The sequence below is a fragment of the Mesorhizobium sp. M0045 genome, assembly GCF_040323385.1.
Classification (GTDB): Bacteria; Pseudomonadota; Alphaproteobacteria; order Rhizobiales; family Rhizobiaceae; genus Mesorhizobium.
In genome coordinates this window covers 1-111298 of sequence record NZ_JAMYUY010000007.1, presented here as the reverse complement: position 1 = coordinate 111298, position 111298 = coordinate 1, and the positions used below count along the sequence as shown (strand labels likewise).

Annotated in this window: 112 protein-coding genes, 2 tRNA genes and 2 riboswitches (1 of these 116 cut by a window edge); of the genes, 49 read left to right on the top strand and 65 right to left on the bottom strand. The window is 63.5% G+C overall.

Annotated elements, in window-relative coordinates; genetic code table 11:
• Positions 1 to 214, top strand: the final stretch of a protein-coding gene (locus NKJ72_RS13960) for an alpha/beta hydrolase (RefSeq protein WP_352477598.1). It extends 770 nt beyond the left edge of the window; 214 of the gene's 984 nt are visible here — the last part of the coding sequence; the start codon falls outside the window, past its left edge; its stop codon occupies positions 212 to 214.
• A 6-nt stretch (positions 215 to 220) separates the two neighbouring features.
• Here the strand turns inward: NKJ72_RS13960 and NKJ72_RS13955 are convergent, their stop codons facing one another.
• Entirely contained in the window at positions 221 to 1120 is a 900-nt protein-coding gene (locus NKJ72_RS13955; RefSeq protein WP_023676521.1) for a LysR substrate-binding domain-containing protein, read from the bottom strand.
• A gap of 228 nt (positions 1121 to 1348) precedes the next feature.
• Between NKJ72_RS13955 and NKJ72_RS13950 the strand changes: the two genes are divergently transcribed.
• The 5 genes from NKJ72_RS13950 to NKJ72_RS13930 all read left to right on the top strand — a co-directional run bounded on the left by NKJ72_RS13950 (position 1349) and on the right by NKJ72_RS13930 (position 4157).
• Positions 1349 to 1534 carry a hypothetical protein gene (locus tag NKJ72_RS13950; RefSeq protein WP_023719925.1) on the top strand — a complete coding sequence of 62 codons (186 nt, stop codon included), beginning with the start codon at positions 1349 to 1351 and terminating at the stop codon, positions 1532 to 1534.
• A gap of 335 nt (positions 1535 to 1869) precedes the next feature.
• Positions 1870 to 2004 carry a hypothetical protein gene (locus tag NKJ72_RS13945; RefSeq protein WP_013894968.1) on the top strand — a complete coding sequence of 45 codons (135 nt, stop codon included), beginning with the start codon at positions 1870 to 1872 and terminating at the stop codon, positions 2002 to 2004.
• A 356-nt stretch (positions 2005 to 2360) separates the two neighbouring features.
• The gene (locus NKJ72_RS13940; RefSeq protein ID WP_302895626.1) at positions 2361 to 3299 is read left to right on the top strand and encodes a GlxA family transcriptional regulator; all 939 of its coding nucleotides are present in this window, start codon (positions 2361 to 2363) and stop codon (positions 3297 to 3299) included.
• A 79-nt stretch (positions 3300 to 3378) separates the two neighbouring features.
• Entirely contained in the window at positions 3379 to 3669 is a 291-nt protein-coding gene (locus NKJ72_RS13935; protein ID WP_352477597.1) for a type II toxin-antitoxin system TacA family antitoxin, read from the top strand.
• Positions 3666 to 4157, top strand: a complete 492-nt coding sequence (locus tag NKJ72_RS13930; protein ID WP_352477596.1) for a GNAT family N-acetyltransferase — start codon at positions 3666 to 3668, stop codon at positions 4155 to 4157. Before NKJ72_RS13935 ends, NKJ72_RS13930 begins: the two co-directional genes overlap by 4 nt.
• 26 nt (positions 4158 to 4183) lie before the next feature.
• Here NKJ72_RS13930 and NKJ72_RS13925 read toward each other — a convergent pair whose 3' ends face one another.
• The 7 genes from NKJ72_RS13925 to NKJ72_RS13895 form a co-directional block, all read right to left on the bottom strand.
• Entirely contained in the window at positions 4184 to 4966 is a 783-nt protein-coding gene (locus tag NKJ72_RS13925) for an ABC transporter ATP-binding protein (RefSeq protein WP_352477595.1), read from the bottom strand.
• Complete coding sequence (locus NKJ72_RS13920; protein WP_352477594.1) at positions 4963 to 5739, bottom strand: ABC transporter permease; 777 nt, start codon at positions 5737 to 5739, stop codon at positions 4963 to 4965. Before NKJ72_RS13920 ends, NKJ72_RS13925 begins: the two co-directional genes overlap by 4 nt.
• 71 nt (positions 5740 to 5810) lie before the next feature.
• The gene (locus NKJ72_RS13915; RefSeq protein WP_352477593.1) at positions 5811 to 6761 is read right to left on the bottom strand and encodes an ABC transporter substrate-binding protein; all 951 of its coding nucleotides are present in this window, start codon (positions 6759 to 6761) and stop codon (positions 5811 to 5813) included.
• A gap of 112 nt (positions 6762 to 6873) precedes the next feature.
• A complete protein-coding gene (locus NKJ72_RS13910) occupies positions 6874 to 7722 on the bottom strand; it encodes a DUF1194 domain-containing protein (RefSeq protein WP_352477738.1) in 849 nt (282 codons plus the stop codon).
• Between the two features lie 93 nt (positions 7723 to 7815).
• Entirely contained in the window at positions 7816 to 10377 is a 2562-nt protein-coding gene (locus NKJ72_RS13905; protein WP_352477592.1) for a GcvT family protein, read from the bottom strand.
• 268 nt (positions 10378 to 10645) lie between these two features.
• Positions 10646 to 10909: a hypothetical protein gene (locus NKJ72_RS13900; protein ID WP_254818157.1), complete on the bottom strand. Its 264-nt coding sequence runs from the start codon at positions 10907 to 10909 to the stop codon at positions 10646 to 10648.
• Positions 10910 to 11058: 149 nt separating this feature from the next.
• On the bottom strand, positions 11059 to 13548 hold the full coding sequence (locus NKJ72_RS13895) for a mechanosensitive ion channel family protein (RefSeq protein WP_352477591.1): 2490 nt from the start codon (positions 13546 to 13548) through the stop codon (positions 11059 to 11061).
• Positions 13549 to 13790: 242 nt separating this feature from the next.
• Here NKJ72_RS13895 and NKJ72_RS13890 point away from each other — a divergent pair, with 242 nt between their 5' ends.
• From NKJ72_RS13890 to NKJ72_RS13875, 4 genes are all read left to right on the top strand, one after another.
• Positions 13791 to 15050: a sarcosine oxidase subunit beta gene (locus tag NKJ72_RS13890; RefSeq protein WP_352477589.1), complete on the top strand. Its 1260-nt coding sequence runs from the start codon at positions 13791 to 13793 to the stop codon at positions 15048 to 15050.
• 91 nt (positions 15051 to 15141) lie between these two features.
• Complete coding sequence (locus NKJ72_RS13885; RefSeq protein ID WP_023676536.1) at positions 15142 to 15438, top strand: sarcosine oxidase subunit delta; 297 nt, start codon at positions 15142 to 15144, stop codon at positions 15436 to 15438.
• Complete coding sequence (locus tag NKJ72_RS13880; protein WP_352477588.1) at positions 15435 to 18428, top strand: sarcosine oxidase subunit alpha; 2994 nt, start codon at positions 15435 to 15437, stop codon at positions 18426 to 18428. The genes NKJ72_RS13885 and NKJ72_RS13880 overlap by 4 nt, the downstream gene beginning before the upstream one ends.
• Positions 18421 to 19008, top strand: coding sequence for a sarcosine oxidase subunit gamma (locus NKJ72_RS13875; protein WP_352477586.1), 588 nt, complete (start codon positions 18421 to 18423; stop codon positions 19006 to 19008). Before NKJ72_RS13880 ends, NKJ72_RS13875 begins: the two co-directional genes overlap by 8 nt.
• A 21-nt stretch (positions 19009 to 19029) precedes the next feature.
• Here the strand turns inward: NKJ72_RS13875 and NKJ72_RS13870 are convergent, their stop codons facing one another.
• Positions 19030 to 19728, bottom strand: coding sequence for a nitroreductase (locus tag NKJ72_RS13870; RefSeq protein ID WP_352477585.1), 699 nt, complete (start codon positions 19726 to 19728; stop codon positions 19030 to 19032).
• 276 nt (positions 19729 to 20004) lie between these two features.
• Between NKJ72_RS13870 and NKJ72_RS13865 the strand changes: the two genes are divergently transcribed.
• The 5 genes from NKJ72_RS13865 to NKJ72_RS13845 all read left to right on the top strand — a co-directional run bounded on the left by NKJ72_RS13865 (position 20005) and on the right by NKJ72_RS13845 (position 27670).
• Positions 20005 to 20592: a helix-turn-helix domain-containing protein gene (locus NKJ72_RS13865; protein WP_352477584.1), complete on the top strand. Its 588-nt coding sequence runs from the start codon at positions 20005 to 20007 to the stop codon at positions 20590 to 20592.
• 76 nt (positions 20593 to 20668) lie between these two features.
• Entirely contained in the window at positions 20669 to 23122 is a 2454-nt protein-coding gene (locus tag NKJ72_RS13860; protein ID WP_352477583.1) for a GcvT family protein, read from the top strand.
• Complete coding sequence (locus tag NKJ72_RS13855; RefSeq protein ID WP_352477582.1) at positions 23119 to 24018, top strand: homocysteine S-methyltransferase family protein; 900 nt, start codon at positions 23119 to 23121, stop codon at positions 24016 to 24018. Before NKJ72_RS13860 ends, NKJ72_RS13855 begins: the two co-directional genes overlap by 4 nt.
• A complete protein-coding gene (locus tag NKJ72_RS13850; RefSeq protein WP_352477581.1) occupies positions 24018 to 25199 on the top strand; it encodes a pyridoxal phosphate-dependent aminotransferase in 1182 nt (393 codons plus the stop codon). Before NKJ72_RS13855 ends, NKJ72_RS13850 begins: the two co-directional genes overlap by 1 nt.
• Positions 25196 to 27670: a GcvT family protein gene (locus tag NKJ72_RS13845; protein WP_352477580.1), complete on the top strand. Its 2475-nt coding sequence runs from the start codon at positions 25196 to 25198 to the stop codon at positions 27668 to 27670. The genes NKJ72_RS13850 and NKJ72_RS13845 overlap by 4 nt, the downstream gene beginning before the upstream one ends.
• Positions 27671 to 27676: 6 nt before the next feature.
• Here the strand turns inward: NKJ72_RS13845 and NKJ72_RS13840 are convergent, their stop codons facing one another.
• From NKJ72_RS13840 to NKJ72_RS13815, 6 genes are all read right to left on the bottom strand, one after another.
• On the bottom strand, positions 27677 to 28258 hold the full coding sequence (locus tag NKJ72_RS13840) for an NAD(P)H-dependent oxidoreductase (RefSeq protein ID WP_352477579.1): 582 nt from the start codon (positions 28256 to 28258) through the stop codon (positions 27677 to 27679).
• Entirely contained in the window at positions 28255 to 29655 is a 1401-nt protein-coding gene (locus NKJ72_RS13835; protein ID WP_502894201.1) for an FAD-binding oxidoreductase, read from the bottom strand. Before NKJ72_RS13835 ends, NKJ72_RS13840 begins: the two co-directional genes overlap by 4 nt.
• The gene (locus NKJ72_RS13830; RefSeq protein ID WP_352477578.1) at positions 29652 to 30953 is read right to left on the bottom strand and encodes a cytosine deaminase; all 1302 of its coding nucleotides are present in this window, start codon (positions 30951 to 30953) and stop codon (positions 29652 to 29654) included. The genes NKJ72_RS13835 and NKJ72_RS13830 overlap by 4 nt, the downstream gene beginning before the upstream one ends.
• 178 nt (positions 30954 to 31131) lie before the next feature.
• A complete protein-coding gene (locus NKJ72_RS13825; protein WP_254818144.1) occupies positions 31132 to 31983 on the bottom strand; it encodes an ABC transporter permease in 852 nt (283 codons plus the stop codon).
• Positions 31970 to 32812, bottom strand: coding sequence for an ABC transporter ATP-binding protein (locus NKJ72_RS13820; RefSeq protein WP_352477577.1), 843 nt, complete (start codon positions 32810 to 32812; stop codon positions 31970 to 31972). Before NKJ72_RS13820 ends, NKJ72_RS13825 begins: the two co-directional genes overlap by 14 nt.
• Positions 32813 to 32815: 3 nt before the next feature.
• The gene (locus NKJ72_RS13815; RefSeq protein ID WP_352477575.1) at positions 32816 to 33820 is read right to left on the bottom strand and encodes an ABC transporter substrate-binding protein; all 1005 of its coding nucleotides are present in this window, start codon (positions 33818 to 33820) and stop codon (positions 32816 to 32818) included.
• Positions 33821 to 34201: 381 nt separating this feature from the next.
• Here NKJ72_RS13815 and NKJ72_RS13810 point away from each other — a divergent pair, with 381 nt between their 5' ends.
• Together NKJ72_RS13810 and NKJ72_RS13805 are read left to right on the top strand one after the other, a co-directional pair.
• The gene (locus NKJ72_RS13810) at positions 34202 to 34585 is read left to right on the top strand and encodes a RidA family protein (protein WP_352477574.1); all 384 of its coding nucleotides are present in this window, start codon (positions 34202 to 34204) and stop codon (positions 34583 to 34585) included.
• 224 nt (positions 34586 to 34809) lie between these two features.
• A complete protein-coding gene (locus NKJ72_RS13805; RefSeq protein ID WP_352477573.1) occupies positions 34810 to 35613 on the top strand; it encodes a creatininase family protein in 804 nt (267 codons plus the stop codon).
• A gap of 62 nt (positions 35614 to 35675) precedes the next feature.
• On the opposite strand, the gene NKJ72_RS13800 is transcribed toward NKJ72_RS13805, so the two are convergent.
• The 3 genes from NKJ72_RS13800 to cobD form a co-directional block, all read right to left on the bottom strand.
• Complete coding sequence (locus tag NKJ72_RS13800; RefSeq protein ID WP_352477572.1) at positions 35676 to 36830, bottom strand: serine hydrolase domain-containing protein; 1155 nt, start codon at positions 36828 to 36830, stop codon at positions 35676 to 35678.
• Positions 36831 to 36948: 118 nt separating this feature from the next.
• A complete protein-coding gene (locus NKJ72_RS13795) occupies positions 36949 to 37452 on the bottom strand; it encodes a tyrosine phosphatase family protein (protein ID WP_254818138.1) in 504 nt (167 codons plus the stop codon).
• A complete protein-coding gene (gene cobD / locus NKJ72_RS13790; RefSeq protein ID WP_352477571.1) occupies positions 37449 to 38507 on the bottom strand; it encodes a threonine-phosphate decarboxylase CobD in 1059 nt (352 codons plus the stop codon). Before cobD ends, NKJ72_RS13795 begins: the two co-directional genes overlap by 4 nt.
• Here cobD and cbiB point away from each other — a divergent pair.
• Positions 38506 to 39477: an adenosylcobinamide-phosphate synthase CbiB gene (gene cbiB / locus NKJ72_RS13785; RefSeq protein WP_352477570.1), complete on the top strand. Its 972-nt coding sequence runs from the start codon at positions 38506 to 38508 to the stop codon at positions 39475 to 39477. The genes cobD and cbiB overlap by 2 nt on opposite strands.
• 297 nt (positions 39478 to 39774) lie before the next feature.
• On the opposite strand, the gene cobO is transcribed toward cbiB, so the two are convergent.
• The 5 genes from cobO to NKJ72_RS13760 form a co-directional block, all read right to left on the bottom strand.
• Positions 39775 to 40407, bottom strand: a complete 633-nt coding sequence (cobO, locus tag NKJ72_RS13780; protein WP_352477569.1) for a cob(I)yrinic acid a,c-diamide adenosyltransferase — start codon at positions 40405 to 40407, stop codon at positions 39775 to 39777.
• Between the two features lies 1 nt (position 40408).
• A complete protein-coding gene (gene cobU, locus NKJ72_RS13775) occupies positions 40409 to 40930 on the bottom strand; it encodes a bifunctional adenosylcobinamide kinase/adenosylcobinamide-phosphate guanylyltransferase (protein ID WP_352477568.1) in 522 nt (173 codons plus the stop codon).
• Positions 40923 to 41705, bottom strand: a complete 783-nt coding sequence (locus NKJ72_RS13770; protein WP_352477567.1) for a CbtA family protein — start codon at positions 41703 to 41705, stop codon at positions 40923 to 40925. The genes cobU and NKJ72_RS13770 overlap by 8 nt, the downstream gene beginning before the upstream one ends.
• Positions 41706 to 41720: 15 nt before the next feature.
• On the bottom strand, positions 41721 to 41900 hold the full coding sequence (locus NKJ72_RS13765; RefSeq protein ID WP_023676561.1) for a CbtB domain-containing protein: 180 nt from the start codon (positions 41898 to 41900) through the stop codon (positions 41721 to 41723).
• Positions 41901 to 41936: 36 nt separating this feature from the next.
• A riboswitch (cobalamin riboswitch) is annotated at positions 41937 to 42134 on the bottom strand.
• Between the two features lie 188 nt (positions 42135 to 42322).
• Positions 42323 to 43522 carry an MFS transporter gene (locus NKJ72_RS13760; RefSeq protein ID WP_352477566.1) on the bottom strand — a complete coding sequence of 400 codons (1200 nt, stop codon included), beginning with the start codon at positions 43520 to 43522 and terminating at the stop codon, positions 42323 to 42325.
• A 247-nt stretch (positions 43523 to 43769) separates the two neighbouring features.
• Between NKJ72_RS13760 and NKJ72_RS13755 the strand changes: the two genes are divergently transcribed.
• On the top strand, positions 43770 to 44768 hold the full coding sequence (locus tag NKJ72_RS13755) for a heparan-alpha-glucosaminide N-acetyltransferase (RefSeq protein WP_352477565.1): 999 nt from the start codon (positions 43770 to 43772) through the stop codon (positions 44766 to 44768).
• Positions 44769 to 44784: 16 nt separating this feature from the next.
• A complete protein-coding gene (locus tag NKJ72_RS13750; RefSeq protein ID WP_352477564.1) occupies positions 44785 to 45291 on the top strand; it encodes a methyltransferase family protein in 507 nt (168 codons plus the stop codon).
• A 19-nt stretch (positions 45292 to 45310) separates the two neighbouring features.
• On the opposite strand, the gene NKJ72_RS13745 is transcribed toward NKJ72_RS13750, so the two are convergent.
• The 4 genes from NKJ72_RS13745 to NKJ72_RS13730 all read right to left on the bottom strand — a co-directional run bounded on the left by NKJ72_RS13745 (position 45311) and on the right by NKJ72_RS13730 (position 48382).
• Positions 45311 to 45697 (bottom strand): MerR family transcriptional regulator, encoded by a 387-nt coding sequence (locus NKJ72_RS13745; RefSeq protein WP_254818129.1) that lies wholly within the window; start codon positions 45695 to 45697, stop codon positions 45311 to 45313.
• A 140-nt stretch (positions 45698 to 45837) separates the two neighbouring features.
• Positions 45838 to 47235, bottom strand: a complete 1398-nt coding sequence (gene mgtE / locus NKJ72_RS13740) for a magnesium transporter (RefSeq protein ID WP_302895619.1) — start codon at positions 47233 to 47235, stop codon at positions 45838 to 45840.
• Between the two features lie 350 nt (positions 47236 to 47585).
• On the bottom strand, positions 47586 to 48068 hold the full coding sequence (locus NKJ72_RS13735) for an SRPBCC family protein (protein ID WP_254818127.1): 483 nt from the start codon (positions 48066 to 48068) through the stop codon (positions 47586 to 47588).
• Positions 48065 to 48382, bottom strand: a complete 318-nt coding sequence (locus NKJ72_RS13730) for an ArsR/SmtB family transcription factor (RefSeq protein ID WP_352477563.1) — start codon at positions 48380 to 48382, stop codon at positions 48065 to 48067. The genes NKJ72_RS13735 and NKJ72_RS13730 overlap by 4 nt, the downstream gene beginning before the upstream one ends.
• Positions 48383 to 48723: 341 nt before the next feature.
• Between NKJ72_RS13730 and NKJ72_RS13725 the strand changes: the two genes are divergently transcribed.
• A complete protein-coding gene (locus NKJ72_RS13725; protein WP_254818386.1) occupies positions 48724 to 49635 on the top strand; it encodes a phosphatase PAP2 family protein in 912 nt (303 codons plus the stop codon).
• 352 nt (positions 49636 to 49987) lie between these two features.
• Here the strand turns inward: NKJ72_RS13725 and NKJ72_RS13720 are convergent, their stop codons facing one another.
• Together NKJ72_RS13720 and NKJ72_RS13715 are read right to left on the bottom strand one after the other, a co-directional pair.
• Complete coding sequence (locus tag NKJ72_RS13720; RefSeq protein ID WP_352477562.1) at positions 49988 to 51055, bottom strand: cyclic nucleotide-gated potassium channel; 1068 nt, start codon at positions 51053 to 51055, stop codon at positions 49988 to 49990.
• A 236-nt stretch (positions 51056 to 51291) separates the two neighbouring features.
• A tRNA-Leu gene (locus tag NKJ72_RS13715) sits at positions 51292 to 51376 on the bottom strand.
• A 175-nt stretch (positions 51377 to 51551) separates the two neighbouring features.
• Between NKJ72_RS13715 and lipB the strand changes: the two genes are divergently transcribed.
• On the top strand, positions 51552 to 52295 hold the full coding sequence (lipB, locus tag NKJ72_RS13710) for a lipoyl(octanoyl) transferase LipB (RefSeq protein WP_352477561.1): 744 nt from the start codon (positions 51552 to 51554) through the stop codon (positions 52293 to 52295).
• Between the two features lie 389 nt (positions 52296 to 52684).
• Here lipB and NKJ72_RS13705 read toward each other — a convergent pair whose 3' ends face one another.
• The 22 genes from NKJ72_RS13705 to NKJ72_RS13600 all read right to left on the bottom strand — a co-directional run bounded on the left by NKJ72_RS13705 (position 52685) and on the right by NKJ72_RS13600 (position 75662).
• Positions 52685 to 53368 (bottom strand): ABC transporter ATP-binding protein, encoded by a 684-nt coding sequence (locus NKJ72_RS13705; RefSeq protein ID WP_254818120.1) that lies wholly within the window; start codon positions 53366 to 53368, stop codon positions 52685 to 52687.
• Positions 53365 to 54651 carry a lipoprotein-releasing ABC transporter permease subunit gene (locus NKJ72_RS13700; protein WP_352477560.1) on the bottom strand — a complete coding sequence of 429 codons (1287 nt, stop codon included), beginning with the start codon at positions 54649 to 54651 and terminating at the stop codon, positions 53365 to 53367. Before NKJ72_RS13700 ends, NKJ72_RS13705 begins: the two co-directional genes overlap by 4 nt.
• On the bottom strand, positions 54648 to 55976 hold the full coding sequence (gene proS, locus NKJ72_RS13695) for a proline--tRNA ligase (RefSeq protein ID WP_352477559.1): 1329 nt from the start codon (positions 55974 to 55976) through the stop codon (positions 54648 to 54650). The genes NKJ72_RS13700 and proS overlap by 4 nt, the downstream gene beginning before the upstream one ends.
• Positions 55977 to 56536: 560 nt before the next feature.
• A complete protein-coding gene (locus tag NKJ72_RS13690; protein ID WP_254818117.1) occupies positions 56537 to 56821 on the bottom strand; it encodes a DUF1467 family protein in 285 nt (94 codons plus the stop codon).
• Positions 56818 to 57222, bottom strand: a complete 405-nt coding sequence (gene mce / locus NKJ72_RS13685) for a methylmalonyl-CoA epimerase (protein WP_352477558.1) — start codon at positions 57220 to 57222, stop codon at positions 56818 to 56820. Before mce ends, NKJ72_RS13690 begins: the two co-directional genes overlap by 4 nt.
• A 120-nt stretch (positions 57223 to 57342) precedes the next feature.
• Positions 57343 to 59013: a ribonuclease J gene (locus tag NKJ72_RS13680; RefSeq protein ID WP_352477557.1), complete on the bottom strand. Its 1671-nt coding sequence runs from the start codon at positions 59011 to 59013 to the stop codon at positions 57343 to 57345.
• Between the two features lie 134 nt (positions 59014 to 59147).
• Positions 59148 to 59969: a biotin--[acetyl-CoA-carboxylase] ligase gene (locus NKJ72_RS13675; protein WP_352477556.1), complete on the bottom strand. Its 822-nt coding sequence runs from the start codon at positions 59967 to 59969 to the stop codon at positions 59148 to 59150.
• 4 nt (positions 59970 to 59973) lie between these two features.
• A complete protein-coding gene (gene nuoN / locus NKJ72_RS13670; protein ID WP_352477554.1) occupies positions 59974 to 61410 on the bottom strand; it encodes an NADH-quinone oxidoreductase subunit NuoN in 1437 nt (478 codons plus the stop codon).
• A gap of 17 nt (positions 61411 to 61427) precedes the next feature.
• Entirely contained in the window at positions 61428 to 62933 is a 1506-nt protein-coding gene (locus NKJ72_RS13665) for an NADH-quinone oxidoreductase subunit M (RefSeq protein ID WP_352450009.1), read from the bottom strand.
• Positions 62933 to 64906: an NADH-quinone oxidoreductase subunit L gene (gene nuoL / locus NKJ72_RS13660; RefSeq protein ID WP_352477553.1), complete on the bottom strand. Its 1974-nt coding sequence runs from the start codon at positions 64904 to 64906 to the stop codon at positions 62933 to 62935. The genes NKJ72_RS13665 and nuoL overlap by 1 nt, the downstream gene beginning before the upstream one ends.
• A gap of 11 nt (positions 64907 to 64917) precedes the next feature.
• Positions 64918 to 65226, bottom strand: coding sequence for an NADH-quinone oxidoreductase subunit NuoK (gene nuoK / locus NKJ72_RS13655; protein ID WP_023676620.1), 309 nt, complete (start codon positions 65224 to 65226; stop codon positions 64918 to 64920).
• A 1-nt stretch (position 65227) separates the two neighbouring features.
• Positions 65228 to 65848: an NADH-quinone oxidoreductase subunit J gene (locus NKJ72_RS13650; RefSeq protein WP_023676621.1), complete on the bottom strand. Its 621-nt coding sequence runs from the start codon at positions 65846 to 65848 to the stop codon at positions 65228 to 65230.
• A 230-nt stretch (positions 65849 to 66078) separates the two neighbouring features.
• Positions 66079 to 66570, bottom strand: a complete 492-nt coding sequence (gene nuoI / locus NKJ72_RS13645; protein WP_254818109.1) for an NADH-quinone oxidoreductase subunit NuoI — start codon at positions 66568 to 66570, stop codon at positions 66079 to 66081.
• Entirely contained in the window at positions 66570 to 67613 is a 1044-nt protein-coding gene (nuoH, locus tag NKJ72_RS13640; protein WP_292663045.1) for an NADH-quinone oxidoreductase subunit NuoH, read from the bottom strand. The genes nuoI and nuoH overlap by 1 nt, the downstream gene beginning before the upstream one ends.
• Before the next feature lie 2 nt (positions 67614 to 67615).
• Positions 67616 to 69697 carry an NADH-quinone oxidoreductase subunit NuoG gene (nuoG, locus tag NKJ72_RS13635; RefSeq protein ID WP_352477552.1) on the bottom strand — a complete coding sequence of 694 codons (2082 nt, stop codon included), beginning with the start codon at positions 69695 to 69697 and terminating at the stop codon, positions 67616 to 67618.
• 74 nt (positions 69698 to 69771) lie between these two features.
• Positions 69772 to 70467, bottom strand: a complete 696-nt coding sequence (locus NKJ72_RS13630; protein WP_352477551.1) for a helix-hairpin-helix domain-containing protein — start codon at positions 70465 to 70467, stop codon at positions 69772 to 69774.
• A gap of 80 nt (positions 70468 to 70547) precedes the next feature.
• Positions 70548 to 71852 carry an NADH-quinone oxidoreductase subunit NuoF gene (gene nuoF, locus NKJ72_RS13625; protein WP_254818105.1) on the bottom strand — a complete coding sequence of 435 codons (1305 nt, stop codon included), beginning with the start codon at positions 71850 to 71852 and terminating at the stop codon, positions 70548 to 70550.
• An 11-nt stretch (positions 71853 to 71863) separates the two neighbouring features.
• A complete protein-coding gene (nuoE, locus tag NKJ72_RS13620) occupies positions 71864 to 72925 on the bottom strand; it encodes an NADH-quinone oxidoreductase subunit NuoE (protein WP_352477550.1) in 1062 nt (353 codons plus the stop codon).
• Positions 72926 to 74116: an NADH-quinone oxidoreductase subunit D gene (locus tag NKJ72_RS13615; RefSeq protein WP_254818103.1), complete on the bottom strand. Its 1191-nt coding sequence runs from the start codon at positions 74114 to 74116 to the stop codon at positions 72926 to 72928.
• On the bottom strand, positions 74117 to 74719 hold the full coding sequence (locus NKJ72_RS13610; protein WP_254818102.1) for an NADH-quinone oxidoreductase subunit C: 603 nt from the start codon (positions 74717 to 74719) through the stop codon (positions 74117 to 74119). It abuts the gene before it with no gap.
• A gap of 5 nt (positions 74720 to 74724) precedes the next feature.
• Positions 74725 to 75306 carry a NuoB/complex I 20 kDa subunit family protein gene (locus tag NKJ72_RS13605; RefSeq protein ID WP_023720749.1) on the bottom strand — a complete coding sequence of 194 codons (582 nt, stop codon included), beginning with the start codon at positions 75304 to 75306 and terminating at the stop codon, positions 74725 to 74727.
• Positions 75297 to 75662: an NADH-quinone oxidoreductase subunit A gene (locus tag NKJ72_RS13600; RefSeq protein ID WP_023720750.1), complete on the bottom strand. Its 366-nt coding sequence runs from the start codon at positions 75660 to 75662 to the stop codon at positions 75297 to 75299. Before NKJ72_RS13600 ends, NKJ72_RS13605 begins: the two co-directional genes overlap by 10 nt.
• 336 nt (positions 75663 to 75998) lie before the next feature.
• Between NKJ72_RS13600 and NKJ72_RS13595 the strand changes: the two genes are divergently transcribed.
• The 8 genes from NKJ72_RS13595 (at position 75999) to NKJ72_RS13560 (ending at position 86266) form a co-directional block, all read left to right on the top strand.
• Complete coding sequence (locus NKJ72_RS13595) at positions 75999 to 77198, top strand: winged helix-turn-helix domain-containing protein (protein ID WP_352477736.1); 1200 nt, start codon at positions 75999 to 76001, stop codon at positions 77196 to 77198.
• Positions 77199 to 77227: 29 nt separating this feature from the next.
• Positions 77228 to 77431, top strand: a riboswitch (cobalamin riboswitch).
• Positions 77432 to 77469: 38 nt separating this feature from the next.
• On the top strand, positions 77470 to 77904 hold the full coding sequence (locus NKJ72_RS13590) for a DUF1636 family protein (protein WP_352477548.1): 435 nt from the start codon (positions 77470 to 77472) through the stop codon (positions 77902 to 77904).
• Positions 77901 to 78941, top strand: coding sequence for a cobalamin biosynthesis protein CobW (gene cobW, locus NKJ72_RS13585; RefSeq protein WP_352477547.1), 1041 nt, complete (start codon positions 77901 to 77903; stop codon positions 78939 to 78941). Before NKJ72_RS13590 ends, cobW begins: the two co-directional genes overlap by 4 nt.
• An 18-nt stretch (positions 78942 to 78959) precedes the next feature.
• On the top strand, positions 78960 to 82628 hold the full coding sequence (gene cobN / locus NKJ72_RS13580; RefSeq protein ID WP_352477545.1) for a cobaltochelatase subunit CobN: 3669 nt from the start codon (positions 78960 to 78962) through the stop codon (positions 82626 to 82628).
• Positions 82625 to 84115, top strand: coding sequence for a precorrin-3B synthase (gene cobG / locus NKJ72_RS13575; protein ID WP_352477544.1), 1491 nt, complete (start codon positions 82625 to 82627; stop codon positions 84113 to 84115). Before cobN ends, cobG begins: the two co-directional genes overlap by 4 nt.
• A gap of 2 nt (positions 84116 to 84117) precedes the next feature.
• The gene (locus NKJ72_RS13570; protein WP_352477543.1) at positions 84118 to 84750 is read left to right on the top strand and encodes a precorrin-8X methylmutase; all 633 of its coding nucleotides are present in this window, start codon (positions 84118 to 84120) and stop codon (positions 84748 to 84750) included.
• Positions 84747 to 85505, top strand: coding sequence for a precorrin-2 C(20)-methyltransferase (locus NKJ72_RS13565; protein ID WP_352477542.1), 759 nt, complete (start codon positions 84747 to 84749; stop codon positions 85503 to 85505). The genes NKJ72_RS13570 and NKJ72_RS13565 overlap by 4 nt, the downstream gene beginning before the upstream one ends.
• Positions 85502 to 86266, top strand: a complete 765-nt coding sequence (locus NKJ72_RS13560) for a precorrin-3B C(17)-methyltransferase (protein ID WP_352477541.1) — start codon at positions 85502 to 85504, stop codon at positions 86264 to 86266. The genes NKJ72_RS13565 and NKJ72_RS13560 overlap by 4 nt, the downstream gene beginning before the upstream one ends.
• On the opposite strand, the gene NKJ72_RS13555 is transcribed toward NKJ72_RS13560, so the two are convergent.
• Positions 86230 to 87012, bottom strand: coding sequence for a cobalt-precorrin-6A reductase (locus tag NKJ72_RS13555; protein ID WP_352477734.1), 783 nt, complete (start codon positions 87010 to 87012; stop codon positions 86230 to 86232). The genes NKJ72_RS13560 and NKJ72_RS13555 overlap by 37 nt on opposite strands.
• Position 87013: 1 nt before the next feature.
• Here NKJ72_RS13555 and cbiE point away from each other — a divergent pair, with 1 nt between their 5' ends.
• The 8 genes from cbiE (at position 87014) to NKJ72_RS13515 (ending at position 93651) form a co-directional block, all read left to right on the top strand.
• Positions 87014 to 88255: a precorrin-6y C5,15-methyltransferase (decarboxylating) subunit CbiE gene (gene cbiE / locus NKJ72_RS13550; RefSeq protein WP_352477540.1), complete on the top strand. Its 1242-nt coding sequence runs from the start codon at positions 87014 to 87016 to the stop codon at positions 88253 to 88255.
• On the top strand, positions 88252 to 88632 hold the full coding sequence (locus NKJ72_RS13545; RefSeq protein ID WP_254818091.1) for a cobalamin biosynthesis protein: 381 nt from the start codon (positions 88252 to 88254) through the stop codon (positions 88630 to 88632). Before cbiE ends, NKJ72_RS13545 begins: the two co-directional genes overlap by 4 nt.
• Positions 88629 to 89393, top strand: coding sequence for a precorrin-4 C(11)-methyltransferase (gene cobM, locus NKJ72_RS13540; protein WP_352477539.1), 765 nt, complete (start codon positions 88629 to 88631; stop codon positions 89391 to 89393). Before NKJ72_RS13545 ends, cobM begins: the two co-directional genes overlap by 4 nt.
• Positions 89390 to 90196 (top strand): uroporphyrinogen-III C-methyltransferase, encoded by an 807-nt coding sequence (gene cobA, locus NKJ72_RS13535; protein ID WP_352477538.1) that lies wholly within the window; start codon positions 89390 to 89392, stop codon positions 90194 to 90196. Before cobM ends, cobA begins: the two co-directional genes overlap by 4 nt.
• Positions 90193 to 91506, top strand: coding sequence for a cobyrinic acid a,c-diamide synthase CobB (locus tag NKJ72_RS13530; protein ID WP_352477537.1), 1314 nt, complete (start codon positions 90193 to 90195; stop codon positions 91504 to 91506). Before cobA ends, NKJ72_RS13530 begins: the two co-directional genes overlap by 4 nt.
• Complete coding sequence (locus NKJ72_RS13525) at positions 91503 to 92264, top strand: adenosylcobinamide-GDP ribazoletransferase (RefSeq protein WP_352477536.1); 762 nt, start codon at positions 91503 to 91505, stop codon at positions 92262 to 92264. The genes NKJ72_RS13530 and NKJ72_RS13525 overlap by 4 nt, the downstream gene beginning before the upstream one ends.
• Positions 92265 to 92288: 24 nt before the next feature.
• Complete coding sequence (gene cobT, locus NKJ72_RS13520; protein ID WP_352477534.1) at positions 92289 to 93299, top strand: nicotinate-nucleotide--dimethylbenzimidazole phosphoribosyltransferase; 1011 nt, start codon at positions 92289 to 92291, stop codon at positions 93297 to 93299.
• Between the two features lie 82 nt (positions 93300 to 93381).
• The gene (locus NKJ72_RS13515) at positions 93382 to 93651 is read left to right on the top strand and encodes a hypothetical protein (protein WP_352477533.1); all 270 of its coding nucleotides are present in this window, start codon (positions 93382 to 93384) and stop codon (positions 93649 to 93651) included.
• Positions 93652 to 93795: 144 nt separating this feature from the next.
• Here NKJ72_RS13515 and NKJ72_RS13510 read toward each other — a convergent pair.
• Positions 93796 to 93871: transfer RNA gene (locus NKJ72_RS13510), tRNA-Lys, on the bottom strand.
• Between the two features lie 106 nt (positions 93872 to 93977).
• A complete protein-coding gene (locus tag NKJ72_RS13505; protein WP_352477532.1) occupies positions 93978 to 94883 on the bottom strand; it encodes a PhzF family phenazine biosynthesis protein in 906 nt (301 codons plus the stop codon).
• Positions 94884 to 94994: 111 nt separating this feature from the next.
• Here NKJ72_RS13505 and NKJ72_RS13500 point away from each other — a divergent pair, with 111 nt between their 5' ends.
• The 4 genes from NKJ72_RS13500 to NKJ72_RS13485 all read left to right on the top strand — a co-directional run bounded on the left by NKJ72_RS13500 (position 94995) and on the right by NKJ72_RS13485 (position 98577).
• Positions 94995 to 96287: an efflux RND transporter periplasmic adaptor subunit gene (locus NKJ72_RS13500; RefSeq protein ID WP_352477531.1), complete on the top strand. Its 1293-nt coding sequence runs from the start codon at positions 94995 to 94997 to the stop codon at positions 96285 to 96287.
• 2 nt (positions 96288 to 96289) lie between these two features.
• The gene (locus NKJ72_RS13495; RefSeq protein ID WP_352477530.1) at positions 96290 to 97000 is read left to right on the top strand and encodes an ABC transporter ATP-binding protein; all 711 of its coding nucleotides are present in this window, start codon (positions 96290 to 96292) and stop codon (positions 96998 to 97000) included.
• A gap of 2 nt (positions 97001 to 97002) precedes the next feature.
• The gene (locus NKJ72_RS13490) at positions 97003 to 98220 is read left to right on the top strand and encodes an ABC transporter permease (RefSeq protein WP_352477529.1); all 1218 of its coding nucleotides are present in this window, start codon (positions 97003 to 97005) and stop codon (positions 98218 to 98220) included.
• A 114-nt stretch (positions 98221 to 98334) separates the two neighbouring features.
• Entirely contained in the window at positions 98335 to 98577 is a 243-nt protein-coding gene (locus NKJ72_RS13485) for a hypothetical protein (RefSeq protein WP_352477528.1), read from the top strand.
• Here the strand turns inward: NKJ72_RS13485 and NKJ72_RS13480 are convergent.
• Complete coding sequence (locus NKJ72_RS13480; protein ID WP_352477527.1) at positions 98574 to 99296, bottom strand: hypothetical protein; 723 nt, start codon at positions 99294 to 99296, stop codon at positions 98574 to 98576. The genes NKJ72_RS13485 and NKJ72_RS13480 overlap by 4 nt on opposite strands.
• Before the next feature lie 7 nt (positions 99297 to 99303).
• Positions 99304 to 100416, bottom strand: a complete 1113-nt coding sequence (locus tag NKJ72_RS13475; protein ID WP_352477526.1) for an endonuclease/exonuclease/phosphatase family protein — start codon at positions 100414 to 100416, stop codon at positions 99304 to 99306.
• Between NKJ72_RS13475 and NKJ72_RS13470 the strand changes: the two genes are divergently transcribed.
• The 3 genes from NKJ72_RS13470 to NKJ72_RS13460 all read left to right on the top strand — a co-directional run bounded on the left by NKJ72_RS13470 (position 100415) and on the right by NKJ72_RS13460 (position 101648).
• Positions 100415 to 100552, top strand: coding sequence for a hypothetical protein (locus NKJ72_RS13470; protein ID WP_254820699.1), 138 nt, complete (start codon positions 100415 to 100417; stop codon positions 100550 to 100552). The two genes, NKJ72_RS13475 and NKJ72_RS13470, sit on opposite strands and share 2 nt — an antisense overlap.
• Positions 100553 to 100603: 51 nt before the next feature.
• Positions 100604 to 101188: a BA14K family protein gene (locus NKJ72_RS13465; protein WP_352477524.1), complete on the top strand. Its 585-nt coding sequence runs from the start codon at positions 100604 to 100606 to the stop codon at positions 101186 to 101188.
• A gap of 175 nt (positions 101189 to 101363) precedes the next feature.
• Complete coding sequence (locus NKJ72_RS13460; RefSeq protein ID WP_352477732.1) at positions 101364 to 101648, top strand: PilZ domain-containing protein; 285 nt, start codon at positions 101364 to 101366, stop codon at positions 101646 to 101648.
• A 12-nt stretch (positions 101649 to 101660) separates the two neighbouring features.
• On the opposite strand, the gene NKJ72_RS13455 is transcribed toward NKJ72_RS13460, so the two are convergent.
• The 5 genes from NKJ72_RS13455 to NKJ72_RS13435 form a co-directional block, all read right to left on the bottom strand.
• Complete coding sequence (locus NKJ72_RS13455) at positions 101661 to 102284, bottom strand: hypothetical protein (protein WP_352477523.1); 624 nt, start codon at positions 102282 to 102284, stop codon at positions 101661 to 101663.
• A complete protein-coding gene (locus NKJ72_RS13450; RefSeq protein WP_352477522.1) occupies positions 102277 to 102798 on the bottom strand; it encodes a hypothetical protein in 522 nt (173 codons plus the stop codon). Before NKJ72_RS13450 ends, NKJ72_RS13455 begins: the two co-directional genes overlap by 8 nt.
• A gap of 499 nt (positions 102799 to 103297) precedes the next feature.
• Positions 103298 to 104275, bottom strand: a complete 978-nt coding sequence (locus NKJ72_RS13445; RefSeq protein ID WP_352477521.1) for a DUF3592 domain-containing protein — start codon at positions 104273 to 104275, stop codon at positions 103298 to 103300.
• 258 nt (positions 104276 to 104533) lie between these two features.
• Entirely contained in the window at positions 104534 to 105553 is a 1020-nt protein-coding gene (ilvC, locus tag NKJ72_RS13440) for a ketol-acid reductoisomerase (protein WP_023676662.1), read from the bottom strand.
• A gap of 23 nt (positions 105554 to 105576) precedes the next feature.
• A complete protein-coding gene (locus tag NKJ72_RS13435) occupies positions 105577 to 106230 on the bottom strand; it encodes a TetR/AcrR family transcriptional regulator (RefSeq protein ID WP_352477520.1) in 654 nt (217 codons plus the stop codon).
• 157 nt (positions 106231 to 106387) lie between these two features.
• On the opposite strand from NKJ72_RS13435, the gene NKJ72_RS13430 reads away from it, so the two are divergent.
• The gene (locus tag NKJ72_RS13430) at positions 106388 to 106816 is read left to right on the top strand and encodes an anthrone oxygenase family protein (RefSeq protein ID WP_352477519.1); all 429 of its coding nucleotides are present in this window, start codon (positions 106388 to 106390) and stop codon (positions 106814 to 106816) included.
• Between the two features lie 36 nt (positions 106817 to 106852).
• On the opposite strand, the gene NKJ72_RS13425 is transcribed toward NKJ72_RS13430, so the two are convergent.
• Positions 106853 to 107305 carry a MarR family winged helix-turn-helix transcriptional regulator gene (locus tag NKJ72_RS13425; protein WP_254820706.1) on the bottom strand — a complete coding sequence of 151 codons (453 nt, stop codon included), beginning with the start codon at positions 107303 to 107305 and terminating at the stop codon, positions 106853 to 106855.
• A gap of 101 nt (positions 107306 to 107406) precedes the next feature.
• On the opposite strand from NKJ72_RS13425, the gene NKJ72_RS13420 reads away from it, so the two are divergent.
• Positions 107407 to 107712, top strand: a complete 306-nt coding sequence (locus tag NKJ72_RS13420) for a Rieske (2Fe-2S) protein (protein WP_254820707.1) — start codon at positions 107407 to 107409, stop codon at positions 107710 to 107712.
• A 1-nt stretch (position 107713) separates the two neighbouring features.
• Complete coding sequence (locus tag NKJ72_RS13415) at positions 107714 to 108439, top strand: glutathione S-transferase family protein (RefSeq protein ID WP_352477518.1); 726 nt, start codon at positions 107714 to 107716, stop codon at positions 108437 to 108439.
• Here the strand turns inward: NKJ72_RS13415 and NKJ72_RS13410 are convergent.
• Positions 108387 to 109625 carry an FAD-dependent oxidoreductase gene (locus NKJ72_RS13410; protein ID WP_352477517.1) on the bottom strand — a complete coding sequence of 413 codons (1239 nt, stop codon included), beginning with the start codon at positions 109623 to 109625 and terminating at the stop codon, positions 108387 to 108389. The genes NKJ72_RS13415 and NKJ72_RS13410 overlap by 53 nt on opposite strands.
• A 74-nt stretch (positions 109626 to 109699) precedes the next feature.
• Positions 109700 to 110110, bottom strand: coding sequence for a winged helix-turn-helix transcriptional regulator (locus NKJ72_RS13405; RefSeq protein ID WP_352466906.1), 411 nt, complete (start codon positions 110108 to 110110; stop codon positions 109700 to 109702).
• A 135-nt stretch (positions 110111 to 110245) separates the two neighbouring features.
• Here NKJ72_RS13405 and NKJ72_RS13400 point away from each other — a divergent pair, with 135 nt between their 5' ends.
• Entirely contained in the window at positions 110246 to 111136 is an 891-nt protein-coding gene (locus NKJ72_RS13400; RefSeq protein ID WP_352477516.1) for an SDR family oxidoreductase, read from the top strand.
• Between the two features lie 43 nt (positions 111137 to 111179).
• Here NKJ72_RS13400 and NKJ72_RS30970 read toward each other — a convergent pair.
• A partial coding sequence (locus NKJ72_RS30970; RefSeq protein ID WP_502895575.1) for a KUP/HAK/KT family potassium transporter occupies positions 111180 to 111298 on the bottom strand: 119 nt, incomplete at its 5' end.

The window sequence follows — 111298 nt, the reverse complement described above, 5'->3', positions numbered from 1 at the left end:
GGCCGGTGTCGAAATTGAGGTCGTCCACGAGCAAGGCATGTTCCATGTCTGGCCGTTGATCGACATGCCGGAGGCGCGGCGCGCGCGGGACAGCATCGTTGCGTTCTTGACCAACGAAACTGACAGTTATCATGCCAAGGCAGGAGAGTTGTCGCTGCAAAGGCCAGACCGCGACGGAACCCCTCGCGATCTGGTTGCGCCGCTCAGGTCGTAGTTTGGCTCAGAACTTCCCAGTTTCCCTGAACATCTCAAACGTCGCGCGGATATGGTCGGCGACTGCCTTCACCGGCGCGCTGGCGTCCGGCGTCACCACCATGGCAAGGTTGTAGGTGCCGATGTCTGGCATGCCGTCCTTCGGGCACAGCTCGACCATATCACTGCCGAGGAACGATTTCGGCAGCGGCGCGACTGCAAGATCCGCCATGATCGCGGCGCGCTGGCCGGCCGTGTGCGCGCTCATATAGGCGATACGGTAGTTGCGGCCCTCGCGGCCAAGCGCCTCCAATGCACCCGCCCGCCAGGCGCAGCCTTCTTCCCACAAGGAGACCGGCAGCGGCTCGCGCAGATGCGCACAGCCCCCCTTGGCACCAGCCCAGACGATAGGCTCGGTGAGCAGTACTTCGGCGCCGATCGCGCTGGTCTTGTATGAGTTGGTGAGCAGCGTGATGTCGAGTGCCCGATCGTCCATGCGACGGCGCAGGTTGACGCTCTGGTCGATGGTGACGTCGACCGCGATGGAAGGATGCGACTGTGCGAATCGCTTCAGCACATGCGGCAGCACACGTTCGCCATAATCGTCCGGCGAGCCGAGCCGCACCACCCCGACAATGTCTGGAATGATGAACTTCGACACCACCTCGCGATTGATCGACAGCAGCCGGCGCGCGTAGCCGAGCAGCATCTCGCCATCGGTGGTCAGCGTCACCGAACGGGCGTCGCGCGCGAACACCGAACGGCCGAGAATGTCCTCCAGCTTCTTGATCTGCATGGAGACGGCCGACGGCGTGCGGAAGACCGCATTGGCCGCAGTGGTGAAGCTGCCGGTCTCGGCGATTGCGACGAAAGTGCGCAGAACGTCGAGATCGAGCAGCGGCAGCGGATGATTGAGTGGGGCGTTCATGGCAAGCGACCTTCAATTTTTCTGATGCAAACCATCATTCCATTTCGTTTGATTGAACATCAGTTTGGGAGGATAGTCAACTCCATCGAAGGCAGGACGCATCGAAGTGGTCCCGAAACAGCCATGACACGGACCTGCAATCGACACGAAATGAAGCTGAAACAAACCCAGTGTACCGCCTGACGCTGCAAGCGCCGGGACATCCCGGCCAACGCGAAGGAGAATGAGATGTCTATCCTGTCATCCATCGGTCGGATCGCGACCGAGTTCAGCGAGGCCCGTGCCCGCTACCAGACGGAACGCGCCATCCGCGCGCTGCCGATTGAACTGCAGAAGGATATCGGCTGGCCCGAAGCTGCCGATGCCAAGACCGGCACTCGCCATGGTGTGGGATCTTGGGCTGGAGCAAAGTAAACCGTGTGTATCAACAGCTGAAGGCCTGCCGCGCAGATCAGCCCGGCAGGCCTTTTTGTTTGTATTCAAATGATTTTCCCGAGCCATGTCGCCGTCGCATGCCGCATATGAGCAAGTCGCATAGCAGCCCGCACTGGCAATCAACACATTGTAAATAATCGAAAATCCTGGGCAGGTTGCCCAAATTTGTCGCATTCCGTGTCGCTTTTCATATCAAGTGCTTCGCTTTTGCGATTTAGTTTCCCCTCACGTAAGCCTATATCATCATCAACAAACGAGCTGCCCCACTCCATCAAGCGAAGGCGACCCGTCTGAGCAACCGAATGGAGATGATCATGAAGCTTTTTGCCCGCCTCTTTGCCCGCCGCGAAATGAACCTGACGACCGCGCTCGAACGCCAGCGCCTGGCCAACACCATGCCCGGCCAGACCGGGGCCATGGCTGCGGCGCGCCTCGGCTTCGTCGCCTGAGACAGCTGAGACAGCAATCCTGACGGAAGCAGCCCAGCGCTGCTTCGAAGTCGATCCAGCGCCGCCTCGGTTTTGCCGAGGCGGCGTTTTCGTGTGCGCAGACTGCGTAGGCTCGTTGGTCGATCCGGCGGCCTGTCACGTCCTTCGCCGCATAGCGATTGCCCATTTGCGACCCGTGTCGCAAATAAATTCGCTCCGTTGCCATCTAGCCAATTGACAGGAAACGTCTTTCCTGATGTCGCTATGCTAATCGCGACATCCTGTTCGCGCCATTGCAGCGTGAGGATCTACCCGTGAACGTCGTAAAGCACCCGATCCGGCGATCGTTTGTATTCTTCCTGGTCCCCGATTTCACCATGATCGCCTTCGCGACGGCGCTCGATCCGTTGCGTTCGGCCAACCGCATGCTCGGCTATGAAGCCTATCGCTGGCGGCTCGCCAGCATCGACGGCAAGCCAGTGCGCGCCTCGAACGGTGTCGAATGCGCCGTCAACACCTCGCTGGAGGAAGAGCGCAAGAAAATGTCCGGACCGGACCGGCCGAACATGGCCATCGTCTGCAGCGGCATCAACGTCGAGCGCTACCAGAACAAATCGGCCTTTGCCTGGTTGCGCGAGGAGTACAATCGCGGCGTTGCCGTCGGCGGCCTGTGCACCGGCGCGCATATCCTGGCCGCCGCAGGCCTGTTGTCCAACAAGCGCTGCGCCATCCATTGGGAGAACCTGCCGGGCTTTTCTGAGGCGTTCCCCAAGGCCAACGTCTTCGCCGACCTCTTCGAGATCGATCAGAACATCTACACCTGCGCCGGCGGCACCGCCGCCCTAGATATGATGCTGAAGCTGATCGGCGACGATTTCGACGAAAGCCTCGTCAACCGCGTCTGCGAGCAGGTGCTGACCGATCGCGTGCGCAGCCCGACCGACCGCCAGCGCCTGCCGCTGCGCGCCCGCCTTGGCGTGCAGAATTCCAAGGTGCTGACCATTATCGAGTTGATGGAGGCCAATCTCTCCGAGCCGCTCTCTCTGATCGAGATCGCTGACCATGTCGACCTGTCTCGCCGGCAGATTGAGCGCCTGTTCCGCACCGAGATGGGGCGCTCCCCTGCCCGTTACTATCTGGAGATCCGCCTCGACCGCGCCCGGCACCTGCTGATCCAGTCGTCGTTGCCGGTGGTCGAAGTGGCGGTCGCCTGCGGCTTTGTTTCCGCCTCGCATTTCTCCAAATGCTATCGCGAGTTGTACGCCCGCTCGCCGCAACAGGAACGCGTCGACCGCAAACAGCTTCTGGCGGCTTGATCCAGCACGTTTCGCGGGCGGCCGAAATTGTCATGACATTGTCTGGCGACATGTGGTATCCGGCAATCGAGAGGTATCAATGACGACTAGAACCACCAGATCGGAAAAACTGGACTTGCGCCTTACCCCCCAGGCAAAGCGTACACTCGCAACCGCCGCCGCGACTGAACGCCGTTCGCTCAGCGATTTCGTGCTTGAAAGCGCGCTTGCGCGAGCCGAAGAAACATTAGCCGACCGGCGCAGCTTCCATCTCGACGCCGAAAAATGGGTCGCGTTCATGGCAGCGCTCGACGCGCCAACGCGTGATCTCCCCCGCCTCAAGCGCCTATTGAACGAACCAAGCATCTTTTCCGGTCGCGATCCAGCGTGAGCGAATTCCAGATCGAGAAACTGGCCCGCAAGCATTTGGTGGACATGTTCGACTGCGGTGAAGAACCGCTCAATCGCTTTCTCGTACGCTATGCATTCCAAAACCAGCAAGCCAATGCTTCGCAGACCTACATTGGTCTCTCTGGCGAGGCTGTGATCGGCTTTTATACCCTGGTCGTTGGTGAGGTTAAATATGAGGGTGCGCCCGAACGATTGACAAAAGGTCTCGCACGCCATCCGGTGCCTGTAATGCTGCTGGCGCGTCTTGCGGTCAGTCTGGACTGGCAAGGCAAAGGCGTCGGCGGCGGACTGTTGCGCGATGCCGTTCTGCGCTGTTTGCGGGCGGCCGATATTGCAGGCATCCGCGCGGTCGTCGTCCACGCCAAGAACGACGGCGCCCGCACGTTTTACGAGCGCTACGGATTCGTGCAATCGCCGACGGACCCGCTGCATCTATACGTACTTATCAAGGACTTACGAAGTCTCTGAGCCGTTCAGGCGCCTTGCTGACCCGACTATACCTGCGCCGTGCGCATCGCCTCGACGCGGATGTCTTCCGTCAGCCGCGCCTTCAGCGCCGAAAATTCCGGGCTGGTCTTCAGCGTGTAGTGGCGCGGATGCGGCAGGTCGACGGCAACGTCCGACTTGATGCGGCCGGGCCGCGCCGTCATCACCACCACGCGCGACGCCATGAAGATCGCCTCCTCGATGTCATGGGTGACGAACAGCACCGTTTTTTGCCGGCGCTCCCATATGCCGAGAAGCAGTTCCTGCATCAGCCCGCGGGTCTGGTTGTCGAGTGCGCCGAACGGCTCGTCGAGCAGCAGGATCTCCGGATCGTTGGCCAGTGCCCTGGCAATCGCGGTGCGCTGCTGCATGCCGCCGGAAAGCTGCTTCGGCCAATGGTTTTCAAAACCTCTCAGCCCGACGAGATCGACGTAAGAAGCGACGATTTCGTTGCGCTCGTGCTCGGCCATTCCACGTTCGCGCAGGCCGAAGCCGATGTTCTCGGCGACCGTCAGCCACGGAAACAGCGTATAGGACTGGAAAACCATGCCGCGGTCTGGACCGGGCCGGTCCACCACCCTGCCGTCGAGCATAACACGTCCCCCACTCGGCGCTTCGAGGCCGGCGACGATCCTGAGCAGCGTCGACTTTCCACAGCCGGATGGCCCCAGGATGGTGATGAAGTCGTTGGCGGCGACCGCCAGATCGATCGGCATCAGCGCCTTGACCGGCTGCCCACCGCCGACACCGGCGAAGGTACGCGAGACGCCTTCGATGACCAGCTTGCTCACGCCAGGCTCCATGGAAACAGCCAACGGTTGAGCGCCTTGAAGGCGAAATCGGACAACAGCCCGATCAGGCCGATGACGATGATGCCGAAGATGATCTGCCCTGTCGCCAGCCGCGACTGGCTGTTGATGATCATGTAGCCGATGCCCGACGACGAGCCGATCAGCTCGGCGACGATGACATAGGTCCAGGCCCAGCCGAGCACCAGCCGCAGGGTCTCGGCAATCTCCGGCGCATTGGCCGGCATGATCACGCGCCGCACGATGCCGTTGTCGGACGAGCCAAGCGTGTAGGCCGCCTCGACCAGGTCGCGCCGTGTGCCGCCGACCTTGACCGCGATGATCAGGATGATCTGGAACACCGAGCCGACGAAGATCACCAGCAGTTTTTCGAGCTCGCCAACGCCCGCCCACAGAATGAGCAGCGGGATGAAGGCCGATGCCGGCAGATAGCGGGCGAAGGAGACGAACGGCTCCAGGAACGCCTCCACGGGCTTCCAGGCACCCATCACGATGCCAAGCGGCACGGCAACGACGGCCGCCATCAGGAACCCGCCGAAGACGCGCCAGATGGTGATAAGGATGTCGAGCCAGAAGCGGTCCTCGACCAGCAGCCGCCAACCGTCTCTCACCATCGACAGCGGATCGGCAAGGAAAATGCGATTGACGTGGCCGCCAAGCGTGATCCACGCCCAGAACGCCACGAACAGCACGAAGAACGAAATGCCGAGCACGGTTCGAATGCCCGGCGAGACCGGATGCAAGGGGCGCGGCATCTTCGACCGTCCTCTGATCGGAATGAAAAAGCGGCGGCGCACGCGCCGCCGCCGGGCGACAATCCTGCCGGTTAGTCGGCGACGGCGCTGGTGTCGGCCAATGTCGATACGTCGGGCGCTTCCTTGATCAAGCCCATCTGCAGCAGAAGCTCGCCGGCGGTCTTGGAAAAGTCCTGGAATTCCTTGGTGAAGAACTGCTTGTTTTCAGCCTTGTCGGCCCATTTCAGGTATTTTGCCGACTCTTCGAACTCCTTGGCCGACTGCTTCACGTCGGCGCCCATTGTCTCATAGGATTTCGCCGGGTCGCTCTTTATCAGGTCAAGTGCCTCGAAATAGCTGTCGGCAAGCGCCTTGGCCGCATGCGGATTGGCCTTGAGGAACTCCGGCGTGCAGCCGACCGTGTCGAGCACCATCGGATAATCGAGAGTGGTCACAAGGATATGGCCCTGGTCGGACTTTTCGCGCACCGCCGAGATGAACGGCTCATAGGTGACCGCCGCATCGTTCTGTCCGGCGAGAAACGCCTGCGCCGCCGCGTCCGGCTCCAGGTTGACGACCGTCACGTCCTTGGTCGACATGCCGTTCTTGTTGAGCACCCAGGCCAGCATGAAATAGGGCGACGTGCCCGGTGCCGAGGACGCGACCGACTTACCCTTGAGATCGGCGACGGTCTTGATGTCGTTGCGGGCGACGATGCCGTCGGCGCCGTAGGACTTGTCGAGCTGGAATATCTGCTTGGTCGTCACGCCGTTAGCGTTCCAGACCAGCCAGGTCTCGACCGTAGTGGCGGCGCATTGCAGGTCGCCGCTGGCGATGGCGAGGGGCCGACTGGCTTGCGGCACCTTCTTCAAGGTGACGTCGAGGCCGTGCTTTTCGAAGATGCCGGCCTGCTTGGCGAGCGTCAGCGGCGCAAAGCCCGTCCATCCGCTGATGCCGATGCTGACCGATGTAGCGGCGGTGGCCGGCGCGGACAATCCGACGGCAAGCGTCAAGCTTGCTGCAAGAATTCCGATCCTGTTCATGTCGGTTCCCCTTTTTTGTTCGGATGGAGAATTGTGTCACAGACGCGCACAGCCTTGTCAATGAAGCAGATGCTGCACTGCGGTATGTCACCACCGGCAGCAAACTTCGCCATTAGCGGGTGTTGTACATCCAGCTGCGATCGCGCCACATTTTTTCGCCGACCAGGCAGTCGGTGACGGGGATGTCCTGTGCCAGCACCAATGGCGGATGCGCCGCCTCTTCCGCCGCTCGCTGCGGCGAGGCCGGACCGGCAAGCTCCAGCACCAGCTTGCGGCGGATGGCCTCCGGAAACTGCGTCCAGTCATTGACCGGAATCATGAAAGAGCCCGGCCCGCCGATGACGCAGTCGCTGTAGTAGCGGTCGAGATTGTTGACATCGTAGGCGCTGGTGAACCCGCCCCTGGTCATCAGCGGCAGGCCGTTGACGGTGATGCCCTGCTTGATCACGGCGTCGCGGGTGATATCGACAGGTGCGCCCTGGTTGTTGGGGCCGTCACCCGAAATGTCGATCACCCGCTTGACGCCCTGGAAGCCGCTTTCGGCAAAGAGATCGCTGGCGAATTCCAGCGCGCCGGAGATCGAGGTGCGCCTGGCACTGGCCGGCGGATGAGCGGAAAGCTGCGCTGCCAGCCGTTCGGCGTCGGCACGATTGGCGATCACCGTCCACGGCACGACGACCTGCTGCCAGGTCGCGCCAGCCCATTCGACATAGGTGACGGCAATCTTGCCATGAGCGCCTTCGCCGATTGCCTGCAGGACATCGTCATGCGTCAGCGCCGCCGCATAGCCATGACGTTGGATTTCGAGCTCGTCCGGCGACATGGACAAGGATACGTCGACTGCCAGCACCAGTTCGACATCGACCGGCTCGGCGGCGCGGGAGATTGCCGCCGGCCATACCACCGACGCCAGCGCGGCGGCACCCGAGACGAAATGTCTTGCACTGGCAAAACCATACATGCCGCACGTTAAGCGAAAATCGCCGATCGACAAAGAGAAAGCCCGGTGGAGAGCCGGGCTCATTCGGTCACATTTTTGCGACCGCCCCAATGCTTAGCTGCGCGGATTGAGGTTCTCCGGGTCATAGAGCGGCCTGTAGCCGACGGCGGCCACTTCGACTGGGTATTTCTCGCCGAAATATTCGACGTTCAGCTTGCGGCCCTCCTGGCAATACGCCCAGGGAAGGTAGGCGAGCGCGATGTTCTTGCCGAGGGTCGGACCATAGGCGACCGAGGTCGTGAAGGAGCGGCGGCCGAGCTCGTCGACGAGCGTCTCACCGGTTTGCGGGTCCATCACCGGCATCGTGCCGACCGGATAGCGGGGAACGCCGTTGGAATCGGTATTGTCCGTCATGATAAGCGTGCAAAGCATGGCCGGCTGGTGCACCCGGGCGCGATATTCCAGATGCTTTGCCTTGCCGCAGAAATCGGCCTCCTTAACCTTCGGTCGGGCAAGGTCGGCTTCCAGCAGATTATATTCGGTCAACAGATCCGCGTTTTGCAGGCGCAGGCTCTTCTCCATACGGCGGCTGTTGGCATAGGTCTCGACGCCAAAGGCCATCACGCCGGTCGACCGCAGCGCGTCCCAGACAGCGAGGCCGTCCTCGTAGCGCATGTGCAGTTCCCAGCCTTGCTCGCCGACATAGGAGATGCGGAAGGCGGTCACGTCCTTGCCGGCGATCCTGACGGGCTTGATCGCGGCAAAGGGAAAATTCTCCGGCGTCAGCCCGTCGGGGTTTTCCACGCACTTGCTCAATGTCGCCCGCGCGTTCGGACCCCAGATGCCGATGGTCACGTACTTCTCGGTCACGTCGGTGACGGTAACGTCGAAGCCTTTGTCTTCTGCCGTCCGGCGCATGTACTGGAAGTCGCGCGGCCCGGCATCGGCGCCGTCGATGACGCGGCAGCGGTCGGCCATGCGGATGACGGTCAGGTCGGCGCGCACCATGCCTTCCTCGTCGAGGAAATGGGTGTAGATGCCCCTGCCGGTATTGTTGTCGCCGCCGATCTTTGCCGCGCACAGCCATTCCATCAGCGCGACATGGTCCGGGCCTTCGACGTCGTACATGGCGAAATGCGACAGGTTGACGATGCCGCAATCCTCGCTCATGGCGAGATGCTCGGCGTTCGAGACGCGCCAGAAGTGGCGGTTATCCCATTCGTTTTGGCGCACCGGCACCCGGTTGCCGTATTTCTCGAGCAGATGCTCGTTGGCGGCGTAGCCATGGGCGCGCTCCCAGCCGCCTAGCTCCATGAAATAGCCGCCGAGTTCCTTCTCGCGCTCCCAGAACGGCGAGCGGCGGACATTGCGAGCCTTGGAGAAGGGCTCGCGCGGATGGACCGCCGGATTGTAGACCTTCATCGCCGTTTCAGTGCAGCGGTCCCAGATGAACTGCTCTTTCGTCTGGTGCGGATAGAAGCGCGAATAGTCGATGGCGTGATGGTCGATCGCCGTGCGGCCGTCTGTCATCCAATCGGCGATGAGCTTGCCCATGCCGGGACCGTCCTTGACCCAGATCGCCACGGCATACCAGAGGCCCCTCACCTTCTGGCTTTCGCCCATCGAAGGACCGCCGTCCGCCGTCACCTGCAGCAGCCCGTTGAAGGAATGGCTCTCATTGTAGCCCAGCTCGCCCAGGATCGGCGTCAGTTCCATGGCCCGCTCCAGCGGCGCCAGGATCTGCTCCATGTCGAGATCGCGCTGCGACGGCGAAAGCCGTGCCTCGTTTTTCTCGAGAATATCGCGTGGATGGCAAAGGCGCGGATTGGTTTCTTCGTAATAACCCCATTCGATCTGCCCGCCTTCGGCGGTCTTGGGATCGCCGGTATCGCGCATATAGGCCGAATTACCCTGATCGCGCAGCAGCGGCCAGCCGATCTCCTTGCCGGTGCCGGCGAACTCGGTGTACGGCCCGAAGAAGGTGAGCGGGTGGTCGATCGGCATGACCGGCAGGTCCTCGCCCGCCATTTCCGCGATCAGCCGCCCCCAGATGCCCGTGCAGACCACGACGTAGTCGGCCTGGATGGTGCCGCGGTCGGTCACCACGCCCTTGATGCGGCCGTTCTCGATGACGAGCGACCTGGCCGAGGTGTTGGCAAACGCCTTGAGTTTGCCCGAGGCTTCCGCCTGGTCGACCAGCTTGCCGGCGACTGTCTGCGAACGCGGGATGACGAGGCCGGCATCGGGATCCCACAGGCCGCCCTGTACCATCTGTTCTTCGATCAGCGGGAATTTTTCCTTGATTTCGGCGGGATCGATCAGGCGGGCGCGTGTGCCGAAGGCCTTCGCCGAGGCGATCTTGCGCTTGATTTCCGCCATGCGGGCGTCGTCTCCGACGCGTGCGACCTCGAGGCCGCCGATGCGAGCGTAATGACCCATCTTTTCGTAGAAATCGATGGAATAGAGCGTCGTCCAGCACGACAGGAAATCATGGCTGGTCGTGTAGCAGAAGTCGGAGGCGTGCGCCGTCGAGCCGATATCCGTCGGGATGCCCGATTTGTCGATGCCGACAATATCGTCCCATCCGCGCTCTATCAGGTGATGGGCGACCGATGCGCCGACGATGCCGCCCAGCCCGACGATGACGACCTTCGCCTTTTCCGGAAACCCTGCCATTGCCCGCGACTCCAAGATGCTATTGCGAGCAGACTATAGGTCGGCGCGGCGGCGCGCTTGCAGCCTGTTTGCGACATCGCCAAAAAAGCCCGCGCCACCAGCTCGTCGAATGCAGTTGGACCTACGCCTTCACCCTGCTCGGTACGAAAGCGCTGCTAGAGCCCGTTCTGCGCAGCTTCGAAGAAAAGTGAATACCTTCATCGCCGATTACTGGAAGTAAATAAAAGGCCGGGCGTTTGCCCGGCCTTCAAAAATCATGGCGTCGACTTTACTTGATGCGCGCGACGCCGCCCGAGATCTCGACGGTTTCCGAACCCGTCAGCGCCTCGAGGTCGCCATTCGGCAAGGTAACAAAACAGCCGCTCGGGCAAAATTCCACGGTTTCGCCGGCGGCCAGCGCCAGCTCGGTCTTGCCGCCGCCTTCCGTCACGATCAGCGTGCGGGTCTCGGCGTCCTTGTTGACCGCGCTGGCGGCATGGGCCGAACCGCCCACGGCCAGAAAAGCGATGGCGGCGACGAGAGACTTCCACATTTTGCAGTATCGGTGTTGCCACCGCCTCTGTTGCATTTCGCAAGGCATTCTCGCCGTTTGCAGGTGAGCTTATATGCAATGCAAGCTGAACAGCAACTGAATGCCGCATTCATGCCGCAATTGGTTTCCGAAGACTTGAAGGCACGCTGCTAGTCAGGATCGGGCTTGCGGACCTTGCGTGCCGACTTGGCGAGACGTTTCGCCTCGACCGCCGCTAGAGCTTTTGCTTGTTCCCGCTCGGCGAATTCGACTTCGATCTTGTCGTCGTCGATCGGCCACGCCTCGTGCTTTTTGGTCTCGACGACGGCGCGCGGTGTCGACGGAATTTCGATATGCTGGTCGGCGAACACATCGAAGATGGCAAAGCGGATGTCGTTCTGGACGATATTGCCACTAAGAACGTCTGCCAGGAACACGCGTATCTCGAATTCGAGCGCGGCCGGGCCGAAATTGGAAAACAACACAAAGGGTTCCGGGTTCTTCAGCACCAGCGGATGGCTGCGTGCGATCTCCAGCAGGACGCCATGCACGTGCTTGACGTCGCTGCCATAGGCAACGCCGACCTTGATGTCGATCCGGCCGAGCTTGTTGCGGTGCGTCCAGTTGCCGACCGCATTGTTGATCAGGTTTGAATTGGGCAGGATCACCGATTGCCGTTGGAACGTTTCGATCTCGGTGGCGCGCACGCTGATCTTCTTGACCGTGCCGCTGATGTCACCGGCGACGATCCAGTCGCCGACCTTGAACGGCCGCTCGGCCAAAAGGATCAGGCCCGACACGAAATTCGAGACGACATTCTGCAGGCCGAAACCGATGCCGAGGGACAGGGCGCCGGCGACCAGCGCAAGATTGGAGAGGTCGATACCGGCCGCCGAAATGCCGACCAGTGCCGCGACCGCGACGCCGGCATAACCGACCGCCAGCCGGATCGAATTGCGCACGCCGGTGTCGACCCGGCCGCGCGCCATCACCGAGCCGTCGAGCCAGCCCTGGAACCAGCGCGTGAGGAAATAGCCGATAATGAAGACGACGACGCCGGTGAGAATGCCGGTGACCGAGATCGTCACCGAACCGATGGTGAGGCCGGTCGCCAGCTTGTAGGCCCAGGCCTGAATGTCGCCGGGCTGGAAGCCCCACATCAACAGGATCAGCGGCAGGAACACCAGCACAATCATGATGTTGATGGCGGCGCTGACGACAAGCCCGAGCTGGTCGAGGGCGGTCTCTTCGTAGCTTGAATTGGCCGCTAGCCAGCGCCCGATCGAAGTTTTGGCGAACCCGCCTTCCTCGCCGATCGCCCGCGCCGACAGGAAACCGATATAGGCGGTGACCAGGATCGTGCCGGTGACCACGACCTGCAGCGAGACGAAAATTGCAAGGCCGATATAGCCAAGCAGTGCCGACGCGATGGTGAATAGGCCTAGCGCGATGGCGGTGTAGCGCAGCCACGCCGGCCAGGGGCGCCAGCTTCCGTCGGGAGCCTTGAACGGCTTCAGTAGGCCCATAAGGATCAGGATGATGCCGACGATGATGGTGGCGATGAAGCTTCTGGCGATGGTCAGCGACAGTGGCGAGCCCATCTTGTCGTTCACGACCGACAGGAAATAGTTGATGCCGATGGCGACGGCCATGGCGGTCGTCAGCCGCACCAGCCAGCGCGCCGGGCCGGTTTCGACCGGGATCAGGCGCCAGTTCGGCAATCGGGGCTCGAGCGCTGCGTTGGTCAGGCGGTTGACGCAGAACACCACCGCGACAACGGCAACCAGCGAATTCAGGAAGATGCCGATGTCACCGCGTAAAACATTGTAATAATTGAAGAAGAAGATCGTCGAGACAAGGAAGGCGCCGACCGCCAGCGTCGGCAGCAATGTCGACCAGAACGCCACCGACAGCCGGCTGAGATAGGAGGGGTCCTCGACGGAGGGATCCGCTTCGAAGACGCGGCCGAACAGGCGTCGGCCGCCGATAAAAAGCACTGCAGCGAATGCGAGCGCCATCAAAGTCGCGGCAAGAATGGCCTGGAACTTGAACTTGAAGGCGAAGCTCAGCCAGGACGAGACCGCCTTATAGAAGCCGGAAAACTCAGCGTTGGCGTCGGAAAAGACTTCGGGGCTGAGCGCATCGGACAGCACGTAGCGCTTGGTAAGCACATTGCGAAACAGCTCGCTGCGCATGTTGCCGATCTTCTCGATCAGCCCACTGATGCGGATCGACAGGTTCTGCGCGCTGGCAATAACGGCGTTGATCTCGGCTTTTTCGGAAGCCAAGGCCTGGCGTTCACCGGTTACGATGTCTGGCTCGGCCGGCTGGCCCGCGGCCGGCGGAGGTCCCAGCACCTCAATCCGATCGTTGATATCGCCGAGACGCGAGCGGAACGCTAGCGCGCTGGTGAGCGCCGCCCGCGACAGATCCTCCAATTGCAGACGGATTTCCACCAGGGTGGCATCGTCTTGGCCGTCCTGCTGTATTTTCTTCTCGAGACCGTCGGTCTTGGCCGTCAGACTCTGGATGACCTTCTGCTGGTCTGCGATCAACCCGGCGGCGCCCTGCCCGAGTGCCTGCGCCATTGCAACGAACGACGGCGGCGCCGAGACGACAAGCGCAAGAATCAAGACCAGGCGGAGTAAACGAAAGAACATGTTTTTTTCTGGCGACTCGCGGGCGGCATCGGCAGTTTTGGAGCACGTCCTTGATAAAGAGGCTCATATCACGGGGCAAGTCATCCCAGGCGTCTCGTTTTTCGAAGCCGGCCAATCGAACTCGGCCAATCGGAGTCGGTCAATCGAAGTCGGGGAGTCGAAAAGCGATGGCGCAATCTTGGCTTTGCGTTGGCCACCTGCTCTATAGTCTGCCGCCAAGCCTGAAATGGATGACAATAAGAATGGCGGAATATTCGGCCTTTTCGCTTCTCAAAAACGCGCTGACCGGAAACAAGGACTGGAGGCCGGCCTGGCGCAAGCCCGACCCGAAGGCGTCCTACGACGTGATCGTCATCGGCGGCGGCGGCCATGGCCTGTCGACCGCTTACTACCTAGCCAAGGAGCACGGCATCGCCAATGTCGCGGTGCTGGAGAAGGGCTGGCTCGGCTCCGGCAATGTCGGCCGCAACACCACAGCGGTCCGTTCCAATTATCTCCTGCCGGCCAACACGCGCTTTTACGAGCATTCGATGAAGCTGTGGGAGAACCTGGCCCACGACCTCAACTACAACGTCATGTTCTCGCAGCGCGGCTGCCTGAACCTCGCCCACACACCTGCCCAGCTCGACGACTATGCCCGGCGCGGCAACGCCATGCGCCATCTCGGCGTCGACGCCGAACTGATGACTACGGCGGAGATCGCCCGCCTGGTACCGGCACTGGACGTCTCGGCCACCGCGCGCTTCCCGATTGTCGGCGGCCTGATGCAGCGGCGCGCCGGCACCGCCCGCCACGACGCCGTCGCCTGGGGCTATGCGCGCGCTGCAGATCGCCGCGGCGTCGACATCATCGAAAACTGCGAGGTCACCGGCTTCCTGCGCGACGGCGACCGTATCACCGGCGTCACGACGACGCGCGGCGAAATCCGCGCCAAGAAGGTAGCCGTCGCAGTGGCCGGCAGCACCGGGCAAGTCATGCGGCTCGCCGGCATCGAGACGATGCCGATCGAGAGCCACGTGCTGCAGGCCTTCGTCACGGAATCGCTAAAGCCGTTCATCGATACGGTCCTGACCTTCGGCATGGGCCATTTTTATATGTCGCAATCGGACAAGGGCGGCCTTGTCTATGGCGGCGATCTTGACGGCTACAACAGCTACGCCCAACGCGGCAGCCTGCCGATCGTCGATGAGGTGATGAGCGAGATGCTGGCGCTCTTCCCTGGGCTGGCCCGTGTCCGCATGCTGCGCTCATGGGGCGGCGTCTGCGACATGTCTATGGACGGTTCGCCAATCATCACCACCGGTCCGCTGCCGGGCATGTATCTCAACTGCGGCTGGTGCTATGGCGGCTTCAAGGCGACGCCGGCTTCCGGCTGGTGCTTTGCCTGGACCATTGCCAAGGACGAGCCACACGATCTCAACGCGGCCTTCACGCTCGACCGCTTCTACCGTGGCCTGGTGATCGACGACAAGGGCCAGGGCGCCACGCCCCGGCTGCATTAGGCCATGATCCCGAACCGCAGGTCCGCGTCAGCGAAAACTGGAAACCGGTTTTCGGACAAGATCGTGGTCAAACGAGAAGTTTAAGAGATCCATGCTCATCACCTGCCCCTATTGCGGCCCGCGCGACGTGATCGAATTCACCTATCAGGGCGACGGCAATCGCCAGCGCCCACAGCCCGCCTCGCAGAATCTCGACGCCTGGAACGCTTATGTCTACGACCGGCTGAACCCGGCCGGTGACCACAATGAGATCTGGCAGCATTCCGGTGGCTGCCGCGCCCATCTCAGGGTCGTGCGCAACACGCTGACGCACGAGATCTCCAGCACCGCGTTCGCGCGCGGCGATCACAATTCGGTTGCGCGGCACCGGGCCGAGGACAAGCCATGAGCCCGCGCCGTACCGAGGCTGGCGGCCTCATAGACCGGCTGCGGACCATTCGTTTCACCTTCGACGGCGCGCCCTATACCGGCCACGCCGGCGACACGCTGGCTTCGGCGCTGCTTGCCAACGGCGTCACCCTGTTCGGGCGTTCGTTCAAATATCACCGTCCCCGCGGCGTGCTGACCGCCGGCGTCGAGGAGCCTAACGCGCTGGTCACCGTGTTGCGGGGCGAGGTTCGCGAGCCGAACATTCCCGCCACCATGGTCGAGATCTATGACGGGCTGACCGCAATCAGCCAGAACCGTTTCCCCTCACTTGCCTGGGATGTCAGTGCCGTGAACCAGCTCGGCGGCAAGCTTTTGTCGGCCGGCTTCTACTACAAGACCTTCATGGGACCGGTGATCGGTCCGCTGAAGGGCACGCGCTTCTGGATGTTCTGTGAGCATTTCATCCGCCGTGCCGCCGGCCTGGGCAAGGCAGGCACGGCTCCCGATACGGCGCGCTACGAACGCATGAATGCGTTTTGCGATGTGTTGGTAGTCGGCTCCGGCCCGGCCGGACTGATGGCCGCCAGGGCTTCCGATCAGGGTGCACGCGTCATCCTGGCCGAGCTCGAGCCGCATTTCGGCGGCTCGGCCAATTGGTCGGGCGAGACGATCGATGGCATGCCGGCCGCCGACTGGGCGGGGCGCGCCGCTGGCCAGCTCGAAGGCCGTGACAATGTCCGCCTGCTGCCGCGCACCACGGTCTGGGGCTATTATGACGGCAACACGCTTGCTGCGCTCGAACGCGTCACCGACCACAAGGAAACGCCCGGCAAGGGCGAACCCCGCCATCGCTACTGGACAATCCGCGCCAAGTCGGTGGTGCTGGCCACCGGCTCCCTGGAGCGTCCGCTGGTCTTTCCGGGCAATGATCGACCAGGCGTGATGCTGGCTCATGCGGCCGAGCGTTTTGCCAATGAATATGGCGTGCTGCCCGGCGACAGGATCGGGCTGTTCACCAACAATGACAGCGCCTATCGCGCGGCCCTGGCGCTGAAGAAGGCCGGCGCCGTGATCGTCGCCATCGTCGACGTACGCCCTGAGCTTTCGAGCGAGATGCACAAGCTGGCCGGCGAAACCGAGGCCGAGATCTTTTCTGGCCACGCGGTGATCGCCACCGAGGGCGGCAAGGCGCTGTCCGGCTTCAAGGTGCAGCGCTTCGATATGGCGAGTGGCGCGCTTTCCGGCGATCCGCGCAGCATCCACGCCGATTGCCTGCTGATGTCGGGCGGCTGGTCGCCGACCATCCATCTGGCCAGCCAGGCCGGCGCCAAGGCGGAATGGAACGAAACGTTGCAAGCGTTCCTGCCGCCGAAACCTACAACACGGCAATGGATCGGCGCCGGCGCCTTCACCGGCAGTTTCTCCACCGCCGAGGCGATCGCCGAAGGTCGCGCCGCCGGTTTTTCCGCGACGGGCGGAACCGGCGCGCCGGCGGCCTTGCCGGTTGTCGAAGCCGCACCCGGCGATCCCGATCCGGCGCCGGTGTTCGAGATCAGGGCCAGTGGAAAGAGCTTCGTCGATTTCCAGCATGATGTGACGGCCGACGACGTGCGGCTGGCGCATCGGGAAGGCTTCGTCTCGGTCGAGCATCTGAAGCGCTACACCACGCTCGGCATGGCGACCGACCAGGGCAAGAGTTCCAACATACCAGGCCTGGCCATAATGGCCGAGGCGCTGGGCAAGCCGATCCCGCAGGTCGGCACGACGCGCTTTCGCCCGCCCTTTGCGGCGGTATCGATCGGCTCGCTTGCCGCCGAACGCTTCGGCGATCTGAAGCCCGAGCGGCTGACGCCGATGCATGACTGGCACGTCGCCAACGGCGCCACCATGTATTCGGCCGGCCTCTGGTACCGGCCGATGATCTACGGCCATCCCGGCGAGACGATCGAGCAGGCCTATGTGCGCGAAGCGAGAGCCACGCGCGAGAGCGCCGGCATCGTCGACGTCTCGACACTGGGCAAGATCGCCGTGCAAGGCCCGGACGCGGCGGAATTCCTTGACCGCGTCTACACCAACATGTTTTCGACGCTGGCCGTCGGCAAGGCGCGCTACGGGCTGATGCTGCGCGAGGACGGTCTCGCCTTCGATGACGGCACAACATGGCGGCTCGGCGAGCAGGATTTCCTGATGACCACCACCACCGCCAATGCCGGCAAGGTGATGCAGCATCTGGAGTATTTCCTCGACGTGATCTGGCCGGAGCTGAAGGTCCACGTCACCTCGGTGACCGATCAATGGGCCGGTGCCGCCATCGGCGGGCCGAAGGCAAGGCAGATATTGGCTGCTTGCGTCAGCGGCACCGCCGTCGACAATGCCGCACTGCCCTTCATGGGCATCGTCCACGGCGAAATCGCCGGCGTGCCGGTGATAATCTGCCGGCTGTCCTTCTCCGGCGAAATGGCCTTCGAGGTCTATTCCGGCGCCGGTTACGGCACCCATGTCTGGGAGGCGCTCATCGAAGCCGGCAAGCCGTTCGGGCTGGTGACCTACGGGCTGGAGGCGCTGGGCACCATGCGCATCGAGAAAGGCCACGTCACCGGTGCCGAGATCGACGGCCGTACCACGGCACGCGACCTGCATCTCGACTGGATGCTGTCGAAGAAGAAGCCGTTCATCGGCTCGGCGATGATGGATCGCGAGGGGCTGATCGCACCCGACCGCCTGGAACTCGTCGGTATTGTTTCGCTCGACAACCAGCCGCTCAATGGGGGCGCACACATCGTCGAGGAGCTTGACGAAGCCAATCCCCACGGCTCGCTTGGCCACATCACCGCCTGCTGCTATTCGCCGGCGCTCGGCAAATATATCGCGCTTGCCCTGGTCAAGGGCGGCAAGGCGCGGCGCGGCTCGCGTGCCTACGTTTCCGACCCGTTGCGCAACCGGTTCGGGCCGGTCGAGATCGTCTCCAACCATTTCTTCGATCCGGACGGGAGCCGCATGCATGGTTGAACGCCAATCACCGCTTGAGCCGGTGCTGCATCCGGGCTCGCATGGCGATTTCGAGCACGGCGTCGAAATCATCCTCTCCAAAACCAGGCCGGGGTCGATTCTGCAGCTCGCCGCCTGGCCCGGCGAGGAGAAGACGTTGATGGCCGGCATCCATACGGTCACCGGCCTGACTTTGCCCGACGGCGCCGGCGGCGGTGTGACGAACGGCGCCAGGTCGGTGTTCGGCTTTGCGCCGGGAAAATTTACGGTTGTCGATGAAGCCGAGGGATTGGCGACGGCCTTTGCCGATGTCGTCACTCCGGCCATCGGTACGGTCACCGATCTTTCGCACGGCCGCACCGCGATCCGTATCGCCGGGCCGAAGGCCGAGTGGGTACTGGCGAAGTTCTTCGCCATCGACTTCGCGCTGCCGGCCTTCCCGATCGGCGCCGGCCGCTCGACCATGCATCACGACGTCTTCGCGCAGATCCAGCGCACCGCGGCCGATCAGTTCGATATCTATGTGTTCCGGTCGTTCGCACGCTCGTTCTGGAAGGCACTCTGCCACGCCAGCGAGGAAGTCGGCTACGACGTGCAATAACTCAGGCGGCGCGTCGCCACGTTAGCTGGCGAACGTCACCCACTCTTCCAGCGGCGCGCGGTCGGTGCGGAATGCGTTTTCGGGCTTGGACGTGTCCTCATAGCCGAGCGCCATGCCGCAGACGACGATCTCCTCGTCGGGAATGTTGAGCACCGGCCTGATCTGCCGGTGATAGGGCGCGAAGGCAGCTTGCGGACAGGTGTGCAGGCCCCTGCCCCGCGCCGCGACCATGATGTTTTGCAGGAACATGCCGTAGTCGATCCACGACCCCTTGTTCAGCCGCCGGTCGACGGTGAAGATCATGCCGACCGGCGCATCGAAGAAGATGAAGTTGCGGTCGTGCTGCGCGCGCATCCTGTCGACCTCGCGCCGGCCGATGCCGAGCACGCCGTAGAGACCGAAGCCGTTGGCCCGCCGCCGCGTCAGATAGGGTTCGAAGAACTGGTCGGGATAATAGCGATATTCGTCCCACTCCGCCTTTTCGGCGCGGATGCCCGAGCTGAGGATGGCATCGGTGATGCGCTGCTTGACCTCGCCCTTGGTCACATAGACCTTCCAGGGCTGCATGTTGGTGCCTGAGGGCGCGCGCGCGGCAACGGCGAGAATATCGCGGATGGTCTCGTCGTCGATCATATCGGGCAAGAAGGCGCGTACCGATCGGCGCGAGGTGATCGCGTCATCGACGATCGCCGCCGCAATCCGGGAGTTGTTTTCCAGCATGGCCGTCCCTTTGCGTATGATCCCGAACCCGATTCTCCGGAAGGATCATGCGCCGACTAGAAGTGATGGAGCATCCTTGCGCGTCTTTTTGAACGCCCGATAAGCCTATCCGCCTCGACCGGACGCCCCACTCGCCGCTCGTGCGCCGAGCCTTTGCCCGAACCGTCAAAATGGCGCAAGTAAATCTTGTGGGCGCATGAAAATCCTCTTGATTTTTTCACAAACGTGCCGTCACATGAAATTTGCTGGGAATTTTTCACCGAAACAGGGACAGCTTTGCCCTCAACCGCGGCCAGATCGGAACAAGACAGCGGCGAACGGCTGCTGGCCGGCGACATCCGCGCGTTGCGCAAGGCGCGCGGACTGACGCTTGCCGAGACCGGCCTCAAGCTCGGCCGCTCCGTCGGCTGGGTCAGCCAGGTCGAGCGCGGCCTGTCGATCCCGTCGCTCGGCGACCTCAGAGCCTTCGCCGAATTGTTCGGCGTGCCGGTCAGCCTGTTCTTCAGCCATGACGTGCCTGTCGAGACCGAGCGCGGCGTGGTCGTGCGCGCCGGCAGCCGACGCGTGCTTGGCACAAGCGATTCTGGCCTGGTGGAGGAGCTGCTGTCGCCAGATCTCGGCGGTAGCTTCGAGCTGCTGCGTTCGGCCTTCGCCCCGGGTGCCGAGATGAAGACCGAGGCGCGCCGGCCGACCGAGGAAGCCGGCTACGTCGCTTCCGGCAGCTTCGACATCGAAATTGCTGGCGTCTGGCACCGGCTTGGCGAAGGCGACTCCTTCCGCTTCGACGGCAAGCCGTTCCGCTGGCGCAATCCTGGAGCCGAGCCGGCTGTCGTCATCTGGGTGGTTTCGCCGCCTGTCTACTGAACGAATGCATGTCGCCCAAAAGTGCGTGGCGGTTTGGGACAACGACATGCATCAAAACAAATAGTCGGAGAAGAACATGGCCGGTTTGCCGACCACGGCACGCGTTGTGATCATCGGAGGCGGTGTCGTCGGCGCCTCCTCGCTCTATCATCTCGCCAAAGCGGGCTGGATCGACTGCGTGCTTCTGGAGAAGAACGAGCTGACTTCCGGCTCGACCTGGCATGCCGCCGGCAACGTGCCGACTTTCTCCTCGTCATGGTCGCTGATGAACATGCAGCGATATTCGACCGAACTCTATCGCCGGCTGGGCGACGAGGTCGGCTATCCAATGAACTACCACGTCACCGGCTCGCTCAGGCTAGCCCATAGCGCGGAGCGCATGCAGGAATTCCAGCGCGCCAAGGGCATGGGCCGCTACCAGGGCATGGACATCGATGTCGTCGGGCTCGACGAGATCAAGCGTCGTTACCCCTTCATCGAGACGCATGAGCTGAAAGGCGCGCTCTACGATCCGAATGACGGCGACATCGACCCGGCGCAATTGACCCAGGCGCTGGCTAAAGGTGCCCGCGACATGGGCGCGAAGATCATCCGCTTCTGCCCGGTCACCGGCGTGCGCCGAGAAAACGACGAGTGGGTGGTCGAGACGGCGCAAGGCGAGATCCGCTGCGAGATCGTCGTCAACGCCGCCGGATACCGCGCCGCCGAGATCGGCAGGATGTTCGGCCGCGAGGTGCCGATGATGGTGATGAGCCATCAATATATCCTGTTCGAGGAAATCCCCGAACTGGCGGCGTGGTCGAAGGAACAGGGCAAGAAGCTGCCGCTGCTGCGCGACGTCGATACGTCCTATTATCTGCGCCAGGAAAAGAACGGTATGAATCTCGGCCCTTATGAGCGCAATTGCCGCGCCCACTGGGTCGGCCACAACGACCCGATGCCCGACGACTTTTCGTTCCAGCTGTTTCCCGACGATCTCGATCGGCTGGAAGATTACCTGGCCGATGCTGTCGCCCGCGTGCCGATCCTCGGCACCGCCGGCCTATCCAAGGTCATCAACGGGCCGATCCCCTATGCGCCGGACGGCAACCCGCTGATCGGGCCGATGCCCGGCGTGCCCAACGCCTTCGAGGCCTGCGTCTTCACCTTCGGCATCGCCCAGGGCGGCGGCGCCGGCAAGGTGCTGGCCGAATGGGTGACCGAGGGCCAGACCGAATGGGATATGTGGTCCTGCGATCCGCGCCGTTTCACCGCCTTCGCCTCGGCTCCGGATTATTGCGTTGCCAAGGGCATGGAAATCTACGGCAACGAATACGCCATCCAGTTCCCGCGCCATGCCTGGCCGGCCGGACGCGATCGCAAGCTGTCGCCGCTCCACGGCCGCATCAAGGCACTCGGCGCACAGTTCGATGCCTATAATGGCTGGGAACGCGCCACCTGGTATGCGCAGCCCGGTGACGACGTCTCCGAAGAAGCCACGCTGACTTTCCGCCGCGACGGGCCGTGGCAGCATCGTGTGCGCCAAGAATGCCTCGCCGTCCGCGATGCCGCCGGCATTCTGGACCTGCCGGGCTTTTCCCGTTTCAATCTCGACGGTCCAGGTGCCGCCGAATGGCTCAGCCTCCAGGTCACGGGCCTGGTGCCGAAACCCGGCCGCATCGGCCTCGTCTATTTTGCAGACGACAAAGGCCGCATCGTCACCGAAATGTCGGTGATCCGCCACGACGAGAACCTGATGACGCTGATCACCGCCGCGGTGGCTCAGTGGCATGATTTCGAATGGCTGAAATCGCGCATCCCAAAGGACGCCACATTCAAGCTGATCGACAGGACGGAGGAATACTCTACCCAGATCCTCGCCGGTCCCAACTCGCGAAAAATCCTGGCCGAACTCTGCGCGGCCGACCTCACCCTGCCCTGGCTGACGCATCAGGAGACCAATATCGCCGGACGTTGGGCAAAGCTGGTGCGCGTGTCCTTCGCGGGCGAGCTCGGCTGGGAAATCCACAGCAAGATCGATGATACCGCAGCGATCTTCGACACCGTCTGGGCAGCTGGCCGGAAGCACGGCCTGAAACCGTTCGGCATGTACGCGCTGGATTCGCTGCGGCTCGAAAAAGGTTACCGCACCTGGAAGGGCGACCTGTCGACCGCCTATTCGATCCTGCAGGGCGGGCTGGAGCGCTTCGTCAGATGGGACAAGCCTGACTTCCGCGGCAAGGCAGCGCTGCAGAACGAGAAGCAGCAGGGCGTCAAGAAACGCTTCGTCACGCTTGTCGTCGAAAACCCCGGTGACTGCGATGCGCCTTATATGTCGACGCTGTGGCGTGACGGCCGGATCGTCGGCGAGACGACGTCCGGCGGCTGGGGTCATCGGATCGACAAATCGATCGCGCTCGGCATGCTGCGCGCGGACCTGACCGAGCCGGGAACGGCGGTCGAGGTCGAGATCTTCGGGGAACGTTTTCGGGCGGTCGTGCAGGAGGATGAGCCGTTATGGGATCCAAAGAACGAGAGGCTCAGAGCATGAAGAAAGTGATCCTCACCGATGGCGGCATGGGCCAAGAGCTGGTCCGCCGCAGCAGCTCCGAGCCGACGCCGCTGTGGTCGGCCAGGGTGCTCATCGACGAACCGGATCTGGTGCGCGACCTGCATGCCGAATTTATCCGCGCGGGCGCCCGCGTCATAACCATCAACACTTATTCCGCAACGCCGGAGCGGCTGGCGCGCGAAGGCGCGGAAGAGCTGTTCAAGCCGCTGCAGAAGCGCGGCATCGAACTGGCAAGGCAAGCACGCGACCAGGCCGGCGACGCGGCGATCGCCGGCTGCCTGTCGCCGCTGTTCGGCAGCTATGCGCCAGCGCTGACGATATCCTTCCAGGATACGCTCGACGTCTATCGCCGTATCGTTGCCGAGCAGGCGGACGGCGTCGATCTGTTTCTGTGCGAAACCATGGCGTCGGCCGAAGAGGCGCGCGCCGCCGTCACCGCGGCATCGGAAAGCGGCAAGCCTGTATGGGTGTCGTGGACGCTCGCCGACCACGGCGCACCGCGCCTGCGCAGCGGCGAAGCCATTGCGGCGGCGGCAAGCGCTCTCGACGGCCTGCCCGTCACGGCCCGGCTGATCAATTGCTGCCGGCCCGAGGCGATCGCTGCAGCGCTCCCCGAACTGATCGCCCTCGGCGGGCCGGTCGGCGCCTATGCCAACGGCTTCACTTCGGTCGAGGCACTCAACCATGGCGGCACCGTGGAAGTGCTGCACGCCCGCCACGACCTCGATCCGGATGCCTATGCCGGCCAGGCGATCGGCTGGGTCGAGGCTGGCGCCGGCATCGTCGGCGGCTGCTGCGAAGTCGGACCGGCCCACATCGCCGCGCTGCGCGACCGGCTCGAACAAGCCGGCTACGAAATTTCGGGAGTAGCATAATGCCCAGACCATCATCGCGCATTTCCGGCATCGTGCCTTCGGGCAAGGATGGCTGGGAGGTTCATTCCGCTGCCTGGGCGCGCAAGCAGGCTGGCGAGGACATCATCATGCTGTCGGTCGGCGACCATGATTTCGACACGCCGGGCGAGACGATCGAAGCCTGTGTGACGGCCGTCCGCGCCAGCAATCACCACTACACGCCGCTTGCCGGCGTTCCACGCCTGCGCAAGGCGATGGCGGCGGCCTCGACGCAGTGCACCGGGGTTGCGACCAGCCCCGACCAGGTCATCGCCACGCCGGGCGGGCAGGCCGCGCTTTACGCGGCCATTCAAGCGGTTCTCGACCAGGGCGACCATGCCATCGTCGTAGCGCCCTATTACGCCACCTATCCGAATACCTTCAGTGCGGCGGGCGCCGAGTTCAGCGTCGTCGAGACCCCCGCCGAAGACAGCTTTCAGCCGCGCGCCGCCGACATCCGCGCCGCCCTTCGGCCGAACACCCGCGCCATCCTGATCAACACGCCGAACAATCCCACGGGCGCCGTCTATTCGCGCGAGCGCCTGGAAGAGCTGGCGCAGATCTGCCGCGAGCATGACCTTTGGCTCCTGTCGGACGAGGTCTACTGGACGCTGGGCCGCGGCGAGCACGTCTCACCACGCTCGCTGCCTGGCATGACGGAACGCACGCTAGTCATCAATTCGATGTCCAAGAGCCACGGCATGACCGGCTGGCGCATGGGCTGGCTGACCGGGCCCGAGGAGATGATCTCGCTGCTGACCGACCTCAATCTGGTGATGACCTACGGCCTGCCGGCCTTCATCAGCCTCGCCTGCGCCGAGGCGCTCGAAAACGGCTACGGCGTCGAGGAGATCGCCGAGCGCTATGCCGCGAGGCGCGCCGTCGTTCTCGATGCCATGCGCGGTATGAACAACGTCACCGTGCGCGGCTCCGAAGGCGGCATGTATGTGATGCTCGACATATCGGCGATCGAGCCGGACGACGAAAAATTCGCCTGGGCTTTCCTCGACCAGGAGAAGGTCGGCGTTATGCCCGGCTCGAGCTTCGGCGCGGCCGCAGCAGGCCACATCCGCTTCAGCCTCTGCCAGCCTGAGCCGGTGCTGATGGAGGCTGCCACACGCCTGCGCCGCTTCGCATCCAGCTATCGCCGCGAGGCCGCATGAGCGCCCCGCCCACCAAAGCCATTCCGACCAAGGCCATTCCTCCCAAAGCAAGGGCGGTCATCATCGGCGGCGGCGTCTCCGGTTGCTCGGTCGCCTATCATCTGGCCAAACTCGGCTGGACCGATATCGTGCTGCTCGAGCGCAAGCAGCTGACGTCAGGCACGACATGGCACGCTGCCGGCCTGATCGGCCAATTGCGCGGCTCGCAGAACATGACGCGGCTGGCGAAATATTCGGCCGACCTCTACGTCAAGCTCGAGGCCGAGACCGATGTCGGCACTGGCATGCGCCAGGTCGGCTCGATCACCGTGGCGCTGACCGAGGAGCGCAAGCACGAGATCTATCGGCAGGCGTCTCTCGCCCGCGCCTTCGATGTCGAGGTGCGCGAGATTTCGCCAGGTGAAGTCAAGCAGATGTACCCGCATCTCAATGTATCCGATGTGGTCGGCGCCGTGCATCTGCCGCTCGACGGCCAGTGCGACCCCGCCAACATCGCCATGGCCTTGGCCAAGGGCGCGCGCCAGCGTGGTGCGACGATCGTCGAGAATGTGAAGGTGACCAAGGTCCATACCAGGGCCGGCCGCGTCACCGGGGTGTCCTGGGCGCAAGGCGACGAGCTAGGCACGATCGAGGCCGATATCGTCGTCAACTGCGCCGGCATGTGGGCACGCGAGCTTGGCGCCCAGAACGGCGTCACCATCCCGTTGCACGCCTGCGAACATTTCTATCTCGTCACCGAGCCGATCGCCGGGCTTTCCCGCCTGCCGGTGCTGCGCGTCCCGGACGAGTGCGCCTACTACAAGGAAGATGCCGGCAAGATGATGCTCGGCGCCTTCGAACCGGTAGCCAAGCCGTGGGGCATGAACGGCATAAGCGAGGATTTCTGCTTCGACCAGTTGCCCGCGGACATGGATCACTTCGAGCCGATCCTCGAAATGGGCGTCAACCGCATGCCGATGCTGGGCACCGCCGGCGTCCACACCTTCTTCAACGGCCCCGAAAGCTTCACGCCCGACGATCGCTACTATCTCGGCGAGGCGCCGGAGCTTTCCGGCTACTGGATGGCGACCGGCTACAATTCGATCGGCATCGTCTCCTCCGGTGGCGCCGGCATGGCGCTGGCGCAATGGATCAATGACGGCGAGGCGCCTTTCGATCTCTGGGAGGTCGACATCCGCCGCGCCCAGCCGTTCCAGAAGAACCGCCGTTATCTCAAGGAGCGCGTCTCCGAAACGCTCGGCCTGCTCTACGCCGATCATTTCCCCTACCGGCAGATGGCGACTTCGCGGAACATAAGGCGCTCGCCGCTGCATGAGCATCTGCAGGCGCGCGGTGCCGTGTTCGGCGAGGTCGCTGGCTGGGAGCGCGCCAACTGGTTCGCCAGGCCCGGCCAGGAGCGCGAATACCGCTATTCCTGGAAACGGCAGAACTGGTTCGACAACCAGCGTGAGGAGCATCTGGCGGTCAGGAACGGCGTCGGCCTGTTCGACATGACCTCGTTCGGCAAGATCCGCGTCGAAGGCCGCGACGCCTGCGCCTTCCTGCAAAGGCTCTGCGCCAACGACATGGATGTGGCGCCGGGCAAGATCGTCTATACCCAGATGCTCAACCAGCGCGGTGGCATCGAGAGCGACCTCACCGTCTCGCGGCTGTCTGAAACAGCCTTCTTCCTCGTCGTGCCCGGTGCGACGCTGCGGCGCGACCTGGCCTGGCTGCGAAAACACCTTGCCGACGAGTTCGTCGTCATCACCGATGTGACCGCTGCCGAAGCCGTGCTCTGCCTGATGGGCCCGGATGCAAGAAAGCTGATTCAAAGGGTGAGCCCCAACGATTTTTCAAACGAAAACAACCCGTTCGGGACGTTTCAGGAGATCGAAATCGGCATGGGGCTGGCCCGCGCCCACCGCGTCACCTATGTCGGCGAGCTCGGCTGGGAGCTTTATGTCTCGACCGATCAGGCCGCCCACGTCTTCGAGGCGATAGAAGAAGCCGGCACCGACGTCGGCCTGAAGCTATGCGGCCTGCACACATTGGATTCCTGCCGCATCGAAAAGGCCTTCAGGCATTTCGGCCACGACATCACCGACGAAGACAATGTGCTGGAGGCCGGCCTCGGCTTTGCCGTGAAGACGGCCAAGGGAGACTTCCTCGGCCGCGATGCGGTGCTGAAGAAGAAAGAAACCGGCCTGTCGCGCCGGCTGGTGCAGTTTCGCCTGAACGACACCGAGCCGCTGCTCTTCCACAACGAGGCGATCCTGCGCGACGGCAGGATCGTCGGTCCGATCACCTCGGGCAATTACGGCCATCATCTCGGCGGCGCTATCGGGCTTGGTTACGTGCCTTGCAAGGGCGAGAGCGAGGCGGATGTCCTGTCGTCGTCCTACCAGATCGAGATCGCCGGCGAGCGCTTTGCGGCGGAGGCGTCGCTTAAGCCGATGTACGATCCGAAGGCGGAACGGGTGCGGACGTAGCGCACCTCAGAGCGCGTCGATCCTGGCCGCGACTTTCGCCACGAACCTGGTCCGACTGCCCTCGGTCGACAGGTTCATCGAGTAATGCGCAAGGTAGGAAACCGACCCGCCGGGCTGGATCGTCGCGCGCAGCACCCGATTGACCAGCTTGCGCGGCGGGTCACCCATCAGCATGGCTCGGAACCGGCTGCCGCCATAGGTTGTGACGGCGACCACCTTGCGAATATTGTGCAGTGACGGCTGCACTTTGCCGGCGACCAGCTTGAACGACACGCCGGGCAGGAAGACGCGATCGAAAAAGCCTTTCAGAATGGCCGGATAGCCGAAGTTCCACACCGGAAACGACAGCACCAGCGCCTCGGCCCGCAGCAAGCGCTCGACATAAGCCGACGCCGGATCGCCGTCGCTGCGTTCGTCGTGATAGGACATCCGTTCGGCGCGCGTCAGCCTGGGATCGAAATTCTCGGCATAGAGGTCGCAGTCGTCGACCACATGGCCGGCCGCCTTCAGGCGCTCGACGATGGTCCGGTGCAGGCCGGCATTGAAGCTGGTCTCCACCGGATGAGCGTAGAGGACGAGGATGTTCAACCCGCGTTCTCCAGCCCCTTGAACAGGAACGACTTGCCCGAGCGATAATCATAGTCCGGGTTTTCCCAGGCGATCATCTTGCCCGGATTGAGCAGCCCTTGCGGGTCGGTTTCGCGCTTGAAGGCGAGCTGCACCTCGTCGGTGCGCTTCATGCCGCCTTCTTCCAGCGTGTAGCGGTGCGGGTTGAAGATCCAGCAGCCATTGTCCTCGTGGATACGGATGATCTCGTCGAGCCGCTCCGCCGTGGTGAAGCGCACCAGCGGCAGCCCTGCGATGCCGATGGCGCCGTCGAAGCGGATGAATTCGAGATGCGCCGGCACCTCGTCACCGAAGCGATCGACCATCGCCTTGACGTGGCCGAGGTGGTCCGGCGACGGGTAGCGGGTCTGCAGGTAGGTGATCGTCGGATCGACCCGGATGGCACGCAGCGTCGTGTGGTTCCAGGTCAGCTCATAGGCCGGCGGCAACCCTTTGAGATCGGCCTCCTTGTCGGCCCGGAAGACAATCTCGCCCTTGCTGCGCGCCGTGAAGGCAAGGAAGGCATCCATCGCATGCGGTGCGATCATCAGGACGACGATGCTTTGGCCGCGCCGGAAAAACCGCTGGTGGCGCTTGAAATAATCGTAGGGGATCGGTGCTGCGATCGGCGTGATCAGTTTCGCCAGTATGCCGTCCTGGATGGCGAGGTCGTTGCCGAACCCGGCCGCATCCATGAAATCGTCGAAGCCGACGATGACGTCGATCCAGTCATAGCTGGCGGTCAGCGGCATCTCGACTTCGGTGATGATGCCGTTGGTGCCGTAGGCATGCATCACCTTCAGCACGTCCTCGCCGGTGAGCTCCATGACACGCGGCTCAGCCTCCATCGTCACGGTCCTCAGCCGGATGACATTGCCGAGATCGCGCAGTCCGCCCCAGCGGATCGAGCCGATACCGCCGGAGCCGCCGGCGACGAAGCCGCCGATCGATGCCGTGTTGTAGGTCGACGGCGACATGCGGAGCTCCTGGCCGGAATGCGCCCGCGTCGCTCTGTCGATGTCGGCGAGCACGGCGCCGGGGCCGGTGACGACACGGCCGGGGGCGATCGTCTTGACCGCGTTCATCTCGGCGAGATTGAGCACGACGCCGCCGGACAAGGGCATCGCTTGGCCGTAGTTCCCGGTACCGCTGCCGCGCGGCGTCACCGGCACGCCATGCCGGTGACAGGCGGCGAGAATGCGGACGACCTCGTCTTCGGTTTTCGGCGTCACGATCAGGTCGCCGGTGACGTGATCGAGCTGCTGCTTCAGCACCGGGCTGTACCAGTAGAAGTCGCGGCTCTTCTGCTGGACGATCGCCGGATGGTCGTCGATCTTCAAACCGTGCAGGTCGCGCTTGAGCGCCGCAATATCCATCATTCCACCATCAGATCATCGAGTTCGGCATAATCGGGCAACTGGCACTCGATCGACAGGCCGTCGCGTACAACGATGCGATCCGATTCGGGCCGTGACAGCAATTCCGTCCAGCTCCGTCCCTTGAAGACGACGAAATCGGCCGGCGCTCCGGCGGCAAGCGTGCCGAAACCGTCGAGCCGCATCACCTTGGCCGGCGTCGAAGTCACCGCTTGCGGCCAGTCGGCGACGGGATGGTCGAGATGCAGGATGCGCGTCGCCATCCGGTAAACCTCAAGCATGTCGAGATCGCCATAGGCGTAGAACGGGTCGCGCGTATTGTCGGAGGCGACGGCCACGGCAATGCCGCGCGCCTTCATCTCGTGCAGCAACGTCACCCCGCGCCAGCGCGGCGTGGTGTTGTCGCCGCGCCGGTCCTGCAGATAGAGATTGCACATCGGCAGCGACACCACCGTCAGGCCGGCCTTGGCGACCTTGTCCAGCGTGTCGAGCACGTCGAGATCGGGCTGGCGCGCCAGCGAGCAGCAATGGCCGACCAGGATGTTCCCCTCGAAACCGTTCCAAAGGGCGGCTTCGGCGATTTTCTTCAACGAGATCGCCGCGATGTCGTCGGTCTCGTCGGCATGGAAATCGAGGTCGAGGCCGTGCTTGATCGCCTGCGCAAATACCTGGTCAAGCAGTTCTTCGAGATCCGGTACTATATAGGTGACGACGCCGAGCACGCCGTTGGCCGCAGCCACTCGCTTGGCCAGCCTCTCGAACCATTTCCTGTCGCGCACGCCCTCGATGCCGAGCAGGCAGGCCGCCTGCAGCTCGATGCGGCCGCGCCATTCATCCCGCATCGTCTCGAACACCGGCCAGGAGATCTCTTCCTGCGGCGCAACGCTGTCGAGATGCGTGCGCAGTGCCCTGGTACCATGCGCATAGGCCGAGCGCAGCGAAAAATCCATGCGGCGGGCAACGTCGTCGGCGCTCCAGCGCGCCGCCCGATCGGCGCCCGTTGCGTTCAGCGCGCCCATGAAGGTGCCGTCCGGGTTGGGCTTTCGAGGCCAGATATGGCCCTTGTCGATATGGGTGTGGCAGTCGACGAAGCAGGGCAAGACGATCCGGCCGCCGAGATCGGTGGCGCCTGCCGGTGCATTGGATCGCTGATGTGCTGCAATGCTGGAGATTTTTCCATTGGCGACGGCGATATCCGTAAGCGCAAAGCCGTCGGCATCGAAGGCAGCCGCAAGCCCTGGCGTCAGCGACTGATGAACACGAACGTTTGCAAGATGATAAGGACCAGAGGCTGGTATCAAGCCGCACTCCCCTCTGTCCTGCTGGACATCTCCCACTCAAGGGGGGAGATCCGCAGCTTCAACCGGGGCGCTTCCTTTGCCGCGTCCGAGATTAGCGAAAACAAAACATGCAGCCGATCTCCCTCCTTGAGGGGGAGATGTCCGGCAGGACAGAGGGGGGTAACGGCGCCGACCATGCCTACCGCTCCTGCCTCAGCGCGCTCTCGTGCCAGCGCCGCAAAATGAGATGCGATACAAGCGACAGAACCAGGAAGATCAGGATGCCGGTCAGCGAGATCAGGATCAGCGCGGCGAACAGCCTTGGCGCGTTGAGCCGGTAGCCGGCCTCGATGATCCGCGAGGCGAGGCCGGACGACTGGCCGGTGGCGCCGGCGACGAACTCGGCCACCACCGCGCCGATCAGCGACAGCCCGCCGGCGATCTTCAGCCCACCGAGGAAATAAGGCATCGCCGCCGGCAGCCGCAGGTAGCGCAACTGCTGCCAGCGGGTCGCACCGTTGAGCTTGAACATGTCGCGCAGATTGCGGTCGACCGAATTGAGGCCGAGCGTGGTGTTGGAAAGGATTGGGAAGAAGGCGACGATCCAGGCGCAAAGCAAAAGCTTTGTCGTCTGGTTGTCGACATAGATGTTGATCAGCGGAAAGATCGCGACGATCGGCGTCACCTGCAGCACGATGGCGAACGGAAAGAACGACATCTCCACCCATTTCGACTGAGCGAACAGCACCGCCAGCCCGACGCCGCCGATGACGGCGAGAAGCAGGCTCAAGAAGGTGATCCTGAGTGTCACCAGCAGCGAGGAGAACAGCAGCCCGGCATCGTCATGCAACGTCTGCAGCACCACGCCGGGACGCGGCAGGATGTATTTCGGGATGTCGTTCCAGACGCAGACACGGTCCCACAGCCAGATCGCCAAGATCATGATGGCCAGCGGCAGCAGCCATCTGCCGATGCGCTCGAAGCGCTCCTGGCGGACGCGGCGCGCCTCCTCCGGGTCGAGCGCCAGGACTGGTTCTTCAATGGCCGTCATGATGCGGTCCGGCAGTTGAGTTGATGGCGCCGATCAGCACGTCGGATGCCTGGCGGCAGAGCGCGGCATAGTCGGGCGAGGTGCGAAACGCCTCGTCGCGCGGATAGGGCGCGTCGACGGCAAGCTCGGCGAACACTCGGCCCGGCCGCGCCGCCATGACGACGACACGGTTGGAGAGGAAAACGCTTTCGAAGACGCTGTGGGTGACGAAAACGACGGTGAAACGCTCATCCTGCCATAGCTCCAGAAGGTCATTGTTGAGCTTGAAGCGGGTGATCTCGTCGAGTGCCGCGAACGGCTCGTCCATCAACAGAATCCGCGGCTTGGTCACCATGGCGCGGGCGATCGAGACGCGCATCTTCATGCCGCCCGACAGTTCGCGCGGCACCGCCTTCTCGAAGCCGGTCAGGTGAACCCGCGCCAGCATCTCCATCACCGTCGGTGCCGCCTTGGCCCGCGACACGCCCCTCAGCCGCAGCGGCAGCCAGACATTGTCGAAGACGTCGGCCCAGGGCAGCAGCGTCGGCTCCTGGAAGACGAAGCCGATATTCGAGCGGTCGCCGATATTCGAACGATCGCGGGCGCCGCTGCCGCGCCAGTCGAGCAGGCCCGAGGTCGGCGTCGACAGGCCGGCAATCAGCCGCAGCGCCGTCGATTTGCCGCAGCCGGACGGCCCGAGCAGGCTGAGGAAATCGCCTTCCCGGATCGTCAGCTCGACATTGCTGAGCGCGGTGACGCCGTTGGAAAAAACCTTGCCGACGCCACGCAGCGCCAACAGCGTCGGCCCCGGTACACTTCCTGGCTGTTGCGCCACTTTCTCCAGCTTCACGGTCTACTTCTTCAGGTCGAGCCCGACGCCCTTGTTGACGAAGGAAAGCGTGTAGGCCTTCTTGATGTCGATGCCCGCCGGCGCGACCTTGGCCTTGACCATCTTGTCGTAAAAACTCTGGATGCGCGCGTCGGTCATGGCGCCGATGCCGAGCTTTTCGCTGTCGCCGGAATCGACGACGCCGAACTTCTTCAACTGCTCGATCGAGAAGGCGATCTGCTCATCCGTCATGTCCGGATTTTCCTTCTTGATCATTTCGTTGGCGGCCTTGTTGTCGCCGTAGAGATAATTGTACCAGCCCTTGGCCGAACCATCGACGAAGCACTGGACCACCTCGGGCCGCTTGTCGATCGTCTCCTGCATGGTCTCGACCGTCGTTGCATATGTGTCCCAGCCATAGTCGGCCAGCAGGAACTGGTTCGGCGTGAAACCGCCCTGCTTTTGAACGGCGAATGGCTCCGAGGTGACGTAACCCTGCTGGATCGACTTCTTGTTGGCGATGAACGGCGCAGGGTTGAAGGTGTATGGCACGCGCTTGGCGGCATCGAAGCCAAGGTCGGTGACCATCCACTGGAAGAAGGTCTGCGCACCTTCGTCGCCGAGGATGTACTGGTCGGCGTTCTTCAGGTCTTCCCATTTGTCCAGCCCCTGGCCGGGATGGGACATGATGACCTGCGGGTCCTTCTGGAAGTCGGCGGCGACGACGCGCATCGGTATGCCTTGCTGCACGGCATCGAAGGCCGACAGCAAATTGCCGCCCATGTAGAAATCGATCTTGCCGGCCAGCAGCAGCGGCCGGCCGCTGACCTGTGGGCCGCCCTGCATGATCGTCACGTCGATGCCGCAGGCCGCATAGGTGCCATCCGCCACCGCCTGGTAGTAACCGCCATGCTCCGGCTCGGCCAACCAGTTGGTGCCGAAGGTGACTTTTTCGTTCGCTGCCGCAGCAAGCGTGCCTGCGCCAAGCAGCACGATCGCGCCGGCCGAAATCTTCAGTTTTCCGTACATCCACACCACCCTTTGTTCGCTCCGGCGCGTCACGCGGCGGGCTCGACACCGTTGTTTCAAGAAGCAAGACACATGCCACCGGCGCGTTGCGCCGGGACCGCCCGCTTGTGCAATGCCCGCCTGTGCAATGGCGGCGCGAAGGCCGGACGGGTCATGCTGTACGAAAGGCATCGTGCCTATTTTTTGATCGCCTGTCCACAATCGCCCTCGTGACATGCACCGCCATCTTGATGCCCGTATCGATCCCGCATTAGAGCGACGTGCGTCCACTTGGACGCACAAAGTACGCTCTAAAACTTCGTATCCTGTCGCATCGTGCTTTCCGAAAATCGATCTCGATTTTCGGGCCGATGCGATAGGCTGCCGTGAACGGAGATTGCCATGTTCAAATTTCTCACGCCGAAGTCGATCAAGCCGCCCTTCGCCCGCTACAGCCACGGCGTCGAGCTGCCGCCCGGCAAGCGGCTGGTGCTGTGTTCGGGCCAGGTCGCGATCACAGCGGACGACCAGATCCCGGAAGACGCCGGCGCACAGGCTGAGCTCTGTTTCCAGAACATATCGGCGATTCTCCGCGAGGCCGGGCTCAGCCTGTCCGACATCGTCCGCATCAACGCCTACGTCACCGACCGCGCCTTCCTGCGCCCCTATATGGAGGTTCGCGACCGGCTGTTCGCCAGCCCTGCGCCGGCCTCGACGCTGATGATCGTTTCAGGTTTTGCCCGGCCGGAATTCAAGGTCGAGATCGAGGTCATCGCGGCGGGTTGAGCAGCACTGGCCAGCGGCTGGAATCGACAGGCCGATGATCTCAAGTTACACGACAAAGGTTGGCGCTGCCCCTCATCCGCGTGCCGGCACCTTCTCCCCGTGTAGTGACGGGGAGAAGAGCGAGCCGGAACGCTGGCGATCCCCCTCTCCCCCGTCCTTCACGGGGAGAGGCTAAGGGTGTGAGGGGCAGCGCAAACGTCCATTCAGTCTCTTCGAGGTTCAAAATGGCCGGAACAAAAAAGCGCGTATGGTGGGGTGACTACCGGACCACCGAATACGCGACCATCGATCCTGAGGCGACCATTGCCGTTCTGCCGCTGGCAGCGATCGAGCAGCACGGGCCGCATCTGCCGGTTTCGACCGACACCTCGATCATGAACGGTATGCTGGAAACGGTGATCGCCCGCCTGCCCGGCGATCTCGACATCCGCATCCTGCCGGTGCAGGCGGTAGGCAAGTCGAACGAGCACCTGCATGCGCCCGGCACCCTCACCCTGCCGGCGACGACCTTGGTCGAGGCATGGACCGAACTCGGCCTGTCGGTCGCGCGCGCCGGCGTCCGAAAACTGATTGTCGTCAACTCGCATGGCGGCAATGAAGAGATCATGGGCATCATCACCCGCGAATTGCGCGTGCGGGCAAAGATGCTGGCGGTAAAGACCAGCTGGCAGCGCTTTGGCCGGCCGGCCGGTATGTACACCGATCTCGAAGACCGCCACGGCATTCATGGCGGCGACGTCGAGACCTCGCTGATGCTGCATTTCCGGTCCGACCTCGTCGATATGGCCAAGGCCGACAATTTCGTGTCCAAGGTTGCCCGCGCCGAAAAGGAATTTTCGCTGCTGCGCCACACCGGAACGCACGCCTTCGCCTGGATCGCCAGCGATCTCAACCCGAATGGCGTGGTCGGCGACGCCAGCATTGCCACCGCCGAAAAAGGGCGGCTCACCGCCGAGCATCAGGCCGACGGCTTCATCGGCTTGGTGAGGGACGTGCGCAAGGCCAAGCTGGCGGATTGGCTGGCGTAGGTGTTCGATCCCACCAGCTCAGGCCTCGCTCACGAGGGGCGATTCCATTCGCGCGAGGATCCTCACTTCCCCTCTTGAAGCGGCGACACCGTGTAGATTTCGTCCAGTATCTTCACCATCAAGGTGTTGGCGGTCGCCTGGCCGTCGAGCGCGAGCGTCAGGTTGGTCCATATGACCAGGGTGACGTCATTGGCCGGATCGTAGCCCATGAAGGACTGGTAACCGGGCATCTCGCCTTCGTGATAGTAGATTACGTTAGGCCCGAAGGTCAGCGTTAGGATGCCATAGCCGTATTTTTGCATGGCGGGTTCGCCCGGCTCCGGCGCCACAGGGCTTGCAAGCCACTGCCGCTGGAAGTCGGCATTGAAGAGCTTGCCCCCGACCAGCGCGCGCATCCAGGTCGCGAGGTCATCGGCGGTGGAGATGACTCCGCCAGCCGCAAAGTAGGCGGACGGGTTCTGCCATGTGTCGTCGTTGGGCTTGAGCGTTCCGGCCCTGGCCGCAGCCTGGAGGTCGTCCGGATAGGGCGCATCAGCCAGGGCGTACGAAGTACTGCCGTAGAGGTAACCGTTTGAGTATGGTTCGGGGATGGCGTTCGACGTGCTCGGCGGCAACGCCGTGTTCTTCATGCCGAGCGGCCCGAACAGGCGGTCCCGGAAGATGGTCGAGAGCGGCTTGCCGTCGATCTTCTCGGCAACAAGGCCGAGCAGATAGTAGTTGGTGTTGTTGTACTCGAATTCGGCACCCGGCGCGAAGTCCGGCGGCCGTTTGAACGCCATGCCGAGTACTTCATCGGCGGTCCATACCCTGTAAGGATACTTGTCCAGGCTTTCGGCAAGTTCCGGTGCATTTGTGAAGTTAGGGAGGCCGCTCCGCATTGTTATGAGCTGCCGAATGGTTATCTCGTCGCCGTTGGGAACGCGCTGGACGTATTTCGAGATCAGATCGGCAAGGCTCAGTTTGCCTTCCTGCACCAGTTGCACGATAACAGCGGCGGTCATCGTCTTGGTGTTCGAGGCCGCACGGAAGTGGGTATCGGCGCGTGGCGGGTTCGTGGCACCCAGTTCAGTCGTACCGTAGCCGAAGACGAGGTTGCCCCGCGGAGTCTTGAGCAAAACCATAGCACCGGGCAGCATAAGTTCCTTGGCCAAACCCTCGACAGTGGCTTGGAGCGCTGCCAGGTCGATCGACTTGAGAGCCGGCATGGAGGCGGCCATGGCGCTGCCTGTCGTGCAGACCACGCCAACAACGATGGCCAAAATTCTCCCGATCATCATTCGCCCCTTGGCCGTGTCCTAGAACTCCTGCGCACTTTCCTGGAACTTGTTTTTAGGCTCAGATTTTCAATTCGAACGGTGTGCCTTCGAAAGCATCCGCGCCGCGCCCGATCGCCTGGATCGCTTCGATCATCCGGCCCCTGCGATCGAGCAGCGTGTCGGCGATCGCGATCAGCCGCGGATTGGGTGTCGCCGTCGGCGACAGCCTGCGCAGAGTCTCGGCCAACTCGGCCTCGTCGCGCTTCGGCGCCAGCGCTGCCGCGATGATATAGGCCGAGGCGGTCGAGCGGCTGATGCCGGCATAGCAATGCACCACCAGCGGCCGCGAGCGGTCCCATTGGCGGGCGAAATCGAGCAGGGTCACAACGTGCTCCTCGCCCGGCATGGTCATGCCCTCCTGCGCCACCGCAATGTCGTGCATGACCAGATGCAGATGGTTTTCCCTGGTGATCGAGGCCGGTCGCACCACCTCCGTTCCGGCGGCGAGCAGCGAAAGCAGCCGCCCGGCGCCGGTCTTCGCTACCGTTTCCTCGACTTTGGACAGCGAGCAGACATGGATCATTGGGTCGTTTCTCCCTTGGCATCATCGTCGCGCCGCGAGGCCCAGCCGGCAAGTGCGGATTCGAGCCGCCGCCATTCTTCGTCGGCTCCCGGCAGGCCGGCGCGCAGCACATCCGGCCGGCCGGCGAAATGCCGAAGCAGGATGCCGCGCTGGCCAAGCGCCGAAAACAGGCCGGCAGCGTTCGCCAGCCTGAGATAGCGGAACAGCGTGGTGCCACCGGCGACAGGCACGCCGAAGCGGCCGAACAGCGTGTCGAGCCGTGCGGCGTTCTTGGCCAGACGGCGCCGCATCCCGGCCTGCCAGCCGGTGTCGGCAAGCGCCCTTATGCCATATTCGAGCGCCGGCCCGGCAACCGCCCATGGCCCGAATTGCGCCTCCAGCCGCTCGACCATCAGCGCGTCGGTCAATGCAAACCCAAGCCGCAGGCCGGCCAGGCCGAAGAACTTGCCGAACGAGCGCAGCACAACGATGCCGCCCTGGTCGACGTCGCCGGCCAGGCTCTCGCTGCGCGGGCCGACATCCATGAAGGCCTCGTCGACGACCAGCAGCCCGCCTCTGGCGCCTAATGCCCCGGCAAGTCGAAGCAATCTTTCGCGCTCGACGACGCGCCCGTCCGGGTTGTTTGGATTGACGACGATCGCAAGGTTGGCCGCCGCCAGGGCTTCGAAATCATCGACTTCAGCCGCCGCGTGGCCGGCGATCGCTGCTGCCCGCCGATGCTCGGCATAAGTCGGCCCGAGCACCAGCGCCTTGCCCGGGCTGACCAGCGAAGCGACGCGCGGCAACAGGATTTGCGTGCCGGGCGCCGCCGCGACGTTCGCCGCCGACGGCGCGCCATAGGCGCTTGCCGCGAGTTCAGCCAAGTCGCGGCTGCGCGCCGTTTCCGGCAATCGCGACAGGGCGGTGGCGGGCAAATCGAAAAGCGGGTAGGAGTGCGGATTGATCCCGGTCGAGAGGTCGACGAAAGGCAGCGGCGCGTGAGGGAAAAGCGCCCTCGCCCGGCCAAGGCTTCCGCCGTGGTCCACTGTCGCCGTCACCCCATCAAGAGACTTCATGTCGATCCTGATCACTTTCCTGTCGCTGGCCATCGAACTTGTACTCGGCTACCCGGCCCGGCTCTTCGATGCCATTGGCCATCCCGTCACCTGGTTCGGCAGGCTGATATCCTTTCTCGACCGCAGGCTCAACCGCGCCACTGATTCCGACGCCGACCGTCGCCGCTGGGGCGTCGTCGCGCTGCTGGTAATCGTGCTGGTGCCGGCCGCCCTCGCCTTCTGGATCGAAGCCATGCTTTGGAGCATTCCCCTCGGCTTGTTGATCACCGCAATCCTGGCGACGTCGCTGCTGTCGCAGAAGAGCCTTGCCGAGCATGTCGAAGCGGTGGCCGACGCACTCGACAGCGGCGGACTGGACATGGGCCGCATTGCCGTCTCCAGGATCGTCGGTCGCGATCCGGAAAAGCTCGACAGGGCCGCTGTCTGCCGCGCAGCGATCGAAAGTCTTGCCGAGAATTTCTCCGACGGCGTCGTCGCGCCGGCCTTCTGGATCGGTATTGGCGGGCTCGCCGGCGGCGCCGCCTACAAGGCCGCAAACACCGCCGATTCGATGATCGGCCACCGCACTCCGCGCCACGAAGCCTTTGGCTGGGCGGCTGCGCGCTTCGACGACTGGATCAACCTGCCGGCGTCGCGGCTGACGGCGCTGCTGATCGTGCTTGCGGCTTTCCTGGTCAAGGGCGCCGACGCCAAAGCCGCCTGGCACGCCGTGCGGCGCGATGCGAAAAAACACCGCTCGCCCAATGCCGGCTGGCCGGAGGCAGCGATGGCCGGCGCGCTCGGCCTGGCGCTCGCCGGCCCCCGTTCCTACGACGGCGTGATGGTCGAAGACGCGTTGATGGGCGAGGGCGGCCGCCGCGACGATGTCGAGAGCACCGACGTCCGACGGGCGCTGAAACTCTACCAGGTCGCCGACTTGCTGCTGATTGCGCTGTTCGGGGTGGTCGCAGTGGTTGTTATCTTGGCGTGACCTGCGCTCGAGATCGACGGAAACAAAAAACCCGCCAAGCGGCGGGTCGTTGGAGCCAATTAGCACCATAGCGAAATTAATAGCATAGCTGCCGGCACAAAGCAAGAACAAAATAGGGCAACGCCTCAAATAATCGGTTCAGGTCGGCGCTGCCCCTCAGCCTTACCTCCCCGTGAAAAGACAGGGAGAGGGAGATCGCCAGCGTTGCGGCTAGCTCCTTGTCCCCGTCCTTCACGGGGAGAAGTCGCCGGCAGGCGATGAGGGGCAGCGCTGACCTTGACAAACCAGCAACACCCCTCAGAACTCAATCCCCTGCTGCGCCTTCACGCCGGCGGAGAAGTGGTGCTTGGTCACGGCCATCTCGGTGACCAGGTCGGCCGCCTCGACCAGTGCCGGCTTGGCGTTGCGGCCGGTGACGACGATATGCAGGCCTTCGCGGCGTGACTTCAGCGCCGCGACCACCTTTTCGAGGTCGAGATAGTCGTAACGCAGCGCGATGTTCAACTCGTCGAGCACCACCAGGCTGATCGACGGTTCGGCCATCAGCTCGAGCGCCTTCGCCCAGGCGGCCTCGGCCGCCGCGATGTCGCGTTTCAGGTCCTGCGTCTCCCACGTAAAGCCCTCGCCCATGGCGTGCCAGAGGACACGGTCGCCGAAGGCGGCAAAGGCGTCCTTCTCGCCGGTGTGCCATTTGCCCTTGATGAACTGGACGACGCCGACACGCTTGCCGTAGCCGAGCATCCTGAGCGCCAGACCGAAGGCGGCCGTGGTCTTGCCCTTGCCCGGCCCGGTGTTGACGATCAACAGCCCCTTCTCGACCGTCTTGGCTGCAACCTCGGCGTCCTGCACCGCCTTGCGCTTGGCCATCTTGGCGCGGTGGCGTTCCTCGTCCCCCTGTTCAATGGTCTTGGGATCGATAGTATCAGCCATGTCATTTCACCTTGAGCGGCAGCCCCGCCACCATCAAAAGCACGGTGCCGGCGACCGCCGCGACGTCCTGGTTCAGCCGGCCGGCGGCATCGCGAAACCGTCTTGCCAGCGCATTGTCCGGCACGATGCCCTGGCCGACTTCGTTGGACACCACGAACCACGGGCCGCGCGGCCGCGACAGCACATCGGCCAGCCTTCGGCATTCGGCCTCGACATCATGGTCCGCCAGCATATGGTTGGTCAGCCACAGCGTCAGGCAGTCGATCAGCACCGGCTGGCCGTCGGGCAGTGCCTTGATCGCGCCGGTAAGGTCGAGCGGCGCCTCGATGGTCGTCCAGCCATCGCCTCGCCGCGAGCGGTGCAGCGCGATGCGCTGACGCATCTCCTCGTCATAGGCTTGCGCCGTGGCGACATAGCTCCACGGCGCCGGACAGGCGCTCACCAGCCTCTCGGCATGCGCGCTCTTGCCGGAGCGCGCACCGCCGATGACCAGGGTCAGCGCCCCGGCAGCGCGGTCAGGCAAAGCTGTCGCGCAGGCTGGTTGCCGCGCCGGTGAAGCGTCCGCGCACCAGCCCGACGACCATACCGAGCACCAGCCAGAACACCAGATTGGTCAGCGTCACCGCCACCACGAACTGATGATGCAGCCCTTCCGGGATCGCCGTCTCGAAACTGTCGGGCTGCGGCGCGCCGACAATATGCGGCGCAACGATCAACGCCACGGCAAGGATCGCCAGCGGCAGCGATCTGCGGAAGGCGATAAGGCCGAGACCGGCCGCTGTCGCCAACACTGTTGCCCACCACCAGATCTGGCGTTGGACAAGGTCGGCCGCCGGCATCGCCGGCAGTTCCGGCGGCAGGCCGAGGCCGGGCGCCAGCGTGAACACGGCAAAGCCGGCCAGCCCCCAGAACAGGCCCTGGCGCCAATTGCCGATGCCGCCGGCGAACTCCGAAACCGCGACCAGGACCAGTGCGAAGCCAATGCCGGTGACGATATTGGCAACGACGCTGAAGCCAAAGCGCTCGAAGCCGTCGGCCGGCGCCCAGCCTTCGTCTTCAGCCGGAGCCATTGCTTCAGCCGGTGCCGGCGCGGCGCTGCTCATAGCCATCGTGCCCGCTGCGTTTTCGGCCGGTGTCGCAGGTGCCGCGGCATGGTCATGGCCGCCGCCGGCCTGTTCGTAGACTTCCGCTTTCAGGATGAGCGGCACCGTGGCGTAGGCCTGCATGCAGGCGAGAACGACGCCGGCCACAAGCCCTGCGATCGCCGCGATGAACACGACGTTGCGAAACAGTGTCATGATGTCAGCCCCTTGTCAGTGGCAGGGAAAGCCCATCGAGTGGCGATAGTCGTGCGCGGCATTGTGGACCGCATCGATATGCGAAAAGCCGACAAAGCCCATGACGAAAATGCCGAGGAATGCAGCAAGCGCCAGCTGCATGAGACGCGACTGCGAGGAGGCGGAAGCGCCGAGCGAAACGGAAGCGGTATTCATGTCTTGTCCTTTCGCCCTCCACCCGAGGGCATAGAAGTCAGTTTCCTGTCGCCGGCAGGTCTCCTGGCTCGCGGATCAGCACCCTTCCCCACCTTCCCGAAGGCGAACCTTCAGTGGCATATGGAGAGGACTACCGCACACAGTTGCGGGGGCAGCCACGGCATTGGGCAAACAATTTCGCCCGCACCGCATTCCCTCTTGGTTCCAAACGGAACCGACGACATCAGCGACTATAGGCAGAATCGCCGCGCCCGGCAAACCAAATTCCGCCGGATCGTGTAGCGAATGCGCCGCCTCGCCAAACCGGAGAACTGGCGCCGCAGACGTCGCGATCTGCGCGGTCAAACAGAACGGCCTGCGTTCGATGCGGCACTGCACCGCTTCCACAATTGGGTGCGCGAGCGCCATGTGGCGCTCGAACATCAAAGCGATTTGGGCAGATAGCGCCAGGTGACGAAGCCGCAGATCGCCGCCAGCAGGCCGAGTGTCGCGAAAACCGCGCCCAGGCCGAAGAACGCCAGCACCACGGAATAGACCAGAGGCGGCGTCAGCTCGGAAAAGTCGAGATAGGTGCGGTAGACCGCCGCCATCTGTGCCCGCTCATACGAGCGCACCGAGCGCATGAAGGCGGTCGAGCCCAGCGCATCCAGCGCGATGGTGAAGAAGGCACCGCAAAGCAGCAAGGCGCCGGTGATGAGCGGTGCGGCCTCGCCGACGGCGCCGGCCACCAGCAGCGTTGCCGACATCGCGAAATAGGCGAACGTCATGGTGCGCCGGCCGCCGAAACGCTTTCCTGCCCTGCCCCAGAAGATTGCCATGAACAAAAGCGCATTGCCGGCCGAAACCAAGAGGCCGCCGGCGAGCTTGCCCTCGCCGGTGATCACCATGAACAGCGGCCCGTAGACGAAGAACGTCGTCCAGAAGCAGGAGCGGCCGAAGGCGATCAGCCAGGCCAGCCTCAGCCTTGGCTGCGCGACGAAGCGGCCGATATTGGCCAGCGGATTGACCGGCCGCGTCTTGCCGGGGCGGATCGACGGGTTATCGCCAAGCCGGTAAGTCCAGAACAGCGCCAGCAAAGCCATGGCGAAGACGGCCACCGCGCCATGCGCGGCATAGATGCCGAAACGCGTGTAGAGGTAAATTCCGAGGGTCGGCCCGGCGGTCCAGGCAAGCATCGACCACGCCATGCGCAGCGACTCGGCCTGCATGAAATCGGTCTTGCGGATATGGTCCATGATGTAGAGGTTGAGCGTGATCGCCAGCGCCCCGGCGCCGACGACGCGGCAGAGCATGCCCACCACCTGGCCGACCAGCGTATGGGTGACGAAGAACAGCGAGCCGACGGCCAGCAGGCAGGCGCCGGCGGTATAGACCCAGCGCCGGGCAAAGCGGGCGATCAGCATCGGCATGAACAGCGTCGCCGACAGGCCGAGCATCGCCACGATCGTGTAGAGGATCGAAACGATCTGCTCGTTGTGCAGTATCTCATAGGCCTGGATCGGGATGACGCTGGACACGGTGGCGCGCGCGAAGGATTCGACCGCATAGAGCGAGGCGAAGGTGCGGGCATCCGCCGGCCGCAAGGCCGCAAGCCAGATCGGATGGCGCACATGGGTAGCCATTGTGTTCCCCGAAGCCGAATCGCCCGAAGCAGGGTTGGAGCACAAATCTGCCGCGGCGATTCCTGGCCGGGTAACAGGAAACCGACGCCTTCACGGCAAAAAGCGAAGCCGGCCAAAGGCTTTCCGGCTCTGGCCTAAAGCAGCCCTGATGCCGACCGTCACCAACGCGACGCAAGGCCCTGCTTCTTTTGACGGTGGCAACCGTGATAGTCGTCTTGCCGGGGCTGGAACCAAGACAGCGAGACCAATGAGCATCGACACGCCGAGCGCAGCCGTTCAGGATCAACCGAAGTCGAAGCGCATCGCCGCTATCGACATTGCACGCGGCATCGCATTGCTTGCCATGGCGAGCTATCATTTCACCTGGGACCTCGAATTCTTCGGCTACACCGATCCCGGCCTCACCGCCTTCGGCTGGTGGAAAATCTACGCGCGCTGCATCGCCTCGAGCTTCCTGTTCCTGGTCGGCATCAGCCTCTATCTCGCCCATGGCAAAAAAATCCGCTGGACCGGCTTCTGGAAGCGCTTCGCCATGGTTGCCGGGGCAGCGCTCGCAATATCGCTGGTCACCCGCATCGCCACGCCCGACGGCTTCATCTTCTTCGGCATATTGCACGAGATCGCGCTCGCCAGCTTGCTCGGCCTGGCGTTCCTGCGGCTGCCGGCGCTGCTGACGCTTGCCGTGGCGGCCCTCGTTATCGCCGCGCCTTTCTACTTGCGATCCGAGCTTTTCGATCATCCGGCTTTGTGGTGGGTCGGCCTGTCGGCGACCAACCCGCGCTCCAATGACTACGTTCCGCTGCTGCCCTGGTTCGGCGCCGTGCTTGCCGGCATCGCGGTTACCAAGCGCGCCGCCACCTCTGGCGCACTGACGCGGCTGTCGGCCTTGGCGCCCGGCCGCTGGGCAAACCCGCTGGTCTTCATCGGCCGGCACAGCCTTGCCTTCTATTTGATCCATCAGCCGGTGCTGATCGGCTCGGTCTGGCTGTTTTCGCAATTCATGCCGGCGCAGGCCGAAACCAGGGAGGTGAGTTTTCTGAAATCCTGCCAGATATCCTGCCAGCAGGCACGCGACACCGAGTTCTGCTCCAGCTATTGTGCCTGCATGCTGGACACTCTCCAGGGCGAAGCCTCGCTTGACCGGCTCTACAGCAACGACCAGTCCCTGGAGTGGAAGGCGCATATTGGCGAGCTCGCCGGCACCTGCACCGCCCAAACCGAGGCGGCGGAACCGGGAACGCGCTAATCGAGGGAGGACAATGATGAGCGACAGTCACCCGAAACCCGTGCAGCAAAATCCTGGGCAGCCGAAGCTGGGGCACATCCCATGGCCGCCGCTGATCTATATCGCCGCCATCATCGTCAGCGTCGCGCTAGGGCTGTTCTATCCGCTGCCGTGGATCGGCGATCTTCTCGGCGACATCCTGTTCGCCGCCGGCCTTGTGGGATTGGTGGCGGTTGCCGCGCTCTGGTTCACGGCAATTCGCGCCATGATCCGCGCCAAGACGACGCTCAACCCGAACGGCGTGCCTGACCATCTGGTGACCACCGGACCCTTCGCCGTCAGCCGCAACCCGATCTACCTCGCCAACACATTGCTGCTGGTCAGCCTCGCCTTTGTCACGGGGATCGCCTGGTTCCTGCCGCTGGCGGTCATCGCGGCGTTCCTGACGCAGAAGCTGACGATCGAGAGCGAGGAGAAGGTGCTGACCGCCAAATTTGGCAAAAAGTACCGGGACTACGCCAAAAGGGTGCGGCGCTGGGTTTGAGCCGAGGCTGACACCGCGCCTATGTGGTGACGCCGAGTTCCACCAGCCGCTCGACGCAGGATTCCTCGGCCTGGTCGAGTTCGGCCAGGGTCTCTTCGAGGTCGCGGCGTTTCTGGCGCAAATGCTCGCGCTTTTCCTCGATTCGCTTGATCATCAATTTGAGTTGGCCGACCTCGCCGGGCGGCTCCCTGTACATCTGGATGATTTCGCGGATCTCGTTGATCGAGAAGCCGAGCCTCTTGCCGCGCATGATCTGGCGGATCAGATGCCGGTCCGATGGCCGGAACAGCCGGGTGCGGCCGCGCCGTACCGGCTGCACCAGCCCTTCGTCCTCGTAGAAGCGCAACGTCCGCGTCGACACGTCGAATTCGCGGGTCAGTTCCGTGATCGAATAATATTCCCGCATCGTCACTCCAATGCCCCGGCCACGCCGCGAGTTCCAACTGGCCGGCGCCGCCGGCGCCCAGGCGCGTAACCAGAATCGGCGGACAAGGCACCTTCCAAAGCCTCGCACGGCATTTACGTAAAAGTCAATTGAGGTGCCGTTCAGCGCACGCCGAACCACCATGTGGCGAGCCCGAGAAAGGCAAAGAAACCGACGACATCGGTGACCGTGGTGACGAAAACCGCCGAAGCCACAGCCGGGTCGATCTTGAAGCGGTCGAGCAGCAGCGGGATAAGGATGCCCGCCAGAGCCGCCACGAACATGTTGATGATCATCGCAGCAGCGATGATGCCGCCGAGATTGCGATCGTGGAACCAGGCAGCAGCCACGAGGCCGATCAGGATGGCGAAGATGATGCCATTGATGAAGCCCACCCCGATTTCGCGGCGGATGATGCGGCCGGCATTGTAGATGTCGAGGTCCCTGGTCGCCAGCGCCCGCACCGTGACCGTCATGGTCTGCGAGCCGGCATTGCCGCCCATGCCGGCGACGATCGGCATCAGCACCGCCAGCGCCACGATATGCTCGATGGTGCGGTCGAACAGGCCGATCACCGAAGCCGCCAGGAAAGCCGTCAAAAGATTGACCAGCAGCCAGGGCACGCGCGAGCGCGAGGTCGAAAAGATGCTGTCCGAGAGTTCTTCGTCGCCGACGCCGCCCATGCGCAGCAGATCTTCCTCGGCCTCCTGCTGGATGACGTCGACGACGTCGTCGATGGTCAGCACGCCGACCAGCCGCTCGTTCTCGTCGACGACGGCGGCGGACAGAAGATCGTATTGTTCGAATTCGCGTGCCGCCTCCTCCTGGTCCATGGTGGCCGGGATGGCATGCCTGGTCTCATGCATGACCTCTTCGACCTTGACCGAGCGCTTGGTGCGCAGGATCTGGTCGAGGTCGATGGCGCCGAGCAGCTTGAAGCTCGGATCGATGACGAAGATCTGGCTAAAACGGTCGGGAAGGTTGTTGTCCTCGCGCATGTAGTCGATGGTCTGGCCGATCGTCCAGAAGGGCGGCACCGCGACGAACTCCGTCTGCATGCGGCGGCCGGCGGTCTCTTCGGGATAATCGAGCGAGCGCCGCAGCCTGATCCGCTCGGTAAACGGCAGTTGCGACAGGATCTCGTCCTGGTCCTCCTGGTCGAGGTCTTCGAGAATGTAGACGGCATCGTCGGAATCGAGATCCTGCACCGCCTGGGCGATCTGCGCATTGGGCAGACTGTCGACGATGTCGCGGCGGATCGCCTCGTCGACCTCGGTCAGCGCGGAAAAATCGAAATCCTTGCCCAGCAATTCGACCAGCGCGCGTCGCTGTTCCGGGTGCAGGGCCTCGAGCAGATGACCGAGTTCCGACTGGTGCAGATCGTCGACTTCACGCTTCAGCGTCAGCGTATCGCGATCGGCGATCGCGGCACCGATCTGGGCGAGAAACGACGACAGGATGACGCCGTCCTCGTCATAGATGTCGGCGCGGCGCTCCTCGACGGCCCTGGCGCCGGTCATCTGTTCGTCCTGGCCTTCCACCAGCGCCTCCCGCCATTGGATTTCCGGATAAGGTGCCTGTCAGGTCTAACGCATGACCCTGACAATCGGAATCGATTTTGCGAAAGGACCATGCGCAACGGCAAATTGCTACAGCGCCGTTCGCGCGTCCAAACGACGCAACGCATACCGGATGGTAGGAGGAGAGGACGTTCTACAAACCTGCGGCGCTGCAAAACCTTCGCGGCGCCAGGTAAAGGGCAGCGTATCTCCCCGCCCCAGTCAACCAGATGGGGAGATCGACACTGATTCAAAACGGCGAGGCCGACAGTGCGAGGGCCTCGCTGGTATTGGACTGGAAGGCTTCCCGATCAGGCGGCGTGGCGCTTGGCCTCGGCCGCATAGCGGTCGAGGAGACCGCTCCAGCCACCCTCGGATTCGAAGGCCTCGCGCATCGCCTCTGCGGTTTCGCCCATGTTCTCCAGAAGCCTGTGCTCGAGTTCCACACGCGTCGCGTTCTCGCCGAGCGCGACAAAGCGGATCTCGACTTCGGTCAGCAGTGCCGGATCGTAGCGCCAGCCGGCTCCAATGCGCCAGGCGAGTGTCAGCCTTGACGGCGGATCCCAGGCGAGAACCTCGCCCCAATCGCATTGTGACCCATCCTCGCCAATCTCGTACCAGCGGCCGCCGGCTTTCGGTTCGATCACCGCGGTCGTCAGGGCGGATTTGCCGATCGAGTGCGAAGCCGGCCACCAGCGCCCGAATCCTGTGGTGAACACATCGAATGCCTTGTCGAGCGGCACCTCCACGGTCACCGACTTCCTGACCGGCGCGGGCTTGATCATGGTCGTCATTTCCTCTTCTCCTTGCTGTTGTCGACTTCCCGTTTGAAGGCGTCGAGCGCATCGCCCCACATGCGGTCGAGCCAGGCGCGCATCTCGCCAAGTCCATGCGGGTCGAGATGATAGATGTTGCTGGCACCTTTCGGCTCTGCGCGGACCAGCCGGGCTTCCTTCAAAACCTTGAGGTGCTGCGATACCGCCGGCTGCGAGACCGGAAGCACTCGCGTCAGATCGATGACCGAGCGTGGCCGATCGGCGATGAGCTCGAACACCTTGCGGCGTGTCGGATCGGCCAAGGCCATCATGCCTGCATAATCATAAACCATGACTTATGATAAGCTAAAACTTATGATACGTCAACGGGAGGCGGCAGGCGCGTTAAGCACCAGCCAGCCAGTTCGGTTTCCAGCCCCCGGGCAATCCCTTCACGCAGGGGCTTGGACAGCAAATGCGGATGCAAGATTACAGGGAAACAATCCGTCGCATGCGAGCCGGCGGCAAATGTCGACCACCGGGGAAAAGTAAACCTGGCGGCAAGGTTTTTACCTTATCGGTATATGTGTCTCTCCGGCGAAACGTTAAGAACGGGTAAATTGGTTTGGCCCTAACCACGGAAGCCTCTCGCTACAGGCCCTCCGCCATATGGCAATTGCGCCTCTCATTGTTCATGGCGACATATGTTTTAGGCGCTTCCGCACTATACCCGGAGGTATTCTATACGTCGGCCTTAATCTATTCTCACAAGTTTCTTGTTGGCATCCCGGTGTTGTTTATCGGTGGCGTCTGCTGTGCCGCGCTAATCCATGGTCGGCGGCAACCGGTTCGCTACGCACTGGATTTGGCTCAAGGGCGCTGGCGTGGTTGTCTGCTGGTGCTGCTGTTCTTCTTTGCCAGCTTGACCGCGTTCTCTACCTACAAGATCGCCATCCCGTCCGTCGTTCCATACTATGCCGACAACTGGTTGGCCGACGCTGATGAATGGCTGCACGGGATGCCGCCATGGGAGATCGTCCATAAGCTCGACAGCAACAATTGGTCGTCCGTCGTCTTCAACAGCTATGAAGTCATTTGGTTTTACCAGTGGTTCGGCACCATCCTTTTCGTGTCGCTCTGGTCGGACGAGATTGCCCGCATCCGCTATCTCTGCGCAGCAGCGCTGACGTTGTCCGTCCTCGGAACGGTCTTGGCCCTGGCGCTGGCATCGGTCGGACCGGTTTACTACCACCACTTTGTCGGCGTGGATCGCTTCCACGGATTGAATGCGGCCCTGGACAGGCTGGACCATAGTTACATGGTGCGGGAACCCGCGGCATATCTCCTGAAGGCTTACCAGAGCGGCCGGCCAAGTCTTGGCGGCGGCATCTCGGCCATGCCAAGCATGCATGTCGCCTTTGCCGTATTGAACGCCTATTTGCTGTCATCGATCAATCGCTGGCTTGGCGTTCTGGGTTGGACCTTTGCAGCCCTGATCCTGTACGGATCGGTGTTCACTGGCTGGCACTATGCCGTGGACGGCTACGCATCGATCGTTGTTGTATCGGTGATCTGGTGGGCGACCGGACGCCTGGTGCGCGAATAGTTATGTGCGCTTGTCGATAGATGGCCATTGCCCGCCGATGGCCACTTCGCATAAGCCAAACTCGCGACCGCAGTCAGGCACAAAGCACGTGCCCCGACAAGGACGCTCCCCGCCGTGCTCGAATTCGACGAGCAAGAGATTCCGCTTTCGAACTTAATGGTGTGGTCGAGATGCAGCGCGCCGCAACGCCGCCCGCGTTGATTTTGAAGCATTTTTCTACGATTCCGCGGCGATTTGTATTGAGGGTGGTTCGACAGCGGCAAAGCACGTAGTTCCAGCCAGCCACCATCGGCAGGCAGCTGGCAGCCTTGCCATCACATCCTCCTCCTGACGAACACCCAGTCTAATACGGTCAACCGTTAGGCGCCGCGCCGCGCCGCTCGAGCGCGGTTTTGCGGATGATTTCTGCGATCTCCGGGCTGCTGCTGCACAGCATCTGGAAATCCGCCGAGTGTAGCGACAGGAGTGAGACCACCGTTGTGGCGCTGACGGTCGCCGAGCGCGGTTCGCCGGTGATCAGCGCCATCTCGCCGAAGAAGGCGCCAGGGCCCAGCTCCACCGGGTTTGGCGTCGCGACGCTGACGCGCCCCTCCACGACGAAGAACATCTGATCACCGGTCTCGCCCTTGCGGCAGATCACAGCGCCAGCCGGCACGCTGCGAGGTCGTAATGCGCGCACGATCTCGACTAGTGTGGCCGGGCCGAGCTTCTGAAACAACGGCACGGCGGCGACCAATTGCCAATTGCGGACGAAATCCTCACGACGGACTTCTTGATAAAAGCCGGTGGCAAGAATGCCAGCCCAGAGCGCGAAGATGCCGATGCCACTCATCATGACCGCCCCGGCAAGGACGCGGCCGGCGAAGCTTTCCGGAATAGCGTCGCCATAGCCGGTGGTGGACAGCGTGACCACCGCCCACCACATTGCCTGGGGGATGCTGCCGAATTTTTGCGGTTGGACGTCGCGCTCGATCACATAGGCTGCGAGCGCAACACCGAACAGAACGATGCCGAAGACCGTGGCGACGCCGATCAGGTTGCGCGCTTCGTTGGTCAGGATTCTGCCCAGCAGCGGGAAGAAAGTTGAATCGCGCAGCGGTTTCAGCAGCCAGACAGCGCAGTAGAGGCTCCGGTCGGGCGTGCCGACGAGCAGAAATGCGGCGAGTGGAACCAAAACCGCGAGCACATCAATGGCGATTGCCGGCGTCCTGTCCCGAAGGTATCCCGCCCGGCGCTTGAGCAGTTTCTCGGCCAATTCCAGGAGATAGATGCCCCAAATGACCGCGAGCACGGCAGCCAAAGCCAGTCTGCTTCGCCCGGACATGTCCGGTGTCGTGAGCGCAGCCACCGCCACAAGCCCAGTCGCAGCCAGCACCGCGTTGAGCGGCGCGTAAATTCTTAAGAACGGCAGTACCGACATTCTATGCCCACGAGCGGATGCTATCCTCCAGAATAGGATGCCTTCAAGGCAAGCGCAAAGGTGCTTGCTTTCGCTGCGATGCCCATCACCAACCGTGAACTCAGATGTCCGGGAAAGAACAGACGGCATAGGACGCGAATTAACAAATTACGGTGACAGTGCGCTTTTTGCCGTATTTGCACGGCTGTGCGACAAGCCTGAAAAATCGCAATAACTTCCACAGCCAAAAGACTGATTGGTGCGGTCGAGAAGACTCGAACTTCCACGGGTTGCCCCACAGCGACCTCAACGCTGCGCGTCTACCAATTCCGCCACGACCGCACGTGGTAGGAGCCGGAACCAACCGGCCCGCGGCGTGTAGCAAATCGTTTCCGGTGAAACAAGTGCGCGGCCAGCAATAATCGGCCGGACATCGGCATAACTCTTCAAGGGCCGAACGTGCCGGAACTGGACGTTTGTACCGATTGCCGCCATATGAGTGGCGAGACGAGATATCATGACAGAACGCAGCCAGATCGCCACGTCGTTCCTGCCCTTGCCCGGCTCGGCGCCGGTCGAATGGCGGATCGAGCCTGGGCTCACCGCCTATCCCGATGCGCTCGCCCTGATGGAGGCGCGCGCCGAGGCAATCCGCAGCGGCGCCGCCGGCGAGATGGTCTGGCTGGTCGAGCACCCGCCGCTCTACACCGCCGGCACCAGCGCCCGCGTCGAGGACCTGATCGAGCCGGACCGCTTCCCGGTCTTTGCCGCCGGGCGTGGCGGCGAATACACCTATCATGGGCCGGGCCAGCGGGTCGCCTACGTCATGCTCGACCTGAAGCGGCGGCGCGAGGATGTCCGCGCCTTCGTCGCCGCTCTCGAACAATGGATCATCGGCTCGCTGGCCGCCTTCAACGTACGCGGCGAACGCCGCGAGGACCGCGTCGGCGTCTGGGTGGTTCGGCCGGACCGCCCCGCTTTGCCCGACGGCTCGGCGGCCGAGGACAAGATCGCCGCCATCGGCATAAGGCTGAGGCGCTGGGTGAGCTTTCACGGCATCGCCATCAATGTCGAGCCGGACCTTAGCCATTTCAGCGGCATCGTACCGTGCGGCGTCCAGGATCACGGCGTTACCAGCCTTGTCGATCTCGGCCTTCCCGTGACCATGGCCGACCTCGACCTGGCGCTGAAATCCGCTTTCGAGGACGTGTTCGGGCCCGCCGCGGTGTCGCCTGTCGAAGTGTCCCGCAAGGCCGGCTGAAACACTCGCCCAATGCCTGCGCCAATATGCGAAGGCGGCCCTCGCTCATCAGCATCGAGCCCGCCCTTGAGCTCAAGCCTCACATCGCGCCGATCCAGATTGCCATGGAAATGAGGAACGTGCTCATGCACACCAGCGAAACGACATCCTGAACAAGATCGGTCATAACTCTCTCCTGTTGTTAGTATGTTCGTATTTTGTTCTAATTTTGTTCGAATGTCAACGATCGCAGCCCAGGTGTCACCGGAATTGCGCTCGGTCATTTCGACAGGGTTAAGAAAGGGTTGAAAAGGGAGATGCCGGGCGTTTCGGGGCCGACAGGCGCGCGAAAGTGGCGGGACGGCGCACGGCAGCTCGCAGGCCGGCATCGCCTCAATAGCAGCGCACCCCTAAAGCGGCACGACCTTGCCGTCGGCCAGCGTCACGCGGCGGTCCATGCGCGAGGCGAGCTCATGATTATGAGTGGCGATCAGCGCCGCCAGGCCCGATTGCCGGACCAGCGCTGCCAGCGCCTCGAACACATAGGAAGCAGTCACCGGGTCGAGATTGCCGGTCGGCTCGTCGGCCAAAAGCACCAGCGGCGCATTGGCGACGGCACGCGCAATGGCGACCCGCTGCTGCTCGCCGCCGGAGAGCTCGGAGGGGCGATGCTGTGCCCGCTTGCCGATCTGCATATAGTCGAGCAATTGCGCCGCCCGCTCGGCCGCCTCCTTGCGCGGCAGCCCTTTTATCAGCTGCGGCATCATGATGTTTTCCAGCGCCGAGAATTCAGGCAGCAAATGATGGAACTGATAGACGAAGCCGACGTCGTTGCGGCGGATCGCCGTGCGCTCGTCGTCGGAAAGCCGGCCGCAGGCGCGCCCCGCCAGGATCACGTCGCCGGCGTCCGGTCGCTCCAACAGCCCGGCGGTGTGTAGCAGCGTCGACTTGCCGGTGCCCGACGGCGCCACAAGCGCCACCATCTCGCCACGCTTCAGCGAAAAATCGGCGCCGTTCAGGATGGTCAGCTTGCGCGGTCCCTGCACATAGTGCCGTTCGACGCTCTTCAGCTCGATAATGGCTTCGGCCATCACTCGTACCTCAGCGCTTCGACCGGATCGAGCCTGGCCGCGCGCCACGCCGGAAACAGCGTGGCCAGGAACGACAGCGCCAGCGCCATGAGAACGACGGAGATCGTCTCGCTGGCATCCATGCGGGCCGGCAATTGGCTCAGGAAATAAAGCTCGGGATTGAACAGCCGCTCGTTGGCCAGCCAGGAGAAGAACTGGCGAATGCGCTCGACGTTGAGGCAGATCACGATGCCGAGCAGCACGCCGGCGATGGTGCCGACAACACCGATCGCAGCCCCGGTCATCAGGAAGATGCGCAGGATCGCGCTGCGCGTCGCGCCCATGGTGCGCAGGATGGCGATGTCGTGGCCCTTGTCCTTCACCAGCATGATCAGGCCCGAAATGATGTTTAGCGCCGCCACCAGCACGATCAGGGTCAGGATCATGAACATGACGTTGCGTTCGACCTGCAGCGCGTCGAAGAACGTCTTGTTGCGTTGCCGCCAATCGACAAGGCTGATCGGCCGCTGCGCCGCCTCTTCGACCTTCGGCTTCAGCGCGTCGATATTGTCGGGATTGTCGGCATAGATCTCGATCGTCTGCGCCCGGCCGTCCATGTTGAAATAAAGCTGCGCTTCCGAGAACGGCATGTAGACGATGGAACTGTCATATTCCGACATGCCGACCTCGAAGATCGCGGTGACCGGATAGCCTTTCATGCGCGGCGTCGTGCCAAGCGGCGTGATGTCGCCCTCGGGCGAAATCAGCGTGATCGTATCGCCAAGCACTAGGCCGAGATTCTCGGCCATGCGGCTGCCGATGGCGACGCCTTCGCCGGTGTCAAAGCCGACGATCGAGCCCTCCTTGATATTGTTGGCGACGATGGTGATCTTGCCGAGATCCTCGCCGCGTATGCCGCGCACCAGCGCGCCGGTGCCGCCGCCGACATTGCCTTGCGCCAGCACCTGCCCGTCGATCAGCGGGATGGCGTATTTGACGCCGGGCACGCCGTTGATGCGGCCGGCGACCTGGGCATAGTCCTCCAGCGGCATGTCGAGCGGCTGCACGATCAGGTGCCCGTTGACGCCTAGGATGCGCGTCAGCAGTTCGGCGCGAAAGCCGTTCATCACCGCCATGACGACGATCAGCGTGGCGACGCCCAGCATGATGCCGAGGAAGGAGATCGAGGCGATGACCGAGATCACCGTCTCCTTGCGACGCGAGCGCAGATAGCGCCACGCCACCATGCGCTCGAAGCCGGAAAAAGGCCCGGCGCCCGATGGTCTTGCTGCCGCCGCTTTGTTCATGCGGCGGCACCGAAACGCTGCTTCACGTCCGCGATCGGCAGCGTCTCGCGCTCGCCGGTCCTGCGGTTCTTGATTTCGACCTCGCCGGCGGCGATGCCGCGCGGCCCGACGATCACCTGCCACGGCAGCCCGATCAGATCGGCGGTGGCGAACTTGCCGCCCGGCCGCTGGTCGGTGTCGTCGTAGAGCACCTCCTTGCCCGCGGCGGCAAAGGCGGCATTCAGCTCGCCGCAGACGCGGTCGCATTCGGCATCGCCGGCCTTCATGTTGATTAGGCCGACATCGAACGGCGCCACCGCCTCCGGCCAGATGATGCCGTTATCGTCATGGCTGGCTTCGATGATCGCCGCGACCAGCCTGGACGGGCCGATGCCGTAGGAACCGCCAGAAACGAAATGATCCTTGCCGTCCGGGCCGGTCACCTTGGCGCCCATCGGCTTGGAATATTTGTCGCCGAAATGGAAGATATGCCCAACCTCGATGCCGCGCGCCGAGACCCGGTCGCTCGCGGGCACCTTCTCCCATGCCGCCTCGTCATGCATCTCGTCGGTGGCGGCATAGGGCGTCGTCCATGTCTTGACGATGGCGCCGATCTCGGCGTCGTTCGAAAAATCCGTGTCTGCGCCGGGCACTGCCAGCGAAAGATAATCGCGGTGGCAAAACACCTGGCTCTCGCCGGTGTCGGCCAGGATGATGAACTCATGGCTGAGGTCGCCGCCGATCGGCCCGGTGTCGGCGCGCATCGGGATAGCCTGAAGCCCCATGCGCGTAAACGTCCTGAGATAGGACACGAACATGCGGTTATAGGCGGCCTTGGCGCCTTCATAATCGAGGTCGAAGGAATAGGCGTCCTTCATCAGGAACTCGCGCGAACGCATGACACCGAAGCGCGGGCGCACCTCGTCGCGAAACTTCCACTGGATGTGATAGAGGTTGAGCGGCAGGTCCTTGTAGGACTTGACATAGGAGCGGAAGATTTCGGTGACCATCTCCTCGTTGGTCGGCCCGTAGAGCATATCGCGGTCTTGCCGGTCCTTGATGCGCAGCATCTCCTTGCCGTAATCTTCATAGCGGCCACTTTCGCGCCACAGCTCGGCCGATTGGATGGTCGGCATCAGGATTTCGAGCGCGCCGGCGCGATTCTGCTCCTCGCGGATAATCCGGCAGACCTTGTCCAGCACCCGCTTGCCGAGCGGCAGCCAGGAAAAGCTGCCCTGCCCCTGCTGGCGGATCATGCCGGCACGCAGCATCAGCCGATGCGAGACAATCTCGGCCTCGCGCGGGTTTTCTTTGAGGATGGGCAGGAAATAGCGCGACAAACGCATGAACTGGTCCGTGAGAGAGGATGGCGGCGCCGGAATCGGCGCGGCACAGGCTTGCTTGCCCCGGCTTCATAGCCATTTCATGGCGGAATGGAAACCCGGCCCAGGCGCTGCACAGGCGCCGCAATTGCCGCACACGGCTTGCTGGCCGTTTCGCAAGCAACGCCTGCCGTACTATTGTGCACTGCAGCACGAGATTGCCTGTTTCCGGGCAAAATTCTTCGTGACATTTTCACCCGCCTTAGGCTAGTGTGCCCAGATAACCGAGAGGGTAGAGAAAAATCTGCCCTCCTACGCGGTCAAAGTCTTGGGAGGATGCGATCTAGGCGCGGTAACTCGCTGCCGCCGGACACCGGAAACAGATCGGACGCGTTTAAATTGCAAGGCCTCGCGCCTTGCATTTTTTTTGTGCAATCATTTGGTTAGCACGACAGATTACCAAACTACATGACGTTGCGTCAGCCCAAGCCCGCCCCGGGGCTTTACTTGGGTTGACCTTGCTGGCTCAGCTTGATTTCAGGGCGTCGGCTAGGCTGGGATAGCCGGACACGGTAGGTAGCCGGCTAATGCGCTGGGCTCTGGTTGAAATCTGGTACGATGTGCGGGATGTCATCGATGCCGAGGCCAAGCCCTCTCGTGATGCCGTAGAAGATACCCATGAGGACCAGCGTGGCGATTGTCGTGCGCAGCGCCGCGCGCAGCATATGCGGTCCGCGCGGTGCGCTCGGAACCGTGCCAAGCGTCACGTCCCGGTCCTCGTCCTGTGTCCGCATGCTGAACGGCAGCACGGCGAACAACACCACCCACCATGTGGCGAAGAACAGGGCGACAAACGAAACCCAACTCATGCTTGCTCCAGTTCGACCAGCGTGCCGAAGAAATCCTTGGGGTGCAGAAACAATACCGGTTTGCCATGCGCGCCGGTCTTCGGCTTGCCGTCGCCCAGCACGCGCGCGCCGCTGGCCTTGAGACGGTCGCGCGCCGCAACAATGTCGTCCACCTCGTAGCAGAGATGGTGCATGCCGCCGGACGGATTCTTCTCGAGGAATGCGGCGATCGGCGAAGCTTCGCCTAGCGGCTCGAGCAACTCGATCCTGGTGTTGCCGACGTCGACGAACACCACCGTAACGCCATGCTCCGGCAGCGCCTGCGGCGCGGTTACGCGCGCGCCAAGCGTATCACGATAGACCGCCGCAGCCGCGGCCAGATCCGGCACCGCAAGCGCGACATGGTTGAGGCGTCCGAGCATAGAGTGCTCCCGGTTAGGGGAGTAGGGGAATAGGGGAGTACGGGAGTAGGGAAAACAAGTTTGGAGAGTGCAAGCTACCTGTTCTTCCCTACTCCCCTACTGCCATACTCCCCTACTCCCTCATCTTGTGACGAACACTGTCACCAGCGGCTTCTTGCCCCAGGCTTCGTTGGCCGCGCCGCGCACCGCGCGCCGCACCGCCTCCTGGACCAGGTCGAGGTCTTTTCGGCGCTGGCGGGGGATGGAGTCCACGGCGCCGATTGCCGCATCGATCATCAGGTCTTCCAGGCTCTCGCCGCTGCCGTCGGCCTCGGCGACGCCGATGGCGACGAGATCGGGATCGCCGGCAAGCTCGTATTTGTCGTCGAGCACCACGTTGACGGCGACATGGCCGGCAAAGGACAGCCTGCGGCGGTCGCGAATGCCCATCGCCTGATCGCTGCCGATCAGCCTTCCGTCCTTGTAGATGCGGCCGAACGGAACCTGGTCGATGATGGCGGCGGCACCCGGATACAGCCTGAGCATGTCGCCGTCGCGCACCTGCGCCACCTGGCTGATGCCGGACATCGACATCAGCGAGCCCTGCGCCACCAGATGCGCTGCCTCGCCATGTACGGGAACGCCGATCTGCGGCCGCACCCATTCATACATCTTGCGCAATTCGCTGCGGCGTGGATGGCCGGAGACATGCACCAGCGCATCGCCGTCCTCGATGATCTTGATGCCGAGATCGATCAGGCGGTTCTTGATTTCGAGGATCGCCTTCTCGTTGCCGGGAATGGTGCGCGAGGAAAACACCACCGTGTCGCCGGCCGTCAGCGCCACCGACTTCATCTCGTCGCGCGACAGCTTGGCAAGCGCGGCAAGCGGCTCGCCCTGGCTTCCGGTGCAGATGATGACGAGGTTTTCGCGCGGGATGAAGCCGTAATCCTCCTCGGCGATGAATTCCGGCAACCCGTCCATATAACCGAGTTCATCAGCCACATCGATGACGCGCTTCATCGAGCGGCCAAGCACCAGGCATTGGCGGCCGGCATCCCGCGCTGCCTTGGCGATCGAGACGATGCGGCCGACATTGGAGGAGAAGCTGCTGACGGCGACACGGCCCTTGGCATTCTGGATGACACCCTTGAGACCCTCGCCCACCGCCACTTCCGACGGTGATTCCCCTTCCCGCAGCGCGTTGGTGGAATCGCAGATCAACGCCAGCACGCCCTTGTCGCCATAGGCGCGGAAGCGTGCCTCGTCGGTCATCGGCCCCACCGTCGGCGCCGGATCGATCTTCCAATCGCCGGTATGGATGACGACGCCGGCCGGCGTGGTGATCGCCAGCGACATCGGTTCGGGAATGGAGTGCGCAACGGGGATGGCCTCGATCTCGAACGGACCGACGGTGAATTTCTCGCCAGCCCGGTAGATCGTCACCGGGATCTTCGGCGCCCCTTGCTCGCCCTGCCGCTTGGCTTCCAGCAGGCCGGCGCCGAACGGCGTCATCCAGACCGGCGCCTTGAGCTTCGGCCAGATGTCGTGCAGCGCGCCGTAGTGGTCCTCATGTGCATGGGTAATGACGATGCCGCGCAGATTGGCGACATTCTCCTCGATGAAGCGGGTGTCGGGCAGTACCAGGTCGACGCCGGGCAGGGTTGCATCGGGAAAAGTAACGCCGACGTCGACGACGATCCATTCGCGCGCATTGGCCGGCCCATAGCCGTAGAGGGCGAAGTTCATGCCGATCTCGCCGACACCGCCGAGCGGCACGAAGACAAGTTCGGCATTTTCCGCTGTCGCCATGGTCTTTCCTTCCTTGCCGTTCAAATTGTGGGCCGGTCAAATTGTGGGCCGGTCAAAATTGTCGGCCAATCAAAATTGTCGGCCGGTCAAATTCAAGCTGGTCAAATACCTGGCCAGTCAAACGTATTGGCCAGTCAACCGACGGCCGATGCGACCGCGCCGAAATGCACGTCGCCGGCGGCGATCGTCAGAACCGAGCCTTCATCGTCGCGGATCACGAAACGGCAGTCTTCGTCAATGGTCTCGAAGGTGCCGCGCACCACATTACCGTCAATTCTGACAGCAACCTGCCCGCCAAGCCCCGCCGCACGCGCCAGCCAGCGCCGCCTGACGGCGGCAAGCCCACGCCCTTCGTTCCACAGCCGGGCATTCTCGCTCCATGCATCCGACAGCGCCAGAAACAGCGTCTCGGCATCGCAAGCCGACCCCAGCGCGTTGAGCGACGTCGCTGGATAGGGCAAATCATTGGGATAAGCCACCACATTGACGCCGATGCCAACAGCCACCGCCGAACGGTCGCCATCCAGCATCGCCGATTCCAGCAGGATGCCGGCGAGCTTGGCGCCCGAGGCAAGCACGTCGTTCGGCCATTTCAACTCGAAGCGGTTCTTGCCCTGGCTCGCACCATCGAGGCCGATCGCAATCCTGCCTTTCGGCACGACGGCGTCGAGCGCGTCGGCCAGCGCCAGTCCGGCAACGAAGCCGAGCGTCGCGGCAAGTCGAAGCTCGGTGTTGGTGATCACCAGCAGCGTCGCCGCCAGGTTGCCTTCGGGCGTCGCCCAGGCGCGGCCGCGGCGGCCACGTCCCGCTTCCTGCTTTTTTGAGACGACCCAGAGTTTGCCCGGATCGCCGGCCCGCGCGTGCTCCAGCGCCAACGCATTGGTGGAGCCGACCGTATCGTGCGCCTCGAGCCGGAACCCTTCCGAAGCCGCGGTTGGAGCCAGCCTGAACGTCATTCCGTTAGAAGAAGGTCTTGGCCGCGGCGGCTGCGTAGGTTCCGATCGGGCCGCCGATCAGCACGTAGAACAGCACGAAAGCGCCGCAGGCGCCGAGCACGACGCGCAGTTCGGTCGCCATCGGCACGAAGCCGCCGACCGGTTCGTCGAACCACATGATCTTGATGATGCGCAGATAATAATAGGCGCCCACCACAGAGGCCAGCACGCCGATGATCGCCAGCGCGTAGAGGTTGGCATTGATGGCGGCGAGGAACACGTACCATTTCCCCCAGAAGCCGGCGAGCGGCGGGATACCGGCCAGCGAGAACATCATGATGGTAAGGATCGTCGCCATGATCGGGTTGGTCGCCGACAGGCCGGCGAGATCGCTGATCTGCTCGACATTGCCCTCCTTGCGCCGCATGGCGAGGATGAAGGCGAAGGTGCCGAGCGTCATCACCAGATAGATCAGCATGTAGATGGCGACGCCGCGCACCCCGTCCTGGCTGTTGGCGGCAAGGCCGACCAGAGCATAACCCATATGGCCGATGGAGGAATAGGCCATCAGCCGCTTGATGTTGGTCTGGCCGATGGCCGCGAATGCGCCGAGCGCCATCGAGGCGATCGAGATGAAGACGATGATCTGCTGCCAGTCGGCGGCGATCGGCTTGAAGGCGCCCATGGTGACGCGCACCATCAGCGCCATCGCCGCCATCTTCGGTGCCGCCGCCAGAAAGGCCGTCACCGGCGTCGGCGCGCCCTCATAGACGTCGGGCGTCCACATATGGAACGGCACCGCCGAGATCTTGAAGGCAAGGCCGGCCAGCACAAAGACCAGGCCGAAGACGAGGCCGAGCTGGCGCTCGCCGCCGCTGAGCGCCGCGGCGATCTCCTGGAAGCCGGTGTTGCCCGTGTAGCCGTAGACCAGCGAGATGCCGTAAAGCAGCATGCCCGACGACAGCGCGCCAAGGACGAAGTACTTCAGCCCGGCCTCGGTCGAGCGCAGATTATCGCGGTTGATCGCCGCCAGCACGTAGATCGCCAGCGACTGCAGCTCGAGGCCGAGATAGAGCCCGATCATGCCGTTGGCCGAGATCATCAGCATCATGCCGAGCGTGCAGAGCAGGATCAGCACCGGATATTCGAACTTGTCGAAACGCTCCGCCTGGGCAAAGCGAACCGACATGACCAGCGTCACCGCCGAGCCGACCAGCGCCAGCATCTTCATGAAGCGGGCGAATGGGTCCTGGATGAAGGCTTCGCCATAGGCGTTGCCCTGCCCCGGGGAAAAGATCAGCCAGGCGCCGGCGATGACCAGCACGGCAACAGCAAGGCCGCTCACCGTGACGGCGGTGTTGGCGCGCGAATAGGCGCCGAGCATCAACAGCGCCAAGGCGCCGATGGCGAGGATCAGCTCTGGCGTCGAGAGCGACAGGCTGGAGAGAAGGTCCGGCGTCATGGTTCGCAAACCCCCAGTCAGTTCGCCGCCGCGGTCTGCGCGGCGCCGATGGATGCGGTGACATTGGTAACGAGCGCCTTGACCGATTCGGCCGTCGCGTCGAAGATCGGCGCCGGATAGACGCCGAAGAAGATGACCAGCGCGACCAGCGGATAGATGATCACCTTTTCGCGCGTCGACAGGTCGAGCAAACCTTTCAGGCTTTCCTTGGTCAGTGCGCCGAAGATCACCTTGCGGTAGAGCCAGAGCGCATAGGCCGCCGACAGTATGACGCCGGTGGCGGCGAAGAACGCCACCCAGGTGTTGACCCGGAACACGCCGAGCATGGTCAGGAACTCGCCGACGAAGCCGCTGGTGCCGGGCAGGCCGACATTGGCCATGGTGAAGATCATGAACACGGTTGCATATTTCGGCATGTTGTTGACCAACCCGCCATAGGCGTCAATGTCGCGCGTGTGCATGCGGTCGTAAACGACGCCGACGCAGAGGAACAGCGCGCCGGAGACCAGCCCGTGCGACAGCATCTGGAAGATCGAGCCCTGGACGCCTTCCTGGTTCATCGCGAAGATGCCCATGGTAACGAAGCCCATGTGAGCGACCGACGAATAGGCGATCAGCTTCTTCATGTCCTCCTGCATCAGCGCCACCAGCGAGGTGTAGATGATGGCGACAACGGAAAGCGTGAAGATCAGCGGCGCGAACATTTCGGATGCGATCGGAAACATCGGCAGCGAAAAACGCAGGAAGCCGTACCCGCCCATCTTGAGCAGGATGGCGGCCAGGATCACCGAGCCGGCCGTCGGTGCTTCGACATGCGCGTCCGGCAGCCAGGTATGCACCGGCCACATCGGCATCTTCACCGCAAAGGACGCGAAGAAGGCAAGCCATAGCCAGGTTTGCATATTGGCCGGGAAATTATGCGTCAGCAGCGTCGGGATATCGGTGGTGCCGGACTGGAAGAACATCGCCATGATGGCGAGCAGCATCAGCACCGAACCGGCCAGGGTGTAGAGGAAGAACTTGAACGAGGCATAGACGCGCCGCTTGCCGCCCCACACGCCGATGATGATGAACATCGGGATAAGGCCGGCTTCGAAGAAGACGTAGAACAAGACGATGTCGAGCGCACAGAACACGCCGATCATCAGCGTCTCGAGCAGCAGGAAGGCGATCATATAGGCTTTGACGCGCTTCTCGATCGATTCCCACGAGGCGAGAATGCAGAGCGGCATCAGGAAGGTGGTCAGGATGACGAACAGCATGGAGATGCCGTCTACGCCCATATGGTAGGAGATGCCGGAATCCAGCCAGGCAAACTTCTCGACGAACTGGAAGCCAGGTTGCGAATTGTCGAAGCCGGTCCAGATAAACAGCGAAATCACAAACGTGAACGCAGTCGTGAAAAGCGCGATGGCGCGGATGTTGCGGCGCGCGTTCTCGCTGTCATCACGCACGAAAAGGATGAGCAGCACACCAACCAGCGGCAGGAAGGTGACCAGCGATAGGATCGGCCAGGCGGTCATCAGAGCATCATCCAGGTGACGAGTGCGGCAACGCCGATCAGCATGGCGAAGGCATAGTGGTAGAGATAGCCGGTCTGCAGCTTGACGACCCGGTTGGTGACGTCGACGACGCGCGCCGAAATGCCGTCCGGCCCGAGTCCGTCGATGACGGTGCCGTCGCCGGTCTTCCACAGGAAGTGGCCGAGGCGCTTTGCCGGCCGCACGAACAGGAAGTCGTAGAGCTCGTCGAAATACCATTTGTTGAGCAGGAAGGCGTAGAGCAGGCGATGGTTGGCAGCGACGCTCCGAGGCATTTCCGGCGCGCGAATATAGAACTGCCAGGCAATCGCAAAGCCGATCAGCATGGCGATGAACGGCGACAACTCGACCCACAACGGCACTTCGTGGATTTCGTGCAGGATGTGGTTGTCCGGCAGCGTGAACAGCGACGCCTTCCAGAATTCGGCATAGCCCTCGCCGATGAAGGCGCCGTGGAAGATCACGCCGGCGAACAGCGCGCCCGCCGCCAGGATGAACAGCGGCACCAGCATGACCGGCGGCGATTCATGGACATGGTGCATGACCTCGTGGCTGGCCCGCGGCTCGCCGTGGAAGGTCATGAAGATCAGCCGCCAGGAGTAGAAGGAGGTAAAGCAGGCAGCAATGACCAGCAATATGAAGGCAAACGCGGCGACCGCATTGTGGCCGGCGAAGGCCGCTTCGATGATGGCGTCCTTGGAAAAGAAGCCGGCCGTGCCGATGATCGTTACCGGAATGCCGACACCGGTCAGCGCCAGCGTGCCGATCACCATCATCCAGTAAGTCGTCGGGATCAGCGTCCTCAGGCCACCCATTTTGCGCATGTCCTGCTCGTCGGAGACGGCGTGGATGACCGAGCCCGAGCCGAGGAACAGCAGCGCCTTGAAGAAGGCGTGGGTGAACAGATGGAAAATCGCCGCGCCATAGGCGCCGACGCCGAGCGCCACGAACATGTAGCCGAGCTGCGAACAGGTCGAATAGGCGATGACGCGCTTGATGTCGTTCTGGACAAGACCGACTGTCGCAGCGAAGAAGGCAGTGAAGGCGCCGATGAAGGTGACCACCGTCAGTGCCGAATGCGACAGCTCGAACAGCGGCGACAGCCGCGCCAGCATGAACACGCCTGCCGTCACCATGGTGGCGGCATGGATCAGTGCGGAGACCGGCGTCGGGCCTTCCATGGCATCCGGCAGCCAGGTGTGCAGCGGCACCTGCGCCGACTTGCCCATCGCGCCCATGAACAGGAGGAGGCAGACGACCGTCATCGCGGCCTGCTTATCGAGCGCATAGCCGAGGAAGGTCAGTACGGCCGCGCCTTGCGGCGCGCCTTCCGCCGGAATGAACGTCGCCGCATTGGCGAAGATGGTGCCGAGATTGACCGAGCCGAACAGCACGAACACGCCGAATATGCCGAGCGCAAAGCCGAAATCGCCGACGCGGTTGACGACGAAGGCCTTGATCGCGGCCGCATTGGCCGACGGCTTCTTGTACCAGAAGCCGATCAGCAGATAGGAGGCAAGGCCGACGCCTTCCCAGCCAAAGAACATCTGCACGAGGTTGTCGGCCGTCACCAGCATCAGCATGGCGAAGGTGAACAGCGACAGATAGGCGAAGAAGCGCGGCCGGTCCGGGTCGTGATGCATGTAGCCGATCGAGTAGACATGGACCAGCGCCGACACCGTATTGACGACGACCAGCATCACCACGGTCAGCGTATCGATCCGCAGCGCCCACGACGCTTCGAGGCCGCCTGACTGGATCCAGCGCAGCACCGGCACGGTGAACACCTCGCCGCCGCCGAAGCCGACCGAGAAGAAGGCAACCCACGACAGCACAGCGGCGATCACCAGGAAGCCGGAGGTGATGTATTCGGAAGCCTTGGCGCCGAGCGAAGTGCCGAACAGGCCGACGATCAGGAAGCCGAGCAGCGGAAGGAAGACGATGGCCTGATACATGGTGGTTTCCGTCAACCCTTCATCATGTTCACGTCTTCGACCGCGATCGAGCCGCGGTTGCGGAAGAAGACGACGAGAATGGCGAGGCCGATCGCCGCTTCGGCCGCCGCGACCGTCAGCACGAACAGTGCGAACACCTGGCCGACCAAATCGCCGAGCGCCGCCGAAAAGGCGACGAAATTGATGTTGACCGCAAGCAGGATCAGCTCGATCGACATCAGGATGACGATGACGTTCCTGCGGTTCAGGAAGATACCGAACACGCCGAGCGTGAACAGGATCGCCGATACGGTCAGGTAGTGCGCGATGCCGACGACCATCTCAGACTCCTTCGCCCGTCTTGACCTTGCGGATTTCCACTCCGGTTGCCGCCGTGCGGCCGACCTGGGCGGCGATCGACTGCCGCTTGACGCCCGGCTTGTGGCGCAGCGTCAGCACGATGGCGCCGATCATGGCGACCAGCAGCACCAGGCCAGCTACCTGGAAGTAATAGAGGTAATCCGTATAGAGGATGTCGCCGAGCGCTGCCGTATTGGAGCGCGCGGCCAGGTCCGGAATGGGCTTGGCGACCGTCGCCGCCAGTTTCGGCGCGAATGTATAGCCGCCGAGCACCACGATCAGCTCCGCCGCCAGGATCAGCCCGACCAGCGCGCCGATCGGTGCATATTGCAGGGCGCCTTCCTTCATCTCGGCGAAGTCGACATCGAGCATCATGACCACGAACAGGAACAGCACCAGCACCGCGCCGACATAGACGACGAGCAGGATCATCGCCAGGAACTCGGCGCCGGTCAGCATGAACAGGCCGGCGGCGTTGAAGAAGGTCAGGATCAGGAACAGCACCGAATGCACGGGATTGCGCGCCGAAATGACCATGAACGCCGATGCCACCGCGACAAAGGCGAAGAGGTAGAAAAAGGCCGCCTCTAGTCCACTCAGCATGGGTTCCCCCGGGTTTCCTGTCAGAACAGGACGTTCGTCCTGTTTTTTGCCACCGCCTCCGGTCGGCAAGTTGCGTGTTCCTATCGCATGTTCCGATCGGGTTGAAAGACCCGATCGAAAAGAAAACATGCGACACTCTTTCATTCCGGAGGATGATCTTGTCCGAAAAGTCTGCAACTTTTCGGGATCATCCTCTGAACGAGGCCCTCGCCCCGTCCATGCGTCAAATATCAGCGGTAAGGCGCATCCAGCGAGATGTTGCGCGCCAGCTCACGCTCCCAGCGGTCACCATTGGCCAGAAGCCTGTCCTTGTCGTAGTAAAGTTCCTCGCGCGTCTCCGTCGCGAACTCGAAATTCGGTCCCTCGACGATGGCGTCGACCGGGCATGCTTCCTGGCAGAAGCCGCAATAGATGCATTTCACCATGTCGATGTCGTAGCGCACGGTGCGCCGCGTGCCGTCATTGCGGCGTGGGCCGGCTTCGATGGTGATGGCCTGTGCCGGGCAGATCGCCTCGCACAATTTGCAGGCGATGCAGCGTTCCTCGCCGTTCGGGTAGCGGCGCAGCGCATGCTCGCCGCGGAAGCGCGGGCTGACCGGTCCCTTCTCATGCGGATAGTTGATCGTCTCCTTCGGCGCGAAGAACTGGCGCATCGACAGAAAGAAAGCGCCGACGAAATCCTGCAAAAGCAGTGACTTGGCGGCCTGGGATAATGCAGACATCAGGCAAACCCCGTGATCTTTAGGAAAGCGGCGGTGGCGACCACCATGAACAGCGAGATCGGCAGGAACACCTTCCAGCCGAGTCGCATCAGCTGGTCGTAGCGATAGCGCGGCACGAACGCCTTCACCATGGAGAACATGAAGAACACCAGGCAGACCTTGAGCACGAACCAGATCAGCCCCGGCACCCAGGTGAACGGCGCGAAGTTGAAGGGCGGCAGCCAGCCGCCAAGGAACAGGATGGTTGCCAACGCGCACATCAGGACGACGGCGACATATTCGCCGAGGAAGAACAATAGGAACGGCGTCGAGGAATATTCGACCATATGGCCGGCGACGAGTTCCGATTCGGCTTCCACGAGGTCGAAGGGCGGACGGTTGGTCTCGGCCAACGCCGAGATGAAGAAGACGATGAACATCGGGAACAGCGACAGCCAATGCCAGTCGAGGAAGGTGTTGGGCAGGCCGAGCCGCGTGCCCAGCCCGTCCTGCTGCGACAGGACGATGTCGGACAGGTTGAGCGAGCCGACGCAAAGCAGCACGGTGACGATGACAAAGCCGATCGAGACTTCGTAGGACACCATCTGCGCCGCCGAGCGCAGCGCGCCAAGGAACGGGTATTTCGAATTGGACGCCCAGCCGCCCATGATCACGCCATAGACCTCGAGCGAGGAGATGGCGAAGACATAGAGGATGCCGACATTGACGTTGGCGATCGCCCAGCCTTCATTGACCGGTATGACCGCCCATGCAGAGATCGCCAGCACCGCCGACACCAAGGGCGCCAGCAGGAAAACGCCCTTATTGGCGCCGGACGGGATCACCGGTTCCTTGAAGACGAATTTCAGCAGATCGGCGAAGGCCTGCAGCGTGCCCCACGGGCCGACGACGTTCGGTCCGCGGCGCAATTGCACCGCCGCCCAGATCTTGCGGTCGGCGTAAAGCACATAGGCGACGAAGATCAACAGCACGACGATCAGCACGACCGACTTCAAAAGGATCAGCAGCGCCGGCAGCACGTAGAAGGAGAAGAAGGTGTCCATGTCTACTCCGCCGCCTGCCTGAAGCCGTTTTTCGCCAAAGCCGAGCATTCGGCCATCACCGCGGAAGCCCGCGCGATCGGATTGGTCAGGTAGAAATCCTTGACCGGCGAGACGAAGGTGCCCTTGTTCAGCCGCCCGCCGAGCTTGGCAACCCTGGCGATGTCGGCCGGGTCGCCAGCCGCGACATGGTCGATGCGGGCAAGATGCGGGTATTCCGCATAGAGCTTTGCGCGCAGCTGCGGCAGCGAATCGAACGGCAGCTTCTTGCCGAGCACATCCGACAGAGCCCTGAGAATCGCCCAGTCCTCGCGCGCTTCGCCGGGCGCGAAGCCGGCCCGGTTGGTCTGCTGCACGCGGCCTTCGGTGTTGACGAAGGTGCCCGACTTCTCGGTATAGGCGGCGCCCGGCAGGATGACGTTGGCGCGATGCGCGCCCTTGTCGCCATGCGTGCCGATATAGACGACGAAAGCGCCGCCGGTCTTGGCCATGTCGATCTCGTCGGCGCCGAGCAGGAACAGCACGTCGGTCTCGCCCAGCATGCCGGCGACATTCCTGCCGCCCTCGCCCGGTACGAAGCCGACATCGAGGCCGCCGACACGCGCCGCGGCGGTGTGCAGCACGGCAAAGCCGTTCCAGTCGGCTCTAGCGGCGTTGACTGCGACGGCGAGCTTCGCCGCCTGGCCAAGCACGGCCGTCCCGTCTGGACGCGCCAGCGCACCCTGTCCGACGATGATCAGCGGATGCGTCGCCTTCTTCAGCAGCTGGAAGAACTTGCCGTTGCCGTCGGCCAGATCCTTCAGCGATTCCGGCCCGGCGCCGAGCTGCTCGTAATCATAGCGGGTATCGCCGACATCGCCGATGACGCCGACCGACAGATTGCCGGCCCGCCAGCGCTTGCGGATGCGGGCGTTGAGCAGGGATGCCTCGAAGCGCGGATTGGCGCCGACGATCAGCACCGCATCGGCCTGTTCGATGCCTTCGATGGTCGGGTTGAAGACATAGCTCGCCCGGCCGAGCGACGGATCGAGTGCGGCACCGTCCTGGCGGCAGTCGGTGTTCTTCGAGCCGAGCGAAGCCATCAGAAGCTTAAGCGCGTAGATCTCCTCGACGGCTGCAAGATCGCCGGCAATGGCGCCGATCTTTTCGGGTGCGGCATTCGACACCGCTTCCTTGATCGCGGCAAAAGCCTCCGCCCAGCTTGCCGGGGCCAGTCTGCCGTCCTTGCGCACATAGGGCCGGTCGAGGCGCTGCGTGCGCAGACCGTCCCAGATGAAGCGGGTCTTGTCGGAAATCCACTCCTCGTTCACCGCCTCGTTGGTGCGCGGCAGGATGCGCATCACTTCGCGGCCCCGGCTATCGACGCGGATCGCCGAGCCGACGGCGTCCATCACGTCGATGGATTCGGTCTTGGTCAGTTCCCACGGCCGTGCCTGGAAAGCGTAGGGTTTGGAGGTCAGCGCGCCGACCGGACAAAGGTCGATGACATTGCCCTGCAGTTCCGACGTCATCGCGCTTTCGAGATAGGTGGTGATCTCGGCATCCTCGCCGCGGCCGATCAGGCCGAGCTCGGATATGCCCGCAATCTCGGTGGTAAAGCGGACGCAGCGCGTGCAATGGATGCAGCGGTTCATGATCGTCTTGACCAGCGGCCCGATATACTTGTCTTCGACCGCCCGCTTGTTCTCGTGGTAGCGCGAGGAATCGACCCCGAACGCCATCGCCTGGTCCTGCAGATCGCACTCGCCGCCCTGATCGCAGATCGGGCAGTCCAGCGGATGGTTGATCAGCAGGAATTCCATCACGCCTTCGCGGGCCTTCTTGACCATCGGCGTGTTGGTGAAGATTTCCGGCGGCTCGCCATTTGGACCGGGGCGCAGGTCGCGCACGCCCATGGCGCAGGACGCCTGCGGCTTGGGCGGGCCGCCCTTCACCTCGATCAGGCACATGCGGCAATTGCCGGCGATCGACAGCCGCTCATGGAAGCAGAAGCGCGGCACTTCAGCACCTGCGTCCTCGGCCGCCTGCAGCAGCGTGTAGTGGTCGGGTACAGTGATCTCTTTCCCGTCGACCTTGAGCTTTGCCATTTCGCCTCAAACCCCTGCGGACGTTCCGCAATCTTTCCTTCCGGGCGCAGCCGACACCGCGCACGGTATTGAATTCAATTTTTGGCCTCGGCCAATGCGGCCGCCTGACCGATCCAGCCGTCACGGCCGATACGGCCCTTCAACGACAGGTAATCCTCGACCCAGGCGATCTCTTGCGGCGTCCACGCGGCAATCTGGGCGTATGTCCAGATGCCAAGGCCATTAAGCACCTTTTCCAGTTTCGGTCCGATGCCCGATATCGCCTTGAGGTCGACGCGCACGGCTGGCCGGTCCATCGGCTTGGGCTGCTTGAAATCCTCCGGCATCAGTCCGGCCGACGCGTCCGCTGCAACGGTGCTGGCATTCGCCACGCTCCGCGCCGCAGTGCTTGTTGCAATGTCGGTCACGTCATTAGCGAAGGACTGCGCCTCGGCAATCAGGGTTTTGGTGGCTGCGCGCGCCTTGGTCGAGGAGCTTTTGCCGGTCGCGGAAACGCGTTCGGTCCGGGCCTCGAAATCCTCGGTGACCGGCTGCCAAAGCCGCTGCGAGGTCTCGGCCACGCCTGAAAGCACGCCCATCCAGACGCCAAAGGCGTGGTTGGCAAGCCCGATGCCGAGTGCCGTCATCGCCGCCGCGCCGGCGACAGGATGCGCCAGGAGATTGACGGCGCTGGCCATCTCCTTCGGCATTGTCCTGGTCAGGTCCTGGTTCATCTTCAAGAACGGGTCCCCATCGGGCGTCAAATCGTCGGGTATCGAAAACAGCGACATAGGTGGTCTCCTGGTCGTTTCCGTCTGCCCCGCGCTCGTTTCCTCGTTTCGGGCATTCGCCCGCATTTTTTTGAATTCTTCTATTCCGCCGCCGCCAGCACCGGTTCGGCTCGGTGTGCGTTGCGCGAAAACTCGTCGATGCGCCGCTCCACCTCGCCACGGAAATGCCGCATCAGACCCTGGATCGGCCATGCCGCCGCATCGCCCAGAGCGCAGATCGTGTGGCCCTCGACCTGCTTGGTCACGTCGAGCAGCATGTCGATCTCGCGCTTCTGCGCCTCGCCGCGCACCAGCCGTTCCATCACCCGCCACATCCAGCCCGTGCCCTCACGGCAGGGCGTGCACTGGCCGCAGCTCTCGTGCTTGTAGAAATAGGACAGCCGCGCGATCGCCTTCACGACATCGGTCGATTTGTCCATGACGATGACAGCCGCGGTGCCTAGGCCCGATTTCAGGTCGCGCAGCGCATCGAAATCCATCGGCGCGTCGATGATCTGCTCGGCCGGCACCAACGGCACCGAGGCGCCGCCCGGAATGACCGCCAGCAGATTGTCCCAGCCGCCGCGGATGCCTCCGCAATGCGTCTCGATCAGTTCGCGGAACGGGATCGACATCGCCTCTTCGACGGTGCACGGATTGTTGACGTGGCCGGAGATGCAGAACAGCTTGGTGCCGGCATTGTTGGGCCGGCCGAAGGACGAGAACCAGGCCGCACCGCGGCGCAGAATGGTTGGCGCGACAGCGATCGACTCGACATTGTTGACCGTCGTCGGGCAGCCATAGAGGCCGACATTGGCCGGGAAAGGCGGCTTCAGCCGCGGCTGGCCCTTCTTGCCCTCGAGGCTTTCGAGCAGCGCCGTTTCCTCGCCGCAGATATAGGCGCCGGCGCCATGGTGCATGTAGATGTCGAAATCATAGCCGGACGTGTTGTTCTTGCCGATCAGCTTGGCCGCATAGGCCTCGTCGATGGCGCGCTGCAGCGCCTCGCGCTCGCGGATGAACTCGCCGCGCACATAGATGTAGGCGGCGACCGCGCCCATGGCGAAGCCCGCGATCAGGCAGCCCTCGACCAGCGTATGCGGATCGTGGCGCAATATATCGCGGTCCTTGCAGGTGCCGGGTTCGGATTCGTCGGCATTGACAACGAGATAACTCGGCCGGCCGTCGCTCTGCTTGGGCATGAACGACCATTTCAGCCCGGTCGGGAAGCCGGCGCCGCCGCGGCCGCGCAGGCCCGATGCCTTCATCTCGTTGACGATCCACTCGCGCCCCTTGGCGATGATGCCGGGCGTGTTGTCCCAGGCGCCGCGCGCCATGGCGCCGGCCAGCGACTTGTCGAAGCGGCCGTAGATATTGTTGAAGATGCGGTCTCTGTCCTGAAGCATTGCTCGTTCCTTCAGACCGGCTTCTTGCCGGTCGGCCGGCGCTTGTTTCCGGGCGACGGCTTGGCCGCTTCGGCGGCAGCCTTCGCCGGTTTAACCTTGGCCTCCGGCGCTTTGAAAGCAGACGCCGGCTCGGCCTTGTTCTTGGAGCCTTTGCGCTGTTTCGAGACGTCCTCGACCTGCGGCTCGGCCTTGTTGGCATTGGCGGCCGAATGCAGAGGCGCTGCAACGCTCGCCGCCTTCTCCGCCGCGGGCGCGACTTTTGTCGCCGACGGCGATTTCAGCGCCGGGCTGGTCTCGACCGCATCGGTCTTCGGCTTGCTGGCATTCGAGGGCGCAACTGGCGCCGGTGCAGGCGCGGCAGCAGGCGGAACCGGCGCTGCGGCAGCGGCCGCCGGCGCCGCTTCCTTGGCGGCCTTGGTCGCGGCCCTGGTTTCCCGGTCGCGGGTCGCCTTGAGGATCGCCTTTTCACTCTTAAGGGTCGTCAGGCCGCTGGCCGGCTCGGAAGTGACGCGGCCGTTTTGCGGTCCCGGTTCCACCGTGGCGCCCTTACCGGCGTCATAAAGGTCGATGATCTCGGCAAGCCGCTCCGGCGTCAAATCCTCATAGGTGTCCTTGAATATCATCACCATCGGCGCGTTGACGCAGGCGCCGAGACACTCGACCTCCTCCCACGACAGCGTGCCTTTGTCGTTGGTGTGGAACTGGTCGTGATGGATCTTCGAGCGGCACACATCCATCAGCGCTTCCGAGCCGCGCAGCATGCAGGGCGTGGTGCCGCAGACCTGGATATGGGCGCGGCTGCCGACCGGATTGAGTTGGTATTGCGTATAGAAGGTGGCGACTTCCAGCCCTCTGATATAGGGCATGCCGAGCATGTCGGAGATCGCCTCGATCGCCGCCTTGGTCACCCAGCCTTCCTGCTCCTGCGCCAGCATCAGCAAGGGGATGATCGCGGATTGCTCGCGCCCCTTCGGATATTTCTTGATCCACTGCTTCGCCGCTGCCGCATTCGCCCGGTTGAAGGCGAAGGAGGCTGGCTGGAGGCTGGCTTCTGCGAGACGGCGGACTGACATTTAGCGATCGACCTCACCAAACACGATGTCGAGGGAGCCGAGAACGGCGGTGACGTCGGCCAGCATGTGGCCGCGGCACAAAAAGTCCATGGCTTGCAGATGCGCAAAGCCCGGCGCGCGCAGCTTGCAGCGGTAGGGCTTGTTGGTGCCGTCGGAGACGAGATAGACGCCGAACTCGCCCTTCGGAGCCTCGACCGCGGCATAGACCTCGCCGGCCGGCACGCGGTAGCCTTCGGTGTAGAGCTTGAAGTGATGGATCAGCGCTTCCATCGAGCGCTTCATCGCCGCGCGCTTCGGCGGCACCACCTTGCCGTCGAGGTTCGACACCGGCCCGCCGCCTTCCTTGCCGAGCAACAGGTCGACGCACTGGCGCATGATTTTCGCCGACTGCCGCATCTCTTCCATGCGCACCAGATAACGGTCGAAACAGTCGCCGTTCTTGCCGACCGGAATGTCGAAGTCCAGCTCGGCATAGCATTCGTAGGGTTGCGATTTGCGCAGGTCCCACGGCGCACCCGAGCCGCGCACCATGACGCCGGAAAACCCCCAGGCCCAGGCGTCCGCCAGGGAGACAGTGGCAATGTCGACATTGCGCTGCTTGAAAATACGGTTACCGGTCAAGAGCGCGTCGAGGTCGTCGATCGACTTCAGGAACGGGTCAATCCACTTGCCGATGTCCTCGATCAGCTTCTGCGGCAGGTCCTGATGCACGCCGCCCGGCCGGAAATAGGCTGCATGCATGCGCGAGCCGCTGGCACGCTCATAGAACACCATCAGCTTTTCGCGCTCGACGAAGCCCCACAGCGGCGGCGTCAGCGCGCCGACATCCATCGCCTGCGTCGTCACATTGAGGATGTGCGACATGATGCGGCCGATCTCAGAGTAGAGAACTCGAATAAGCTGCCCGCGCTTCGGCACCTCGATGCCGAGCAGCCGCTCGGCTGCAAGCGCAAAGGCATGCTCCTGGTTCATCGGCGCGCAATAGTCGAGCCGGTCGAGATAAGGCACCGCCTGCAGATAAGTCTTGTGCTCGATCAGCTTTTCCGTGCCGCGATGCAACAGTCCGATATGCGGATCGACGCGGTCGACGACCTCGCCGTCGAGCTCCAGCACGAGGCGCAAAACGCCGTGCGCAGCCGGATGCTGCGGGCCGAAATTGATGTTGAAGTTGCGGACGGAGGTTTCAGCCATTCACTGTTTTGCCTTCTCGTCCCCCGGCAGAACATAATCCGTGCCTTCCCATGGGGACAGAAAATCGAAATTGCGGAATTCCTGCTTGAGCTCCACCGGCTCGTAGATGACGCGCTTGGCTTCGTCGTCGTAGCGCACCTCGACGAAGCCGGTCAGCGGAAAGTCCTTGCGCAGCGGATGGCCTTCGAAGCCGTAGTCGGTCAGAATCCGCCGCAGATCGGGATGACCCGAAAACAGCACGCCATAGAGATCGTAGGTTTCGCGTTCGAACCAGTCGGCGCCGGGATATATGCCGGTGATTGACGGCACCAGCGTCTCTTCGTCGGCCTGGACCTTGATGCGGATGCGGATATTCTGCCTCGGCGACAGCAAATGATAGACGACGTCGAAGCGCTTTGCCCGCGACGGATAATCCGCGCCGCAGACATCGATGATCGAGATGAACTGGCATTTCGGGTCGTCGCGCAGGAAGGTCACTACCTCGATCAGGTCGCGCGGTTCGACCGAGATGGTGAGTTCGCCATAGGCAAACACCACCTCGCCGATCCGGCCGGTCAGCTTCTCGCCGAGATAGGTCGAGAGGTCATTCAACGCCTGGGTCATGCCGCTCACCGCTCGATCGTGCCGGTGCGGCGGATCTTCTTCTGCAGGAGAAGGATGCCGTAGAGCAGCGCTTCGGCGCTCGGCGGGCAGCCGGGCACGTAGATGTCGACCGGCACGATGCGGTCGCAGCCGCGCACCACCGAATAGGAATAATGATAATAGCCGCCGCCATTGGCGCAGGAGCCCATCGAGATGACGTAGCGCGGCTCCGGCATCTGATCGTAGACCTTGCGCAGCGCCGGCGCCATCTTGTTGGTCAGCGTGCCGGCAACGATCATGATGTCGGACTGACGCGGAGACGCGCGCGGCGCAACACCGAACCTTTCCGAGTCATAGCGCGGCATCGAGGTATGGATCATCTCGACCGCGCAGCAGGCGAGACCGAAGGTCATGAACATCAGCGAGCCGCTGCGCGCCCAGGTGATCAGCGCCTCGGTCGAGGTGACGAGAAAGCCCTTGTCGGCGAGCTCGTTGTTGATCTCCAGGAAGAACGGATCATCCTCCCCCACCGGCCTGCCGGTGTTGGGGTCGATGAGGCCCTTGGGCTTCGGCGCGACGAGCGTGCCGGAACTGTCGTTCAATCCCATTCCAGCGCTCCTTTTTTCCATTCATAGGCAAAGCCGATGGTCAGCACCGCCAAAAACACCATCATCGACCAAAAACCGAGCATGCCGATCTGGCTGAACGACACCGCCCAAGGAAACAGGAAGGCCACCTCCAGATCGAAGATGATGAACAGGATCGACACCAGGTAGAAGCGGATGTCGAACTTCATGCGCGCATCGTCGAACGAGTTGAAGCCGCATTCATAGGCCGAAAGCTTTTCCGGATCGGGGTTGCGGTAGGCCACCAGGAAGGGTGCGGCAAGCAGCGCCAGCCCGACCACCAGCGCCACGCCGATGAACAGGACGATGGGCAGGTACGAACCTAAAAGTGCGTTCATGCTGCAGTTTCCGTTGGCGGCCAATCCACTCTGATTACAGCACCGGACCCACTTGCGGAAGCGTGACAGTTTAACCACTGAACCGTTTTAAGGGGGCTCTATGCTGCAACGCGGCGAGGGTTAGCGCAGCGCTTTCGGCGAAGCAAGTCAAACCTTGTTCAAATCGCGGTACTGGGCGGCATATCCGGGAAAACTGGTCAGATCCGCTCCTGTTTGATTTCTTTCACTTTTCACTCCACTTTTCTCTCCTGACATGGATACCGACAAAACCCTGCTAGCATGGCGCGGAATCGCAGATTCTCTGCTCTGTCCGGCATCATCAGGATACCCGCATTGATGAAGGAAAAAATCTCGCTTCGCATGGCCCGCCGCATCGCGCTGGCGGCACAGGGATTCAATGACCCCCGACCCGCCGGTACACCCGACCGCCGACATCTGGCCCGCGTGCTTGCCCGTACCGGCCTGCTGCAGATCGATTCCGTCAGCGCCGTGGTGCGCGCCCACTACATGCCGCTCTATTCGCGGCTTGGCCCCTACAAGCTGGCGCTGCTCGACGACGCCGCCATAACGCGCAAGCGGATGGTCTTTGAATATTGGGCGCACGAAGCCTCCTTCCTGCCGGTCGAGACCTATCCGCTGATGCGCTGGCGCATGCAGCGGGCCGAGCGCGGCGAGGAAATGTACAGCGGACTGGCCAAATGGGGCCGCGAGCACGCCGCCTATATCGAGGAGATCTATCGCCAGGTCGTCGATCACGGCCCGATCGCCGCTTCAGCCCTCGAAGGCCAAAAGGGCAATGGTGGCTGGTGGGGCTGGAGCCATGCCAAGCACGCCTTCGAATGGCTGTTCTGGGCCGGCCGCATCACCACAGCGCATCGCCGCGGCTTCGAGCGGTTCTACGATCTGCCGGAGCGCGTACTGCCGCCGGCGGTACTCGCTCTGCCGGTTCCTTGCCCCGAGGATGCGCACCGCGAATTGCTGCGTATCTCCGCCCGCGCCCATGGCGTCGCCACGGCAGGCGACCTGCGCGACTATTTCCGCCTCTCGCCCGCCGATATCAAGGGCCGCATCGAGGAGCTGGTCGAGGCTGGCGAGCTGTTGCCGGTGAGCGTCGACGGCTGGAGCAAAACAGCCTATCTCCACAAGAACGCCCGTTTGCCGCGCCGGACCGAGGCGCGCGCCCTGCTTGCGCCGTTCGATCCCGTCGTCTTCGAGCGGTCGCGCACCGAGCGGCTGTTCGACTTCCACTACCGCATCGAGATCTACACGCCGGCCGAAAAGCGCCGGTATGGCTATTACGTGCTGCCGTTCCTGCTCGGCGACAGCATCGTCGGGCGGGTCGACCTCAGGGCCGACCGTCCGGCCGGCGTATTGCGCGTCCATGCCGCCTATGCGGAGCCCGGCGCCCCGCCACAAACCGCTGCCGAACTCTTCGAGGAATTGAAGCAGATGCAGGGCTGGCTCGGGCTTGAGCGCATCGAGGTGACAGCTGCCGGTGATCTTGGGCCGGCGCTGGCCGACATTGCCGCGTCGTAGACGTGCGTTGACACGACTGCCTCCACAAGCCTAAATCTGTTCCAGACGGTCCCCTGCCCGCAACGGCAGGGGCCAAGAGGGAATGCGGTGCGAAATCTCGATTTCAAATCCGCGGCTGTCCCCGCAACTGTAAGCGACGAGCCAAGGCCGAAAACCACTGGGATATTCCCGGGAAGGCGGCACCAAGGCGATGACCCGCGAGCCAGGAGACCTGCCGTCTAGGACATAAGAATCCGATCGCCTGGCGGGTTTTCCGGGCAAGGAGCCTGATTTGGAACGCGACAGCAGTTTTTCGGCTGAGACAGCGGATTTATTGTCCGGCCCTGACGATTCCCTGGCCGGCGTTACCGTCATCGTCTGCTCTTCCTGCCGTGACGAGACCGGTTCGGACGCTCATCCCCGCGCCGGCGAACTGCTCGCCGAGGACACGCGCCGCGCCGCTTCCGGCGAAAACATCAAAATCCGCACCGTCGAATGCCTCGGCAATTGCAAGCGCCGGCTCAGCGCCGCCATGCTGCGCGACGGCTGCTGGAGTTACGTCTTCGGCGACCTGACCACGACCAGCGGCGCCGATCTCGTGACCGGTGCAAAGCTGTTCGCCACCTCGACGGATGGGCTCATTCCGTGGCGCGGCCGTCCCGATTGTCTGAAGCGCGGTCTGGTTGCCCGCATCCCTCCCCTCGACCTTTTGAAGGACTTGATATGACCGCTGCCTCCCTTTCGCGCGTCCCCTGCACCGTCGTTACCGGATTTCTCGGCGCCGGCAAGACGACATTGATCCGCCATTTGCTCGAAAACGCCAAAGGCAAGCGGCTGGCCATCATCGTCAACGAGTTCGGCGACATCGGCATCGACGGCGAGATCCTGAAGGGCTGCGGCATCGACACCTGCCCCGAGGAAAACATCGTCGAGCTGGCCAATGGCTGCATCTGCTGCACTGTCGCCGACGATTTCGTCCCGGCGCTCGACCAAATCCTGTCGCTGATGCCGAGGGTCGACCATATCCTGATCGAGACATCCGGGCTGGCCCTGCCCAAGCCGCTGGTCCAGGCCTTCCAGTGGCCGTCGGTCAAGAGCCGGGTGACCGTCGACGGCGTCATCGCCGTCGTCGACGGACCGGCGCTGGCGGATGGCCGCGTCGCCAACGACATGGACGCCCTGCAGGCGCAGCGCGCGCAGGACGAGACGCTCGAACACGACGATCCGGTCGAGGAAGTATTCGAAGACCAGCTCGCTTGCGCCGACCTGATCATCCTGTCGAAGAGCGACCTGATGGACGCAGCCGGCTCGGCCCGTGCCAATGCCGTCATCGGCAAGCATGTTGCGCGGGCGGTGAAGATCGTGCCGACTTCGCAAGGCAAGGTCGATCCGTCGGTGCTGCTCGGCCTCGGCCTCGCCGTCGAGGACGACATCGAGAACCGCAAGACCCATCACGACGACGAGCTCGACCACGAGCATGACGATTTTGACTCGTTCGTCATCGACATCGCGTCCGTCTCCAACCCGGACGAGCTCGCACAACGCGTCGCCACGGCGGCGGCGGAAGAAAACGTGTTGCGCGTCAAGGGCTTCGTCGAGGTTGGCGGCAAGCCGATGCGGCTCCTGCTGCAGGCTGTCGGTCCCCGCGTCAACCATTATTACGATCGCGCCTGGACGGCTGACGACGACCGCCGTTCGCGCCTCGTCGTCATCGGTCTGAAAGGGCTGAACCGCCCGGCGATAGAGCGTATCCTCGCCGGCTGACCCCAGGTACGAGCCGCGATGCACATCCTCACCACCACATCCGCCTCGCTCGACGATCTCGCCGAGCCTGTCGATCTCAGGCAAACGCCTGCGGATGTCGTGGCCCTGTCCTTCACCGACAGCGACCTGGCCGGGCTGGCGGCGGCGTGGAAGGCGGATGCGGACCGCCTGCCCTCGATGCGGCTCGCCGCCTTGCGCGACCTGCGCCATCCGATGTCCGTCGACCTCTGGACCGAGAGCGTCGCCCGCCACGCCAAGGTCATTCTGGTCCGCATTCTCGGCGGCTACGAGTGGTGGCGCTATGGCTGCGACCAGCTCGCCGTTATCGCGCGAAATCGCGGTATCAAGCTGGCGCTCCTACCGGGCGAGAGCCACGACGAGGATTTGCGACTGATCGAAGGCTCGACGCTGCCGCGCGAGGAGTTGGACGCCCTGCTGGGCTATTTCCGCGAGGGCGGGCCGGCAAATATGACGGCGCTGGTGCAGAGGCTGGCAAGTCTCGCTGGATCGGGTGCGGCGATAGCCGAACCTGTTAGCGTGCCAAAGGCGGGATTTTACGAGCCGGGGCTGGGGGTCGTAGAACGCGGCGTCCCCCTCCCCCTCGAGGGGAGGGTCCGGCCGCAGGCCGGGGGTGGGGTCCTCTCCGAAGCGCGCCAACACTTTGAAGCGCGCCGACAGAAAAAAATGTCGAGCACTGCCGCAACGACCCCACCCGGCCCTTCGGGCCACCCTCCCCTCGAGGGGGAGGGAGAAGTCGTGCCGATCCTCTTCTACCGCTCGATGCTGCTCGCCGCCGACGTCGCGCCCATCGACGCGCTTTTCGAAGCGCTGAGCGCGCGCGGCATGGCTCCCGTGCCTATCTTCGTCTCCAGCCTCAAGGACCCGGCCTCACTCGCCTTTGTTGAAACCGCGCTTGCAACGCTGAAGCCTGCCGCCATCATCACCGCCACAGCTTTCGCCTCCGGGGCCGAGCCGGGCGTTGAAACCCTGTTCGACCGCGCCGGCGTGCCGGTGTTCCAGGTCATCGTCGCAACCACCCGCCGCGACATCTGGCAAACCAATCAGCGCGGCCTGGCGCCCGCCGACCTTGCCATGCATGTCGTCCTGCCCGAGCTCGACGGCCGCATCCTGGCCGGCGCCATTTCCTTCAAGGGCGAAAGCGAAACCGATCCCGCATTGGCCTTCCGCGCCTTCGCCAACCGGCCAGAGCCCGACCGCGTCGCGCAAGTGGCGAACCGTATCGAGGCATTCGTGCGCCTGCGGCGGACGCCGCGCGCGGAACGCAAGCTCGCCATCCTGATCCCCGACTATCCGAGCGCCCCCGGTCGCACCGGCTACGCCGTCGGCCTCGACGTGCCGTCCAGCGTGCTGGCAATGCTGCACGACCTGAGCGAACAGGGCTACGCCGTTGAAAGGATTCCGCAAACGCCAAGGGAGTTGTTGGATTTGCTGGAACGGGGCAATGGTGGGCTGAGACTGGACGATTATCTCGCTCTTTCTGCAGAGTTACCGACTGCGGCACTCGCTGCCGTGGAGGCGGCATGGGGTAAGGCGGAAGATGAGACAGGTTCGCGCGAGGCGCCCCCCTCTGTCCTGCCGGACATCTCCCCCTCAAGGGAGGAGATTGGCCGTTTCGCCGACGGCTCTACCTTAATACCGTCGGTAGTTGGCGAAAGCAGAAGTCACGGAGCAATCTCTCCCCTTGAGGGGGAGATGTCCGGCAGGACAGAGAGGGGTGTTCAAGCGCCTGCCGTCGCCAAATTCCCCTTCCGCACGGCCACGTTCGGCAACATCACCGTGGCGCTCGCCCCCGATCGCGGGCGCTCAGTCGACCGCCGCGCCGACTATCACGACCCGACATTGCCGCCTCGCCATGCGCTGGTCGCCTTTGGCCTCTGGCTGCGCCAGTCGCTCGGCATCCATGCAATTGTCCATGTCGGCGCCCACGGCACGCTGGAATGGCTGCCCGGCAAGACCGTTGCGCTCAGCGAAAACTGCTTTCCCGAAATCGTCGCCGGCGCCCTGCCCGTCATTTATCCGTTCATCGTCTCCAACCCCGGCGAGGCAGCCCAGGCCAAGCGGCGCGTTGCCGCCGTCACGCTTGGCCATCTGCCGCCGCCACTGACCGGCGCCGGGCTGGACGAAAACCAGCACAGGCTTGAACGACTGGTCGACGAATATGCCCAGGCCGACGGGCTCGACCGCCGCCGCCGCGACCGCCTGGCGAAGCTGATCGTCGAAACGGCGGAAAAGACCGGCCTCGCCTCAGAGGCTGGTGTCGCCAGGACCGACGCAGCCGACGAGGCTTTGCGCCGCATCGACGCCTGGCTCTGCGATCTCAAGGATTTCGCCATCAAGGACGGCCTGCACATTTACGGCCGCTCGCCGGAAGGCGAAGCTGATCCGGTACGGCGGCAAAGTGCGGCAGCTGAAAAAACCGCGCTGCTTGCCGCCCTCGACGGCCGCCACGTCGCTGCCGGTCCGGCCGGCGCGCCGGCGCGTGGCCGGAGCGATGTGCTGCCGACCGGGCGCAATTTGTTTACCGCCGACCCGCGCACCATGCCGACGCCGACATCGTTCGATCTCGGCAGGGCGGCCGCCGACGAGGTCTTGCGCAGCTACATGCAATCGCATGGCGACTGGCCGCGCTCGCTGGTCATCGACCTCTGGGGGTCGGCCTCGCTGCGCACCGGCGGCGAGGAGATCGCGCAAGGCCTGGCGCTGATGGGCTGCCGGCCGCAATGGGATTCAGCCACCGGCCGCATCACCGGCATCGAGGTGCTGCCGCCGGCAACGCTCGGCCGCCCGCGCGTCGATGTCACCTGGCGCATATCGGGCCTGTTCCGCGACATGTTCCCGACCCAGATCGCGCTGATCGATGCCGCCGCCAACGCCGTCGCCGCCCGCGACGAGGACGATTCGGAAAACCCGCTGGCGGCCAGCACCCGCGCGGATGGAAAGATCAGCCCGCGCATTTTCGGCACCTCGCCGGGCACTTACGGCGCCGGCGTCGAGGACTTGTTGTCGAGCGGCGACTGGGCTGCGCGCGAAGAGATCGGCCGCACTTACCTCGACGCCACTTCGCATGCCTATGGCGGCGCCGAGGGCGAAGGCATTTCGGCGCCCGGCGCGTTCGAGGGCCGCATCGCTGAGGCCGACCTTCTGGTTCATACCGGCGACGACCCCGGCCGCGACATCCTCGAAGGCTCGGCCGACGTCGCCTTTATCGGCGGCTTTTCGGCAGCGCTTGCCGCGCTCGGCAGCAGCGCCGACGTCATCGTCCTCGACATCACGGACCCGCAAAGGCCCAAGCCGCGCTCGGTTGGTGAGGCCGTATCCCGGGTAGTTCGCGCCCGCGCGGTGAACCCGCGCTTCATCGCCGGCCAGATGCGGCACGGGCCGCGCGGCGCCTCGGAATTCGCCGAGACGGTCGACCGGCTGGTCGGCTTTGCCGAGACTACCCATGCCATATCAGGCACGCTGATCGACGCCGTGCACGATGCCTATCTTGGCGACCCCGTGGTGCGCGCCTTCATCCTGCGCGAGAACCCGGCGGCGGCGAAGGTGATTGCCGAGCGTTTGCTGTCAGCACGGCGGCGCGGGCTCTGGCATCCGCTGCGCAACTCGATCGATGACGATCTCGCCGCACTGATTGCCGAAGCGCAAGCTCTGGGAGTGGCGGCATGAACGCTTTCTCGCGCCGTGGCGCCTGCCCTGCCTTGTCCGCGCCGATGCAAACCGGCGACGGGCTACTGGTGCGGCTCAATCCGGTCGCTGGAGGACTGTTGCCGAAGTCGTTGATCGGACTCTGCGAATCCGCCTTGCGCCATGGCAACGGCATCATGGAAGTGACCGCCCGCGGCGGCCTGCAGATACGCGGCCTGACGCCGGCAAGCGCGCCGCTACTGGCGATGGAGGTCGATGCGCTCGGCATCGCCGTGCGCACCGGCGTGCCGGTCGAGACCGGCCCGCTGGCCGGGCTCGCCCCGGAGGAGATAGCCGACCCGCGCCCGATGGCGGAGCGGATTCGGGTGGCGATTGAAGAGGCTGGTCTGACGGCAAGGCGCGGTCCGAAGGTTTCAGTCGTCATCGACGGCGGCGGGCAACTGACGATGGATGCGGTGACGGCCGACATACGACTGGCTGCGATCAGAACCGACGCGGGCGTCCGCTGGCTGATAGCCGTTGCTGGCGACGGGCAGAATGCCAAGCCTCTCGCCATGGCCGAGGAGGAAGCAGCCCGTGATATCGCCGTCGCGATTCTAAGGATGGTCGCCGAAAAAGGCCGCGACGCTCACGCAAGGGATTTGACGGAACGGCAGCGCAGATCTCTCGCAAGCTGGCATTCCTTCGCGCCCCCCTCTGTCCTGCCGGACATCTCCCCCTTTAGGGGGGAGATCGGCAGTTCCGCCGACGGCCGTACTTCTGCTGCCTTGGTATTTGGCGCGACTTCGGCGATTAGCGGAGGCGGAGACCAAGGCGCAATCTCCCCCCTAGAGGGGGAGATGTCCGGCAGGACAGAGGGGGGCGCCGCCGAGCGCCTTCGCCCGCCCATTGGTATCTTCAACCTGAGCAACGGCCGTGCCCTCGGCATCGGCCTGCCCTTCGGCAGCATGCCCGCGCAAAAACTCATCGGCCTCACGCAAGAAGCCATCGCCCTGGGCGTCACCGAAATCCGCCTCGCTCCAAGCCGCGCGCTGCTTTTCATCGGCCTTTCGCCAACCGCCTACCACTCGCTTCAGCAGACAGCCGCCGCCCTCGGCTTCGTCACAGACCCCGCCGACCCGCGCACCCGGATCGCCGCCTGCCCCGGCGCACCCGCCTGTGCCTCCGGCCGCATCTCCACCCGCGACATCGCCGAGATCATCGCTACAGAAAGCCGCGACATCCTCGATTCTTCGCTGACGCTGCACATCTCCGGCTGCGCCAAGGGCTGCGCCCATCCCGGTCCAGCGGAGCTGACCCTGGTCGGTGGCGAAAACGGAGCCGGACTTGTCGTGGACGGGACGGCAAAGGCATTGCCCGCCGGATACAGGCCGGGCTACGACGCCGCGCACGGCATCGGCCGCGTTGCAGCGGCGATCCGCAGCGCACGACATCCCGGCGAAACCGTTGCCGCCTGCCTCGCGAGGCTCGGCACGGCGGGCGTCGTCAAAGCTTACCGACAGGAATGAACATGACCGCCTATGACTACATCCATGACGGCACGGCGATCTATGAGCGCTCCTTCGCCATCATCCGCGCCGAGGCCGACCTGTCGCGCTTGTCCGAAGCCGAGGCCGACGTCGCTATCCGCATGATCCATGCATGCGGCCAGGTCGAGGCCGCGCGGCACTTCGTTTTCTCGACCGATTTCGTCGCCGCCGCACGCACAGCGCTGGGCGCCGGCGCGCCGATCTTCTGCGACGCGCAGATGGTCTCGCACGGCGTCACGCGCGCCCGGCTGCCTGCCGGCAACGAGGTAATCTGCACGCTCCGCGATCCGCGGACCGCCGACATCGCGAAAAAGATCGGCAACACCCGCTCGGCCGCAGCGATCGACCTGTGGGGCGAGCGCATAGCCGGTTCGGTCGTCGCCATCGGAAATGCGCCAACCGCCCTGTTTTATCTGCTGGAAAAGCTGCGCGACGGCGCGCCGAAGCCGGCGGCGATTATCGGCATGCCGGTCGGGTTTGTCGGTGCCGCCGAATCGAAGGATGCGCTGGCCGAAAATTCCTACGGCGTGCCTTACGCCGTCGTGCGCGGCCGGCTGGGCGGCAGCGCCATGACCGCCGCCGCCCTCAATGCATTGGCGAGGCCGGGCCTATGAACGTGATCGCAAAAGGTCGACTGGTCGGCGTCGGCACCGGTCCCGGCGACCCCGACCTGCTGACGCTGAAGGCGGTGCGTGCGCTGGCCGAGGCCGATGTCGTTGCGCATTTCGCCAAGCGCGGCAACAACAGCAATGCGCGCGCCATCGTCGGCGCGCATTTTCGCCCCGATTTGATTGAGCTGCCGCTGCTCTATCCGGTGACGACCGAGATCGACAAGGATCACAGCGATTACCGCTCGCAGATCACCGATTTCTATGAGCAATCGGCCGAAAAGGTCGCCGCGCACCTCAGCGCCGGCAGGATGGTCGCGGTGCTTTCGGAAGGCGATCCGCTTTTCTACGGCTCCTACATGCATCTTCATGTCCGGCTGGCGCACCGTTTTCCGACCGAAGTCATCCCGGGCGTCACCGCCATGTCCGGCTGCTGGTCGGCGACCGGCCTGCCGATCGTCCAGGGCGACGACGTGTTGACGGTGCTGCCGGGCACGATGAGCGAATTCGAGCTGACGCGTCGCCTCGCCGACACCGACGCCGCGGTGATCATGAAGGTCGGCCGCAACCTGCCCAAGATCAGGCGCGCGCTGGAGGCAACCGACAAGCTGGCGCGGGCCATCTATGTCGAGCGCGGCACCATGCCGGGCGGCGTCTCGATGCGGCTGGCCGACAAAAAGGACGACCAGGCGCCCTATTTCGCCATCGTGCTGGTGGCCGGCTGGTCGGGCCGGCCAAGTGCATTGAAAGCAGAAGCATGAGCGGCCGCCTCACCGTCATCGGCCTCGGGCCCGGCAACGCCGACCAGGTGACGCCGGAGGCAAGCCGCGCCGTTGCCGAGGCAAAATTCTTCTATGGCTATAAGCCTTATCTCGACCGGCTCGATCTGCGCCCCGACCAGACCCGCGTCGCTTCCGACAATCGCGAGGAACTCGCGCGCGCCAGGGACGCGCTGCTGAAGGCTGCGGAAGGCCACGATGTCGCCGTCGTGTCGGGCGGCGATCCCGGCGTCTTCGCCATGGCGGCGGCCGTCTGCGAGGCGATCGAGGCGGGCCCACCCGAATGGCGCACGGTCGACATCGCTATCGTGCCCGGCATCACCGCCATGCTCGCCGTCGCCGCCCGCATCGGCGCGCCGCTCGGCCATGATTTCTGTGCCATCTCGTTGTCCGACAATCTGAAGCCGTGGGATCTGATCGAGCTGCGCCTGCTTGCCGCGGCGGGCGCCGGCTTCGTGATCGCGCTCTACAATCCGATCAGCAAGGCACGTCCCTGGCAGCTTGGCCGCGCCTTCGAGTGCCTGACGGCGATCCTGCCCGGCACCACGCCGGTGATCTTCGGCCGTGCCGCCGGCCGTCCCGACGAGCGCATCGAGGTTTTTCTGCTGGCCGACGCCGATGCCGCGAAGGCCGACATGGCGACCTGCATCATCATCGGCTCGCCGGAAACCAGGATCATCAAGCGGCGTGACAAGGTCGCGCTGGTCTACACGCCGCGTTCGGCAGCGGGCCCAAGAACATGACCGACCAGAAAATGATCGACCATAGCGGCAAGCGATTCGATGGTTCCCGCCGACGTAACGTCCGGCAACGCCGGCCTGCGGATCATGATCACCTCGACGCCGAGTGCCCGCGCCGCCGCGATCTTGCCGTAGGTCGCCTCGCCGCCGCTGTTTTTGGAAACAACGACTTCGATGCCACGGCTTTCGAGCAGCGTGCGCTCATCGACCTCATGAAACGGCCCGCGCGCCAAGAGATAGGCCGCGTCGGGCACAGCGAGCCTGGGCTCGACCGGGTCGACACTGCGAATGAGATAATGATGCCGGGGAGCTGCCTCGAAGGCAGCGACCTCCTGTCGCCCGAGCGCCAGGAACACACGGCGCGGCACCGATCCCAAAGCCGTCACCGCGCTGGCAACGGTGTCGACCAACGTCCAGCGATCACCTTCGACCGCCTCCCATCCGGGACGCCTGAGCGCAACGGTAGGCACGCCGGTCATGCGCGCTGCTTCCGCCGCATTGGCGGAGATTCGCGCCGCATAGGGATGCGTGGCGTCAATCAGCAGGTCGATCTTGTTCTGGCGGAGATACGCCGCCAGCCCGCCGGCACCGCCGAAGCCGCCGACCCGCACCGGCACCCCCTGCGCGGCCGGGTTTTCGGTGCGACCGGCCAGCGACAGCATGACCGAAATATCCGCGCGCGCGGCAAGCTTGCCGGCCAGTTGCCGTGCTTCGGTGGTTCCGCCGAGGATCAGAATGCGGTGGGTCATCATGCCTGCTGAAGCTCCGCGCGGCGCCAAGCTCGCCTCAAAGTGGCTCACGATCATCGGCATCGGCGAGGACGGTGTAGCGGGTCTCGGCGACGAGGCCAAGCGGTTGATCGCTGAGGCCGAGTTCGTCTTCGGCGGCAAGCGCCACCTCGCCCTTGTCGCATCACTGGTCAAAGGTGAAGCGCGCGCCTGGCCGACGCCTTTCGATGCCGAGATGCGCGACGTGCTGGCGCTCTCCGGCAGACGCGTCTGCGTGCTGGCCTCCGGCGATCCCTTCTACCACGGTGTAGGCGTCATCCTCGCCCGCAAGGTCGCGGCAGAGGATATGCGGGTGATCCCCGCGCCCTCGGCCTTTTCGCTGGCCGCCTCACGCCTGGGCTGGGCGCTGCAGGACGTCGAGACGGTCTCGCTGCATGGCCGCTCGCTCGACCTGATCCGGCCGTTGCTGCATGATTGCACCCGCATTCTCGCGCTGACTTCGGACCGCGATGCACCGGAAGCGATTGCCCGTCTCCTGACCGAGCTCGGCTTCGGCGCGTCGCGGCTGACGGTGCTGGAGGCGCTGGGTGGGCCGAACGAAAGGTTGCGCTCGGCGAGCGCCGGCACCTTCGACCTCGCAAAGATCAATCCGCTCAACGTGCTCGCGATCGAAGTTGAATCGACTCCGCAAGCACCCATCCTGCCGCTGACAGCGGGACGTGCCGATCTTTTGTTCGAGCATGACGGCCAGATCACCAAGCGTGAAGTGCGCGCCGTCACCCTGTCCGCTCTCGCGCCAAGGCGCGGCGAACTGCTGTGGGACATCGGCGCCGGATCGGGCTCCATCGGCATCGAATGGATGCTGGCCCATCCTTCCATGCGTGCCATCGCCGTTGAGGCCGATCCGTCCCGCGCCGCCCGCATCCGACGCAACGCCGCGGCCTGCGGCGTTCCCGGTCTCGCCGTCGTTGAAGATTCGGCACCGCAAGCTCTTGCCGGGCTGGAAACGCCGGCAGCGATCTTCATCGGCGGCGGCGGCAGCGATGCCGGCGTGCTGGAAACAGCCATCGATGCCTTACCTGCCGGCGGCCGCCTAGTCGCCAACGCAGTGACCCTGGAGATGGAGGTACTGCTGCTTTCCCGTCACGCTGCGCTCGGAGGCGAGCTTACCCGGATCGCTATATCCCGTGCTTCGCCGGTTGGTTCGATGCAGGCCTGGCGGCCGGCTATGCCGGTCACGCAATGGAGTTGGGCCAAGCCATGATGGTCGCGGGCATCGGCAGCCGCAAAGGTGTCAGCGCACGCGACGTGCTTGCTGCGGTAGAAACCGCGCTGGAGGCGCACGGGCTTGCCCTGCCCGCGCTTTCAGCCCTCGCGACCGCGTCTCTCAAGCAGGATGAAGCGGCAATCTTCGCCGCCGGACGTGAACTCCGCCTCCCGGTGATCGTTGTCGAGCAGGACGAACTCAAAGCTGCATCTACGACCAGCCACTCCGACCTATCACAGGAGCATGCCGGCACGCCGTCTGTTTCCGAAGCCTCGGCGCTTGCCGCCGCCGGCAAAGGCGCAAAGCTGCTCGGACCGCGCACGGTGCTCGGTGCTGTCACCTGCGCCATCGCCATCAGCGGAGATGCGGCATGACCGTTCACTTCATCGGTGCCGGCCCGGGTGCTGCCGATCTCATCACCTTGCGCGGCAGCCGCCTGCTCGGCAGTTGTCCCGTCTGCCTCTATGCCGGATCGATCGTGGCGCCGGAGCTGTTGCAGCACTGCGCGCCCGGAACGAGGTTGATCGACACCGCGCCGATGTCACTCGACGAGATCGAGGCCGAATATGTGGCCGCCCACGCGGCCGGCCATGATGTCGCCCGCCTGCATTCCGGTGATTTGTCGGTCTGGAGCGCAGTTGCCGAGCAGATCCGCCGGCTGGAGAAGCATGGTATCCCTTATACGCTGACGCCGGGCGTGCCGTCCTTCGCCGCTGCGGCGGCAGCGCTGCGCCGCGAGCTGACCATTCCAGAAGTCGCGCAAAGCCTGGTGCTGACCCGCATCTCCGGCCGCGCCTCGAAAATGCCGCCCGGCGAAACGCTGGCCGGCTTCGGCCGCACCGGCGCCACGCTGGCCATCCACCTTGCCATCCACGCCATCGACCGCGTCGTCGCCGAGCTGACGCCGCATTACGGCGCCGACTGCCCGGTCGCGGTCGTCTTCCGTGCCTCCTGGCCGGACGAGCGCGTGCTGACCGGCACGCTGGCCACCATCGAGGCGCAATTGGCCGCCGATCCGATGGAGCGCACGGCAATCATCTTCGTCGGCCGCTCGCTGGCGGCGGAAGGCTTTGGCGAAAGTTCACTGTATGACGCGCACTACCAGCGGCGCTTTCGCGGACGGGGCGGGTTGTGAGCGGCAGCAATAGAAACACTACGGTCGAGCAGGCGCTCACCCGGCTGGACTTCAAGCCGCGCCAGCTGGAGCCCGGTCATGTCTGGCTGGCCGGTGCCGGCCCTGGCGATCCCGGCTGCCTGACGCTGGAAGTGCTGGCCGCCCTCGGACAGTGCGACGCGCTGGTTTATGACGCGCTGGTCTCGCCCGCGGTCGTCGCCGTCGCCGAGGGCGCGGAACTGTTCTATGCCGGCAAGCGCGGTGGCAAACCATCGATGAAGCAGGACGACATTACCGCTCTGCTGGTTCGGCTGGCGCGCGCGGGCCGGCGCGTCGTCAGGCTGAAGGGGGGCGACCCCTATATTTTCGGGCGTGGCGGCGAAGAGGCGCTTGCGCTGGCCGGGAAAACCATCCCGTTCCGCATCCTGCCTGGCCTGACGTCCGGCCTCAGCGCGCTGGCCGCCACCGGCATTCCCGGCACCATGCGCGGCATCAACAAGGCGCTGATCCTGGCGACCGGTCACGCCGCCGGCACCGATGACGACCTCGACTGGGCGGCCATCGCCCGTACCGGCCAGCCGGTGGTCATCTATATGGGCATGGCCAATCTGCCACTGATCGCCGCCTCGCTGCTCGAGGGCGGGCTGGCGCCTTCGACGCCCACCGCGGTGATTGTCGCTGCGACGACACCGCAGGAACGGATCGTCGTCGCCACGCTCGCCACCATTGCGGAAGAGGCAGCAGCCGCCGGTCTGACCTCGCCGGCGCTGATCGTCGTCGGCGGTATTGTCGCTATGCGTGCGGCACTGGCGGGCGAGCCATGACCCGCGCCATCATCATCGGCGCGCCGCGCTCGGGCTCGGGCAAGACCAGCGTCACCATCGGCATTCTGCGCGCGCTCGCCCGGCGCGGCCTGAAGGTGCGCGGCGCCAAGTCCGGCCCGGACTATATCGATCCCGGCTTCCACACCGCCGCCACAGGCTTGTCCGGCGTCAACCTCGACAGCTGGGCAATGCCGCCCGCCCTGCTTAACGCACTGGCCGGCGAAGCGACCGAAGATGCCGATTTTATCTTCCTCGAAAGCGCCATGGGCCTGTTCGACGGAATTCCGGCTGCTCCGGGCCGCACCGGCTCGGCCGCCGACCTTGCCCGACTTTATGGCTTGCCGGTGCTGCTGGTGCTCGACGTTTCCGGCCAGTCGACCACGGCGGCGGCCGTTGCCAAGGGCTTTGCTACTTATGACCCCGATGTGCGCATGGCCGGTGTCGTGCTCAACCGATTGGGCAGTGAACGCCACCGCCGACTGTGCGGCGATGCCATCGAAGCGCTCGGCCTGCCTGTCGTCGGCGCTATCCTGCGCGATCCCTCGCTCAACCTGCCCGAGCGTCATCTCGGCCTCGTTCAGGCCGGCGAATATGAGAATCTGATGGCGCATCTCGACCGGCTGGCCGATATGGTCGAGCGCTCGCTCGACCTCGACGCCATCATGGCTCTGGCGGCGCCATTCACGCCCGCGCCGGGCAATTTCGGCGACGCGCTGCCGCCCCCCGGCCAGCGCATTGCACTCGCCGAGGACGCTGCCTTTACCTTCCTCTATCCGCACGTTGCCGCGCATTGGCGCAAGGCCGGCCCCGAGATCGTCCCATTCTCGCCGCTCGCCGATGAAGCGCCCGGCGACAATTGCGATGTCTGCTGGCTGCCCGGCGGCTATCCCGAGCTCCACGCCGGCCGCCTCGCCGCCGCTGCGAATTTCAGGGCGGGCATGGCGAGGTTCGCCGCCACGCGGCCGGTGCATGGCGAGTGCGGCGGCTTCATGGTGCTCGGCGAGGCGCTCGAGGACGCATCGGGCGAGACGCATCGGATGCTTGGCCTGCTCGGCCATTCGACCAGCTTCGCCAAGCGCAAGATGAATCTCGGCTACCGCGAGGCGCGGCTGCGGTCCGGCTGTCCGCTCGGCAGCCAAGGCACGCTGATCCGCGGCCATGAGTTCCACTACGCGCAGATGGTTGCGACCGGCAATGACGAGCCGCTGGCCGATCTCGCCGACGGGCAAGGCAACCCGCTCGGCGCCTCCGGCTACCGGCGCGGCAATGTCAGCGGCACGTTCTTCCATGCCATTGCGAGGGGCGGATGAAGGCCTCGCAACAGCAAATTCTCGATGATATCGCGCTTTGCCTCGTCTTCTTTACCCGGCTGCCGCTGCCGCGAGCCGACTTCCGTGGCCGAAGCCTTGCCGCTGCGATCTGGGCTGCACCGGTCGCCGGTCTCGCCGCCGCTATGGCCGGTGCGCTGGCCTACGCGGTCGGCACGAGGCTGGGCCTAGCCGGAGGTCCTGCTGCAGCGTTCGCCCTTGCCGCGATCTTGCTTGTCACCGGCTGCCTGCATGAGGACGCGCTGTCGGATGTTGCTGATGGTTTTGGCGGCGGCAAGACCCGCGACAGGAAACTGGAGATCATGCGTGACAGCCGCATCGGTGCCTACGGCGCCTGCGCGCTCGGCATCTCGCTGCTGATCCGCTGGAGCGTGCTCTCTGGATTCGCCGGCCCAGCCCACGTGTTCTTGGCTTTGATTGCCGCGCATGCCGCCTCGCGCGGCCTGCTCGGCGCCTTCATGCACCTGCTGCAGCCGGCCCGCAGCGACGGCCTTTCGGCCGAAGCGGGCACCGTCTCGGCTAAAACAGCTGGCATCGGTGCCGTACTCGGTGCGGTCGCGCTGTTGGCGCTTGGGTTCGGCGCTGCCGTTTTCGCGATCATCCTGCTCGGTCTGTTATTCGCCGCCTTCCGCGCGCTTTGCCTCAATCAGATCGGCGGCCAGACCGGCGACACCGTCGGCGCCCTTCAGCAGCTGGGCGAGATCGCAATCCTGCTCGTCGCTTCCATTTCCCTTTCCTGACTCTGTTTCGGAGATTTTGCCCCCATGCCTTTCAAATCGCTCGATGAACTGCGCGCCGCCTGCCTCGGCCTGCCCATTGGCAGCGACGCCGCGGCCAATGCCGTCGCCCGCCGCCAGGACACGCTGACCAAGCCGCAAGGCAGCCTTGGCCGGCTGGAGACAATAGTCGCCTGGCTGGCGCGCTGGCAGGGCCGCGACATGCCAAAGCTCGACCGTGTCAAGGTCTTCGTCTTCGCCGGCAATCACGGCGTCACCGCGCAAGGCGTGTCGGCCTTCCCGTCGGAGGTCACCGTGCAGATGGTGGCGAATTTCGCCGGCGGCGGCGCCGCCATCAACCAGCTTGCCCGCATCGCCGGCGCGGAGCTGGACGTCATCCCGCTTGATCTGGATCATCCGACCGGCGATTTCACGCAAGACGTGTCGATGGACGACGAGGCCTTCCTCGCCGCTGTCTCGGCCGGCTACGACGCGGTCAGCAAGGACCTCGACCTCGTCTGCTTCGGCGAAATGGGCATCGGCAACACCACGCCGGCGGCGGCCATCTCAACCGCGCTGTTCGGCGGCGGCGCCGAACGATGGACCGGGCGCGGCACTGGCGTCGACGATGCCGGCCTCGTGCGCAAGATCGTCGCCATCGAGGCCGGCCTGAAGCGCCACGCCCCGGCGCTGGCCGATCCGCTGAAGCTCGCGGCGGCCCTCGGCGGCCGCGAGCTTGCGGCGATCTTGGGCGCAACGCTGGCTGCGCGTCATCTCGGCGTGCCGGTATTGCTCGACGGCTTCGTCTGCACCGCCGCAGCGGCACCCTTGGCAGCGCTGCACCCTGCTGGCCTCGCCCACACCCTGGCAGCCCATGTCTCGGCCGAATCCGGCCACCGTCGTCTATTGGAGGCGCTCGGCCTGCCGCCCTTGCTCGACCTCGGCATGAGGCTCGGCGAAGGCTCCGGCGCCTGCCTCGCCGTCAACATCGTCCGCTCGGCACTCGAATGCCATGCCAGGATGGCAAGTTTTGCGGAGGCTGGTGTTTCGGAGAAGTGATCCAGTTCAACATCGGCCTATGAGCTTGATCCACTAAGGCAGCAGCTTCCGTTCGCAATGATTCTCAGATAAATCTGGTGGGATGAAAAAATTTCACCCCGCCTACTCTGCTGCGTTTCTCATTGTCGGTAGCGGTGCGCTAATTTCGCGCGGCAGATACTCCAGCTACGGTCCGATCGACACCGCGATTCTCGTCCTTTTCTTGATCTTCTTCTGGTGGCTTATCAGCGACTTTTCAGGGGGAAAAGCCGATGTTGATGCTGACAGACGTCAGAGTGCTGACAATGGCATCGCTTTTCGGTTCGGCAAGTTTCTGAGCCGCGTTTTCGGGCGCGGCAATCGCAGCGTTTGATCCAGTCGGCTGCGAGCGCCGCGAGCTAAGAGCACGCCTCGCCAAAGACTATCGGACTCCAAAAGCAGCCCAAAGTCGATGAAACGAGCGCGGTGAATGAAACCGGCTCGTTCTAAGGTCTTTCCACCAAATCCTGGAGATTTTTGGTGGGTGCGCACAGGATTGAACTGTGGACCCGCTGATTAAGAGTCAGCTGCTCTACCAACTGAGCTACGCACCCACTCGGCCGGTAAAAACCGGCGTTGGCGGGCATATAGCCGCCGCCATCCGCCATGTCCAGCCCCGTGGGATTCATTTCCCGACAAATCGCCGAAGTGCCGAGGTCGTCAAACAAAAAGCCTGCCTTCAGCCACCTTCACCGCATGGCCACCGATGCGGGCGGCGGCCAGTTTGCCGCCGTCGACATTCAGTTCGAGGCGAATGCGCGAAGGCCGGCCCATCTCCAGCCCCTGCTCGATCCACAGTTGTGAAACGCCGTCTGTCGGGCCGTCGAAATGCATGATCGCGCCGGCGAACGCGGCCGCCGCTGATCCGGTCGCCGGGTCTTCGTAGGACGGATTGCCGGGCACCATCATGCGGACATGGAAGGCACTGTCATGGTGCACCGTCTCGCGGCAATAGACATAGGGGCTGGCGAAGGCCCATTCGCTCTTGCGTGGTGCGAGCTCCGACCACGCCTGGTTGTCCAGCCTAATCCGAGCGGCCGCCTCCAGATTGGCGACGGGGATGGTCACGTAGGGCACGCCCGCCGACCAGAACGAAACGCGGTGGTTCTCGAAGCCGATCTCGTGCGGCCCAAGGCCAAGGGCCGCGCCGATCGCCTCGGGATCGGCCGACAATTCCAGCTGGGCCGGCAGTTTCGCCAGGTCGAACTCGGCAAAGGTCGAACCATCGTGCTTGCTGACAGCGCAGCGCACCGGGCCGATATTCTCCTCGAGCACGAAGATACCGGCGGCCTCTCCCGCCATTTCGGCGAGCGCTATCGCCGAGCCGACGGTCGGGTGGCCGGCGAACGGCATTTCATAGTCGGGCGTGAAGATACGGATGCGGGCCCGGTGCTTCGGGTTGTCAGCCGGCAGCACGAAGACGGTTTCCGACAGGTTGAACTCGCGCGCCACCGCCTGCATCGCCGCAAGGTCCAGCCCGTCACAGTCGAGCACCACGGCCAGCGGATTGCCGGCCAGCCGGTTGGTGGTGAATACGTCGTAAAGCAAGTAATTCCGCGGCTGCATCTCAGTAAGTCCTCTGCCTCATTCCTAACATGAGCGAAATTTAATTTGAATTTTGAACCATAAGGCCTGATTTGTGCACTGATGGGATATCACTGAACATAGGGGTCCGGCGTGGACCAGATTGTCAATCTGCCAAAGACGGAATCCGCTTCCGCCATCGAGACGGCGCTCGGGCTCGACCACCAGGGCCTGAAGACAAAACGCCGTCGCGGTTGGTTTTACGCGCTGCTTGCGCTACTCGCAGTGGCCGCGGGTGTCGTCGGCTACCCCTGGTACGCGGGCTCGCCCGCCAAGATCGAGTATACCACGACACTGGCCGCCATGGCCGATCTTACCGTCGCGGTTTCGGCAACCGGCACGCTGCAGCCTCTCACCCAGGTCGATATTTCCAGCGAACTCTCCGGCGTCGTCCGCTCGGTCTCGGTCAACGAGAATCAGCTGGTGAAGAAGGGCGATGTGCTGGCTGCGCTCGACACTGCAAAGCTGGAGGTGCAGATCGAGCGCGCCCAGGCCTCCGCCAAGGCAGCGGCCGCGAGTGTCGAGGACGCCACCGTGACCCTGGCCGAGAACGAAAAGGCGCTGGTGCGCGCGGCACAACTGACCAAGCGCGGTATGGCGACGGACCAGTCGCTCGAAGCGGCAACTGCCACGCGCGACCGCTCGAAGGCGGCACTCGATATCGCCAAAGCCAACCTCGCCATGGCCAGTGCCGATCTCAAGGCGCAGCAGACGGATCTTGCCAAGAGCACCATCTACGCTCCGATCGACGGCATCATACTGACGCGCTCGGTCGATCCCGGCCAGACGGTCGCCTCTTCGCTGCAGGCGCCGGTGCTGTTCGTCATCGCCGCCGACCTGAAGAACATGGAGTTGAAGGCGGCGGTCGACGAGGCCGATATCGGCGCCGTCAAACCCGGCCAGCATGCGCGCTTCACCGTCGATGCCTTTCCGGAACGGCCGTTCGACGCCGAAATCCGCGACATCTCCTATGCCTCAGTCACCACCGACGGCGTCGTCACTTACGATGCAAGGCTGGATGTCGACAACAGCGAACTTCTGTTGCGGCCCGGCATGACAGCCACCGTCTCGGTCGTCACCAAGCAGGCCAGGAACGTGCTCACCGTGCCGTCGATCGCCTTCCGCTACCGGCCGGCCCAGACAGCGGAGCGCGGCTGGAGCCTCACCGACCTGTTCACCGGCCGCATGGGACGCCCCGGCGGCAACCGCCAGCACCCGGCGGCGACGAAGCCCACCGACGGCTCGCGCACGCTCTACGTGCTGGAGAATGGGCGGCCGCATCCGGTCAACGTCAGGGTCGGCTCGACAGACGGCGAACTGACCGAGATCGTCTCCGGCCTGGAGGAAGGCGCACAAGTCATTACCGCCTCGCAGCAGCTGAGTTGATCGTGGCATCGGTCGCGACCACGCTCATAGGCTTCGACAAGGTCTGGAGAAGCTATGGCCAGGGCGAAGCCCGGGTGCATGCGCTGGCCGGCGTCGACCTCGCAATCAGACGCGGCGAATTCGTCGCCATCATGGGCCCATCCGGTTCCGGCAAATCGACGGCGATGAACATCATTGGCTGCCTCGACACGCCGACCGCTGGGACTTACAGCTTCGAAGGCATCGACGCCGGCCGTCTCGACCGCAACCGCCGTGCTCAGCTGCGCAATCTCTATGTGGGCTTCGTCTTCCAGGGCTATAATCTCTTGCCGCGCACTACGGCGGCGGAAAATGTCGAACTGCCGCTGATCTACCGCGGCGTTCGCGCCCGCGAGCGCCGCGGCCTTGCTATGCAGGCACTTGCCGAGGTCGGCCTTGTTGGCCGCGAGCATCATACGCCAGCCGAGCTGTCCGGCGGCCAGCAGCAGCGCGTGGCGATCGCCCGCGCCATCGTCACCAGGCCAACGCTGCTCGTTGCCGACGAGCCGACCGGCAATCTCGACACCGCCCGCACGCACGAGATCATGGAGCTCCTGACGCAGCTGAACAGCGAGCTCGGCCTGACCATCGCCATGGTCACGCACGAAGCCGATGTTGCCGGCTATGCCCAGCGCACGATCCGTTTCCTCGATGGCCATGTCGCCTCGGATACCGCCAATCTCGAGATGGCCTAGCCATGATCTGGGAAACCGTCCGCCTCTCGCTCCGCTCCATCCGCCGCAACGTGCTGCGCTCGTTCTTGACGCTGCTCGGCATCGTCATCGGCGTTGCCGCCGTCATCGCCATGCTGACCATCGGCTCGGGCACCACCGAGAAGGTCAAGTCCGATATTTCCAAGCTCGGCAGCAATCTGCTTGTCATCCGTTCCGGCCGTCCGGCGGGGCCTGGCGGCCCTGGAGGGCTCGACCAGGTGGTCCGGCCTCTTGCCTACAAGGATCTCGCAGCGCTTGTCGCGCATCTGGACGGCGCGCGCGCTATCGCGCCGGCGTCGCAAAAGCAGGTGCGCGTCATTTTCGGCACCGAAAGCCTGACCTCGGGCGTCACCGGCACCGACAGCGCCTATCTCGATGCCCGCGACTGGAAGCTGGTTTCGGGCCGCCCGTTCAGCGATTCGGAAACCCGCTCGGGGACCGGCGTCTGCCTCATCGGGGAGACGGTGCGCCAGCAGTTCTTCGGCGCCGGTGACCCCGAAGGCGAGATCATCCGCGTCAACCGCACCTCCTGCAAGATCATCGGCTTGCTCGAACCGAAGGGCTATACCGGCTTCGGCCAGGACCAGGACAATGTCGTGCTGATGCTGCTCGCCGCCTATCAGCGTCGCATTGCCGGCAATCGCGACATCGAATCGGTCTATGTCGCCGCCGACGACCGTACGCCAACCACGGTGCTGCAGCAGCGCGTCGAGGACATCTTGCGCGACACACGCCGCATCACGCCCGACCGAGACGATGATTTCTCGATCCGCGACATGACCCAGATCGCCGATGCCATGGCCAGCGCCACCACCACCATGACTGGCATGCTCGGCGCCGTCGCCGGCGTCAGCCTGCTCGTCGGCGGCATCGGCATTATGAATATCATGCTGGTGTCGGTAACCGAGCGCACGCGCGAGATCGGCATCAGGCTCGCCATCGGCGCCCACGAAAAGCACATCCTCATCCAGTTCCTGGTCGAGGCGACGGTGCTGTCGCTGCTTGGCGGCATCATCGGCATCCTGATCGGCCTGGCATTGGCCGGCCTCGCCTCGCTGACGCTGACGATCCCGTTTGCGCCAAGCCCGGCGGTCATCCTGCTTGCGGTCGGCTTTTCCGCGCTGATCGGCATGGTGTTCGGCTTCTTCCCGGCGCTGCGCGGCGCACGGCTCAACCCCATCGACGCGCTGAGGCATGAATAGAGCGTTGCAGCAAATGTCGCCTCGCGACGCTGCCAATTTTATAAGCAACCTGCCCTTGTCGCAGCACAATCTGCAATGATAACAATGCTGTTGGGGACTAAGGGGGAACAATGGATGAGCAAGAGAGGGCGACTGGCTCTGGCGATGGTGATCGTCGAAGCCGCATTGGCAGGGCTTTGGTGGAATTTGATCCGTTATGGAATGGATAATCCCGATCGCGTCACAGCTGACTTCCAGCAGGTAATTGGGCAGACGATGGGAACGGCCATGGGGGCACTCCTGGGTCTCGGCGTGCTGCTGTATTTTGTCGCTGCCCGCAGCGACCGCAAGGCTATTGAAGGCAGGTCGCGACGTTAGAGTCGGAATCCTTGCGCGAAGTGCCATTCGATCAGCGGTCTCATATGCGGCATCAATCCGTCCGGCAGGTCGGCTGCATTGCGGATGATCACAGGACCTTCGATTTCAGGCTCTGACTCGGCCGCGACGAAAGCGCGGATCCGCTGTGCCAGGTCGTCGGCGGAGGCCGTCTCGCGGTAGCGGCGAAAGATCACCGTGCCGCTTGCCGTCGACAGGGCGTAGTGGCGCCTGCCGCGTGTCGCGCCTGATAGGTCGAGGCCGGTTTCCTCCCGTACCTCGCGGATCATGTTGAAGTCGACGTCGACAAGGCCGTCGCGGAAATCGGCGGGCTCGAACGAACCGGCGGCGAAGTAGATGCGGCCGGCATTGACCGTATGCGGCGCCATGCGGATCGCCACCAGCGCATTGTCGCCAGCGACCAGCATGGCGTGCGCGTAGGCATGTTCGGCGCCAGGCACCTGTCTATTGCTGCGCCAAAGCATGAAAGTTGAATACCGCACCGCATGGCAGCGGCCGACGAGGCGATTGTCGCGGTAGCTGAGTGCGGAAAGCAGCACCACGGTGCCGTCGAAAAGCGCCGGCTTCGATGCGGTCTCACGCCGCCAGTTCGCCGCGATCGCCTGGGCATTATCGCGCTCGAATGGATGCGGGCCAGGATCGAGCCTGACGTCGATGGCATCGACCGGCAGGATGACGTTGCGCGGCAGGTCAAAACTCACGCCTGTCTCACGCCATGTCGAGGCCAATTGCTACCGGGCAATGGTCGGATGCCTTCGGCCGGTCCCACCCTGCGCGTGGGAAGCGCTCGACCTCCTGGCCGGCCGGAAATATGGTGCGCCAAGGCTGTCCGTTACGGATGATATCGGGAACGGCGGTGGCGTTCTGCCTGGCCAGCGCCCTCGACAAAAGGATGTAGTCGAGTTGGCAGAGATGCCGCTCTTCCGGTCCGCGCGTGTGATAGAAAGTCCAACGGTCCATTTCCGGCCGCCGCTCGACCGCGTTTTCGCAAAAACCGCCGGCAGTGAGCACGTCGATGCAGGACCGGGTCTCGTCGATCACCTCGAAGCGATAGCCGTCGAAAACATCGCCAGTGATCTTCACGCGCTGCCGGTAGTCGTTCATGTCGCCGCAGATTGCCCAGCGCTTGTCGGCGGCATGGTCCTTGCCGAAGCGCTCCTCGATGATCCGGCGCACCGCCTGCGCCTCGGCGATACGCAGCGGCATTGTCGCCTCGCGGCCGTCGAGGCCGTTACGGGGCGAGCCCATCGACTTGAAATGCACGAGATAGAGCGTCAACGGCGCGCCAGCCACGGTCAGATCGATTTCCAGGCAGTCGCGCCGGAAGATGCGTTCATTGGCCTGGTGACCAAGCGCCGCCAATTCCGCCGTGTGCAGCCCGAATTGCTCGAACGTGACATAGGCGTAGCTGGTCATGCGCACGAATTCGATCGGCTGGCCCTGCGCGGTCTCGTTGCGCATCATCACGGCGACGTCGATGCCGCGCGAATCATTGCCGGCGGTGGTGTATTTCTGCCGGTAGCCTTGCCCCACCATCTTGAACAGATAACCATATTCGAAGGCCTTCAGCGCCTCGATATTATCGACCTCCTGCATGCAGATGATGTCGGCGCGGGTGGCCGCGATCGCCAGCGCCGTCAACTGCCGCGTGTCGTCGGATTGCGCGATGGCCCGCGCCTGCTCGAGCATCTTGTATTCGGCCTCGCTCTGGATGTCGAAGAGCGCCAGCGTGCGATCTTCGTTGAGCTGATTGCGGTATCCGGAATAATCAAACCTGTTCATCAGGTTTTCGACGTTGAAAGTGGCAAGGCGCAGCGACATGGCTTTGACCTTTGCCCGCAAGCGCGCCCGAAAACAAGGGCGCAGAAATCAGGCGGCTCTGCTTGATCGCGCGCTCGCTATGGCTGACGGAACCTTTTTGTTCATCTTCCGTTCAGATGGAAAGTTCCATCAATAGGCCCTTCCCCGGGGTATTCTGGGCGTGGGGCCTGAATCTTCGGAGAGTGCGATGAAACCGCTCTTTTTATCTTCTGTCAGATCCGGGCTGATGGCCCTCGGTCTGATCACCGGCCTCTCGGCCCCCTCGCTTGCCGGGCCAATACCCAAACCTCTGCTGCCGGTGGCGGGCAATGCTGCCGACATCGTGCAAATTCGTGAAGATTGGGCAGGCGGCAATGACAGGCAGATCTGGCGTTGGCGCAATCGCGGCTTTCGGCAATGGCACGGCGGCGACGATTGGAGATGGCGGTCCCACAATTTCCGCGGCCGTCATTTTTCGAGACACTGGGATAATGGCGGCTGGGACGACAGCTGGCGCTGGCGCCACCATCGCCGCCATTACCGCGGCGGCTACTATGATGATGGTGCGGGTGCCGCGATTCTTGGCTTGGGCCTGGGGCTCGGCCTTGGCAGCCTGTACAACAGCTACAACTACTACGACGCGCCGCCACCGCGCCGCTATTATCGCGCAGGGCGGCTTTCCAGTGCACATGTCCAATGGTGTTACAATCGCTACCGGTCGTACCGCGCCTGGGACAACACCTTCCAGCCCTATTACGGGCCGCGCCAGCAATGCTACTCGCCCTATAGGTAAGCAGGCCGACAACAAGCATCGTTCGGCGCCGTGCTTCGCGGCGCCTTTTTCTTCCAGCCAGGAACCGCGAACATCTCCCAGTCCCGACTGCTGATAACGCTATTTTTATCAGGCAGGTCTAATAATCCTCCCGATCAGAACGCCCGAGACGCGAAAAATGGCTGGATTGCGTGCGATGGCCGAGGACGAACAGAGGGACAAACGCCGGCAGCGCGTCTTCAAGGGCGCGACGATCCTGACCGGCATGACCAATTCCGAGGTCACATGCACGCTGCGCAACATGCATGCCGGCGGCGCCGAATTGAAGGTCTCGATCGACGCGCGCGTGCCCGATGAGTTCCTGCTCTATGTTCCGACCGACGGCATCGCCTACAAGGCCGTGGTCCGCTGGCGCCGCGAGGACCGCATCGGCGTGATGTTCACCGGCACCCAGCCAAAGCCCAGTTGGCATTACGGCTGATATCTACCGGCGCTATCCGGGTGGCAGGACTTGCAGCGTCTGCTCGTCAAACAGCGGCTCATCCTGGCCGACGCGAACGAATAGCAGCTTTCGCAGTTCGGGTGATTGCACCTCGAAATACTGAATGCCGTCCGGGGCTTCGCCCCATTCGCCGCAAGGCGGTTCGCCGACCTCGTCAGGGTTGGCGACGGTCTTCAATTCCTCACGATAGGCGGCATCGGGACTGAAAACATACCGGAGGATGCGCGCGGGCGTCGCCCCTTCGGTGTAAGGCATGAGCACGCAACGTGTGCTGATGGCTTTCTCGGTCTTCTGCGTAAAAATGCGCTGCAACGCAGCATCGGCGGCCTCGCCCGGCAGCATATCGAAGACTTCGACGACGGGATCGGCCGAACCGCCATCGCTGTATTTGATGGCAAGAGCATTGCCGCCAAACTCGAAATGAATCCGGCGAAAACCGAAATCGCAGCGCTGTACCCAGGCAGCCAGCCCGACATCCCTATCCGCCAACCGTTCCCAACTGCATTTGTCGACGGGCGGACGCGACGGCGTGCTTTGGTCGGCACGAGCCCCCGGGGCCATGGCCACAAGGACCGACAGGGTGCAGATGCAGGCCGGCAGTCTCTTGTTATTCATAGCTGCAACCCGTCAAGCTAAAGGCGTCCCAGGCCGAACCGTCGGGATTGGCTTTGGCGAAATCGGGCCATTCGGTAAAAATCGCGCCGAAATCAGGCAACAGCAACCCTGCCGGTGCCGGCGAAGTTTCGCGGGAACTCAGCTGCTCGGCACCGCCTGCACTGAACGCATAGACCTGCCCGTCCCACACTCTGCACAGTCCGGTGCCGTCCTCAAGACCCGCCTCGCGATCGTCGTCGGTGCAGGTGTGCCGGATCGTACCCACAGGAAACGAATACTTGCCATTGGTCCAGGTGATGTCCGACGGCAGACGAAGGTCGGTGTTGGGTACGATCAGCGAAAAGACCTCGGTCGTCAGCGCAGCCGGCTCGTTGTCTGTGGGCCGGAACTGTATCGTCGCTCCCGAACGCGGCTCGCGATAGGTCGCATGGCTGAGCGAACATTCTGTTGCGTTCGCTGCTTGCGACAGGCTCAGCATGCACAGAAAAATAGCTGCTGCCTTGCGGATGATCATTTAAGTCCCTGGAGCAGCATCATTGTGAAATCTAAGTATCGATGCTTTAGCATGGCCCGATGTCATGGTCGAAAGAAAGAATCGATGATCCGAAATCTCTTGATGCTCATTTCGATCTCAACATTTTCGTGCGGCAGCGCCTTTGCCACGGAACCCTATGTCGGCACATGGTCCCGGGACAGATCGAACTGCACCGCCGTTGCGGATGTTCAACGCCAGACGGTCTACACATTGTACCGCGATGCGCTGTCGCTCCCTGCTCTCGGCTGCGAACACGCAACGTTTCTCAAGACACCCACGGGTTGGGTGGCGCGGGCCAGCCAATGCTACGGATCCGACCCGTCGGCCGAAGAGCCGTTCTCCCGTGTCATCCATGTTGTGGTCGACGGGGCAACGTTGAGACTGACATGGCCGGGCTTCGACAGCGGAGTTCTTGTCAGATGCTGAAGACAAGTGCCCTTCCTCTGGATCTACAGCGTCGAGGACGGCAGCTTCAGCCTTAGATCACCCCGACAAGCAGCGCGGCTCCACCTATGAAGCCAACTGCGCAGACCCACAGGAGCCAAAGCCCACTCACCCTGCATTCGAGAACCGCGGCAGCCGGATTGACGGGATCGTAGTGGACTTCGACCTTGTCGCCCTCGAGGTAGCGCCGTGATTGACCGCTGACGAGGCTCGGCAGCGAAGCCGTCACGTTTGCGCCGAAAGCGATGCGATCGGCGGCGTAGCGCTGGCCGGCGACGCTATAGCTGTAGACGATGCGGGATTTGAAGACTGTTCGCCAGGGCCGATAGCCGCCTCCGGACCTGTCGCGGGTCTCAAATTTCTGTGAGCCCGAAGCATCGATGTGTCCTGCCGTGATGGGCCATTTCGCCGCCTGTTCCGCTAGTGACTTCTGGGCGAAGCCCATGCGCAGGACAAACAATCCCATGAACAGCAGCAGGGCCGCGGCGCCGAGGTTCTGCGGCTTGGGCAAAAACGGCCGGATCGCTTCCAGGACGCCGCCGACGGAGAAGACCAATACCAGCGCGCCAACCACCAGCCCGGCCGAAAGCTGGACCATGAATTTGAAGGAACCTTCGGGCATGGTGCGTTCGATCACGGCCTTGGCTGGATCGGCCGGGTTGTAGAAGACGGTTACGCCGGCCCCGTTTGGAAATTTCGCAAGGGTTTCCGCCACGGCAAAGTTTCCAAGGTTCTCCTGCACGCTGTAGTGCGAACTGCGAAACTTCTTGCCGTTCACCTTGTATTCGAAGGTGATCGCCGGGAAGTTGCGCATCTCGGTCGACCCTCTGCTGTCCGAACCGGATCCCGAACTGGTCACCTCGCGAGCCTCGACACGCGACGAGACGATCTTTCCCGGCGTCGGAGACCAGCGGCTGACCGCCCTCACCTCCCACCACTTCAGGAACGTGACGAGGGAGAGCATGCCGGCAACCGCGCAGGCAAACCCGATCAACAGAAACTTGAGTTCCAACGCTCACCCCCTTTGGCACTTTTGTGCCATGCCCCGCACAGGCATACCACGGTGATGAGGATAATGCGCCTGTCCACAAGCCTGGGAACCACACAATATTGATGCGAAAAAGCCGGCGGATCGCTCCGCCGGCCTTTCTTGATCGGCAATGAAATTGCGATAGTTCTTGGCCTTATCGACCAGCTTGTTCTTGGAAATCCACCGCGCGCCAGCAGGGCGAAGCCTGAGGACGCGCAACGAAACGAACGTGGATTTCCTTCAGTTCTTGGCCTTGTCGACCAGCTTGTTCTTGGAAATCCACGGCATCATCGCGCGCAGCTTGGCGCCGACTTCCTCGATCTGGTGGCTGTCATTGTTGCGGCGGATGCCCTTGAAGCGCGACATGCCGGCGCGGTATTCCTGCATCCATTCCGAGGTGAACTTGCCGGTCTGGATATCCTTCAGAACGCGCTTCATCTCGGCCTTGGTCTCGGCGGTGATGATGCGCGGGCCCGAGACGTATTCGCCCCATTCGGCGGTGTTCGAGATCGAGTAGTTCATGTTGGCGATGCCGCCTTCGTAGATCAGGTCGACGATCAATTTGACCTCGTGCAGGCACTCGAAATAGGCCATTTCCGGCGCGTAGCCGGCTTCCACCAGTGTCTCGAAGCCGGCGCGGATCAATTCGACCAGACCGCCGCACAGCACCACCTGCTCGCCGAACAGGTCGGTCTCGCACTCCTCGCGGAAATTGGTCTCGATAATGCCCGAACGGCCGCCGCCAACGCCGCAGGCGTAGGAGAGCGCCAGGTCGAGCGCATTGCCCGAAGCGTCCTGGTTGACCGCGACCAGGCACGGCACGCCGCCGCCCTTCTGGTATTCGCCGCGCACCGTATGGCCGGGCCCCTTCGGCGCGATCATCACGACGTCGACCGAGGCTTTAGGCTCGATCAGGCCAAAATGCACGTTGAGGCCGTGGGCAAAGGCGATCGCTGCGCCATCGCGGATGTTCGGCGCGATCTCGGATTTGTAGATGTCGGCCTGCAGCTCGTCGGGCGTCGCCATCATCATCAGGTCGGCCCACTTGGCGGCATCGGCCACGCTCATCACCTTGAGCCCGTCGGCCTCAACCTTCTTGGCGGTCGCCGAGCCGGCCTTGAGGCCGATGGCGATGTCCTTGACGCCGGAATCCTTGAGGTTGAGCGCATGCGCCCTGCCCTGGCTGCCATAGCCGATGATGGCGACCTTCTTGCCCTTGATCAGGTTGAGATCGGCATCGCGATCGTAATAGACACGCATTTTTCTTCCTTCCCGTTTTGAATTCAGAGGCCTTGCGGCCCGGTTTTTGCCCTGTAAAGAGCGAGAAACTGCTGCGTCGCCCGGACGGCATCGCCGCCGATCGCCGCATCAGTCAATTCCAGCCGGTCGCCAAGCAGCAGGCGGATCTGCACGTCACGAGCGACCAGCCCGAAAAAGGTGCGGAACGCCGTCTCAGCATCGGAAAACTCGAGGAAACCAGCTTCCTTGCCTGCCTCGAGCACCGGCTTAAGGCGCCTGGCCAGTGCGAAGCGGCCGTTCTCCAGCACGATGGCGCCGAGATCGTCTTTCCCCGAACTAGCCTGGCCGACCGCCACCCGGTTCAGTGCGATCGAGGTGTCGCTCGAAATTACCTTGAGCCAGTCCGAAGCGAAGCGTTCGAGGCTCGCCGTCAGCGAAGCAAGGTCGAGCCCCTTGCGATCAACCGGCACTACCCGCACCTTGGACGCCTGCCATTGCACCGTCGCCGTCAACAGCCCGTCGCGATCGCCGAACCATTTGTAGAGCGTCTCCTTAGAGCAGCTCGCCCGCCGCGCCACCGCGGTCATGGTCAACTGATCGCCCTCTTCGACCAGCAGGCGAAGGGCGGCGTCGAGCACGGCTTTCTGCCGCTCCGTCAGCGTCTCGCTGGTGTCGATGTCGGTCACAGCGTGCAACACAGTCTTTCTCTCAGGAGGCGAACTCGCCCGCAGTTCACATAGGAGCTCGATAGCGTACCGTACGTTACGGTTCGGCTTTATGGCGTATTGCCCGACCCGGCGCAAGTCTTTATTTCTGTAGCTTGCTCCATGCGGGACAACACGGGAGACAGGGATCATGCTCGCCGGATTGCTTGCCTTGACCGTTACCGCAGTGTTCGCAGGCGCGGCCATCTACGTCAGCGTAGCCGAACAACCGGCGCGGCTTCGCCTTGAGGACAAAGCATTGCTGCAGGAATGGCAGCCTTCCTACAAGCGCGGCGCCGCCATGCAGGCCTCGATCGCCGTCATCGCCTGTATTCTAGGCCTCGTCGCTTGGTGGCTGACCAGCAATCTCGCTTATCTGGCCGGCGCCGTGCTGATCATCCTGCCTTGGCCATGGACGCTGCTGGTGATGATGCCCGCAAATAGGTTGCTGGAGGCGATGGACGCGAACACCATCAATGCTGAAGCTCGGACATTGATCGTCAAATGGGGCAATCTGCATATGGTCCGCGTCGGGCTTGGTGTTCTGGCGACATTGGCATTCCTGTTGGGCAGTGCCTGACCTCGCCAATCGGCGCGTCTTCGCCATGAAGGCGTGTCACTCCGGGGCGGGCGGAACTCGCAGGCGCCCAAGCAGAGCTGACAGCGCATCGAGCTCATCATTGGAAAGCCGGGAGCCGACCAACTCCGCGATCGAGCGGCCGTAGACGGCCCACATGCGGCGACGCGTCTCGCGCCCCTTGTCGGTGACGCGGACGGTTTGCCCGCGGCCGTCATCGGCAACGGGAAGCTTCTCGACCAGCCCGTCGGCTTCCAGCCGCGCCAGCAGCCGGGAGATGTTGTACTGCGCAAACAGGGTGCGCTCGGTGAGTTGGAACGGCCGCAATCCGCCCTCGCCCGCCTCGGCAAGCTCATGCAGGACGTCGTACCACGCAAGCGGCGGCAGGCCACTGTCCTTCAGCGCGTCCTCGGCTCTTTCCAACAACTGGCGCGAAACCCGCATCAGGCGGGCCCAGGCTTTGATTGCTGGAGGTGTAGGAATCCCGGTCATGATTGCATCGTAGGTGATAGATGCAATTGCATCAAGCTTGACGATCGATGCAAATGCATCTATATAGATGCAGTCGCATCAATCATGAGAGACAAATTCCGATGAAGTATGAAATCTGCAGGATCGCCGACGTTCCGGAAACAGGCAGCCTGATCGCTCCGTTCTTCGGCCGCGAGGTCCATGTCTACCGCAGCGGCGAGCGTATCCGCGCTGCCGCCAACGTCTGCCTGCATTTCGGTGGTCCGCTCGACTGCAAGGACGGCAAGCTCGTCTGCCAGTGGCACGGCGCCTCGTTCGACATGGCGAACGGTGATCGCCTCGAAGGCCCGGCGCCGAAGGGCTCCCGCCTGATGTTCCTCTCCACCCGCATCGAGGACGGCGCCTTGAACTATGTCTGGGGAGAGTGAGATGACCGGTAAGCTCATCCTCGTCAGCCACCATCTTTGTCCCTATGTGCAGCGCGCGGCGATTTCACTTCGCGAAAAGGGCGTGCCGTTCGAACGCATCACGGTCGATCTCGCCAACAAGCCTGCCTGGTTCAAGGCGATATCACCGCTCGGCAAGGTGCCGCTGCTTCGCGTTGAGCATGACGGCCAGGAAACGGTGATCTTCGAATCGGCGGTCATCCTCGAATTCCTCGAGGAAACCCAGCCCAATCCACTGCATCCCACCGACCCCTATGCCCGTGCCCGGCATCGCGCCTGGATCGAGTTCGGCTCGGCAATCCTCAATGCCATCGGCCGCTTCTATTCAGCGCCTACGGAAGCCGCGCTGCTCGCTGAAAGCGAGACGCTATCGGCAATGTTCGATCGCCTGGAAGTGGAACGGGCCAATGGCGCGGCTGGGCCATGCTTCGACGGCGAGCGCTTTTCACTGGTCGACGCGGTCTACGGCCCGATTTTCCGCTATTTCGACGTCTTCGACCGGATCGGCGATTTCGGCATCCTGGACGGAAAGCCGCATGTCCAGGTATGGCGCGAGGCGTTGCGCATACGCCCATCCGTGAAGGGCGCGGTCGCTCCCGACTATCCGCAACGCCTCCATGCATTCTTGCAGGCTAAGGGTTCGCACCTTTCGGAAATCATCCGCCAAGGCGATCCGGCCATAGCGCTTCCGCAAGCCCTATCGGCTTGAATGGATTGATCACCGTTCCTGTAACCATGGAAGCAAGAAACTGCGGCGCCGGCGGGACTTTTGCCAGCGTCGCCACCAGCCTGTCGCGGACGAACGGCATCACAATCGAATCCGACTGATAAAACGGCGTCAGCACCAGCGACAGCGCCTGGAAGACCCGCACATGCCATCGCCGCGTCCGGACATAGGCCTCCAGTGCAGTATCGACACGGTCCGTTCCCATGAGTGCGTAGTTGAGCGCGGCTGCATCGAGCAGCGCCATGTTCGCGCCCTGGCCGAGCTGCGGGCTGGTTGAATGGGCCGCATCGCCGATGACAGCCAATAGCCGTCCGGCTGGCGTCTTCATCGTGTGATGGCCATAGCGCGCCAGCGACAGCTGCTCGAAACTGTCGATCTGGTCGATGAAGGCCGCGCATTCAGGCCACAGCCCGACCAATCTCGCCTTCCATGCCTCGAGACCTGCCCCCCAGACGTACTCGGCATCCGCCGGCTTGAGGCTCCAGAAGAATGCCGCCATCTTCTGGGCATCCGGCTCGGGCCGGCCGATTGGCAGCACGCCGATCATCACGCTTGCGCTGTCGTAGCGCTGCAGCAGCGCGTGCTCGTCGAAACCCTCGCCGCGCCAGCCAAGCGATGCCCAGAAAGCGCCATAGGCGAGCGATCGCGGTTCGCCCGGATTGTTCACGCACCGCCGCAGTTTGGAGCGTGAACCGCTGGCGTCCACTACCAGGTCGAACGACCCCATCCGTCGTCCGTTGCCGCAGATCAACGTTGCCCGTTCGCCGATTTCCAGCGTCTCAAGCTCGATACCTGTCTCGATGTGGACCGCTTGGCGCCGGGCGGCGCGGAAAAGCACGCCGAACAGAGCTGCGCGATGTACCGCCAGCCCGAAACGGCCGCCACGCCGAGCATCGTAGCGGACGTCGAGCACTGTGCGGCCGGTCTTGGCATCTGCACCATGCAGGCGGTCTATGCGGCAGCCCAGCGCCAGAATGTCTTCGAGCAGGCCGAGATCGGCAAGCACCGTCAGCCCGGTCGGCTGCAGGATCAGCCCGGACCCGACCGGTTTTGGCTGGTCGAAGCGCTCGAAGATCGTGACCCTGTGTCCGGCGCGCTCGAGATAGAGCGCGGTGGCAAGTCCAGCCGGCCCGGCGCCGGCAATCGCGATATCCAGAGAATTGCCCATCTGCCCGCCCCAACCCAGGCCGGACAATCCTTCAGCGCTGTCGCTAAATCAAGGCGCCGTCTCGGCCTGGAGGCTCAGCCTTCGGCAGCATCGAAAACCTTCCGCGCCTCGCGTACAGCGCCGTGATTGAGCTCGGCCCATTGGATCAGCTGATGCAAGGGTCCAAACATCGAGCGCCCGAGATCGGTGAGGCTATATTCGACGCTGGGCGGCTTGGTCGGGAAGACCTGGCGATGTACATACCCGTCGCGCTGCAGATCGTGCAACGTCTGGGTGAGCATGCGCTGTGAAATATCGGGCACGAGGCGCCGCAACTCGCCGAAGCGGTACGGCTTCTCGGCCAAGGCCTCCATCAGCAGCGAACTCCATTTATTGCTGATCCCCTGGATCACGTCGCGAACCGGGCAATCCGCAAGGTTTCCGCCCCCGCTGCCTGCTTTGTATATCTCGAGCTTCGATCTCAGATTGACGATCTTGCCGTCCATGGCTGGTTCCCTGAGTGTGCCTACCTCCCGCAAAACTGCCTTCTTTACGAGGATGGGTCAATTCCTATTTTAGTGCTGGTCTCTTTTTGAGACTAACATATGCACCCGCCGCTCCGCGCAACGTCAGGACCTTTCATGACCGACACCCTTCTTGTCACCGGCGCCTCCGGCCAGCTTGGCCGCGGCGTCATCAATCATCTGCTTGACACGCTCAAGATCTCCCCTCAGCGCATCATCGCCGCCACCCGCAATCCGGAAAATCTGGCCGATCTGGCAGCGCGCGGCGTCACTATTAGGGCGGCCGACTTCGACGACACCGCATCGTTGGCCAGTGCATTTACCGGCGCCGACAGAGTTCTGATCATTTCGACAAACGAGCTTGCCCTTCCGGGCAAGCGCCTGAAGCAACATGAGACCGCGGTCGCCGCCGCAAAAAGCGCCGGCGTTTCGCATCTGCTCTACACATCGATGCCCAATCCGGAGCCAGGATCGCCGGTGCTGTTTGCGCCCGATCACCACGGCACCGAGCAGGCGATCAAGGCGAGCGGCATTTCCTACACCATCTTCCGCAACGGCTGGTACCAGGAGAACCTGTTCATGGCGCTGCCGCACGCCATCGCCTCGGGGCAGTGGTACACATCCGCCGGAGACGGCCGTATTGCCCATGGCGCGCGCGACGATATGGCCGCGGCGATCGCCGCCGGTCTCGCATCGGGGGCAACCGAAAGCACGACATACACGCTGACGGGTCCGCAGGCCTATACGGTCGCTGAAATCGCGGCCCTCGTCACCGAAGTTACCGGCAAGCCAATCGAGGTCGTCCAGCTTTCCGACGAAGCGCTGACCGGGGGATTGAAGGCAGCCGGCGTCCCCGAAGGTTTCGCCCCGGTCATCGTTTCCTTCGACACCAACACCCGCTCCGGCCGCATCAGCATGGTGACCGACGCGGTCGAGACGCTGTCCGGCAGGAAGCCGCGGCCGCTGAAGCAATTTCTTGAGGCAAACAAGGCGGCTCTGGTGAGCTGAGCCTGACAAATGGCCGTGCCCTTCGAAGGGCACGGCCATTTGTTCAGATAGCCACCTGCGTCCCGATCTCGACCACCCGTCCGGTCGGGATCTGGAAATATTCCGTTGCATCGGCCGCCGAGCGCGCCAGCCCGATGAACAGCTTGTCCTGCCAGACCGGCA

What these genes read in the sequence shown, in the direction of transcription:
- NKJ72_RS13955 (WP_023676521.1), bottom strand. Translation starts at nt 1,120, where the DNA reads ATGAACGCCCCACTCAATCATCCGCTGCCGCTGCTCGATCTCGACGTT.
- NKJ72_RS13950 (WP_023719925.1), top strand. Translation starts at nt 1,349, where the DNA reads ATGTCTATCCTGTCATCCATCGGTCGGATCGCGACCGAGTTCAGCGAG.
- NKJ72_RS13945 (WP_013894968.1), top strand. Translation starts at nt 1,870, where the DNA reads ATGAAGCTTTTTGCCCGCCTCTTTGCCCGCCGCGAAATGAACCTGACG.
- NKJ72_RS13940 (WP_302895626.1), top strand. Translation starts at nt 2,361, where the DNA reads ATGATCGCCTTCGCGACGGCGCTCGATCCGTTGCGTTCGGCCAACCGC.
- NKJ72_RS13935 (WP_352477597.1), top strand. Translation starts at nt 3,379, where the DNA reads ATGACGACTAGAACCACCAGATCGGAAAAACTGGACTTGCGCCTTACC.
- NKJ72_RS13920 (WP_352477594.1), bottom strand. Translation starts at nt 5,739, where the DNA reads ATGCCGCGCCCCTTGCATCCGGTCTCGCCGGGCATTCGAACCGTGCTC.
- NKJ72_RS13915 (WP_352477593.1), bottom strand. Translation starts at nt 6,761, where the DNA reads ATGAACAGGATCGGAATTCTTGCAGCAAGCTTGACGCTTGCCGTCGGA.
- NKJ72_RS13910 (WP_352477738.1), bottom strand. Translation starts at nt 7,722, where the DNA reads ATGTATGGTTTTGCCAGTGCAAGACATTTCGTCTCGGGTGCCGCCGCG.
- NKJ72_RS13905 (WP_352477592.1), bottom strand. Translation starts at nt 10,377, where the DNA reads ATGGCAGGGTTTCCGGAAAAGGCGAAGGTCGTCATCGTCGGGCTGGGC.
- NKJ72_RS13900 (WP_254818157.1), bottom strand. Translation starts at nt 10,909, where the DNA reads ATGTGGAAGTCTCTCGTCGCCGCCATCGCTTTTCTGGCCGTGGGCGGT.
- NKJ72_RS13895 (WP_352477591.1), bottom strand. Translation starts at nt 13,548, where the DNA reads ATGTTCTTTCGTTTACTCCGCCTGGTCTTGATTCTTGCGCTTGTCGTC.
- NKJ72_RS13890 (WP_352477589.1), top strand. Translation starts at nt 13,791, where the DNA reads ATGGCGGAATATTCGGCCTTTTCGCTTCTCAAAAACGCGCTGACCGGA.
- NKJ72_RS13885 (WP_023676536.1), top strand. Translation starts at nt 15,142, where the DNA reads ATGCTCATCACCTGCCCCTATTGCGGCCCGCGCGACGTGATCGAATTC.
- NKJ72_RS13880 (WP_352477588.1), top strand. Translation starts at nt 15,435, where the DNA reads ATGAGCCCGCGCCGTACCGAGGCTGGCGGCCTCATAGACCGGCTGCGG.
- NKJ72_RS13875 (WP_352477586.1), top strand. Translation starts at nt 18,421, where the DNA reads ATGGTTGAACGCCAATCACCGCTTGAGCCGGTGCTGCATCCGGGCTCG.
- NKJ72_RS13870 (WP_352477585.1), bottom strand. Translation starts at nt 19,728, where the DNA reads ATGCTGGAAAACAACTCCCGGATTGCGGCGGCGATCGTCGATGACGCG.
- NKJ72_RS13860 (WP_352477583.1), top strand. Translation starts at nt 20,669, where the DNA reads ATGGCCGGTTTGCCGACCACGGCACGCGTTGTGATCATCGGAGGCGGT.
- NKJ72_RS13855 (WP_352477582.1), top strand. Translation starts at nt 23,119, where the DNA reads ATGAAGAAAGTGATCCTCACCGATGGCGGCATGGGCCAAGAGCTGGTC.
- NKJ72_RS13850 (WP_352477581.1), top strand. Translation starts at nt 24,018, where the DNA reads ATGCCCAGACCATCATCGCGCATTTCCGGCATCGTGCCTTCGGGCAAG.
- NKJ72_RS13845 (WP_352477580.1), top strand. Translation starts at nt 25,196, where the DNA reads ATGAGCGCCCCGCCCACCAAAGCCATTCCGACCAAGGCCATTCCTCCC.
- NKJ72_RS13835 (WP_502894201.1), bottom strand. Translation starts at nt 29,655, where the DNA reads ATGATGGATATTGCGGCGCTCAAGCGCGACCTGCACGGTTTGAAGATC.
- NKJ72_RS13825 (WP_254818144.1), bottom strand. Translation starts at nt 31,983, where the DNA reads ATGACGGCCATTGAAGAACCAGTCCTGGCGCTCGACCCGGAGGAGGCG.
- NKJ72_RS13815 (WP_352477575.1), bottom strand. Translation starts at nt 33,820, where the DNA reads ATGTACGGAAAACTGAAGATTTCGGCCGGCGCGATCGTGCTGCTTGGC.
- NKJ72_RS13810 (WP_352477574.1), top strand. Translation starts at nt 34,202, where the DNA reads ATGTTCAAATTTCTCACGCCGAAGTCGATCAAGCCGCCCTTCGCCCGC.
- NKJ72_RS13805 (WP_352477573.1), top strand. Translation starts at nt 34,810, where the DNA reads ATGGCCGGAACAAAAAAGCGCGTATGGTGGGGTGACTACCGGACCACC.
- NKJ72_RS13800 (WP_352477572.1), bottom strand. Translation starts at nt 36,830, where the DNA reads ATGGCCGCCTCCATGCCGGCTCTCAAGTCGATCGACCTGGCAGCGCTC.
- NKJ72_RS13795 (WP_254818138.1), bottom strand. Translation starts at nt 37,452, where the DNA reads ATGATCCATGTCTGCTCGCTGTCCAAAGTCGAGGAAACGGTAGCGAAG.
- cbiB (WP_352477570.1), top strand. Translation starts at nt 38,506, where the DNA reads ATGTCGATCCTGATCACTTTCCTGTCGCTGGCCATCGAACTTGTACTC.
- cobD (WP_352477571.1), bottom strand. Translation starts at nt 38,507, where the DNA reads ATGAAGTCTCTTGATGGGGTGACGGCGACAGTGGACCACGGCGGAAGC.
- cobO (WP_352477569.1), bottom strand. Translation starts at nt 40,407, where the DNA reads ATGGCTGATACTATCGATCCCAAGACCATTGAACAGGGGGACGAGGAA.
- NKJ72_RS13770 (WP_352477567.1), bottom strand. Translation starts at nt 41,705, where the DNA reads ATGACACTGTTTCGCAACGTCGTGTTCATCGCGGCGATCGCAGGGCTT.
- NKJ72_RS13765 (WP_023676561.1), bottom strand. Translation starts at nt 41,900, where the DNA reads ATGAATACCGCTTCCGTTTCGCTCGGCGCTTCCGCCTCCTCGCAGTCG.
- NKJ72_RS13760 (WP_352477566.1), bottom strand. Translation starts at nt 43,522, where the DNA reads ATGGCTACCCATGTGCGCCATCCGATCTGGCTTGCGGCCTTGCGGCCG.
- NKJ72_RS13755 (WP_352477565.1), top strand. Translation starts at nt 43,770, where the DNA reads ATGAGCATCGACACGCCGAGCGCAGCCGTTCAGGATCAACCGAAGTCG.
- NKJ72_RS13750 (WP_352477564.1), top strand. Translation starts at nt 44,785, where the DNA reads ATGAGCGACAGTCACCCGAAACCCGTGCAGCAAAATCCTGGGCAGCCG.
- NKJ72_RS13745 (WP_254818129.1), bottom strand. Translation starts at nt 45,697, where the DNA reads ATGCGGGAATATTATTCGATCACGGAACTGACCCGCGAATTCGACGTG.
- mgtE (WP_302895619.1), bottom strand. Translation starts at nt 47,235, where the DNA reads ATGACCGGCGCCAGGGCCGTCGAGGAGCGCCGCGCCGACATCTATGAC.
- NKJ72_RS13735 (WP_254818127.1), bottom strand. Translation starts at nt 48,068, where the DNA reads ATGACGACCATGATCAAGCCCGCGCCGGTCAGGAAGTCGGTGACCGTG.
- NKJ72_RS13730 (WP_352477563.1), bottom strand. Translation starts at nt 48,382, where the DNA reads ATGGTTTATGATTATGCAGGCATGATGGCCTTGGCCGATCCGACACGC.
- NKJ72_RS13725 (WP_254818386.1), top strand. Translation starts at nt 48,724, where the DNA reads ATGGCGACATATGTTTTAGGCGCTTCCGCACTATACCCGGAGGTATTC.
- NKJ72_RS13720 (WP_352477562.1), bottom strand. Translation starts at nt 51,055, where the DNA reads ATGTCGGTACTGCCGTTCTTAAGAATTTACGCGCCGCTCAACGCGGTG.
- lipB (WP_352477561.1), top strand. Translation starts at nt 51,552, where the DNA reads ATGACAGAACGCAGCCAGATCGCCACGTCGTTCCTGCCCTTGCCCGGC.
- NKJ72_RS13700 (WP_352477560.1), bottom strand. Translation starts at nt 54,651, where the DNA reads ATGAACAAAGCGGCGGCAGCAAGACCATCGGGCGCCGGGCCTTTTTCC.
- proS (WP_352477559.1), bottom strand. Translation starts at nt 55,976, where the DNA reads ATGCGTTTGTCGCGCTATTTCCTGCCCATCCTCAAAGAAAACCCGCGC.
- NKJ72_RS13690 (WP_254818117.1), bottom strand. Translation starts at nt 56,821, where the DNA reads ATGAGTTGGGTTTCGTTTGTCGCCCTGTTCTTCGCCACATGGTGGGTG.
- mce (WP_352477558.1), bottom strand. Translation starts at nt 57,222, where the DNA reads ATGCTCGGACGCCTCAACCATGTCGCGCTTGCGGTGCCGGATCTGGCC.
- NKJ72_RS13680 (WP_352477557.1), bottom strand. Translation starts at nt 59,013, where the DNA reads ATGGCGACAGCGGAAAATGCCGAACTTGTCTTCGTGCCGCTCGGCGGT.
- NKJ72_RS13675 (WP_352477556.1), bottom strand. Translation starts at nt 59,969, where the DNA reads ATGACGTTCAGGCTGGCTCCAACCGCGGCTTCGGAAGGGTTCCGGCTC.
- nuoN (WP_352477554.1), bottom strand. Translation starts at nt 61,410, where the DNA reads ATGACGCCGGACCTTCTCTCCAGCCTGTCGCTCTCGACGCCAGAGCTG.
- NKJ72_RS13665 (WP_352450009.1), bottom strand. Translation starts at nt 62,933, where the DNA reads ATGACCGCCTGGCCGATCCTATCGCTGGTCACCTTCCTGCCGCTGGTT.
- nuoL (WP_352477553.1), bottom strand. Translation starts at nt 64,906, where the DNA reads ATGTATCAGGCCATCGTCTTCCTTCCGCTGCTCGGCTTCCTGATCGTC.
- nuoK (WP_023676620.1), bottom strand. Translation starts at nt 65,226, where the DNA reads ATGGTCGTCGGCATCGCGCACTACCTGACCGTATCGGCGATCCTGTTC.
- NKJ72_RS13650 (WP_023676621.1), bottom strand. Translation starts at nt 65,848, where the DNA reads ATGCTGAGTGGACTAGAGGCGGCCTTTTTCTACCTCTTCGCCTTTGTC.
- nuoI (WP_254818109.1), bottom strand. Translation starts at nt 66,570, where the DNA reads ATGTCTGCATTATCCCAGGCCGCCAAGTCACTGCTTTTGCAGGATTTC.
- nuoH (WP_292663045.1), bottom strand. Translation starts at nt 67,613, where the DNA reads ATGGACACCTTCTTCTCCTTCTACGTGCTGCCGGCGCTGCTGATCCTT.
- nuoG (WP_352477552.1), bottom strand. Translation starts at nt 69,697, where the DNA reads ATGGCAAAGCTCAAGGTCGACGGGAAAGAGATCACTGTACCCGACCAC.
- NKJ72_RS13630 (WP_352477551.1), bottom strand. Translation starts at nt 70,467, where the DNA reads ATGTCGCTGTTTTCGATACCCGACGATTTGACGCCCGATGGGGACCCG.
- nuoF (WP_254818105.1), bottom strand. Translation starts at nt 71,852, where the DNA reads ATGCTTCAGGACAGAGACCGCATCTTCAACAATATCTACGGCCGCTTC.
- nuoE (WP_352477550.1), bottom strand. Translation starts at nt 72,925, where the DNA reads ATGTCAGTCCGCCGTCTCGCAGAAGCCAGCCTCCAGCCAGCCTCCTTC.
- NKJ72_RS13615 (WP_254818103.1), bottom strand. Translation starts at nt 74,116, where the DNA reads ATGGCTGAAACCTCCGTCCGCAACTTCAACATCAATTTCGGCCCGCAG.
- NKJ72_RS13610 (WP_254818102.1), bottom strand. Translation starts at nt 74,719, where the DNA reads ATGACCCAGGCGTTGAATGACCTCTCGACCTATCTCGGCGAGAAGCTG.
- NKJ72_RS13605 (WP_023720749.1), bottom strand. Translation starts at nt 75,306, where the DNA reads ATGGGATTGAACGACAGTTCCGGCACGCTCGTCGCGCCGAAGCCCAAG.
- NKJ72_RS13600 (WP_023720750.1), bottom strand. Translation starts at nt 75,662, where the DNA reads ATGAACGCACTTTTAGGTTCGTACCTGCCCATCGTCCTGTTCATCGGC.
- NKJ72_RS13595 (WP_352477736.1), top strand. Translation starts at nt 75,999, where the DNA reads ATGAAGGAAAAAATCTCGCTTCGCATGGCCCGCCGCATCGCGCTGGCG.
- cobW (WP_352477547.1), top strand. Translation starts at nt 77,901, where the DNA reads ATGACCGCTGCCTCCCTTTCGCGCGTCCCCTGCACCGTCGTTACCGGA.
- cobN (WP_352477545.1), top strand. Translation starts at nt 78,960, where the DNA reads ATGCACATCCTCACCACCACATCCGCCTCGCTCGACGATCTCGCCGAG.
- cobG (WP_352477544.1), top strand. Translation starts at nt 82,625, where the DNA reads ATGAACGCTTTCTCGCGCCGTGGCGCCTGCCCTGCCTTGTCCGCGCCG.
- NKJ72_RS13570 (WP_352477543.1), top strand. Translation starts at nt 84,118, where the DNA reads ATGACCGCCTATGACTACATCCATGACGGCACGGCGATCTATGAGCGC.
- NKJ72_RS13565 (WP_352477542.1), top strand. Translation starts at nt 84,747, where the DNA reads ATGAACGTGATCGCAAAAGGTCGACTGGTCGGCGTCGGCACCGGTCCC.
- NKJ72_RS13560 (WP_352477541.1), top strand. Translation starts at nt 85,502, where the DNA reads ATGAGCGGCCGCCTCACCGTCATCGGCCTCGGGCCCGGCAACGCCGAC.
- NKJ72_RS13555 (WP_352477734.1), bottom strand. Translation starts at nt 87,012, where the DNA reads ATGACCCACCGCATTCTGATCCTCGGCGGAACCACCGAAGCACGGCAA.
- cbiE (WP_352477540.1), top strand. Translation starts at nt 87,014, where the DNA reads ATGCCTGCTGAAGCTCCGCGCGGCGCCAAGCTCGCCTCAAAGTGGCTC.
- NKJ72_RS13545 (WP_254818091.1), top strand. Translation starts at nt 88,252, where the DNA reads ATGATGGTCGCGGGCATCGGCAGCCGCAAAGGTGTCAGCGCACGCGAC.
- cobM (WP_352477539.1), top strand. Translation starts at nt 88,629, where the DNA reads ATGACCGTTCACTTCATCGGTGCCGGCCCGGGTGCTGCCGATCTCATC.
- NKJ72_RS13530 (WP_352477537.1), top strand. Translation starts at nt 90,193, where the DNA reads ATGACCCGCGCCATCATCATCGGCGCGCCGCGCTCGGGCTCGGGCAAG.
- NKJ72_RS13525 (WP_352477536.1), top strand. Translation starts at nt 91,503, where the DNA reads ATGAAGGCCTCGCAACAGCAAATTCTCGATGATATCGCGCTTTGCCTC.
- cobT (WP_352477534.1), top strand. Translation starts at nt 92,289, where the DNA reads ATGCCTTTCAAATCGCTCGATGAACTGCGCGCCGCCTGCCTCGGCCTG.
- NKJ72_RS13515 (WP_352477533.1), top strand. Translation starts at nt 93,382, where the DNA reads ATGAAAAAATTTCACCCCGCCTACTCTGCTGCGTTTCTCATTGTCGGT.
- NKJ72_RS13505 (WP_352477532.1), bottom strand. Translation starts at nt 94,883, where the DNA reads ATGCAGCCGCGGAATTACTTGCTTTACGACGTATTCACCACCAACCGG.
- NKJ72_RS13490 (WP_352477529.1), top strand. Translation starts at nt 97,003, where the DNA reads ATGATCTGGGAAACCGTCCGCCTCTCGCTCCGCTCCATCCGCCGCAAC.
- NKJ72_RS13485 (WP_352477528.1), top strand. Translation starts at nt 98,335, where the DNA reads ATGAGCAAGAGAGGGCGACTGGCTCTGGCGATGGTGATCGTCGAAGCC.
- NKJ72_RS13470 (WP_254820699.1), top strand. Translation starts at nt 100,415, where the DNA reads ATGGCTTTGACCTTTGCCCGCAAGCGCGCCCGAAAACAAGGGCGCAGA.
- NKJ72_RS13475 (WP_352477526.1), bottom strand. Translation starts at nt 100,416, where the DNA reads ATGTCGCTGCGCCTTGCCACTTTCAACGTCGAAAACCTGATGAACAGG.
- NKJ72_RS13465 (WP_352477524.1), top strand. Translation starts at nt 100,604, where the DNA reads ATGAAACCGCTCTTTTTATCTTCTGTCAGATCCGGGCTGATGGCCCTC.
- NKJ72_RS13460 (WP_352477732.1), top strand. Translation starts at nt 101,364, where the DNA reads ATGGCCGAGGACGAACAGAGGGACAAACGCCGGCAGCGCGTCTTCAAG.
- NKJ72_RS13455 (WP_352477523.1), bottom strand. Translation starts at nt 102,284, where the DNA reads ATGAATAACAAGAGACTGCCGGCCTGCATCTGCACCCTGTCGGTCCTT.
- NKJ72_RS13450 (WP_352477522.1), bottom strand. Translation starts at nt 102,798, where the DNA reads ATGATCATCCGCAAGGCAGCAGCTATTTTTCTGTGCATGCTGAGCCTG.
- ilvC (WP_023676662.1), bottom strand. Translation starts at nt 105,553, where the DNA reads ATGCGTGTCTATTACGATCGCGATGCCGATCTCAACCTGATCAAGGGC.
- NKJ72_RS13430 (WP_352477519.1), top strand. Translation starts at nt 106,388, where the DNA reads ATGCTCGCCGGATTGCTTGCCTTGACCGTTACCGCAGTGTTCGCAGGC.
- NKJ72_RS13425 (WP_254820706.1), bottom strand. Translation starts at nt 107,305, where the DNA reads ATGACCGGGATTCCTACACCTCCAGCAATCAAAGCCTGGGCCCGCCTG.
- NKJ72_RS13420 (WP_254820707.1), top strand. Translation starts at nt 107,407, where the DNA reads ATGAAGTATGAAATCTGCAGGATCGCCGACGTTCCGGAAACAGGCAGC.
- NKJ72_RS13415 (WP_352477518.1), top strand. Translation starts at nt 107,714, where the DNA reads ATGACCGGTAAGCTCATCCTCGTCAGCCACCATCTTTGTCCCTATGTG.
- NKJ72_RS13410 (WP_352477517.1), bottom strand. Translation starts at nt 109,625, where the DNA reads ATGGGCAATTCTCTGGATATCGCGATTGCCGGCGCCGGGCCGGCTGGA.
- NKJ72_RS13405 (WP_352466906.1), bottom strand. Translation starts at nt 110,110, where the DNA reads ATGGACGGCAAGATCGTCAATCTGAGATCGAAGCTCGAGATATACAAA.
- NKJ72_RS13400 (WP_352477516.1), top strand. Translation starts at nt 110,246, where the DNA reads ATGACCGACACCCTTCTTGTCACCGGCGCCTCCGGCCAGCTTGGCCGC.